This is a genomic window from Paenibacillus sp. sgz302164, from assembly GCF_056120505.1.
This window is the reverse complement of record NZ_JBVYOL010000026.1, coordinates 1-95,830: the sequence shown is the minus strand read 5'-3', so window position 1 is coordinate 95,830 and position 95,830 is coordinate 1. Positions and strand designations below refer to the sequence as shown.

Sequence of the window (95,830 nt, the reverse complement as noted above, 5' to 3'; positions counted from 1 at the left end):
GGAAGCGAATACAACCGTTACATCCCCTTGACCGCCGGTATATAAATGCATATTTTTCCCATTCACTTTGTACAGCTTGCCGCTAGGGGTATAAGTTTTCAAATCATTCCGGACGCTCACCTGTTCATATATCGCGCCTGATCCCAGAAAAACAAGAATAGCCACGAACCCGATAACAACCGTCTTCCATAATCTTTTACGCCATTTTTTCATCTCTCACACTCTCCTGGATGTCAATATGTTAAGTTAATTGGTTATGGGAACCTAAAAGTGACTAAGGAAACTTATGATTTATTTTCAGTGAACGATAAAGTTATTGTTGATCTTGAGGATAATTAAATGATCAGACATTTAATTAAAAATATATCTTTAATTACGAATTATAGCAAGAGTGAATTCATCTTACTCATGAGTAGGATGAAACTTAGCAAATAAAAACAAGCCGGACGCTGACCAACATGCGCTCCGGCTTGTTTATTTCATGTTACTTTGGATACACTACTGGAAACTGGTTTTTGATCCAAGGAACGATTCGAGCAAGCTTCACTAATACCCAGCACCAGATTGGACTGCCGTGGAACCGAGTGTTCATTCTACGGTTTGAGCACGAAAAGCCTGGCAGTATCGCTGTTTACCGTTTTGAGCCACTATTTATTTCGTTTGAACCAGTTTTTTGGGTTAAACAAGCTTCTGTATTTTTTCATAACTTCTCTACCTAAAATCAAACCGCCGCTCCAGAATGTTATTTCCCCGATTACAACCAAAAAGGTAGTGATTATGGTCTTTGTTTTAAGACTAACAGATAATAATGGGATCAATAGAATGAGTCCATAAAATACAAAAGTAAGCACAAATAGAAGTTTTCCTATTTTTTTAAGCAATTTCGTCACACCCTTCATCTTATGCAAACAATACATAAGTTCCCTTTAATGCAAGACAGTGATTTGTTATTGAGAATATTTATTATTACTCTGAACAAGCCCGGCGTCCCCTCTTGTTTTAGACAAGCAAGCGATTTCACCTGAATATCAGCAAGTGGCTTAAGGACAGCGGCGTAGAATATCAGTGGGAGAAGCTGAACGTATTTCTGCAGGACGGACGGCTGGAAATCGATAACAACCGTAGCGAACGCTCGATTAAACCCGTGGTTATCGATCTAAAAAATTTCCTGTTCAGCAATACGCCGCGCGGAGCCAAGGCCAGCGCGATCATTTACAGCATCGTGGAGACGGCTAAAGCTAACGGTCTCAAGCCACATCTGTACTTGCAGCATCTGTTTGAGCGGCTGTCACAGCTTCCCAATCAGCAGATCCTGAAGCACTGAGCAAGCTTGCTCCCTGGTCAGCTTCATTGCTGCTTGTATGCCGCCTCTATTCCAAATAAGCATCGTTCAGCCCTGTTCCATCCAAGACGGGGTTATTCGGTGTTCCTTCAGTGCTCGTGTTTCTTGATAATAAAGTCGTTTAAATGGAACTCTTTTGGGGGATTGCCCTCACGGACATTAAACTATCGTCAGCAATAGGTAAGCGTTTGATGTGATCTCCGGCTTTTCCCCTGCTCCACACGGAGCGTGCCAGTTTCCCAGCACTCCGCGTTCCATCTACCTGAAATTACTTGATCATAAGTTCCATGTTACTCAACAATTTGGGATTGTCAGATCGGTTCAATATCGCATTGCTTGCGGTACTTATTGATCTTGTTGACCATCGTCTCGGTGATACCGAGTTTGACCATGAGTACGCCAATCGTCTCTTTGCGTGTGCAATGGATTAACTTATGCACATCTTTGTGGAGGATACGAAGATTGCTGAATTTATCGTCTCCACCAAGATGCTGCGGGATGTAGTGGTGACAGTGGACATCGGCTGCGAACAGAGGCATGTCTGTAATTTCGCATTTTCCCATCATCATGCTGTAGCGACTCATCCGGTTATCCAAATACTCCACACTTCGGTGCGGGATGCCCGATTTCATCAGCAAAGTGATTTCCTGCTGAATATCCGGGCGAAGCTTTTTATGTATAATTTCTCTTCCTTCAGCCGTGTAGGGGCTCAAATTCTGACTGAAGCCCATTGTGTTCTTTGTTTTCACATCGGCAAGTGGAAATAGATACACGTTCGCCACTTTGAACGTCTTGAAACCCAGGCTGTAAAACTTCTTGTAAGTTGGCGGAGGGTTGGAAGGATGTTCATATTTCCCGACCGGTTTAAGACGATTATACATGAAGGCACGTAGATCGTAGGCAAGACGGGAGAACTCCATATTGACATGCGTTGCCCATTTAAAATAGTTGTGGATACCCAAAACGAAACTGTTGAAGAGTATAGCATTTTGAGCAGTTGGCGAAGCTCTTAATTTTCGAATGCGTTCCTTCGCTTCGGCCTTGATTTTCCGCTTTTTACTGTCTTTAATGCCTGTATGCGCTACTCTATTATTACGCTTCCTGTTCGCGCGGATTGTGAATCCCAGAAACTCAGACTCCCGTTTTCGCAAGTTTACGATCTGCGATTTCTCCGGCGAAATTTCCAGTTTCAGACGGTTCTTGAGGTACGAAGTTACGGCATGATACCACTTTTGAGCGCTCTTCCAATCCCGACAAAGAATTTTGAAGTCATCTGCGTATCGCACCATGTATCCTTCTTTTAGATTCGTGCGATTCTTGGCCAGCCGTTCACCGGATCTTGTCTTAAAGGGCTTATTCAGAGGGAAGAATTCCCATTGTCCGGCTACCCATTGGTCTAAATCGTTAAGGACGACATTGGATAGTAACGGCGACAACAGGCCACCCTGGGGTACGCCCCTAGAAGGAATACCTTTTCCGTCGATTTCAGCCTTGAGCATTTTGGAAATACACGCTAAGACTTTTCTGTCCCGAATCCCCATGTTCCATAATTGTTTCACCAGCGTAGAATGGTTCACGTTGTCGAAAAATCCTTTGATGTCGATATCGACAACATAGTGCAGCTGCGAATGATTAACAAGGAACTGCACCCTCGCCATTGCATGATGCGTGGAACGGAGCGGTCTAAAGCCGTAGCTATGCTTGTAGAACTGGGCTTCTGCAATAGGTTCAAGTACTTGCTTGAAGCATTGTTGGATGACTCGATCCAGGATACAGGGGATTCCAAGCGGTCTTAATTTGCCGTTTTCTTTCTCAATCAATTTTCGTCTTACTTTCTTGGGGCGGTAATTCTTCAGTTTGGTTTGGATATCTTTCACCAATTCATCTTCGGACAAGCTTTTCATGTCGGCGATGGTTTGCCCATCAGTTCCCGGCGTCTTTGACCCTTTATTAGACTTCATCGTTCGATAGGCAAGCAAGATGTTTTCTCTGGATGTGATCACGTCATAAAGACGCGAAAAGGGTTCCCGATTCTTGGCTCTATCGTATAAATCCGTGAATGTGTCCGTCATGCCGTAGTAATCCCAATGTCGTAGAGCTTGCACTGTGGCATCCCTCCTTCACGAAGCGATGTTCCCACATTCTTACCCGACCGGTGCAATTCACGTTTGGAAAATGATCGTTCTTTTCAGCTAGACTTGGGGCTGTTCCTCCACTCCCATTACAGGAGATTCATCAGTCATGCCCCTGCCCTCACAAGGATAAATGCATTTCGGCCGAAAGCCTTATAGCAACCGTTTCAGGTGACAGCCCTCGTTGCAACGTCCCTTGTTTTCCAAGTCCCTTACAACCTAGCTTTCCATTCTGAACTTAGGTGCTCCCTGTAAGCCTGTGAGCGGGATGCCGCCATAGTCCGGCATAGCGTATTTCAACGGAAACATGTTTACTTACGCCACTCACACCATCGTTTGATGGCCCATATGTTTCCATATGTTCTAACTTTAGACCCGTACGTTCGGTTGTTCGTCAGTTCCTTCGCTGGAACGATTCTCACCCTATTCAGTTTTTCAGCCGCGCGGCATATCCGTCGGCATACCCTTTCCGATGGAATGGCTTCAGCCTTCGTTCTGCCGACTCCACCTGATCTTCAGACCCCATGGTCTGTCAACCATGACGCATGCAGGAGTATTGGCGGGATGGTTTCAGGAAACATGGTTCCATCGTTCCCATCCTCGGTTGTAAAGTTGAGATTCTTGCCTTGTTATCTCCTGCTTTTCACGCTGTAAGACGCTTATAGCAGAACTTGTCGAGCGGTCTCCGTTAGTGCAACAACCCTTGCCCCCGAATCATAATGTAACTTGCTTGTTCAAGCATACATCAAGAATCCATGGCCATGGACCGTAGCCCGCCTCTACGTTGATGTGTCCCATTTTAGGCATCATAACGCAAGGAACCCCTAAATCCAAATACTGTGAAGCATCTTCCACTGAGCAATAAGGATCTGTTGAGGATAAAACAAACAACGTTTTTTCCGCAGCATTCGCGATCTCATCTATGTTTTCTAGTACAGGAAAAAACGTCATCACCGGCTCATATTTCAAAAATGGCGAGGGTGGAGCTACAAGAATGGCTCTCTGAATTTTTCGTTTCGGAGTTGAAGCTGCATAGTGAAACCACATGATGCACGCTAAACTATGGGCCACAACGATGACTTCTTCATCGTTTGGAATTTCTTCAAAAACACTAGATAAATGGTCGAGCCAAACATTCTTGTCAGGTTGATCTTTGTCTGGAAAGTCGGGAAATCGGACTGTTTCACCTTGTTTTACCAGTTCTTGATGCAACCAAGTTTGCCAATGATCGGGGCTACTGCCACCGACTCCATACAATACAAGAAAACTTCTGCTCATGTTGAGGACACCTCCACAATGGTCGTTGTAATTGCATGGCGCTCACGATTCCTATCACTTTATTCTTCTTGTTTAAAGAGTAAATGTCATTATACAATTAAGCAAATTCATTCTATTCATATTTAAAATGAGGATAAGCTCATGACATTTACACAACTCCAAGTTTTCTCGAAAGTAATTGAAACCGGCAGTTTTACAAAAGCTGAAGAGATGCGTTGCATGTCTCAATCCGCTGTCAGCCATGATGAATTTTTTTATTAATTAAATGATTCATCATTTAATTAATAATATATCTTTAATTACGAATTATAACAAGAGTGAATTCATCTTACTCATGAGTAGTATGAAACTTAGCAAATAAAAACATGCCGGACGTTGACCAACATGCGCTCCGGCTTGTTTATTTCAGGTTACTTTGGATGAGTAGACGTTCCGATTTCTTTAAGTAAGTATTTCAGCGGATTGTCAAAGGCATAAAGGTACATAGTGGGCCACCGACCTTGCCTCGATATGAACTTCGTCTGTACTCATCACCAAATTCTGCCGATAAGCGCGGATGGAATTCATATAGCGGTATTACCCGTAGCATTAGAGCTATGCTGGCAGATCGAATAATCTGTCGGTAGGCAGATCTGTTTTCTTAGCAGCATGCCGCATCATCCAGCTGACCAAGCGTGAGATACGTCCAGACGTTGCGGTAACGACAACAACACTTCCGATCTCGGCCCCGATGCCGATTGATGCCGCCGCGCGCGCTCCATCGCCTAACCGCTAGTCTCCGCCTCCTCGGCGCGTTGCACCGTGCGCCTTTCCTTGAATCGGATATAAGAATGGAATCCGCCAATCATCAACAGCTATCAGCAGACTTATTGTACTCTGCCCAGGAGAAGGCATCGAATCGGGCATCTAAAAAACTCTCTCATGCAGGCCTACAGCGACGTTCATACCCAAAGCGAATAAATTCGGGTCGTTGGCAAATGATATTATTGTGTTTCATTGGAAATATGGAGTGGACTTGGGGGCGTTTCATTGTGGTGCAGCAACAGCGGAACAAGGAGGATGTTCTCCACAAATCGATATCTACAAATGTATTCGAAAACACGGAGTATATGAAATCCATTCTTGGAGACAGTCCGGATTTTGTAAATCAGACTTTCGTCCATTTGCCCGTGCCCTTTTCCATTTCATACATAGAAGGGTTTATCGATCCTTTCTTTTTGAGCCAATCCTTCCTCACTCCACTACTGGATCTGCAAATAAAAAAAAATCCGGACACCACGATAACGCCGGAAATACTCGCAAGTTGTGTGAAATCATGCCAAATGAAGCGTGTGAGCCGGATGAGTTCGGTAATAGAAGGATTATTAGACGGACATCTTATTCTTTTTATAGAACATGCAAATGAAGCCTACATTGCTTCGGCGCCTGGAGGAGAAGGCAGGAATGTGGAGGAGCCCAAAAATCAAACGCTGGTTAAGGGTCCCCGTGATGGGTTTGTGGAAAATTACACCGTCAATATTTCTTTGATTAGGAAAAAAATTAAAAACCATCATTTACGCATAAAAAATTATGTGATCGGAAAAACGACACATACTACTGTTGCCATTGCGTTTCTTGAAGATACGGTCGATAAAGAAGCTTTGCAAAACATTGAAGATAAAATTGGCAGCCTGCAAACGAAACAAATCTTTGATAGCGGTATGCTCGAAGAGCTGATTCAAGATCAGTACAGCCCCTTTCCAACATTACTTTCTACCGAGAGACCGGACAGCGCTGCAGCAGCCATCTCGGAAGGAAAAATTGCGATCATCGTTGACGGAACCCCATTCGTGCTTATTGCCCCAGCCTCATTTGTTTCATTTTTTCACGCTTCCGAAGATTACTATCAGACGTTTGACATCGCTGTTCTTTTACGGCTTATCCGACTCGCCGCGTATGTCGTTTCACTAAGCTTGCCGGCGTTCTATATTGCGATCACAACGTTTCATCAAGAATTGCTTCAAACCGATCTGCTGATAAGTTTGGTACAGCAAAGAGAAGGGATTCCTTTCCCTACCTTTGTGGAAGCGCTCTTGATGGAGTTTATTTTCGAAATATTGCGCGAAGCCGGCGTTCGCATGCCAAGAGCTGTAGGTCCCACCGTTTCCATCGTGGGTGCGATCGTTATCGGAGAATCGGCGGTCCGGGCAGGCCTGGTATCACCTGCAGTAGTTATCGTTGTATCCTTGACTGCCATTTCCAGCTTTACTTCGCCAACTTACAATTTCGCAACAACATCCCGATTATTACGATTTGTGGTTATGGTATTGGCTTCTACCTTGGGGTTAGTCGGGATCGTGGTGTTTGCCACTGCCGTTCTAATCCATCTTTGCTCCTTGAAATCGGCCGGAAAGCCTTATTTCACTACACTTACTCTAATTCAAACGGAAAGAAACAAAGACGGATTATTTCGACTTCCGTTGCGGTGGAGTCATATCGAAAAATTCGTTAATTGGAAGGGAAAAGATGATAAATAAAACATCAATTGCCTTAGGGTTGATTCCTCTCATATTTATGATGGTTTGTTTGTCAGGCTGCAACTTGCGAAGAGAATTAAATGAGCTGGCCATTGCAACTAGCATGGGCATCGATGAAAGCAACGAAGGAATGGAAATCACGTTTCAGATCATAAGTCCGGGCGGGAAAACCGCAAAATCGGACGACCAAGAAGCTGGGAAATCCCCGGTATATCCGTTTTCCGTGAAAGGAAAATCGATCGTTGACATCTTGCAGCGAAGCAAAAACCTGCTCCATCGAGAACTATTTTTTTCGGACCTCACTTTTATCGCCATCGGTGAAAAATTTGCCCAAACGCAAGGGCTCCGACCTGTAACTGATTTTGTTGAACGCCAACATGAATTAAGGAAAACTGTCCAATTTTTCGTGGCAAAACATGCTTCAGCTAAAGAAGTTCTTATGATCAAAAGTCCGCTTGAGCAAAATACGGGAACGGAAATGTTAAAAAAAGCGGATATTTCTTCCGGGTTCATGGGGATGAAACGTGGCATCGAAATAGACGATATTACTCGTTGGCATTATGGGGGAAAGGGCGATTTTGTCGGTATGGGAGTTGCCATGGTACAAACCGACGGTAAAAAGGATCACGTTTTAACGGGGTTCCCCCTTTTCAAAGAAAATAAACTTGCAGGCTGGTTTACTTCGGAACAAACACGCGGTTGGGTGTTTATCCGGCATTTCTTTGCAAAATCGATGTTAATGCAAACGGCTTGCCAAGAAAAAAATGGATTTATCGGAGCTACGTTGAGCCAGATTAGTTCCCGCGTCACTCCAGTCATAATCGGCAATCAAATCAAGTTCAATATTTATGTTAAAGCAAACGGAATGCTAGAAGAAGTAACTTGTCCGATCAAGGTGGAAGATCCGAACGTGAACAAACAGATGGAACATGAGTTGGAATACGAAATAAAAAATGAAATAGCGAGCGCCATAAAGAAAGCTCAGAACATGAAAGCGGATGTTTTCGGATTTGGCGATATTTTAAATCAGCATTACCCGAAAGAATGGCTGAAAAGAAAAACGGACTGGGAAACCATAATCCCGGAATTGTCCGCCCAAATCAATGTTGATATTCGGTTAATCACCAGCGGAAAGGTGTCCAAAAGCATACATGAAAAATAATGCAGGGAAAAGCGGAACCATCGTACCCGTCTGCGTATGGATATGTTCAGTGATTTATACGCTCGGCTTCTTGGCCGGATATGATCTATTTCCAGCAACGACTTGGTTTAAAACCTTATATCTCCCTATTTACAATATCTTGTTCGGAGGAAAAATAGATGGAGCACACACTTAGTTCCCGGCAATTGCTTTACTTGTCCGTAACCTTCTTGGTCGGCAGCGCCATGCTGCTCGTTCCAGTTATTACGACTGTTTTTGCAAAGCAAGATGCCTGGATTTCCATGCTTTTGGCCATGCTCCTTGGCATCGGCTTGAATGCAGGATGGCTCTTCTTCATAAAGTCCTATCAGTATGAATCCATTTATGTCATTATGGAGCGCATACTTGGAAAATGGCTCGGTAAGTTCGTCAATATTCAAATTATTTTTCTATACCTTTATTTAAACTCGCTTATTGTGAGGAATCTCAGTAATTTTTCGATCACGCATCTTCTGCCGCATACCCATCCATGGATTTATCAAATCCTGGTTCTGCTCCTCGTCATGTATTCATCGTCTAAGGGAATGAGCAATATAGGCAGAGTCAATGAAGTCATTCTTCCGGTCATGATCATTTCCTATTTGCTGATACTGTCGCTCGTGCTTGGCCGCTTTACGTTTGATAACATTCGTCCGATTCTCGCCAACGGCTGGTTTCCCGTCATTCAAGGAGTTTACCCCGTGATAAGTTTTCCGTTCATGGAGCTGTTTTGTTTCAGCGCATTCCTTACATACGTACCCGTCAAGAAAAAAATCGTACGGGGAATGATCTCTATGATCATCCTATCGGGAATCTTACTTACGTTAGGAATATTGATTACGATTGGCGTGCAAAGCGCCCCTGTGTCGGCGAATCAATTGTATCCAACCTTTTCCATAGCGAAATTGATTGTAATCGGTCAATTTTTTCAACGATTCGAAGCCGTAATCGGCATAATTTGGTTCTTGGGGGTATTTTTAAAAATTACGCTTTGTTTTTTGATGATCATGTTCGGTTTAGCCCAAATTAGTGGACGGCAACATCATTACACGCCATTCATCCTTCCAACCGCTCTCCTGTTATGGGCGATGAGCAATCAAGTCGTTCCGGATTTTCAATATTACAATGACTTCGTTAGCAAGGTTTGGACGATCATCGTAACCGTCCCGTATATAACGGTGTTTACCGCCTTCGTCTATGGAGCCGCAACCGGAAAACACAAGAAGGCAGCCTTTTAACAATGATTTTTCTCTTGGATTCAGCGATTGTGGTTTCGTATGCCGCAATGACCATCTCGGCCTCTTTCGGGTGCAGCTTACTTACACAATTGCGACGAGAACGATTGTGAGCTAGAATGTTCCTTAGTAAAAGGACGGTGATTTTAAATGATTGAAATAGATAAGAACATTGAAATTACCAATTATATTTCGCTCGAAGACATGTGGTTTAAGCTTCGGGAGATCAGACATATCAAGAACAATCCAAACGAATGGGTGGTACGGCTTCAATTCAGCGAGTCGCACATGCTTTTTGTCGCAGCAAGCGGACAAGGTTGGCTGACCGTTGATGGGCAATTCATCGAGATGCGAGAAGGCAGCGTTTATATTTGTACTCCTGGTCAACTTATCGAAGCCGCAGCGCATTCCTTTGATGAACGTGGTTTTTTTCATTTACGATTCGATGTAATTGGGGATGTCGGATCGTCAGACAATCCTATACAGATTATCAAACGAGACAGTCGGTTCCCGGTAAAAGGAGAAGTTATCGTTTCTTCTCCGGTTTCCGTTAACGCTTTGTGCAAAACCATTTGTGACTACTTGCAGGGCGAGGACCGATTGAAACGATTTCGCAGTCAAATTCTCTTTCAAGAAGTTCTCTATACCATCTTGCAAGATGCTCTTCTTGTAAAAGGAAATGATTTGGAAGCGGTACTTGAATGTGTGAAAGCCTATATAGAGCAGCATTATCAACAAGAACTGACGATAGAACATTTGGCCAAGGTAGCAGGAATCAGTTCCCGTCATTTTATGCGATTATTTAAGAAAAGGTATGGCTGCAGCGCGATTGACTATTTGACTGTCTTCCGGATCAAGCAGGCGCAGCAGCTCATGAAGACGGGAGGAGAATATCGTCTCAAGGATATCGCCCGGCATGTAGGTTACCAGGATGATATTTATTTTCGACGCAAATTTAAACAGATATCAGGTATACCTCCAGCGGCATTTATGAGAAACAACAGGCAAAAAATCGTCGCTTACCATATGTTTAACATCGGACAACTGATTCCGCTTCAAATCACTCCTTGTGCCGCACCTGCCGACCATCCATGGACCGATTATTACAAGAGAAAGTATCAAACGGATTCGGTACTGTCGTTAAGTTCAAATGATTTGATAAAGAGGAAAGAACTAAGGCTTGCTGATCCTGATTTTATTATCGGAATCGACATCTTTGTGAATGCTGAGGAACAGGCAAGGATCAAGAAAATCGCGCCCGCATTTTTTGTTCCTTGGATGGAGAATGATTGGCGTATGCATTTACGCTTAATTGCAAAGTTTCTGGACAAAACAACAATAGCAGAAACATGGCTTGAAAATTATGAGCGAAAGGCCCGTTTTGTAAGTGAACAGGTGAAACACACTGTCAAGGATGACAGTCTCCTCATCCTGAGAATCACAGGAGATCGGTACAAAGTATTGGGTTATAAAAGCTTAGACACGGTGTTTTATGACGATCTGCACATTATGCCCGCGCGTGGTGTCGATCGCATGAATCCGGATCAGCAATTGATACCTGAACAACTGGCGGATTTCGATGCGGATCGGTTATTGCTCATCTTGGACGAAGATGCCCTGTCAAATGCCAGTTGGCAAACGCTCGTGCGCTCTGAGTCATGGTGCGGTCTGAAAGCAGTCAGAAACGGCCGGGTTGACTTGCTTCCTTCATATCCTTGGGTAGAATATACGGCATTTACGCATGAGCTGATGCTCGATGAAGCGCTGAAGCTTTGGCGGAATCGTGCATAGAAATTTGTCTGTATCGCCAATGTTCCGAAATCGCAAAATCATTTATACTCCTTCTATATAATAATGATAATCAATCTTACTGAAAGATTATCACTTTGCAAACTAAAAATTCAAGAGGGGTATCGGTGAATGAAGCAAAACGGACGTTCGATTGTGGGAATAGTTATCGTATTGTTATTAATGTTGAGTACTGCCTGTGCAGACAAGAACACTGAGCCGAACAAGACTGACACGGCAGCTGGAGATTCGGTCAAATCCAAATCAAGTCTACCCGATAAGCAACGAGTAGTAAAAAGTCCAAAAGGAGACATCAGCATTCCATCTGAACCTAAAAGGGTCATTGGACTTTCAGTGGTTTATCCGGAGTTTTTGTATGCACTTGGTGTGACGCCGGTTGTGATACAAAACTATCATCAGGAACTCCCTTCCTATTTAAAAGAAGCGTTTAAAAATACGGTGAAGACGGGAATTGCCCAAACACCTAATTTTGAAGCGATTTTAGCCGCTGAGCCGGATCTCATTATTGCGCCCATTTGGTGGTCCGATAAGGATTATGATCAGCTTTCCAAAATCGCACCAACCGTGCTTTTGCCACAGCGGGAAAATTGGCGTGATGAGTTGCGTGATATTGGTGAGGTTTTCAACAAGAAGGATCAGGCTGAAAAGGTCATTCAAGAATTGCAAAATAAAAAAGCTAATGCCAAGGAAAAGCTCCATACCCTTGTTGGAGACGAAACGGTTATGTATATGATGGTTATGGCAAAGGGACTAGTTATTTACGGAGAAAATATCGATCGGGGCAGCTTCATCCATAAGGAATTAGGCTTGAAACCAGTTAAAAACTATCCGCAAAATGAATTGAGCGTCTCGATTTCTTTAGAGAAAATTCCCGAATATAATCCTGATCATATCATTTTACAGCTCGATGATGAGTCCAGTGAAGAGGTTCAAAAGAGATATAAAGAACTGATAGATAGTTCATTGTGGATGAATATGACTGCAGTAAAGAAAAACCAAGTTTACATCATGGGAGGCAAAGAATGGTTTAGTTTGGGCATGTCTCCTTTGGCAGACAGCAATGCCATTGATGAAGTACTTCTTGCATTTGAAAAGATAAAAAAACAATGAGGTGACAAGCGATGGACACGGTGGACTTCAAACAATTGGAAGAGAAGTTTTTCCTGACTTTGTATGAGCCATACAATACCGTGCTTACCATGCCTGCATTCGATCTAATTCAATTAGAAAATATGATGTGCTTAATCGACACGTACGGCCCTCTCATCAAAGCAGGTGAACGATCTGCAGCAGCAGCCTTTTTCTGTAGCTGGTTTGCGGGAGTGTGCGGGGCGATGCAGAACATGTTGTTTCGCAGTGATGGGGTAATTTTGGATTTATCATTAAGGAATTTATCCGTACAACTATATGCCGGTGCTCAGTACCCCTCGTTTTCATTTAAAATCAGCGAAGTGCGGTATATCCAAATTCCGAATATGGACCGTGATGCTTGGTGTAGGAAAGTACTCTATTCATTTTACAGGGAGCACGTAAGACCTTTAATAGAAATTTTGTCCCAACTGGCCCAAATAAATGTCATTCCATTATGGGGTCAAATAATCAATACGATATATGCTCAAATGGAAGAAGAACTGACCGAAGCTTCGGACGAGGAAAGCAAGAAGAGTATCCTTTACCATTATAAAATCCTTACTCATGGTGTCGATGCAAGTGCGTTCGGACTCCGCAAAAATCCGTTTGATATTAAGCTTAAATTCATTGAAAACCCGAATAACCCTGAACAAAAGATGTTAGTAAAAACAGCCTGCTGTCTTGCTTATCGCTTGGATACTGAATTCGGCTACTGTTATTCTTGCCCACGATTGAAAGAAAAGGATCGAGCATCAATGAGAGCGAATTGTAACTGCTGAGTAGACGTAAAATCATTTGTATGAATCATGTGTAGTATGATCCTCGCCATTCATTTCGTTTCTTATAAAATGCAAGGGGCAATTTATGCCCCCGCTAACATCGGATTTGGATTGTCACCTAAAACGGGACAAAAATTTACAAGGGTACTTTTCTAGCTTGTACAGGCGCGATGCCCTTCACACTCTAGCTGCTCTCTTGGATCCAAAAATCATAAAACTGATCGCGGCCAAAATCCACACGCCAATGCCACCATAGAGCATCACCAAGCCAAATCCGTGCACAAGAGCCGCGTGGACCACGGCTCCGGACGCATCCAGAGAGGACAGTTCCGGTAAACCCTGCTTGAGAGATGTAGTGTTTCCAGCGGCTATTTTCTCGGCCAAAGTCCGCAATTGCGTTATATCGAGAGTCCCAGGAAGGACCTGCTTCAAATAAGACAGGATGCCTTCCTGCAAAATGAATCCCATCACGGCGATGTTGATGGCTAGACTGATCAATCTGGCACTCGTGTCTATGCCGGAAGCCATGCCTGCACGGGTACTCGGAACCGAGCCGGTGGTCGTGTTGGTCACAGGCGTGTTGGTTAAGCCAAGCCCAATACCAGCCAACAGGGAACCGGGGAGCATGGTCAACCAGTTGGCGTGATCGCCGCCGCTGCCAAATTTCATCAAAATGAAGCCTATGCCGATGATGAACAGACCCGATGGGATGACTATGCGCGGCTGATAGCGGAGCGAAAGGCGCTCTGCCAGAGGCGGAATCACCAGGGTGGGCAGCGTATAAGCCAAGAGAGACAGCCCAGCTGCCACGGTGCCGTAACCAAGACCGCTCTGGAAATAGATCGGCAGATAGATCATGAACGGCCAGAAACTGAAATTCATGCCGACGGAGCCAAAGAGCGCGCCGGAAAAATTACGTATCCTGAATACGGAAAAGTCGAACATCGGATGGGTGCTGAGCTTTTCCGCAAACAGAAAAATAATGAAACATGCTGCCGTTGCAACAAGGGTGCTGATGGCGGCTATGCTGGTAAAGCCGAGTTCCGGCCCTTGCGTGATAAAGTATGCCAGCCCAAAAACCGTCAACGAAAGCATGACGATGCCGATAATGTCCAACTTTTTCGCCTGCGGATCGCTGGACTCCTCTACGCTGCCTAAAACAAAGATCAAAGTGAGGATGGTCAGCGGGACGTGGACCAGGAAAACCCAATGCCAGTTCGAAATAGCCACAATCATGCCGCCGATGATGGGTCCAAAACCGAGGCCGATACCGAACACGATCCCCCATGCGCTAAAGGCTTTACTGCGTTCTTTTCCTTCCTGAAACTGATGCGAAAGAATTGCTATCTGGCAAATCAGCATCGCGCCAGCACCCACGCCTTGAAGAAACCGGCTGACGATCAGAACTGACGTGCTTTGTGCCAAGCCACAAATCAAGGATGTAATGCCGAACAAGACGAGGCTGATAATAAAAATACGCCTCCTTCCAAACCGGTCAGCCAGCGTTCCAACAGCCATTAGAACTGTCGTACTAGCAATGGTGTAGGCGTTCATAATCCATTGCATATCCTTGAGATTGCCATGCAATACCTTTTCCAAGGTTGGAAGTATCACTGGCACACTGGAAATTTCGAGGCCGAACATTAGCGCGGACAAACATATCGCGGCCAATGCGATTATATTTTTGCTGGAATGGGAGAGAGTCATCGAGAGAACCCTCCAAACTTAGATTGGGTAACAGCACCAGCCAGCTTTTTTTCGTCAATTGTACAATCAACGACCTCATCAATACGTGCCTGTAAATCTTCTGTACCTGCCTTATTTAAATCGTATTTGCTCATTACTTGCCCTTCCTCTCTGACTTCTTATGTGTGAATCGCCCTTATTCATGTGAGTCTTGTCATATTATATAATTAAAATCTTTCATTTTACATAACACATCAAATCAAATATGATGATTATACAAAGAAATAAAAGTTATTTATTTAAAATACCTTTAATTTAAAGGAGGACACTCAAAGTGGATCATGTAGACAAACAAATCCTCTTCTATCTTCAAAACCAGGCAAGGATTTCAATGACTGAGCTGGGTAAAAGCGTGGGATTGTCCCAACCTGCTGTAACGGAACGAGTTAAGAGAATGGAAGAAAAGGGAATAATCGAAGAGTATCGTACCGTCATTTCTCCTGAAAAAATTGGGAAGCATGCGGCAGCCTATATGTTGTTTCAGACTAGAGACTGCTTGGCGTTTCTTGATTTTGTCCATGCATCTCCCCATGTTGCCGAGTGCCACCGCATAAGCGGAGAACACAGTTATTTATTAAAAGTAGTGACGGAATCCACACGCACGCTCGAAGAGTTTGGCAATCAATGCGATAAATATGGAACCTATACAATCCTGATTGTCATGTCTTCACCGATCGATCATAATCTTCTAATTCATTCTCCCAAAGAAGCAAATGGAGTTGACTAATGCTCAAAAGCATAAGGAGAAACGACTAGAAGTGTTAGATAGCCTGCTGCCATGTCGTCGTCGCTACCACTGACTTGTCGCGCGTTTAAGGCTGACTAAAAACATAAATAGCCCTCATCTTGATTACAAGGTGTGGGCTATTTGACGCTTACCTAATTCACTGACGCCTTTCTCGATCTCATCTGTACGCGCGCGAGAAACATTTTTGTTCATGTTGTATTGATTTGCAAGAACACGAATGGAAGGAAGTTTATCTCCTTCTTTGTAAGTATGGTTAGAGATTAATTGTTCCAAATCTCTTAATACTAGCAAAAATTTATGCATCAAAATAAGCCCCGAGATGTATCTGTACCGATACAGATGTATTTTTCTTATATTGTAGTACATAATACATATGTTTAAAATGAGTGGCGAGGGGCATTTTTCAATGATTACGGCCAGAATCATGTTCGGCTGGGTTCACATAAGGTTTACACTGCGCGATATATGGAGAGTGGTTCCCCTGGGTCTATTTTCTCCGGTATTGTTCTTCGCCTTTCAGACTTACGGACTGATAAACACTTCTTCATCGGAAGCAGGCTTTATCCAGGCGACGATATCGGCGCGGGAGCGACGGATGCCATCGTGGCCGCCAACAAGACCGGTAGTATCATCATCGCATCTTCAATTTGAGCCCGGTAAATTCCAGATTTCAAAAAGGAGGCTTTATTTAAAAATGAAAAAAACGATTGTTTTGCCTGGTTATGTTGACGATATGCCATTTTCGTTAGGTTATGAAGTGAAGCACGGAACAACAACAACCTTATACCTCTCGGGTGCTACGGCCTATCCTCTGTATTACGGTCATCCCTCTTTTGGTTGGGTTCCAAAGTCCGAGAAAAGCGATACGGGTATGTCTCTGCCGAGCTCGATTAAAGAACAGACGCAAATTGTTCTTGAAAATCTCAAAATTGTCGTGGAAGCCGCCGGAGGTACGATCAACGATATTGTTAAGACAACCATCTTTAATAAGCGTATGGATCTGCAAAATGAAGTAAACGAAGTCTATAACGCCTTTTTCAATGGACATAGACCGGCTCGTTCTCACATCGGAGTGTCTGAACTTGTCAGTCCTGATCTTTTAATCGAGATCGAAGCGATCGCCATCTTGGAAAAATAAGGCAAGCGGTTCGAGCCGTAAAAGGCAGCTTTATGAAGTCATAAAAAAGAAGTATCTCCTTGTTCGGGAGATACTTCTTTTGATTTAAACAAAAAAAGCTATGCCTATCACTACAGCCCCCAAAGCCGGCACACTTTCGACGAAATTGTTCCGCAGGGTCTCATTCTCGATCATTTTGCTCCAATGTTTCCCCGCGAAGGTTTTCAGTCCATATCGTGAGCAACCCTTAAGTTCCTTTTTCTGAATAGACTTAATCTGCGAATCGGAAAGCAGCTTGCTCTCATACAATTTTCGTTCGAGATCCCCGATTTCAGCATCCGAGAGTGAAAACAGGTTGATGGACTCCTCAAGAAGGAATAATTGTTCTTTGAAAATAAAACCAACAGCAAATTAAACAAATGCATTTGACAAATCTTCACTCACGTAATAAAATATTTTTACGTAACATATATTTTGTAATGGAGGCATTTCTCCATGATGAACGACATTCAAGAAAGCTATTACATCGAGCTTCCCGAACAGGCGATGGTTCTGCTGAACCCGCTTCGCGGCCAAATCCTCGCGCAGCTGATGGAGCCTGCATCCGCCGCTGAAGTAGCACGACAGTTGGGCGAAACGGCCCAGCGCATCAACTATCACCTGAAAGCTCTGGAAAAGGCGGGCCTGGTACGCAAAACAGGCACCCGTCAGGTGCGCAATCTTGTCGAGGTGCTGTATCGGGCTGTTGCCAAAACTTTTGTGCTTGCCGAATCGTTAAGCATGAAACCGGAGAGCATGCAGAAAATGAAGGATCAAAGCTCACTGGCCCATCTCATCACGGCTTCCGAGCGGATGAAAAAAGATGCGCTCCTGCTGATGGAACAGTCCGATGCCGATGAAATCGTGCCCAGCGCCGCCATGCAGCTGCAGGTGAATTTGACGGATGAGCGGCAGCGGTCCGCTTTTGTCGAGGAATACGCCGCCCTGGTTCAGCAGCTTGTCGAAAGATACGGCTGCAGCCCCGAAGGAAACAGCTTGTATCACGTAATGCTCGCCGTGTATCCGAAGCCGCAAGAAGGATAAGGAGGGAAAAATCTGTGAAGAAGCACGAACAAGAACCAAGTACGCCGCAGCGCGTCGCCGCTCCTGTTATCGTATGGGAGCAAACTTCCGCAGATGTTAAAAACTCGGAGAACAACGTCGTCCCGATCGAAAGCTTCCGCAATCCGGCCGCCGCTAACGCAGATTCCGAGGCTACCGTTATAAGCAGAAGCATCTCTTCGGCCGGACCGAATCAGCCTATCCGGCTTCTCATTGTATCCTCGGGATTCGGCCAAAAACCGTATGCCGGCAGCAGCACCGTACAAGGCAAGGCAGCATAAATACGAAAGGATGATTACCATGAATTATATTCCTATGGTCGTTGAACAATCCGGTCGCGGCGAGCGCTCCTACGACATATACTCCCGGCTGCTGAAGGATCGGATCGTCTTCGTCGGCACCGCCATTGACGATCAGGTAGCGAACGCCGTCATTGCCCAACTCCTGTTCCTCTCCGCCGAAGACCCGGAAAAGGACATCTCCCTGTACATCAATTCGCCGGGCGGCTCCACCTCTGCGGGACTCGCCATCTACGATACGATGCACTTCATTAAGCCCGATGTCTCTACGATTTGCGTAGGCATGGCCGCTTCCATGGGCGCAATCCTCCTGACGGCCGGAGCCCCGGGCAAAAGATTGGCTCTGCCTAATGCCGAGATCATGATTCACCAGCCATGGGGAGGCGCACAGGGGCAAGCCAGCGACATCAAGATTCGCGCCGATCACATTCTCAAGACAAGGCAAATCTTGAACCGCATTTTGTCCGAAACGAGCAAACAGCCTATCGAAAAAATATACCAGGATTCCGACCGAGACTTCTACATGTCGGCAGCCGAGGCCCAGGCATACGGTTTGATAGATAAAGTTGTTGAAAAAATCTAAACTTAATGGTACAACTGTCCTTGAAACAATCATGTTTCTTGGGCAGTTTTTCTTTACCATAAAATTACAATCACGTCAAGTTATTTTTAAATTTTAAATACCTGCATACAGCCGCTACGGCGCTATGGTATGATTTGAACACAGGAAAAGATACCATATTCATCCAAATCAGCACGCAGTTGGCGAATTGCAAAGTACGAAACCAATTATGAAATGACACAGAATAATGGATCGAGGAGCACGCCATGGAAGTAAATAACAATTTAAGAAAAGCCGATACCGCATTTGAGGAATGCTTGGAGCTCGCTATTTTGATAGGTTATAACCGGACTCCCGTTCCCGCAGTCGAACAAATTCAGGCCTCTTGGAAAGAGATGGATTTGCTGCTGCAAAGACAAAAAGAGACTCGCGCCCAATGACGTCAGTCTCTTTTTTTGTTTTCATTTAAATATTGAATGATCTTTTTCTGATGTCTCTCCGAAACTGGAGCAAAGGTTCCATCGCTAAAAAAAACGGATTGCCTTTCGGCATGATACCCCTGAACCTTGTCCAGATTCACAATGTAAGACCTATCCACCCGATCAAAATTTAATTCCGCATATGCCTGCTGCAATTGCTCGAAGTTCGTTGGAAGGATATACTCCGCATGAGCCGTGTGAACCGATATTTCACTTTTGTGAATAGAAAAATATAAAATTTCCGATTCCTTCAGTTCATGAACCGTTCCGTCTCTAGCTAGTACCCGCATGAATTCCTTCCAACTCCAACTAAAAAAATGTGTTACTTGCGAAGTTCGCTTGGCGCTTTGGGACTGGACATCACAGCTTTATTCGTTTTGACAAACACTTTGGCCGAAGCGGAAAGCACCCTGGAAGCAAGAAGCGCTGCTGTTTTTTTCATACTCTTGTCCTCCTTTCCCACCATGGTATTATGGTAACGGATTGCGCCAATAGACACAAGCCGATATACCCCGACTGAAAGAATAAGTTAGAGACGACGATGCAGAGTGAAACGGCTTTCAATAACGGATAGTAGCGAGCGTCGATATCGGTTTCGCTATCTATGTTTGGAGCGAACATAGCCACGATCGATAAGCTGGCGATAGTCTCCAGCAGCACCCACTTCGTATCTTCAACAGCCAGGTGGGGAATTGACGCCAATACCAAAGTCGACAAAAGATTGCATGCCACCGTAGAGCTTGCGTGCTTGCCTCCGCTAAAAAAACGCAATACCGTGAAGACCAAGAAGCAAAGCAGCGTCTCCGGCAGCTTGTTCGTCAGCCAGCCGATGAGCAGGCACTGAATGAAAATAAGGCTTGTATTGATATAAATAATGAGCGCATATTGAAGCACTTCAACGGAAGCCGTCTGCTCGCTGTTCGCTCTTTTCACCGCAACGGCAATGCGACCTGCGAGCTTGTCAATCATAGCTTTGTTCCTTCTTGTACGCCCAGTATAAAAGCGCCCACAAAATCAAGCATGAAGCGATCGGTATCACAAAAAACCATTTGTTGGATTCGCTCAAGGCAAAAATCACGCTAAGCAAGAGCGGGACCAGCGTAGCCGTGCAATATAAAAGGAGCATCCATGCATTTTTGCTTTGTTCTTTAAGCACGTTTTTTTGCGGGCTATGAGGCACAAAGTTAAAACCCTTCTTGCTTTTGTGTACAAACCAGCCTGCGCCAAACGTAAAACAAGCCGAGACAGTCTGCAAAATATACGCAATCGGCGATGTAGGGTTAAGTACATCCGGTACCAGCTTGAACCAATTGGCAAGCAAAAACAGTGTCGTTTGCAAAGCGACAAAGGCGATATAACCGATACTGACCATGATCACGGAGTAAAAAAGTTGAATTCTGAATAGCTGCCAGCAAAATGCAACCATAAGCAGCATCTGGATAATAATATCCGAGCTGGTCAAATGATAAACCTCGCGCAGGGTGTAGGAAATAAAGTTGCTTAATACACTCGCGAAAACGATCGAGAACACATATAAATCGATCTTGAACAATCTGAAAATCAAAAAGTATATGGCAGACAATTCAAGAACCCCGAAAATCATGAACCCTAAAAAGTCCATACGCTAAGCGCATCTCCTATTTCCATTATATGTATTAACTATACTCCACTTTTCGCATCGGAGACAGACATTTTATGGGAAATCACGAGGTTATATGGAGATTACCCCCACTTTTGAAAGCGTTAACTTTTCGAATCCCGTTTCCGTGATCAGATACGTTTCTTCAATACCGACAACGCCCCGGCCGGGAAATGTAAATTTCGGCTCGATGGCGATGACCATACCCGGGGCAAGCGGGTATTTGAAGCCTTTGGCGAGAACGGGCAGCTCGTCGATCTCGAGCCCGATGCCGTGACCAAGGAATTTCACTTGGTCATCGCCGTACCCCATGAAGTGGGCGCCGAGGCCCGCTTCATGCACTTGATCGAGCGCGAGCAGATACAGATGCTCGCTGATCGTGCCGGGCTGCAGCCTGGCTTCCGTGGCGCGGAGCACCTGCTCCGCCGTCTCGTAAGCGCGCTGCAGCTCGGGGTCCAAACCGCCGATCACGAGCGTGCGCGTCTGATCGATCAAATAGCCGTCGATGCAGCAGCCGAGATCGACGAGAATCGGTTCGCCGCGGCGGATCGCCGCGCGGCCCGAGCTTTGCGGGCTGGACGGGTGAAGCCCCGTGCCCCCGGCCGGCCCGTCAAAATAAGTGGGCACCGCCGCCGATGCGCCTGCCGCCACCATTCCGGTGATCAACTCGGAATTGTAGGCGCGCATGCGCATAAGCCCCTGGTGCCCGCGCAGGCGGAGCTGATGCTCGATGAGCGCCATCAGCTCGAACTCCGCCATCCCCTCGCGAATGCCGGGGATGACGGCCGTAAGCGCCGCGTCGACGACGCGCGCAGCCTGGCGGATCGCCACGACCTCGTCCGGCGATTTGATCATGCGCTGCTCGCGGACNATGCCGGGGATGACGGCCGTAAGCGCCGCGTCGACGACGCGCGCAGCCTGGCGGATCGCCACGACCTCGTCCGGCGATTTGATCATGCGCTGCTCGCGGACGAGCAGCGAGCCGTCTTCCCAGGCCGCGCCCGGGAACGCGGCCTGCAGCCGCTGGAACTGCTGGACGGGGAGCACGTCCAGCTCGGTGGCGAGCCGCACCGGCGCGGCTCCGTCCAGCAGCCCCGGGTACCGGGCTGCAAGCCGGTCGCGCAGCGTCTTCAGCGAGCCCAGCGGCTCGACCGCTGCGGCCGCCTCTTCCTGCGCGCGGACTACGCTGCGCCGGACCAAATATAACGGTTCCCCTTCGGCGGGAACGAATAAGTATCCGGTTTGCATCGAACCGGAGTAATAGTAAATATCCACGTTTTGCGTGACCAGAAAACCCGCCCAACCGCGCTTCCGGAGCTCTTCCTGCAACCGGTTCTGTCTTTGTTCAAAGCAATTCATACACGCTTCTTCCCTTCCTGAAAAACTGTTCTCCTTTCACAATATAATTTACCTCGGCAAAATGCAAAGGCATTTCCGATCGCTATGCTTTTCTGACGAGCAGGTATAAGAAATAAGGAGCTCCGATAATAGCCGTAATAATTCCGGCAGGCAGCTCGGCGGGCGGGATGACGATCCGTCCGGCCATGTCGGCGATTACGACAAGCAGCGCGCCGGACAAAGCGGCAAGCGGCGTGGAAAGCTTGAAATCGGGGCCGATGAGGAACTTGATGAAATGAGGGACAATCAGTCCGACGAAGCTGATCGTTCCGCCGATGGCCACCGCGCTGGCCGCCAGAGCGACGACCAGAATAAGCAGCAGCAGCCTCATTCTGTTAGCCGGGATGCCCAGACCGGCGATAACCGCTTCGTCGAGCTGCAGAAGCGTCAGTTGGCGCGAAACGAAGTAAGCCAGCGGTATGCCAAGCAGCGTCCAGGGCGCGAGCAGCGCTACGCGTTCCCAAGACAGCGCGTAGAAGCTGCCTTTGAGAAACACGAGTGCCTGTGCGGCATTCGGCGCATATTGCACCAAAACGAGAGTAATCAGCGCATGAAGACCGCTGCCTACCGCCAGTCCGCTCAGCACAAGGCGGGACGTCGTCATCGTTTTTCGCCGGTTGGCAAGCAAATACACGAGCCCTCCGGCCCCCGCCGCTCCCGCAAAGGCCGCAACGGGAAGCAGCAGCGGAGAAAAATCCGGAACCGCCAAAACAAGCAGCACGATGACGAGGCCTGCACCTGCATTAATGCCGACAAGATCCGGCGCGGCCATCGGATTGCGCGTAATGCTTTGCATCATCGAACCGGCTACCGCCAGGTTCATTCCTACCATAATGGCCGCAAACAGCCTGGGCAAACGGTATTGAAAAACGACCCCTTCGCCTGTCAGTCCCTGCCATACTTCGCTCCAAGGCGTCTGAACCGCTCCAAGCCTCAAGCTGAGTACGGCAAAGAGAAGGAGAAGAAGCAGACCCGCCACCAGGCTCAGCATAAACCGCCGGCTCATTACCTGTTGACGTGTCCTCATAATATCTCTCCTCTTTTCCTCTGCATCAGGTATATAAAAAATGGAACGCCCAACAGTGCCGTCACAATGCCTACGGGGGTTTCAACCGGATAAAAAAGAACTTGCCCGGCCAAATCGGAGGCAAGCAGCAAATTTGCCCCAAGCAGGGCAGCAAGCGGAATCATCGCACGGAAATCATGCCCCCACAGCATGCGTCCCATATGAGGCACCATGAGTCCGATGAACCCGATCGGTCCGGCAGCGGCAACCGCGCCGCCAACCAGGACGGCTATGATGAGCAGCGCCAACCGGCGGGTCGCATTCACATTTTGCCCGAGACCTCCGGCTACTTCATCGTCCAGCAGCAGCACATTCAGCCTGGGACTCAGCAGCCATCCGAGCGCAATAACCGGAACGGTAATGAAAGCGGACAATCGGACCTTGGTCCAGTCCGCGCCCGATAATTTGCCCGCCATCCAATAAATCAGATTGGACAATGTCGTTTCGTTCATCAGCAACAGACCTGTAGAAACCGAACTAAAAAAAAGTGAAACGGCAATCCCGGCTAGCACCAAACGGCTCGGCGTAAACCGGCTTTGCAAAGAAAGAACGTATACAATACTTCCTCCCGCCAATGCTCCCAGAAAAGCGCAAACGAGAATGAGCGCAGAAACGTCTTTGGTGCCGAGCAGCAGCAAGCCCGACACCACGAATAAAGTTGCGCCTTGATTAATTCCGATGACTTCAGGGTCTGCCAGCGGATTGCGGGTAATGCCTTGCAGCAGACATCCGGCCACGGATAAAGCGGCGCCCAGGAGGATCGCCAGAAGAACTCTTGGAAAGCGTATATGCCATACGGTATACACCATCAGGCTATCATCGGCTTTCCCCCGAAATAGCTCGGCCGCAGTGTCCAGAGACAATCCCTTGACATGCCAGCCAAGCGCGATGCAGGCGAGCACGCCCAGCAGGGTGGACAGCCCGAAGAACAGAGCTATTTTCCTTCGCATAGATTTATTTTTTCGCCCCGCCGCTCACGAAATTGACGGCCTGATCGATCATTAACCCCGCGGCAATCGGGCCTCTGGCGCGCGCCCACAGATCCTGCTCCACCGTAAGCACAAGGTTGTTTTTGGCCGCTTTCATATTTTTGTAAAGAGGGTTCGCCTGCAGCTTGTCGATGCTGTCGCCGTACAGGAACAATACGTCGGGATCCAGTTGGGCCATTTTCTCGATCGTCATCGTCGCGATATCGGCCGTCCCTTCGGATTTCTCTTTATCGCCGGCAAAAGCATAATTGAAGCCGATATCGTTCAAAAGACTTGAAGGGAACGATTGCTTGGCCCAAACGCTCATCTCGTCGTCAAAAACGCCTACAACCAGAACGGAAGGCTGGTTCTTCACATTTCCTTTGGCGTCGCTGATTTTCTTCTCCAAATCCGCTCGGACCTTTTTCGCCTGGTCCTGTTTATTGAAAATGCCTCCGAGGAGATCGACATCGTCCAGGATCGCCTTATACGTCTTATCGCTCAGGGCCACGGAAGGCGCGATCTTCTCAAGATCCGCTTTAATCGTTTTGGCACGCTCAGGGTTCGCGATAATCAGGTCAGGCTTAAGGGAACTGATCACTTCAAGGTTAGGAGCTTTGCGCTCGCCGATATCCGTGAAATTTCCCACTTTGTCCTTGATGTACGCGGGAACCCGCGTACTGCCCGTTCCCGCAATGCCAACCGGATTAACGCCTAACGAGGCAAGAATATCGACGATAAAAAAATCAAGCGCAATCGGCTTGGTGGGTGTGCCCTGGATGGCGGATTCTCCCCAGACGTGCTTTACCGTTTTGCTTCCCGCAGCCGGAGACGCGGATGCCGATCCAGCCGCAGAAGTCGCTGCAGCAGTTGAAGCCCCGGGCCCAGTCGATGCCGCCGTAGTTGCCTTGTTTGCGGCGCCGCAGCCTGACAACAGAACGGCCCCCATCATGCTAACCGAAAGAACGACGGATATTTTTTTTGATGAAAACATAGAAAACCTGCCCCCCAAAAATATGTATATTTAAAAAATGCTATAACCGATAACAATAATCATTATCAATTAAATCCAAGATGTCAATCATTATTTTTTACAGCAGCAAGGATGTTCGGAACTTCCGAATAGGTATAGCTCGTTATTTTCCCAAGCAGCCTCATCGTAGTCATCGCTTTCAGTTCGACACGATCGGCGAACAAAGCAATTTCGTCCTGTTCGGCCTGCTCTCTGATCGTATCATCGTGCTTGAGTGTCCGGTATGCTTCCCTGCAAGTTTCCGCCACCGGAATCCATAACCGCTCTTCGGCCATGTTCAGCGCACGCGCGATGCATGCCAGAAGCTCGCCAAAGTGGTTCTGAATTACAGGATAGATCAATTTATTGCGGACATCGCGCTCATTATCCGTCAAAGTGATCGAATCGGGATGAAATTCCCGCAGCATTCCCTGCCGCTCAAGGCGCGGCTTCAGCATGCGAACACCGCCGAAATCGCGCATGTACATGCGGTCGATCAGGCCATTTTTGAACACCGGCATACAGTTTTGCAAATGCCCCTCCAAGCTGATGCCATAACGGCTGAACATCGTCAGACAGGCTGGCAGCGCCACCTTTGCGTATTCGCGAACAAAGGCGACAGCGGCCTCGGCTCTGCACGCATATTCCCCCTTGCGCAGAACCTGATCCAGCAGTTCTTCAACGACTGTCAGCCCGCTGTATGGAGAGAACGCGAGCAGCGCTGAGGCTGGCATAACGATTTCGTCATCCGCCACAAAGGATTCCACATTTTCGCGAAAAATCGTGATCAGATTTTTATTCAACTCGGCTCTTTGAAAAGCGGAAAGCGACCGGTCCGACGGATCATAATAGACGCCCAAACGCTCCGGTACGATAAAAAAAGTTCCGCCGAAATGGTTCTCCTTGCTCAAAATATCTTCGAGCAGCCCGGATACGATTGGCCCATTGTTCCCGGAGGCAGCCGAAATTGTCCGCATCGTGCCTGTAGTTTGTATGGCTAACGCCGTTTTGATATGATGGCGTCCTTCCCCCGCTTTTTGCAGCGGAGCCAGTGTCCGGAGGGATAGCAGCGCCGTCGTCTCAATGCCGGCGTCGGGAATGAGGACGATCGTGCCGTCCTGAATCGCGCTTTTATGCATACGCCGGATAACATGCTCATACTGCCAGGGATGGACGGGAATGAGCCGATAATTTTTCATATCCAGACCTTGCTCCGCCAGCCATCGCTGCGCATGCGCATTAATACCCGGGTAATCTTTCTCAAGCAGCTCGTTGGAGGTGCTTTCGTCGAGCGAGCTTTCCTGCGATTCGGTTTTGGCAACTGCAAGCAGCACAGGTTTGACAGATGCGCCGAATTCACTGCAATAGCGGATAACATCTTCAGCATCCATGCCCATTCGCAGCTTGGCGCCAGGATGAATGGGATGGCCTTCAATCACCCACTGCTCGAAATAAGCAAGCGTGCTGAAGCGCTCATCCGCTTGCCTCAACGTGCGCAGCCAATCCTCCAAGCCAAGCGCACCCTCCTGCGTTTGCGGCCGAAGCAGTCCCCGCTTCCGCAACTCCGCTTCCGCATAGGCAAGCGCCAGGTTTGCTGCGCTGTTGCTCAGCTCCCGCCTGAATCGTTCCCATCTTTGCTGCCGTTCGTCCCCTTCATTTTCCTCCTCCCCATATTGTTCCAACCATGTCAAAACCTCTGCCGGATGGCAGATCACCTCTCTCTTATCTTTATTCACAATTTCAACGTCTCCCGCAATATCAAACCGGCCAAATGAAAATGACCGCCCCAGAGGTATTAGAAGCCTAACATCCTGGGCAATAGAAATGACGAGCCTCCCGCCCTGCGCTTCGATAAACGATCGCTCCGCCAGTCCTGCAATATTTTCACGAACAATAGATTGAATCAAACGGTGCAGCACACCTTGGCGTCCGCGTGGCAGAAATGTGAGAAACAGTTCTGCCAGCGCTGGAATATGGTTTTGCAAATAATGATGAATTCCCTCTTCTTCGGTATCCAGACTGTGAAGGAGAAAAGCGGCATGCAGCATGAATGGCAGCTTCCTTTCGTAATATGTTCATTAACTTTAGTGATAATAATTATCATTATCACAAAAATACTAATTTCAATTTTATCGATTGTCAATAGTTTCCTTTGAATTTTTGGATATTATTGACAAGGGAATTTATGGGGTGCTATTATAATCAAGTTCGATAATGAGAATCATTTTCATAAAACAGACAAGGCTGGTGGATTTATGTTTCATTTCATGAACCGCTCGACCCGTTATACAGTCGAAGAGCAGCTCATATTCGAATATATCGAAAACCATCTTCCCCTTCTGCTCGGCCACTACAGGGATGCGCTGCCGGCCGCCCGTGAAAAAATATCCGAAAGGCTGCTGAACGCTCTGATCCGGGAATGGGAGGATGACCGCACCTGCGTCGAGCTGGCCGCCGGCCGGGAATCTGACCGGCAGTTAGCCTGCTTTTTAGAAAAAAGCCAGCAGCATATTTCCTTTACAGTTACACGCCAAATGTCGTTTTCACGCTTCAAGTTGAAGAACCCGCATCTCATGTCCAACCGGCAATCCGCTCAAAACCCGCTGTCTCCTTTGGAAATCGCCAGGTATATCGCTGATGAAGGCGATTTCCCCGTTAAACAGAAGGAGACTTTTTTGCATGAGGTAGCCGACAGCACGGCCAATCTGGCCTTTGCCCTGGCCTGGCAAAGCCACATTCTCGAATCGAACGGACGGGCTTCTTTCGGACCGACCTATTCGTATGAACAATTCGCTTTCAACGGGCATTCCATTCACCCCGGAGCCAAGGCAAAAATCGGGATGACGGCTGACGAAGTTTTTCGGTACTCTCCCGAATTCGGGCAACGTATTCGGCTTCATTTTGCCGCTGTGAAGCAAGAGTTTGTCCAATCCTCATTTACCCATTTGACGCTCGCTGAAGTAAATGCTTTGTTTTTCGGCATAGCCGAAGGACTTGAAACCGAATTCTCCCATCGATTCGGGACCCATGAAGCTGGCGAATGGCTCATCGTTCCCGTCCATCCTTGGCAGTGGGAGCATACGCTCTTCGATCTGTTCGGCCGAGACATCGAGCACGGCCATATTCGTTTGCTTGACACAACCCTCCCTGCCTGGCCCACTTTGTCCATTCGCACCGTTATTCCTGATACGGCCTGCGAAGGAGGCGGGGCGGCTCCGCACATCAAGCTGCCGATGAATGTGCAAACGACGAGCGCCGTCCGCGCGCTTTCGATCGAGGCCGTTCAGAACGGTCCGCTGCTCACGAAAACGCTGCGCCAAATCATGGAGCAGGAACCGGACTGCCGCTCCGCCATTCGGATTCTGGGTGAAATAGGCGGAGTGAACTATATGTCGCCGCTCTCGGAAGACAACCAACCGTCAGCCAAGCATCTGGCTTTCCTGCTCCGGGAAAATCCCGACTCGTTTCTGGCCGATGGAGAAATCGTTGTCGTTGGCGCAGCACTGTTGGAAACGGCCGCACCCGACGGGCGGCTCTTGATCGAACAGTTTATTCGGGCAAGCTGCCCGGACGACGAAGTCGAAGAAGTCGCAAATGCGCTGTCATTTTTCTCGGCCTATTGCGATATCGCCTTAATTCCATTAAAGCTGCTAAGCAAATATGGCATTGGCTTGGAAACTCACCTGCAGAACAGCTTGACCGTGTTCAGGGACGGCCTTCCTGTGCGCATGATGATCCGGGATTTGGGCGGAGCGCGCATCGACCTCACCCGCTTGCACAAGCAGGGATTCGATTTGCCCTGCCGGGAAGGCGCCTCTATCATCGCTTCGATTCACGATGCCAGAACCAAGCTGATTCACGCTCTTATGCAAAATCATTTGGGCGAACTTATCAACGTTCTAAGCTGTTGTTACGGTTTACAGGAATCCTCGTTCTGGTCTATCGTCAGCGGCAAATGCAGAAAGCTCTACGCCCAATGGAAGCAGGATGCGGCTTTTGCCGAAGAGGCGGCCGCCGATGAAGAAGCGCTGTTCGCGCCTAATGTGCAAATCAAGGCTTTAACGAAAATGCGGCTGGTCGGCAACGTCAAAAATTACGTTTATGCGAACGCCGCCAACCCGCTTTTTGAAAAGGGACAGGAGAAGCGATGAAGCCGGTATCCGCATGGAATTCTCCCGTTTACAGACGTTTTTTTACAGGGAGCCTGCTCGCATCCATCGGTGATTATGTCGGTGTTACCGCACTTAACTGGTATGTACTTACGTCGACTTCCTCCCCCTTTTATTTGGGGGTTATCAATTTTTGCCGACTGCTGCCGGCTTTGTTCATCGGACTGCTGGGAGGGTTACTTGCCGACCGCTTTCCGCAGCGTACGCTTCTGATCTGGTTGTATATTCCCATATTAAGTCTCGGCCTCATTCTCGCCTTGTACGTTTCATCCGGACAAAAAAACATCTGGATCCTCTCTGCGCTGATTCTTCTGAGAGGCATCTTCGATGAAATGGAACCTCCTGTTCGCAATGCGCTGTTGCCGGATATCGTGCCCCAGGGGGGAATCGCAAGCGGCGTTGCGCTGTATACAACGATGCTGAATGTGGCGCGCATGATCGGGCCTGCTATTGCCGGCGTAATGATGGCCCGCGTCGGTGTTGCTCCGCTGTTCTTTGTTCATGTGCTGGCTCAAATTACCGTGTTCGCCACATTGTTTGCAATTCCGAAGAACACAAACCGTCCCGAGCCCGGGGCAGCTTCGAACGACCGGGGCGGGTTCCGGCCGATTGCCGCTTTTTTGCGTTCGCAGCCCAAGCTTCTGCTTTTGCTGCTGCTCAGCGTCTGCTTGATGTTTTTCGGTTTTTCCTATTCCTCTTTGGTACCCATTTACGTAACGGACGTACTTCATCAAGGCTCCGAATCTTTCGGCTACTTGCTCACGGCTACCGCTGCCGGGGCGGTAATAGGAGCATACGCGCTCGCGCGGCTGGATTCCGTGCGCTTAATAACTTACATCCCTTGGTTCGCCTTTGGCTTCGTCGGCGCCATGTTCTTCTTCTCGCTAAGCGCTAATTATTGGCTCGCTGCCGGAGCTTTGCTGCTCATGGGATTGTTTTCGCAAGCCTTTCGCACGGCGAGCCGCATCCTCTTCCAAATGCATGCTCCCGAACGGATGCGCGGACGGTTAATGAGCGTCATCATGGCAGACCGGGGCTTTATTCCGCTTGGCGTATTTCTCGCAAGTGCGGCCGCAGGCTCGATCAGCATCGCTTACGTGCTCGTTGTTATGAGCGTTTGCTGCCTGTTGTGCCTGTTTATTTACTTATTTTTGTTATCTAAGATTTCTGGCGGGGTGAACAACCATGCAACTCACGAATATTCATAACAGGCTCATTATGGAAAAAGCTTTAACGATGGGCATTAGCTGCCGGCCGCTCATTCCCGGTCTTGAAGATATTCTTGTTTTGGACAATGGAATCAAACGAATATTTATCAACAAAACAAGGTCCCACAAACTGCCCTTTATCGCAGGCTTCCTATCTACGAATAAGGTAGCGACCAATATGCTTCTTCAAGAACGCAAACTCCCCGTTCCCGAGTACCGCCTCATCCAGGCGTTCAGCAAAGAAGCGGCGGATTTTTTGGCCTCACAGGCTCCGATCGTCGTAAAGCCGTTCAATACGAACCGCGGTGTAGGCATTGTTATGAATGTAACTTCCGAACCGCAGCTTGAAGAGGCTATTACGCACGCGCTGGCTTACAGTCCTCATGTCATCCTGCAGCAGCAGGCGGCGGGTCGGGATTATCGGGTGCTGGTTATCGACAAAGCAGTCGTCGGCGTTCTGGAGACCCGCCCTCCGTCCGTTATCGGAGACGGATTTTCCACCATTGAAGAACTGATCCGCAAGGCAAATGAAGATCCGAGACGCGGCACAAAGGACGAGAACAAGCCGTTGATGCTTATTCCCATCGATCCGCCGCTGCTTTTCCATCTTCAATCTATGAAACTCAGTCTGGACAGCATCGTGCCTGCTGGCAGAAAGGTGACATTGAGGCTGAACAGCAATGATTTTACCGGCGGAGAAAACATCGACAGAACCGATGAGATCTGCAGCGAAAATGCAAGCATTGCGATTGCCGCAGCGGCTGCGCTCGATATAGATGTCGCAGGCATTGATATTCGTTGCCCCGACATCGGCAGCCCGATTTCTCAAACAGGAGGAGGCATCATAGAGGTTAACGTGCTGCCCGGCATGGATAGCCACATGCTGCCCTCCGAAGGAAAAGCCCGCGATGTGATCGGCGCATACATCCGCTATTTGTTTAAATAAGAGCAAAAAGGGACGGTTCCATAGCTGTGCAAACAGCCGGTGAAGCGTCTCTTTTTTCAATACACCATCTCCGCCGCAGCTTTGACGGTCCAGGCAATCGGCTGCAGCACGGCATACGTACGCGGGTATTCAAGGCGGATAAACATAATAACCCCCGGCCTGTTCAAAGTGACCGAGTAGCTATACCCCGGATGTGTAAAAGTATAAGGAAACGTCTCCCGGTCATTAACCACCTTAAACAAAACCACTTGCACCGGTGACCGCAAAAACGTATCCGGCAGCGGGTCATTGAGCTCGTCCAGGCGAAGGTTGGCCTGTAAATACCGGAGGGCCGTTTGCTGTGCCGCCGCTTCATCGATAGAGCGGATTCCCTCCGCGAGTTTGACCGGATCGGTTTGCTGCGCAGCCGCATGTGCCGCAGCGTTCAAAGCATGCTTGCCCTGAAACAGCGTATGCATCGCCAATTCCTCGTCGGCCTGCAGCGTGTACATCGTCATATAGACGACGCTCATCAATATAAACAGCAGCAGCTTATACATCGCATCTCTCCAGCCTTAAGGCACATATTCGCTCATTTTCATTCCCGCCGCTCCCATTCGCTCGCCTGCGGAAGGAACCGCGATTCCGATAAGACCGTCAATGACGAACAAGCGGTGATACGGATACGTAATCGTCAAATGGAGCCCCGCTCCCCGCAGCAGCGGCTGACTCGCGCTCGTTCCGCCGGATCCTGAGGTCGAGGTCACGTTATAGGTCAAATCCGCCGGAACGAATCCCCTCTCTTCCATACGCCCTCTGGAGGCTTGGATCATGGCTGCGTCAATATAGCCGTATTTGCCGCTGGCGCCGACCTCAAGCATATAATCGACTTCCTTTTGCAAAAGCGCCTGCCGCAAAATGATAACATGCTTGTAAACCGGAGAAAACATGAACCAGCAGAGCATCGCCGCAAAAAGAATAAATACGAGAATCTGTTTCATGGATCGATCCGCTCAATAACCGTATTGATTCGTCCGCCGCTGTCTTTCACTTGCTGGCGCATACCGGCATTTCCCCCTACCGCGCCGTTATAGATCACAATAATAACCAGCACCAACATAACCGTAATCAACATGGACCTCACGGCGTCAATGACGAAATGCTCGTATTAGCCGCATTGCCGTGCGTTTGAATATTTTGTTTCATTCCTGTCGTTCCGTTGTTAATGATATTCGTAAACAGCAGCGCCACAACGATCAGCATCATGACTGTAATCAAAATATTTCGCACACACAATCAACCTTCCCTTATTTAGTTAATAGAATTAAATAAACGCTGGCCTTCTACGATCCACGGATACATAAACACCCGAAACGTGTTGAGAATCGGCAGCCCGGCAAGCACGAAAAGCATGTAGGATACCGTTTCCTTCCTGCTTTCCCGGACAAGCTCCATCTTCTCCTTGTAATCCTGTATCCGCTGCCTTAGCAGCCCGTAATAATCCTCATGCTCGTTAAGTCTCAGCGCGTTCAACGTTTCCCCAAAGCTGTATGCCTCGTCCGTACCCAACCTTTGCTTGAATCGGCGGATAGCCGATTCGGCATCCTGGTACCACTCATTTATGAGCAGTTGAAATGCCCCGCGAACGGTCCGCGTCCGGGACACGCATTGCGACAGCTTGGCATGCAGGTTCAACCTCGATTCGCTGTAATACAGCAGATGATGGCTGACGACATAAATCTCTTTGACGATGCGGTGGGCTCTCTGCTCCTTCATATAAGCCAGTACTTTTTTATCCAAAAGCACGAAAATAAGCAAACATGACGCTGCAGCCAGCACATAGACCGGATTCACAAAAAAAGTAAACATCTGGTACCGGAACGCCAAACAGCTGCCGATGGACACAAGCATCAATACAATGGCCGCCAGGCGGCGGCCCCCCTCGAACAATGCCGCATCAACCTGAATACCGCAGCCGTGCAGAAGCTGCCTCTTCTCCTCGATTTTTTTGCCGCCGATCCTTAAAACTTTGAGCAGCCAGCCGGGCGGCCGTTTTTCCCGGACTATTTCGGCGATCCCGAGCGCCCGCCATCTTCTCGTTCTCACCGGCATTTGAGCCAGCACATGATAGAGAGCCGCAGCGATGACGATAAAAAGAAGCCCGTTCGACAAAACTTGAAGCCAATAAAGCTGCGCGCTCGCTATAACCATTGACATCCCCCTCACATTCTTCGCAAAGATAAATAAATGCCCATCAGAAACGACGCAAAAATAAGCAGCAAGGCATCCAGCAGCATGTTCCGCCCTCCCGGATCCAGGACATAGTACTGATAGGCGCTTTCCGGATTAATTTTAAAATTGATGAAGAGAAATAAGGCAAGAAACAAAATCGGAGTAAAATTGGCGATGCGTATTTCAAGCAGTTTGTTCCGCTCCGCCTGATCGGATATTTGCGCTTTGCGCATATCGGTAATTAATACCTTTAAGCTTTCTCCGACATAGCTCCCTTCGGTTAGCGCAACCCTCACAATTCCGACAAAATAGTCGGCCCAAACGTGGCCCAGCGTAAGCGAAAAAATTCGCAAACTTTCCTCCGTATCCCTTTGCGTCATCAAATTGCGGTAGAGCTGCTCGAAAACCGGTTTAATCGGATACAAAATCCGCTCTTCTTCCAGACATGCTTGCAAAGCTGTCCGCAAATTTTTGTGCGGAGCAATCATATAATACTGGTAAAACACTTCCACCGCGGGCAAAAAATCCAGTCTGGTGTGCATGCGCAGGCTAACCAGCTTCATCCGCAGCGCCATAAAAGGCAGCGAAACGCAGATCAGCGCGACAACGGCAACTCCCTTGAAGCTTTGAAAAAACAGCGCCCCCGTCATAGCTCCTCCCAAAAACAGCAGGACGCTAATCATCAATAAATTTGCAACGGTTAAAGAAGATTCGACGGATTCCAGCATCTCGCTCAAATACGAATAAAGCCGATATCTTTGGGCCAAATATTCGCTTAATCTGCTGCCGATTCGGGCATGTCGGACATAGTGAAGCCTGTACCTCGCTTTACGCTGTCGGATGAGCGCATGGAGCAATACTCTTACGGATAAGTAACACAGGGCGAAAAGCATCATGAGAAAGCTGTATTTGGCGAAAAGCATCATCCGCTCATTCGCCCTCTTTCCCGATCCATCCGAACCGTGTCAGCAGCGCATAACCGATTCGGTCCTTTTTGTAGATTTTTTGCGATGCGCTATCCGACAATTTCCCGGGAAATTTCCATCGATTTTCGGAATCGTCATAAACTGCGAGATCGCTTACATGGACCTCCCCGTTTTTGTAACTGTACTCGCCGATTCTCACCATTTTTCGTTTTCCGTTGACGACAGCCATCTCCATTCCGATATGTGTCACATATTCCGTGATCCGTTTGGCCAGACGGGCGGAATCCATGCCCCTGCCGTCCAGCATGCACATATCGGCGATCGCATCCGGCACATCCTCCAATTCGCTGACATGGACGGATGTTATGCTCCCTTCATGCCCACGCGTGCAGGCCCGAACATATAAGTTCGCGTCGTTATCGCGTATTTCGGCATGGCAGATGCGTTTGGGGGATTGGCGCAGCGCCAGCTTAAAAGCCTGTAAACCCGAATGCCGGGGATCTTCTTCGTCGATCTCGTACTCAACGATGTTTTTATGCGGAAAATCCCGCCGCAAATTCAGCTCGAATCTCGACTCGATCGTAATGATGCGCTCATTATCGTCCATTTCCGCAATAATCGCTTTGATCAGATTCGTTTTGCCGGAATTCGTCGGTCCGATCACGACCATGTTGAAACAGGAACGTATGAAACATAAAATCAAATCTCTCATTTTGTCATCGATGGTCGCTAATTCCGGCGAAGCGAGAGCAGCAAGATCGAATCGCTGTACCGTATAAAAACGTATCGTTAAAGTCGGCTCTGCAGTGAACCCGAAGCCAGTCATCGTAACACGCGAACCGTCCCGAAGCACAACCTCGGCCCATCGTTTGCGCGGATTTAACGTATCCTGATTAAAAAGCACCAAATTTTGCTGAATCCGTTCCAAATCGCGCACCGAAGGCAGCGTGTGAACGGACGGGACGGGCGTTCCGTTCCTTACTTCAAAAATCTGCCTCCCCACGACTTGGATCTCTTCCAGACCTTCCCGGTTTTTGAGCACAAGCTCCAGCACGTTAAGGCCGATAATCTCGGCAAATATCGCTTCCGGCAAAGTAGCGAAGCTGCTGACGCCGGGAGGAAGCTCGGATAGCCTGCGCTTGGCGGCCAAATCGTGAATCATCGCGAGCAGCTTGCCGCGGTCTTCCTCATAGCCGAGAATGGCGCGGTTCAGCGTCTCGTTGTACTGCTGTTTTTCCTCGTCGTTTCGCCCTTTCGCCATCGCCAACTCGCCGCGGATGTCCTGCACCCACTGCTGAAACACACTATCCGCCTGAGCGCGCTCATCAAACCGGTTTGAGCGCTCAAACCGTTCAGACAGGCCCCTCCCCGTGATCGCCTCCTTGTCGCTGCGCGCGTGCATGTACGTAATGACGGAAAATTTCTCCTCGCTCACTTCTCTCACCCGCTTTCCCGCAAAATGTCGTCAAGTCGCCGCGCGCCTTGTTAAAATCCGTCTGATCCAGGTCGCTTTGCGCGAGACCGATCTTCGGGGCAGCTGATAATATTCGCTCAGCTTGCGCGCAATAGCGGCCGTTTCTTCTCTCATCGGATGGCCCGGCTTGTATAGCTCCAGCAGCTTTCCCTGATTGCAAAATGAAAGGGCGTCGGCATGTCTGGAAATTTCCCCGATCAGATGCAGTTGGGTTTCTTTCCGAATGTCTTTGCTGTTGAAAGCCTCCCTTTGCGGACTTGTATCCGTCTGTACGGCGATCAAGTCGAAGGTGTCCGGCTGCAGTCCGAAAACAGAGCCAACCTGCCTGATCCATTTGGAGAAGTCCTCCTGGAACTGGGCCAGATCCGGGGTCGTCACGACGATCCTCGTATCGGCTTCCAACAGGCCGCAGACCGTCGCCGCATTATCCCAGTAGGCGTTTACCTCGACTACGCACACATCGAAAGCGGCGCGGGCGACGCGCAGCAGATGCACGACCTCCATCGGCGTAAAAAACTCCGCCTGCTCTCTGAGCATGTTGCCAAAGAGCACATGCAGCCCCGGTGCCTCGCGCAGCTTGTCGCATACTTGCCGCAGCCTGTGGGGCGTCAAGCTTTGCGCCTTAAGCTCGGCCCGCAATCCGTCGAGCGTGAACGCCTTGTCGTCCCGTCCCAAATAACGGTGAAGCTTGGAGCTTTTCAAATTCAGGCACATATACCCTACACTTGCGGAAGATTCCGCCGCCAAAGCGTATGCCGTACCGAACGAAGCAAGCGTAGTGCCGATATTCGGCGTAGAACCGACAAAAGCAATCAGCTTCCCCTGCCCTTGGGAAGTGGATGGATCGGTTTCCGGTTGATCGACCCAGGCTCTGATCAAATCCGCAATAATCGCCGTCCCCCGGCCCGGCTGGACGTAATCAAGCTTTTTCAGCTTGCACATCTTGACATATTTCACGTTGACGGACGTATCATGGTAATTGGATATAAGCACCATAATTTTCATCTCCGGCCATTGCTTCCGGTAACGCTCGAGCGTTTCTTCCAAAACTCCGAAATCCATATGGCGGTCCGACACAATCAGGCGGGAGTGGGGCTGCTTAAGCAATTCCCGCTCCATCTCCTCTGCAGATGCGCATACCGTCCAGTCCAAATGCTCTTGAAACACCACATTTGTCAGTTCATCGATAAGCCTTTCGTCCGTCGAATGCAATAGAGTTCGCATCATAATCCCCCCTTTATTCTACCGACAGAATCGAGGAGGAGCTGAACGCGATGACGAGCTTTGCTTTTTTGGTGCTGCAGAGCCGGTCCACTTCCAGCCACTCTTCCTCCGTCAAATTCAAATTAATTTGATCGATCGCCCCGTTGGCCTCAAGCCGGGACACGTACATTTTTTCCGCATCTCCCTCCGCTTTCGACAATAGATTGGAATTTTTGGGATTGTCGATTTCGACGTTAGCCGACGATTTCACGGAAGCGACAACGATTTCCTGATCAAAAAGCTTCCGCGGACTCCCGTCGGCAGACGACACAAAGAGGCGGACCAGATCCCCGGCCCGGATACCGTTGGAAACCGACAGCAAATATTCCTTCGGTATTTGAAAAGTCGCCTGACGCCGGGACGGCAGCAAATGATACCGGTTTACTTTCCATTTCAAAATCGGCTCGTGCGTACCTAGCGGGAGCAGCGATTCCTGACCGATCACCTCCTCCAAATCCGTAATCATATCGCTTGTAACACTTCCTTTCTGAACAGCTTTAAGCCCCACCATGTCACGGCTTATCAAAGTGCCTGTCCGGATAAAATCTTGAGGCACGACGACCTGAACAGTTTGCTGCAGCTCCACTTGATTCATTTGCAGCACATACACGGCATAGACAAGACAACCGGCGACAATCGCCGCCGTGAAACTGATGAACAGGCTTCTCCTGCGATTCAATGCCGCTCCCCCTCTCCCTCTCATGCAGTTAAAAAGCAAAAAAGAACGCAAACCCCGGACTCATGTCCGAAATCTGCGTTCTTCGCAAATCTAGCGATGTTTGTTGTGTTCATTCCAAATATTACACTAAATACACATATATGTAAATACCTTTTTTCTTTGCGAATGACAAACCGCCTGTCCATCCGTTTGAGAGACGAATGAAACAGGCGGTTCTTCCGCACCATGCTCAAGTAATTCTAAAGTACCATACTCTTTTAAAAGTTTCAACATATTCTTACAAATCCTTTATAAAAACTTTATAACAAGTTAACTCTATTAAAATGTGCATCCGTTATACTGATATGAAACAGAATTGAGAGGAGAATTTCTACGATGAAAAAGTTGAAATTATGCGGCGCCGTTATTTCGGGGGTTTTAATTTCGGCGCTAACCGCAGGCTCCGTTTTTGCTGCGCCGGTCAAACCGGTCTCTCACGTAGAGTGGATGCAAAAGAAATCATGGGTAGAAGGAGATCTCGGCGGAAACCTGGCGCTGGATCGCCCGGTCACGCTGGCCGAAGTTGTTACCGTACTGGAAAGAGTACAGGGCTTGACCGGCATTACGACAGACAGCGCCGCTAAGCGTCATTGGGCAGGGGGTCAGCTTTCTTTGGCTCAGTCCAAAGGTCTGATTACCGCCGACGAAGCAGCGTCTCCCGACCAACAGCTCACAGCTGCGCAAATCAAACAAATCGCGGCCAAATTAAACTACGACCTGACGCTTCCCGAGGAATCCACGGTGACACGCGGAAGCTTTCTGAACGCTCTTGGAGATGCGGTTACGCTCCACATCACAATCGGACATACGAACGACGTGCACGGGCACATCGAAGAAAACAAAAGCAACAAAGAATTCGGTTATGCGAAAATAGCGACGCTGATCAAACAGTGGCGCGGTGAGAATCCGAATTTCCTGCTGATGGACGCCGGCGATACGTTTCAAGGCACCGTTTTTGTCAATCAATTCAAAGGAGAATCCATCCTACCTATCCTGAACGGGCTGAAATACAACGCGATGGCCGCAGGAAACCACGAGTTCGACTTCGGCTACAAGCAGCTGCTCAACCTTCGCGATCAGTTGAAATATCCGATTATTAACGCCAACGTCTTTACAAGCGACGGCAACAACCTGCTGGAACCGGTGTACTATGCGGAAATCGGCGGCAAAAAGTTTGCCTTCCTCGGCTTCGTAACGGAAGAAACGCCGATACTGACCCACCCGGACAACGTGCAGGGACTGACTTTCAAAAGTCCTGTCGAAATCGCCAAAAAAGTAGTGCCCGAATTGAAAAAGAAAGTGGACCGGGTCGTCGTCGTCTCCCACGTAGGCATCGAAACGGACCGGGAAATCGCCAAGCAAGTGCCCGGAATCGACCTGATTATCGGAGGCCACTCCCACACCCCGCTCCGCGATCCGGAAGTCGTTAACGGAACTTACATCGTGCAGGATTGGGAATACGGCAAATCGCTCGGACGCGCTGACTTATACTATTATAAAAACGAGCTGGTCAACTTTACCGGCGGCCTGCTGGAATATGACGAGAACGTCCAGCCCGATCCGGACGTCGCCAAACAAGTGGAAACGATTGTGAAACAAATCGATACCGCGTTAAACGTAGTCATCGCCAAAACCGATGTCGATCTGGACGGCGACCGCAACTTCGTCCGCAAACGCGAAACGAATCTGGGCGACTTCATCACAGACGTGATGGTGGAGCGCACCCAATCCATTCAAGGAAACAATGCCGATGTGGCGCTGACTAACGGCGGAGGCATCCGGACGCAGGTAAAAGCGGGCGACATCACGAAAAAAGCGCTCTACGACGTGCTGCCGTTCCCGAACACCGTCGTCATTCTCGATGCCAAAGGCAGCGAGCTGAAAGCAGCCCTTGAAAACGGCGTCAGTCAGGTGGAAAACGGCGCAGGCCGGTTCCCGCAAATCAGCGGCATGTCCTTCACCTACAATCCGGCCAAACCTGCCGGCCAGCGCGTCCTCGAAGTCAAAGTAGGCGGCCAGCCGCTTGACCCGGACAAAACATACAAGCTGGCAACCAACGATTTTATCGCAGCCGGCGGCGACGGGTACGAAATGTTCAAAGGCAAAAAGGCGCTGAACACCGGCATTACCCTCTATGAACTGGTAGAGGAAGCGCTCGGCAAACGCAAATCGATCAGCCCCAAAACAGACGGCCGCATCACGGAAGTGAAAGAATAACCGCTTGTATCGCTAAAATACAAAGGGGCTGTACGAAAAGAGGACCTCAATTCCACTCAGTAGTGGAATTTGAGGTCCTTTTGCCTGATTTTCGGGCTGTCCCGTACATTGCGAACGGGACAGCATCTTTGCGCGCCGCGGCTACGCCTGCACCTCGGCGAGCGTCGGCAGCGCCGGGATCGCGCCCCGGCGTGTCGTCGTGATCGCGCCCACGCGGTTCGCGAACGCGAATACCCGCTCCGCGGCTCCGGCTTCGCCGAGCGCGTCCGCGATCCCAGCCGGCGAAGCGCCGAGCGCCGCCAGCTGCAGCAGCATGGCGCCGACGAAGCTGTCGCCTGCGCCGGTCGTATCCACGGCCGCCGCAGGCTGGCCGGGGAAGGTCACATCCTGCCGTGCGGTCACGACACGGCAGCCCTGGGCGCCCAAAGTGATGACGATCACTTTGGGGCCTTGCGCCAGCAGCTGCTGCGCCCCTGTTGTCGCGTCGGTGCCGAGGAGGAATTCGATTTCCTCCTCGCTCACCTTGACCACATCGGCCAGCGGCAGCTGCGCGAGTATTTCCCGCCGAGCGGCGTCGGCGCTCGGCCACAGCGCGAGGCGCACATTGGGGTCGTACGACACCAATGCGCCAAGCTCGCGCGCGCGGCGCGCCGCATCGAGCGTCGCGGTGCGGCAGGGCTCGGCGATCAGCGACACCGAGCCGAAGTGATACACGGCCGCGTCCGCCAGCCACTGCGCCTCGACTTCGTCGGCGCGCAGCAGCATGTCCGCCGCCGGGTCGCGGAAAAACAAAAAGTCGCGCTCGCCGTCCGCCCGCAGCGACACAAAAGCCAGACCGGTCTTCGCCTCGTCGGTCTGGATTACAGCCGCCTGCACGCCGACTTCCTCAAGCGTGCGCTTCAAATAATCGCCGAACGGGTCGCGGCCGATTTTGCCGATAAACCGCGCCTCGCCGCCCAGTTTGGCGACGGCTGCCGCCACATTGGCCGGCGCTCCGCCTGCCGCCCGCTGGAAGGCGGCCACATCCGCCAGTGCCTGCCCGTTCACGTCCGGCACAAAATCGATCAACAGCTCGCCCAAACAAACAATGGTTTTATTTTCCTTTATTAACATTATCAAACATCTCCTTAGTAACCTAAACCATTCATCATGTAGCACTTAGCTTGACCAAAGCATCGGAATGCCAATACTATTTCGGTCCGAAAAGGCAAAATTCCTTTCAAATCCTTGCATAATTTTATGGCAGTGACCCGCTAATAAACGGTTTTCCTGGACATCCATCGACCGCTACAGCTTCGGAAAACCTGCGAAAGTGCAGGCTTTTTTTGCGAATATGACTCATTTTGGGAAAAGCCTGCGATTGTGCAGGAATTTCGGGTAAAAATGGGTCAGATCCCCTGTACCCACTGAAAAAGCTGCACTTTTGCAGGAATTTCCCGCACCAGGCTTCTCAACAGGCAAAAAGCTGCACTTTTGCAGGTTTTCTCCGCGTTGTCAAACAGATGTGCCGCCGGCTCTAGCGAGCGGCCACGCTTTTCGCAGCGCTTGCGCCCCTGCCGCTAACGAAATCAAAAAGCATCCGAGAACAACAAACGGAAGCGTCGACCATTCAAAAACGGAGCGGCCCAGATACGTTTGCCAGCCGAGCGCCAATAAGCCGAGCACGTAGGCGGTGCCTGCGGTATGAAGCAAACTGCTGCGGGCCTTGGCCGTCAGCGGGGTTCGTTTGGTCAGCCAGGCGACAATCGGCATGGCTTGCAGAGCGTGAAAGCCGAGACCGTGCAGCCAAATTATATTGCCATGAAGGCCAACGGTTCGGCCCATATTGAGAGAAATCCAGATACCGGCCGCAAACGAAAGCATGATTGCGACCATCGCATAGCGGATGCCCAGCACCAGCTCCGGTTGGAGCGCGATTGCTTTTCGGCGGAAATATTGAACTGCCAGGAATAGATAACTCAGAATCAACAGCAAAGCGACAAAAGCAAAAATAGAACCGACCATTGCATCAAAATGTGTGCCGCCCTTTACAAATCTCGGGTTGACCCCGCGGAAATTTTGAACGGTTTCAGCAAAGTAAGAATAAAGCGCCAGAATAATATAAAACCATCGAAAGAAAGCTCTGCCTCTGGTACCTAACTCGGAAAAAGGAGCGATTGCCGCCGTCGAAATCAAAAACATACCCAACGCAGCATTGAAGGAGAACGCATTTAGAACGTTGCCTTTAGGGGAAACGGGCCCTCCGTACAACAACACCCATACTGCACATATCCCTGCAAGCAGAAAGCCAAGCATTCCTGTAAGAACCAACCACTTTTCCCCTTGGAAAATTTTGCGATTTAAATTCGTTGTTTCAACCGAACTCCTCATTTTTGTATTACCCATCATATTCACTCCCCATCACCATCATCTTTGACTTTTCCATTATATGGTTCGGAGAATTTTTCAAAAACTTGCTCAAGTCCAGTCTTTTTCCCGGCCCCCAGACGGATACTTCCTCCGACTTAAGAAGTGAGATAAACCTCTATCGATGTCTTTCGAAGATGAGCGACCGCGTTTAGAGGCAGGTTTATTCGCTGGTAAAAAACCACTGACCCGCACGGTCAGTGGTTTTCATGTTATTTCACCTGTATTTGCATTTCTGCGCTTTCATCCCGGTCGTTTTCGACACCTTCGCCCTTCAAAAAGCTTGCGTACACTTTAATTGTATAAGTTCCGGGCGGCAAATACGCCGGGTTGGAGTCCGGATTTTCCAGGAACTTTTGGTAATCCGGCTTGCCGCTTTTCCGGAAATTAAATTCCAATATCGTGCTTAGGGGAAAGTTATGAGCGATCTCATTTCCCGGGTTCAACTCCACTTTGATTCCGGATGCTGCAACATAACCGCCCTCTCTAATCCCGTCTTGATCTGTAATAGAGAAGGTGAGCGACGGCAGTCCGTGTATAAAATCTGTTTTCTCAGCGCCCTGATAAGACAGCGTGGACCATACGTTTATTACTTCGTCCCGGGCGTAGACGCTTTTGCCTGAATGAAGCGCCAGTGTAAAGTCATCGAATTTTTTTATCGAGCTAACCGATGCGTATTTTTCGGAATTTTGGGGCTGATTGATTTCAATAGCTGCAGATTTTTGATCGTAATAGACGGCTCCGCCCAATTGATCCGCCACATACCTGAGGGGCACGTAAGTGCGGCCGTTAATGTTATAAATCTGAAGTTCCCCGGGTAGATCTTTCTTAACGCCATTGACCTTTAGCGCTGCGGATGATTTGGTTATTTGCTCCGGGTTATCCGCATTTGTCGTTGAAATCATGGCAACGAACAAACCGCTTGCGATAAGTAAAATTTTACTGATCCTTGACTTCTGCACGCTTGCTCCTCCTTCAATTACAGCTAAGGCTTGACACGTCCCGAAAATTCCAATCAAATCATAAGACTGATGATATTTTCCATATTTTATTAATACACGCTGCATAACCAAACGTCAAGAAGAGGCCTTGCAAGGGCCGCACGCAAGCGCCCCCACTGGCCTCTTCTCTATTCAATCAACGAGCTTAAATGTTAACCCCGATAATTGCGCCTCCTCTTCCATCCCTTCGATCAAAAGAGCCACCCGATTCCCGCTTTCTTTGAACCAAGGCTTCGGAAGATAGAACAAGTTTTGGGCTCCGCCGGTCATATGAGGTCGCAAGCCGTCCCCCTAAACGGGGATCGGCAATTGAAAGACGCTCCGCCGGGCTCAGGGGCGAACACAAGCGTTCCGACGAGCCGACCGAGCAGCTTATTTGCGCCTTCGCTCCGCGGGGCACCAAAGGTCGGCGCAGCCATTTGTGAAGCAGCCGGCCGGGCGGCAAAACTGCAACTGCGAGGCCGCTCGCTTACCCCGCGCAGCTCCCAGCGCGCGGGGTTGCGCTGCATGACGGCGGGCGGGTAGCCGCACCCGCTGGCAACGCGGAAAAGCCTGCAAAAGTGCAGGCTTTTTTCGCAAAAATGGTTCATTTTGGCGAAAAGCCTGCGATTGTGCAGGCTTTTTCAAGGAAAATGAACCAGAGCCCCTGTTCGCGGCAAAAAGCCTGCACAATTGCAGGAATTTGTCGTGGCCAGCGCATCCATCGGGCAAAAACTGTACTTTTGCAGGCTTTTTCCGCCCGCATTGCCGAGCAATTGCTGCCTCCTATCGCGCGAATTCCTGACTTTTGCAGGCTTTCTCCGCGCAAACAGGCAGATTGTGCGACCGGCTCTGGCGGGCGGGTTTCTGGGACCTGATTATTTTCATTCTGTAGGGTCACGTTTTGTCCACGGCGCCATGAGAGTTTTTGCAGGTTTTCCGGCCTGCCAAGCCGCTGCTTCATGAACAGTTGCGCAAGTTGCGGCGATAAAGCGAAAAGGGTCTGCCCTCCGGCAGCCAATGCTGCGTTTGGGTCAGACCCTTTCCATTCAGCTTGCAAATATGACTAGCATTTATGATGATGGAAAAAACCGCGGGTAATAATGATTAGCAGGATGAAGAGAACAAGAATGCTTCCGACGTTGTTGTAAGGAGCGACTGCTACCGGCTTCACATGATGCACGGGTTTCGGATACACTACAGCAGTTTGCTGGATCGCGTGCAAATGAATGTTATGATGAATCGGTTTAGGCGCGACAGGCGGCGCGTAGGCGGCCGGCATCACGTTCGGCATTGCATTCGGCATGGTGTAGGCCGGCATTACGTTTGGCATCATGTTTGGTCCCGTATGAATCGGCATCGTATAAGTCGGGAATACGGGAGCTGCGTTATTTGGTCTTAGATATCCCATGGAAAAGCACCTCCTTTATTTCGTTAGCTGAAGTTGGTGACGTGGTTGTTTAGGTGGTTAACTTACAACATCAGTCTATGGGAGCGCACCTATTCAGAACACGGTAAATACCCAGAAGAAATAAAATTGGTTTCCTGTCATGGATGACGAGCCGTCGCAAACGAAAAGACTGTCCGCTAATCGGACAGTCTCTCTCGGTTACACATATGGATTATTGTCGCGTTCGAAACCGATCGTCGTTTTTGCGCCGTGTCCGGGGTACACGACGACATCGTCTTCCAGGGTGAACAGCTTGTCCTGAATCGAGTCCAGCAGCGTGTTCGTGTCCCCGCCCGGAAGGTCGGTACGGCCTACCGAAAGCTTAAACAGCACGTCGCCGCCGAACAGGTGCTTGTCGTAGAGAAAGCTCACGCTTCCCGGCGAATGGCCCGGCGTGTGGAAAACTTTCAGCCGGATGCCGAGAAACTCCAGCACCTGGCCTTCGTCCAGCGCGTATTCCGCCGGATCGGTCACAATCTCCGCGCCCAGCTCCGGCCAGCGCGCAGAGCCGTTCTTCTTCGGATTGGTCAGCCAATCCGCTTCCAGGTCGTGTATGTATACCGGACAGCCTTTGAGCTTGCGGATCGCGTCCACGCCGCCGATATGGTCAAAATGCGCATGCGTCAGCAAAATCGCCTCGATGTCCAGATCGCCGATTTTGTTGATCAGCGGCTGCGGGTTCATGCCGGGATCGATAATGATCCCTTTTTTCGTATCCGGGTCGGACAGCAAGTATGCGTTGGTGCTGAGCGGACCCAGAGGGAACGTATCTATTTTGATCATCTTTATTCGCTCTCAATCTTTTAGAGATGCTTGCCCTTAAAACGTAGAAATCAAATCGCGAAGCTCTTTGACGATCACGGCGTGATAACCGTTGCCTTCGCCGTATTGACGGCCCATTTCCGCCCGGGCAACTTGAATTTTCTCGTTGTAATCCGCAGCCTCGCGGTCGGGGTTTTCCTGCTTGAATTTCGCCATTACCGCCTGTACATTTTGCGGACGAGGTCCCCATTGGCCTAATACGAAACCGCCTGTATCCGTGAAAATAACGATCGGAATCGCGCGGCCGCCCATCGTCAGGAATTGGTCCATCACGTCCATATTTTGCTCCTGGATCAGCACTTCCACAGGAATGCCGCTGTTTTCCAGCGCTTTAAACACGACCGGAACGTTGCGCACAACGTCTCCGCACCAGTCCGCGCACAGAATGAGGCAGCGCAGGTCGTCGCGGTTGTTCAAGGATTCGAAATACTCCTTGTCCTCGGCGTCAGCCCATTCGAAGCTTTCGTAGTAGGCGAGGAACTGCTCTTTATTTTTCTCCATACCGTCGATAAATTGCTGGGGCTTAATGCCTGTCCGCAGCTTGCTTGCGAGATTGATGCTCATCAATGCTCAGCCTCCTGTTACATATTTTTTATAAATGCGAGTAATGTTTCAGCTCTGCCTATATTGTAGCAAATGCTTGCGAAAGCTCCAACAGAATTGACTTCCAAGATTCAAGCGATTATTTGGCGCTTTTGTTTTTTCTTTTGATATAAAATTGATAGCCGACATACAGCACGGTCAGCACTACGGCTGCAATTATGAGAGGCTTAATATACGGGCCGGCAACCTGATCGATCGTTTCCCAGTTGTCTTTAAGCGCCATGCCGAGATACACGTACAGGAACGAATACGGTATTAACGCCAGACCGGTGTACAGGGTGAATTTGCCCAGAGGCATTTTCGCCATTCCGCCGGGAAGAGAAATCGCGTGACGGACAATCGGAATAAAACGGGCCGTGAAAATCATCCCGGTGCCGTACCGGTTGAACCAGGACTCGGCAACGTCGATGTGATGCTTGCTGATCAGCAAATATTTGCCGTATTTCTCCAAAAAGGGTCTTCCGCCGTAACGGCCGATCCAATACAGCACGATTTGGGCCAACGTCCCTCCGATGACTGCACATATGATCGCCCCGATAAAGCTGATTTCTCCTTTGGAAACAAGGTAGCCCGCGTAGGCCAAAAGCAATTCGTTAGGAATTACTTCCAGCATAAGGCCGAGGAATATGCCCCAGTAACCCAGTCCTTCCAAATACAGCAAAACATTGTGAATGAACTCACCCATTTCATAGACCTCTCTCCGCAAATAGTAGCCGGACCGCTTCTTTGTCTTGCTATTTTCGGCTCGATCCTAACCTCTCCCTATTCTACCATAGACGTGCATATGTCACCAATTTCGGTTACGGCGGCAGCATTCCGCATACATGCACAGACAAGCTCCTGCATAGGATGTACAAAAACGAATGTACAGGAGGCGGACTTTTGATGTCGAAAGTATGGATCATTCAGCGCAAACACCTAATCCTTGCAGCAGCGGCGCTCCTGATCATTGCAGCCGGATTGTTATACGCGAACCGGGAGCGGATCGTCCCCGCCATGGCGGAGCCTGCTGCCGAGCGGACCATTCATATGGTGACCGGGGAATTCAAAGCCAATACAGAGGATGGATCGACAATCGAGGCTTACCGCTGGGACCCCGGAACCGTTGTCGTACGCAAAGGCGAAAAAATAAAGCTCAACATCTTGGGCGTCAACGGCGCCAGCCACCCTTTTCTGATCGAAGGACTGAACATTAAAGGGGAAGTCAAAAAAGGCAAGGAAACCGTCGTTTCATTCACGCCGGAGCAAGCGGGCACTTACAGGTTGATCTGCATGACGCATGCCGATAAAAACCATAACGGCCCCATGATCGGCTACATCGTCGTCACGGAGTAAGCCTCCCTGGAGTCTGTCCGATGAACCACGTAGAAGGTATATGTATGCACAATGACGGTATTCATGCAGCGTGAGCGGCATATATACAGTCATTATTCAGTGGGTAAGCACAAACGCAACTCCGTCGGACAGACTCCCAAGAGCCCGGCAGGCGAAATCCGCAGAAGGCGCCGCCGCCCGCCGGACGACTCCCAACTTGGGCTTCGGGCTGCCGCCGCGCCAGTAGCTATCCGTCCTCGCTGCGCATACACATAGCAGAGAGAGGAGTGTTGAGGCGGCAATGAAAAATAACACCAATGAAAAGCACAAACAGCAGCTCCCGACTGCGCGCGGAATAAGACGGGCTTGCGGCAAGGAGCTGTACCGGACGGCCAAACGGCTGAAAACGTGGATTTCTCCGGAGCAAATGCGGCAGGCCGAGGAGCTTTACGTCAAAAAAGTAATGCTGAACCTGCCGTTCATCGTTGAGCACGGCAGCAATCGCAAACTGCTTGCCGACTGGTTCGGCGAACACGTAGGCCCGGAAATCGCTCCGCTCTGGAACGTGGAGCTTGCCGCTTTGAATCACGCATTCCGCGAAGCGTTCGGCGGATGACCGGGCCGGCCGCCGGCGGCTAGCGCCGGGTCTCGCAACGGCGCGCCGGGGGCTGCGCGCAGGGCGGCGCTTGCATGATGGCGGCCGGTCGACAGCATGCACGGCCGCGGAAAAGCCCGCCCGCCGGCGCCTCACCGGCACGGCCGCCGTGCGACGCCGCGACGCGCGCCGGGAACCGCGCGCGCGGGGTAAGCAAAACACCTGCTGCGAAAGCTCGACTGCAGCAGTTCTGCCCTCCGTGCTGCCGCTACATTGGCAGCACGCTCAGAGAACCTGCAAAAGCCCCCCATGCCGTCGACGGCATACGGCCAAACAAACTGTAACCGATCAATCGGATCGTTCTAGTAGTAATCTTATTGCACCCAAGCGTGCTTGTTTCGAAATATTTCTGCAAATCTCAGGCTGCTGAGAAAACGTACATTGGTGAGGCGTAGCTCTAACTCTATAAACGCACAGAAAACCTACGAAAATTAGATTGCCGATAAACCAACCCGTGCCTCCCCTGTACGAGTTGCGGTGCTGAAGTGGGGGGACAAAGCGGCTTGGCAGGAGAAAACGGTAAGGGAAAGCCTGCGAAAGTGCAGTTTTTTTTTATAAAAGTGGTTCATTTTGGCGAAAAGCCTGCAATTGTGCAGGAATTTTCGTTGAAAATGAATCTGAGCCCATGTTCACGTCGAAAAGCCTGCACTTTTGCAGGAATATGTCGTGGTCAGCACATCCATCGAGTAAAAACTGTACTTTTGCAGGCTTTCTTCGCATTGCCGAACAGTTGCCGCCTCTAGCGTGCGTGCTCCTGACTTTTGCAGGCTTTCTTCGTATTGCCGAGCAGTTGCCGCTTCTAGCGTGCGAGCTCCTGACTTTTGCAGGCTTTCTTCGTATTGCCGAGCAGTTACCGCCTCTAGCGTGCGTGCTCCTGACTTTTGCAGGCTTTCTTCGCATTGCCGAACAGTTACCGCCTCTAGCGTGCGAGCTCACGCAACCAGGCGGATTGTGCGACCGCCTTCTGGCGTGCGGGTTTCTGGGCAGCCTGAAATCTGCAGGTTTTTCGGCTAAAATGCGAGCTCAGCCCCATCGCGAACGGAAATGCCTGCACTTTCGCAGACCTTGGGGCGCCAAGCTGCCCAGCAAGCTAGCTGCACCCAGCCGCCCTCTGGCAGGGAGCCCGCAAAAAAAGCCGAAGGGAACGCATTCCCCTCGGCTTTCTCGTTTCCGGCTTACTTGTACTCGGGCAGCCAGCTCCCGTGCGCTTCGATCAAATCGTCGCACATCGCGATGATATCGTCCATCGACAGCTCGGCCGATGTGTGCGGATCCAGCATCGCGGCGTGATAAATGTGCTCGCGCTTGCGCGTAATCGCCGCCTCGATCGTCAGCAGTTGGGTGTTGATATTGGTGCGGTTAAGCGCCGCGCACTGCGGAGGCAGGTCGCCTACATAAGTCGGCGTAACGCCGTTCCGGTCAACCAGGCAAGGCACTTCCACGCAAGCCTCGCGCGGCAAATTCGTAATAAGGCCAGTGTTCATCACGTTGCCGCCGATTTTGAACGGCACATTCGTCTCCATCGCTTCGAAAATATAAGAAGCATACTCGTGGGAGCGCTCGTGCGTCAGATTCGCGTTGTTCACGATATCTTCGCGCATCTTTTTCCAGTTCGAGATCTGCCCGATGCAGCGGCGCGGATACTCGTCCAGCGGAATGTTGAAGCGGTCGATCAGCTCCGGGTAATTGCGTTTGATGAAATAAGGGTGATATTCCGCGTTATGCTCGGAGGACTCCGTAATGTAATAGCCGAATTTCAGCATCATTTCGTAGCGAACCATGTCCCCGTGCTTTTCCAGCTGCTTTTCGGCTGCGCGCCGCTTGATTTCCGGGTACAGGTCGACGCCGTCCTTGCTCACTTCCAGCAGCCAGGCCATATGATTGATTCCGGCGATTTTCGCCTGAACCCCGTCCTGCTCCATGCCCAGATGTTCGAACAGATGAGGGACGCACACTTGAACGCTGTGGCACAAGCCTACCGTGCGCACTCCGCCGTACGTGTTCATCACATTGGTAAGCACCGCCATCGGATTCGTGTAGTTCAGGAACCACGCGTCCGGGCAAACTTCGCGGATATCCGCAGCAAAATCCAGCATAACGGGAATCGTGCGCAGATTGCGGAAAATGCCCCCGATGCCGACCGTATCGGCGATCGTCTGGCGCAGGCCGTATTTTTTCGGTATTTCAAAATCGGTGATCGTGCACGGATCGTAGCCGCCGACCTGAATCGCGTTGACGACGTATTTGGCGCCGCGCAAAGCTTCCTTCCGGTCCGAATACGCTTTCACTTCGCAGGCGCTGCCGCTTGTTTTTTTCAAATTGTTCAGCATGTTCTCCGAGTCCAGCAGCCGCTCGCGGTCAATGTCGAAGAGCGCCAGCTCGAAGCCTTGAAGCGCGGGCGTCAGCATGCAATCACCCAGTACATTTTTAGCAAAAACGGTACTTCCCGCACCTAAAAAAGTAATTTTTGACATGTTCGTTTCGCCTCCAAATCGTTGTTCCCTGCTTTCTTTTACTATAAGCGACGGCGATTCGGTTGAGTATGGAACGAACGAACAGGAATATGGACATTTGTAGTTTCTTCCGCTACTCTTATGATAAAAACACAAAAAGGTGCCCCTATGAATCCGGACCACTCCTACTTCTATGTCACTATTAATCCGTTCACCGGCAGCGGCGAATTGCCTGTGCTTTTCAGCGGCGAAGGCAAGCCGAATCCCCGGCACAAAATGGGGCCGGCCGTGCACGATTATTATTTGATCCATACGGTACTGTCCGGCGAAGGGGTTTTTGAAATCCATGGCCGGACTTACCGCTGCGGGGCGGGCGACAGCTTCGTCATTTTCCCGGGCGAGCTGTTCAGCTACGTAGCGGACGCGCATCGGCCGTGGCATTATGTCTGGGTCGCTTTTGCCGGCCGTGCGGCGGGTACCGTGCTGTCCTCGATGGGAATCGCCCCGGACAATCCGGTGATCCCGAACAGCGGCACGAAAAAAGTCCGCCATCTGTACCGGCGGCTGCGCGCTTGCTTCGCCCAGAACGCTATCCCCGCCCTGGAGGATACGGAGTCAGGAGGCTGGCTGCGGCTTCTGCTCAGCGAGCTCGGCCTCGCCAACCGCCGCCGCTGGCCGGCAAAGCCGGCCGCCGAATCGGACGCGCACCGTCAGGTCGGACAGGCGATCCGCTATTTGGAGCTGCAATATACGCAGCCCGTATCTATTGAGCAGTTGGCCCGCATGATCGGGTACCACCGGACTCATTTGTGCAAAATGTTCAAACAAATAACTGGACTTTCCCCCATGCAGTATTTATTGAAAATACGCATGGAACGCGCCGAGCAGCTGCTCGAAACGCCGATGACGATCGACCAGGTCGCTTCGTCGGTCGGTTTTAATGACGCGCTTTATTTTTCCAAGCAATTCCGCAAATGGAGCGGCTGCGCGCCTACGTCTTACCGCAAAACGCTGCGGCATCTTTAAAGCAGCGGGACCGCGCAAGGCGTACGAAGTACGAGGCTAGCCTAAACAGTCACGCCGTCCGCCGCCGGAATGCCGAAGTTCGGCGTGCCGTCGCTGTTCCAGCCCAACCTCTGCGCGCGGGCATGGCGGTTCGGATCGTACAGCGGATCGCCGTTGATTTCTTTATAATTGCGGGCGTGATAGACGAGTATATCCTCCGATCCGTCGGCGGAAACGGTGAAGCAATTGTGACCGGGGCCGTATTGTCCCGTCGCTTCGCTCGTGGCGAACACCGGAACAGGACTTTTGCTCCATGAGGCCGGGTCCAGCAGATCGCTGTCTTCCGATGCCGTCAGAAGCCCCATGCAATAGTTATAATCGGTAGCGCTGGCCGAATAGCTGATGAAAATTTTGCCGTTCTTGCGGATCACGGCCGGCCCTTCATTCACATGGAATCCGATAATTTCCCAATCGTATTCGGGCTTCGTAATCATCACCTGGCGGCCTCGAATCGTCCAGGGATTTTCCAGCGGGGCGATGTACAGGTTGGAATTCCCGGCAATCGCCGGGTCCCGCTGTGCCCATACGAGGTACCGGACTCCACGGTGATCGAACGTAGTCGCATCCAGCGAGAACGATTCCCAGTTCGCCTTCAGCTGGCCTTTTTCCACCCATTCGCCCTCCAGCGGATTGGCGGACTCGTTCTCCAGCACGAACATGCGGTGATCGAACAAGCCGTTATCCGTCTCCGCCGTTCTCGCCGCAGCGAAGTAAATGTACCATTTTCCGCTAATAAAATGGATTTCCGGCGCCCAAATGTTGGCGCTCATCGGACCGCTTTCGTACTTTCTCCATGCGACGACGGGCTCGGCCTGCGCCAGCGCCTGAATCGTCTTCGCTCTTCTAACCTCGATCCGGTCGTACTCCGGCACGGACGCCGTAAAATAATAATACCCGTCCGTATGGTTGAACACCCAGGGATCGGCCCGCTGCTCGATCATCGGATTTATGAATTGCTCTTTTTGTGCGCTTTTGTATTGTTCAGTCATGGTGGGTCCCTCTCTCCTCTTTGCTTATATGCTTCATTGTGCAGCGCTATCCCTTGACCCCGCCGATCGTCAGGCCGGATACGAAATAACGTTGGAAGAACACGAACAAAATTAAAATCGGCAGTATAGCCAGCACAGATCCCGCGATTAGGACATCATAGTTGTTGCCGTACGGCGTCAGCAGCGTGGAAAGGCCGATCGGCAGCGTAAACTTGTCGTTCGTGCGCAGGACGATCAAAGGCCACAGGAAATTGTTCCAACTGCCCATCGCCTGCAAAATCGTCATGGCGCCGAAAGCCGGGGCCATAAGCGGCACCATGATGCGGAAGAAAATGCCGTATTCCGAGCAGCCGTCCATGCGTCCCGCATCGAGAAAATCTTTGGGCAAGTCGGCCGCATACTGGCGGAAGAAAAAAATCGGCAGCGGAGCGACCGCAAAAGGCAAAATAACGCCGGCGACCGTGTTGATCAACCCGAGGCTGATCGTTAATTTGTACAGCGGAAGCATAATGATTTCGACCGGAATCATCATCACCAGCAAAACCATCGTGAATACCAAATTTTTGCCTTTAAAATTGTACTTGGCCAGCCCGTACCCGACCATCGAAGAAAAAAGCAGGCTCGCTGCGGTAAAAATGACCGTAATCAGCAGGCTGTTTTTGTACCAGTTAAAGTAGTTTTTGGCCGAGCCGGACAAAATGAACGAATAATTGCTGAGCCCCATGACGTCCCACTGCAGCTTAATGTTCAGCCCGTACCTGAGCAGCTCCTTGGAAGGCTTGAGCGACGCCAGCAAAAGCGCGTACAGCGGAAACAGCGAGGCAATGGCCAGAACGATAAAAAGAAGGAGCATCAGCACGGACGGAAGCGACCAGGAACTGCGTTCTTTCATACGTTTACTCCTCCTTTTTGAACAATCCGAAAGATTTGAGCTGCACCAGATTCACCAGCAAAGTGATGACGAGCAGCGTCAGGCCGATCGCCGAACCGAATCCGAGATTGTTGGACTCCAGCCCTTGCTTGTAAATGTAACCGATCATCGTCAGACCGATCTGATTGGGTGAATTGTTGCCGCCGAACATTGTGTAGCTCTCCACAAACATCGCATATCCGCCGTAAATGCTGATCGTGAGCACATAAATCGTGACCGGCTTCAGCAAAGGCAGCGTAATATTGCGGAACTTGTCCCAAACGCCCGCTCCGTCGATTTCGGCGGATTCGTACAGCTCCCCGGGAATGCTCTGCAGAGCGGACAAGAAGTACAAAATATTAATGCCGGTCCAGCGCCAAGCCGCCAGAACGATGAGCGCGAACATCGCCGTCCCCGAGCTTCTCAACCATTTTTCGCTTTCTAGCCCGATCAGATGCATGAAGGAGTTGAGCAGCGAACCGTCCAGTTCGCCAAAAATAAGCCGGAAAATCGTGCCCGCGACGACTACCGAAGTGAGCGCAGGAACAAACAGCGAGGCCCGGAAAAAATTGCGCGCCTTCATCATTTTCGAGTTCAAAAATACGGCGAGCACCAGCGGTCCCGGGATCAAAACGACCAGCGTCCAGAACGTATACTTCGTATTATTGAGCAGCGCTTTGAAAAAATCGGGATTCAGCAGCTTTTTGTAGTTTTCAAATCCGATGAACCGGGTGCTGCCCGGAAGCACCTCTTGAAAGCTCATCGTAATTGTAGATATGACAGGATAAGCGAAAAATATAATAAAAGACAGAACGAACGGCAGCACGAACACGTAAGGCGCCACTTTTTGCGAGTACAGCAGCTTGCTTCCGGCAGTGCGCCCGCGCTCGGCCGTCACGGTCATTTGACTGGTTTCCACAGCGGCCCACCTCCCTAACCAAGGATAATCACCGGCTTTGCCGGAGCAAGCAGGAGCCTGCGCGCGCAAAGCCAGTGATCTTGAACATTCGTAAAGCCAGGAAGCGTTACTTGCGCAGCTCGCCGGCTACATCTTTCAAAGTTTGGGCGGCATCTTTGCCGTCCTGCAGCACGCTCGGCATGATTTTCGTCTTCACCGCGTCGGATGCGGCCGGAATTTTTTCGCCGACATGGACCGGATAGATTTCGTCTTTTACCGATTCAAGCACTTTGAAAATGTCTTTGCCGAAAAACTGGGTGAATTTGTTGTCCTCTTTCAGCTCCGGCATGCTCCATACTTCTATGCGGATCGGGTCAAAGCCAAGCTGCTTCCAAATTTGGATGTTGCCTTCCTTGGACAGCTTCGCGTAGGACAGGAACTGCATCGCCAGCTGCTGGTTTTTCGACTGCTTGGTGACCGCCGTACCCGTACCGCCCATGCCTGCGGAGCGGAATTGGCCTTTTTCCCATACAGGCATCGGCTTGATGATGATTTTGCCTTTCAAATCCGGCATATAGTCGGTGAACCGTCCCATGTACCACATCGGCATCCAGACCGAAGCCGCCCCGCCTTTGTTCATGAAGCCGTAGTATTCTTCGGCATGATGGCCGCCGCCCGGCGCGGGAACCGCGATTTTGTCTTTCACCAGCTGCTGCAAGTACTGCAGCGTTTTTGTGTTCACTTCGTTGTCGAGAGTGACTTTGCCGTCTTTATCGAGGTAGTCGGACTTTTGCTGGGAAATCAGCGGCCAGAACGACCACTGGTCGGCCGTTTCGACCGTCGTCATCGGCTTGCCGGTGGCGGCCAGCACTTTTTTGCCCGCTTCCGCGTAGTCGGCCCAGGTGACGATCGAATCCGGGTTGACGCCGGCTTTATCGAGAATTTCTTTATTGTAATAAATAACGGCTGCGCCTACGTGGAAGTCGATGCCGTAATATTTGCCGTCTTTGGCGTAAATTTCGACCCTGGATTTCACGATGTTTTTCAGCTCGGGTTCCACGATTTCGTTGAGCTCTGCAAGTTGCGGAGTTCCTTTCAGGTAGTTGGGAAATTTGCTGATCTCAATGTCGGCCAAGTCCGGTGCTCCCGTGCCCGATTGCAGGGCGACCAGCAGCTTGTTGTGCATATCGTCGTACGGCAGCGTATCCGCCTGCAATTCGATCTGCTTGTCAGGATTCGCCTTGTTCCACGTCTCCGCCATACTTTGATAAAACTTGGCATGCAGCTCGTTAAACGTCCAAAGCACCAATTTCGTTGATCCGCCCGGTTTGGAGCCCCCGGATTCGCCGGTGCCCGCACTGCTACTGCTACTGCTACTGCTGCTGCACCCCGATAAAACTGTGACCATACAGAGAACCAACAATGCCGCAATCATAAACGCCTTCCTCATTCGATCCTTCCCCCTTTTCATGGATAAAAACGAAAGCTGCATGGTGTGTGCTCATGATGTTTTAATTTAGTCAAACTTAAATCATTTCAAATTTATATTATTTTTACTTTATATTTTTGTCAAGAAAAATTTGAATACGCTTTCTTTCTCGCTTTATATGACATCAACTATTCGAATAGCGCATGTTTAACGACATGAAATCGCTTATATGATTATCCGCGTAAAATATTTAACGGATAGCTTTCTTTATTTTCGGCCATCAATTATAATAAATCTAAAATAAAAAAGGGGATTATTGGATGATATATATAAAAGAATTGCGATCTGGTTTAAATATATTTAAAGCATTAAGCTCTGAAATCCGGATCGAGATTCTGGAACTGCTGGCGAAAAATCAGAGTTTGAACCTAAACGACCTGGCCGGCAAGCTTAAATTGACGAACGGCGCGATCACGATGCATATCAAAAAGCTGGAAGAAAGCGGATTGATCGAAATCAACACCGCGGTCGGCAAGCACGGCATTCAGAAAATCTGCTATCTGAACGAAGAAAAGCTGATGGTCGACCTGCGCAGCAAAGAAATCGACAACCTGTACGAAGTGAACATCAAGGTCGGCCACTACAGCAACTATCAGGTGCTCCCGACCTGCGGTCTGGCGACCAAGGACAGCATCATCGGCGATTTCGACGACCCACGGTATTTTGCCGATCCGCAGCGGATCGACTCCCAGATCATTTGGCTCTCGGAAGGGTTTCTGGAGTACCGGATACCGAACTATTTGAAACCGAATCAAAGCTTCAAAGAGATTCAGTTTTCCATGGAATTAGGCTCGGAAGCGCCGGGCTACTGCAACAACTATCCGTCCGACATTTATTTTTACGTCAACGGCCGCGAGATCGGCTTCTGGACCAGTCCCGGCGACTTCGGAGACACCCGCGGAACGTTCAACCCGGACTGGTGGCCGCCGCACCTGAACCAATACGGCATGCTCAAGCTGATCCGCATCAACGAGGAAGGAAGCTTTATCGACGGCTGCCGCATTTCCGACGTCACGCTGGCGGACATTCAACTCGATTACAAAAGCGAGCTCAACTTCAAAATGGCAGTCGACGAGAAGTCCAAAAACAAGCGCGGCCTCACCATTTTCGGGCAAAACTTCGGCAACTATAACCAGGATCTGCTCGCGCGGGTGCTTTACACGAACCACGAAGAGTAAGGCTTTCCGCAAACGCAGCAGGCGCCCCGTACGGCTCGCACAGGGCCGGCGGGTACAGCTTGCCAGGCCGCAAAACCTGTGAAAGTCCCCCATGCCGCTGGGCGGTACTTCTCCTTCACGGGTTGCTGAAGTGGGGGGCTCTACTCTTCTGCCACGGGTTGCGGTGCTGAAGTGGGGGGCTCTACTCTTCTGCTCGGGTTGCGGAGCTGAAGTGGGGAGGCTCTACTCTTCTGCCTCCGGTTGCGGAGCTGAAGTGGGAGCACTACTCTACTACTCGGGTTGCGGAGTTGAAGTGGGGGGCTCTACTCTTCTGCCACGCGGGTTGCGGAGCTGAAGTGGGGGGCTCTACTCTTCTGCCTCCGGTTGCGGAGCTGAAGTGGGGGGGCACAAGGCGGCTTGGCAGGGAAAAACCTGCGAAAGTGCAGTTTTTTTCCGTAAAAGTGGTTCATTTTGGCGAAAAGCCTGCAATTGTGCAGGAATTTTCGCTGAAAATGAATCTGAGCCCACAATAACGGCGAAAAACCTGCACAATTGCAGGAATTTTTCGTACCCAGCGTTTCAACCGAGCAAAAACTGTACTTTTGCTGGTTTTTTTTCGCGCAAACAGGCAGATTGGCTACCAGCACTGGCACGTGGGGTTCTAGGCAGCCTGCAATTGTGCAGGAATTCCCGTTCACGATGGGGCTTGGCTTGCATTTTAGCGGAAAAGACTGCACTGCAGATTTGCAGGAACCATTCGGGGCAAGCGCATCTAAGAGTAGAAAGATGCACTTCTGCAGACTTTCTGCAGCTTTCCGCTCGTATGGCAGAGCCTCGCAAATAAAAATAGGACGAAGCAGCCCTCTTTGCTTCGTCCTATTTTTAACTCAGCTCCTTACGGATTGGCGGCATGAAAGCTCGCGATTTCGTCGGAGCTGTACACGATGTGACTCCGGCTTTGGCGGAGAGCCGACTTCATCATCGCGCCGGCGATAGAAGCCGCCGGGATCGGTCTGTACGGCCGCAGCGCGCCGACCATAAGCGGGGTCAGCAGCTTCGATGCAGCCGCTGCGAACTTCTCGCCCGGACGGCGCTCCGCGCGCTCCCCGAGAATTAAAGAAGGCCGCAAAATGTGGAGCGCCTTCAAGCCAAGCTGCCGCAGCCCCTCTTCCACCTCGCCCTTGACCCGGTTGTAAAAAAAGGCGGAGCCGCGGTCGGCCCCCATCGCGGTCACGATGACGAAAACCGCAGCTCCGTACTTCTGCGCCAGCTCTCCCAGCCTCATGGGATAGTCCTGGTCAACTTTGCGGAACTGCTCCTGGCTCCCCGCAACTTTGATCGTGGTCCCGAGCGCGCAAAAAATATGCGCTCCCTGCACCTCGTCCTCGGCGAGCGCGCTGTCCAAACGATCATAATCGACAATCCGCTGGATCAGTTTGTCATGCTGCAGCTCAATGCGCCTTCTCACAAGCGCAATGACCTTGTCATACGCTTCGCTCGCGAGCAGCAGCCGGACAAGCTCCCGTCCGACAAGTCCCGTTGCTCCGGCGACGACAGCCGTATATCCCATACCAAAGCCCCCTTTTACACTTCCCAATCGTCACGAAGCAGTTCGTACAAAGCGATCAAATACGCGGACAGATCAAAATAAAGCAGAAGATCATGCTCCAATTTGGCGGCAAAATGCCGGGCTATCGGCTCACTGAGCTCCCGGAGCCTCGTTTCGTGCATAGTGGGCAAGCTTTCGATCCAACTGTTTAGCAGCCTCCAATCATCGACCGTGATCGTCCGCTTCAAGGATTCGTCCAATACAAGATGGGGGATGGCGCTTCTCCTTTTGGCAATTTCCTTATCGATGACGGATCTGCGTTTGGACCGTTCTTTCCCGGCTTCAACCACGACGATCGTGCCTGCGACCATATCCCCGATCCGCTTGTCGCGGGAACTGAAGAGCATCGCTACGCCCCCCAGGAAATAGCCGCTTGGCAGCATGTCAAGAAGCCGGAACAAGTTGCGTATAAGAATGGACAGGAAAGTCGGGGATTGCCCGTTATTTTGCAGGACGCGCAGTCCGCATATCCGTTTTCCCGGGGTCTGGCCGCCCATGAAAGCTTCCGTGCAAACTACATATCCCAAGTTGATGACGACAAAAAATATGATGCAAAAAGCCAGCACATAATCGCTCAGCTCCGGGAACCATTCCCCTGTATACATCCGGCTCCCGCCGATCACAAACAAGACAAGAAGCGTATTGACCGCGCCAAGTATAAGGCTGTCGAGCAAGTGCGCCAGCGCTCTGCTGCCCAACCCGGCGGTTTGAAATTGCAGCTGCACCTGTTCGGGAGTCGTAATCGTCAGTTTTTTATCCGTGGCCTCGTTCATAGCATCTCCTCGCGGTTCCAAAATTATGGTAAAATAAAGTACAAATCAAGGGGGTACTCATGGAACTTTCACGTTTTATAAAAGAAAACAAGTCGCTGTGGACAGAGCTTGAAGAGCTGCTGGACCAGCTCGGAAAACGCAAAAAGTCGCTTCAGGCGAGCCAGTTGGACCGTTTTGCCGAATTGTACAAAGCAGTTTCGTCCCATTTGGCGACGATGCAGACTTATCGGCCGGACGGTGAAACGGCGGTATATTTGAACCACCTCGTCTCCCGGGCCCACAACGCCATGTATAAGGAAAACAACAAAAGCAGCACACAGTTGAAAGAGTTTTTCCTGCATTACTTTCCTTCGCTCATTCAAGCCAGGAGCTGGTTTGTCGCCGCAGCGCTGCTGCTGTTCGTGATTGGGGGTCTGCTCGGTTTTTTGTCGGTCCGCAGCGATCCGCTGAATTTGTATCTGATCATGCCCGGACAGATGGCCGACAGCATCGATCCTTCCAAAACGGCCGATCCGCGCGGCGATCTGCACAGCCCGCTCGTTTCGACGACCATTATGACCAACAACATCCGCGTCGCCGTTCTTGCCTTCATCAGCGGCGTTACGCTTGGCATCGGAACCGTCTATCTGATGATCAGTAACGGGCTGCTCGTCGGCGCGCTGGCCGCCGTATTCATGCAATCCGGCAAAAGCTACGTGTTTTGGGCGTATATTTTGCCCCATGGCATCATCGAGCTTACGGCTATCTTTATCGCAGGCGGAGCAGGCCTGTATATGGGCTACCGCTTCTTCGTCCCGGGCCCGTTTCCGCGCAAGCACCGGTTCCTCGAATCGGCCAAGGAATCGGCGCAGCTGCTGATCGGAACGATTCCGCTATTCGTCATCGCCGGCATCATCGAAGGCTATATCACGCCGTCCACGCTTTCTCTGGAGGTCAAGTACATCATAGCCGGCGGAACTTTGCTGATCCTCGCGCTCTATTACGTGTACGGCATTGGCAAACGGAACGCTTCGAAGCACGCAGAAGTGCAAATTTAAAGAGCGTCCGAGGACTTCAGATCCAGATACGCATTTACCGCGCCAAGCGTCAATTGGTCGGCCGGGACATCCATCACGGGGATGCCCCGGGCGGCCATTTTCGTTGCATACTCCTGCCGGTCCGACGTAAATTTGTGGGCGATGCTCTGAATGTAAGCCTGCCGGCTGCTTTCCGCCCGGATGCGGGCCCAATCATGCAGCAGCGGATCGCTGAGCGACAGCAGCAGCACATGATGCACTCTGCGAAGCCGAAGCGCGTAAGGCATCAGCTCCCTGTCGTACAAATAGCTCTCCATATCGGAAAATAGCACGACCAGCGAGCGTTTTTTCAAATACCGCAGCAAATAAGCCATCGCCGTCTGATAAGACGACTCGACAAAATCGGTCCGCAGGTCGTACACCGCGCGCGTCAGCTCCTGCAAATGAGGCAATCCTTTGCCCGGCGGAACGTACACCTTGACACGGCTTGAAAAAGCGAGCAGCGATACTTGATCCCCCTGCTTGAGAGCTACCGCCGCAAGGGTCAAAGCGGCCTCCAGCGTGCGGTCCAGCTTTACCTGGCCGTCCAGCTCGATGCCCATCTGCCTGCCGCAATCGAGCACGAGCGTGACGATCTTCCCTCTTTCCGGCTGGTACAGGTTCGTCATCAGCTTCGCTGCGCGGGCGGACGCCTTCCAGTTCATATGCCGCACATCGTCTCCCTGCACGTAATCGCGGATATAGTGAAACTCCGAGCCGCTTCGCTGTCTTTTATAAATCCGCTGCCCTTCCAAAATGAGCGTATCCTGCGCTGCGCCCAATACGCCTCTGACCCCTGACAGATCGGGATAAATCTCGATCGTATCCGGGCATTCCAACCGAACTTGCTTTTTCCAAAGACCAAGACCGCCCCAATAGCGGAGATAGACGTGTTCCAGCGTATATTTACCGCGTTCGAGCGCCATGGCCGTATACAAAAACGAAGCTTCCGCTCCGTCCATCCGGCCGCTCAAACAATTGCGCACTGCGCTAAACACAGCGGGCAAATCGTCGTTCAGTTCGATATGTACCGATTGCGGCTGCGCAGCGCGCAGCTCCAGCCCCACTTCAAAACCCTGTCTGACATCCATCCGTTCCGGCAGCCGCCTGTTCACGTTCCAGACGCTTCGTCCGGGCAGCAGCAGCAAATCCACGGCGCTCAGGACGATCAACAGCGCATTGAAGCTCAAAAATACAGGCATTCCCTGGCCGAATATGTACCCCGCTATCGTCACCGCCGCTCCGGCCGATGCGAAAGCGATCATCCGCCCGGTCGGGAGGATGAAGTCCTTAAGCAGAAATTTATCGAGGAACCGGAATAGAGCCGAGCGTTTCTTGGATAATCTGGTCACTGCTGCCGCCCTCCAATTCCGCCTGCGGCGTCAGGAGCAGCCTGTGCCTCAGCGCCGGCCGCGCCACAAGCTTGATGTCATCGGGCGTTACATAGGTTCTGCCGTCCAGCAGCGCCCATGCTTTGCTCGCCATCAGCACCGCGATGCCCGCCCGCGGACTTGCGCCCAGTTGAACCCGTTGGGATTCGCGCGTTTTGCGGATCAGCGTCGATATGTACGCATACAAAGAATCCTCTACGACAACGTCGGCAAGCTGCCTTTGCAAAGCCTGAATCCGCTCCGGCGTGAAAACCGGCTGCAGCGTCTGCTCTGTCTCCACGCGGAAAGGCACGTGGCTGCGCAAAATGTCCACTTCCGCTTCTTCGCCGGGATAGTCCAGCACGAGCTTGAACAGAAAGCGGTCCAGCTGCGCTTCCGGCAAAGGATACGTTCCCTCGTACTCGACCGGATTTTGAGTCGCGATGACGAAGAACGGGTCAGGCAGCTTGTAGGTAGTCCCTTGGATCGTCACCTGCCGCTCCTCCATCGCTTCCAGCAGCGCGGCCTGCGTCTTCGGCCCCGAACGGTTGATCTCGTCGGCAAGCAGCACATTCGTGAAGACAGGCCCCTGGATCGTCGAAAACGTATTGTCCTGCATATGATAAATGACGCTTCCGGTAATATCCCCGGGCATCAAATCCGGCGTAAATTGTATGCGGCGGTAGTCGGCTCCCGACAATTGCGCCAAAGTCCGGGCCATCTTCGTTTTGCCGAGTCCCGGCACACCTTCCAGCAGCACATGTCCGCCGGCCACCAGCGCCGTCACCAGCAGCCGGATATTGAGCTTTTGTCCGTACAGCCGCTGCTCCATCGCTTCCACTAATTGTTTCATCTCGCTCACTCCTTCTCCAGGCAGGCGATCATTTCGCCCATCTCACGCGTTCGCTCTACGAACGCTTTTGCGTTCCGGCCCGGGCTTTGATTCGCCCGGGACTCATCCTCCAGCAGGCGGACAAGCCGCGCCGCCTGCGCTTCAGGCAGGCGGGCGCGCGCAGCGGCTTCCGCCTGCCGGGTGTCGGCGCCGGGGCTCAGCCCCCAGCGCCGGGCCAGCAGCAGCCGCAGGAAGCGCTGCTGGTGGCGCAGCGCCTCGTCGCGGTAGCCGAGGCGCTCATACCAGGCGGCGACGGCTTGCAAGCCCTCGTCGCCGCGCCGTACCGTCCACGCCCGCGGCGTGTGGACGGGGCCGAAGCGCTTGCCGCGCAGCCAGAGCCACAGCAGCAGCGCGAGGCCGAGCTGCGCGCTGGCGAGCACGAGCCACGCGGGGTAGACGGCCAGCAGCCCGGGCTTCGTCCCGTAGCCGTGGTGGGTCTCGTCGACCCACACGGCGTTCCACGACTTCCCGAACAGCGGCCACATCAACTCAAAATGGGAATGTTCCAAAATCTTCCCATTGAACAACCACTCCGGCGTCAGCACGACGGTCATGCTGCCGGCTCCCACCTGCATGCGGCCCGCCAGCGCGCCGGCGTCGTCGGAGAACAGCGCCGTCATGCCGCCGCCCGGCTTGATCCGGTACGGCGTACTCACCTCGCCGGACAAGCCGCCGCCTTGCGCATATTCCGGCGCCGCGGTCAAAGCGCGCACCGCTGCAGCGCCGCTGTCCGAGCCGCCGGATTTCGCAGCGGCCGTGTCCGCTTTCCCGTCGATCCGCAGCGTCTCAACGTCTTGCCAGCCTTGCGGCTGCCGGTCCACCAGCACGAAATCGTTCCCTTGCTCGACCCATTCCAGCACTTTTTCGCGATCCGCCTTCGTGACGGCTTCGGGTCCGATGGCGACGAGCAGCATCCCGCTCCCGGCGGGCAAATAGTTCCATCCGAGCCGCCATTCCTTGACGGCCGGCTGCTTTTGCTCCAACAGCTCCCGCCATGCTTTCGTGCCGTCGCGGTCTGCCGAGAACGACAAATACGGCGGCTGATTGGGCGCTTGCGGCTTCACGATCCAGTATCCGAGCACGAAGAAGAGAAGAACGCTGACGGCGAACCCCGCATACAGCTTATTCAGCCCTTTCATGCGAGCCCCCCTCTCTGTCCATCACTTGTGTGACCCGATCGTAGATGAAAGCGAACTGTTCCTCCGTCACATCCGCCTTGCCGTACCAGATCCGTTCGAAAACCAGGGAACTGTCCTGAAACAAAGGGACGAGCGCAGGCTCCGTACCCGCAAGCTCGTCGGCGTACTCCCAGTTCGTCTTCCATTTTTCCACGCGGATGCTGCGGCTCGCTTCCAAATAAAACAGCAGGGAAAGGAACGCCGCGCGCACGCCTTCCCGCCAATTCCCCGCAGCTCTGAACTCCGCAGCCTGCCGCCAATAATCCCGGTAGGAACGGTTCATTTCGCCTTCCGGCAAATAGGCCGCGGAACGGATGCGCTTTTGCCTGATAATCTGCCTGGAGAACCAGTAGATGGCGTAAGCGGCCACACCGAGCAAAATGAGCAGGAAACCGATCGTCAAGACATCCCCTGTGCCTTGCGAGAGATGGAACTCCGGAAAATAGCTCATCAGCTTGCGCAGCAGCGATTTCACCCAATCCCAGAACGAGCTGCTCTCCGGCCGGTTATAGACGGTGTATTCGTGTTTTTCCAATATTTCCCTTAAACGCTCTTTATCTTCGGAGACTTGAACGGCGCTATTCATGCTTTTTATCCGTATCCTCCGGCTGTCCGTCCTCGCCTTGCTCCGGTTCCTCGTTCCGCTTTTTGTCAAGCACGATCGGCGCAAGCGTAGCGGATGAATCCGACCAAGGGTCAGGCGGATGGATGACGCTCTCCATCATCGTTTCAACCCCTAAACCTTCGTTGCGGACTTTCAGGTCAAAAAAACTGACGGCATAAGGAAGCAGCCAAAGCGGCGAGACGAGCAGACTGAACAAGCTGGTCACCAGTTGTGCGGTCAGTCCGACCCCGAGCAGGACAGTGATCAGCGCTTGAACGACGCCCACGAACAAGTACAAAATGAGAGAAAGCACGAAAAACATCCCGAACAGCCGCCAGAAGTTTTTGCGGGTAAGTCTCCAGCTTGCCTTCAAACCGAGTTCATCGTCGCCGCTTGCCACTACAGGCAAATAATAGATCCAACGGGTGAGGAAATAAATCAGCGTGAAAAAAAATCCGAGGAACACCACAACGAAAAAAACGATCAGCCAGACGGTCATACCGGCTCCCGAACCGCCAATAGCCCCGGAGACGCCTGCTCCTAACGTAAAGATAAGGACGAGAATAAGAAGAACAATAGCACAGCCGAAATATATGCCGAAAATGATCAGTCCGTAGAGAAATGTGCTTCCGACCATCGGCCAAAATCTGCGGAAAGCCTTCTTCAGAAGCGCTGTGGGTCCAGGCACTTCTTCCCCGAACAGCTCCGCCTTCACAAGATGAACGACAGATGCCACGGATGCCGGCATAAGCCCCAGCAAGAACAGCGGCAGCAGCAGCATGAGAAGCGACAACTTTTTCAACATTTCCGCAGGCGGCTCATTTTGCTGCATCGCAGCTGTGGACTGCAGGATGTCCTCCCAGGAAGCTCCGTCCATAAGCTGTTGGAACATGGAATTGGATACCGACGACTCCTGAGAAAGCAATAAACTTTGCAGCAAATAAATCGGCCCGTATAAAATCAACATAATCAATGTCAACTTCACAAAATGCTTGCGGTACAATTGGAAGCTGCGATCCAATATTCTTCCGATACCGATTGGCCTCAGCGGCGTGCTTAACATGGAAATCCCCCTAAAAATGGTAATTGTGACGACTCTCTGCCTATTATACACGAAACTTCCGATATTCCGACCAACAAATTTACAGCGCCAGCTCCACCCGGTTGCGGCCGCCCGCTTTCGCCCTGTACAGCGCATGATCCGCGCGGGCCACCATATCCTCCAGCGCCGCCAAGGCGGTTTCCGGCTGCGCGGCATATCCGGCAATGCCCATGCTGGCCGTGATCGGAACAGCCAATCGGTCTTCCTCGAACGGCTCGTTCATGATGCGCATTCTCAAGCTTTCAGCCAGCTTTCGGCTGTCTTCCGTATTTCGATTCAGCGCCAGCACGATAAACTCCTCGCCGCCGTAGCGGGCGACAATCGTATCGTCGCCGGCGTACCGGCTGAGCAGCAGCGCTACATGGCGCAGCACGCGGTCTCCGACCGGATGTCCGTACGTGTCGTTTATTTTTTTGAAATGATCGATGTCGACCATAATGGCCGAGCAGTTTTGCCCCGACGCGATGCATGCGCTCAGCCGGTTGCCGCCCTCCAGCATCATATAGCGGCGATTGAAAATTTCCGTCAGCTGATCGACAAGCGCGGAATGCTCCAAAAGCGTGATATTGGCTTTGAGCTTGCTGGCCATCAAATTGTACGTATTGCAAAGCTGCCGGAGTTCGATCGGCGCCTCTTTGATATTGTCGGGATTGATGTAGTAATCGTAATTCCCGTTTTGTATGATTTTCGTGCCCTTCAGCAAGTAGCCGATCGGCCTCTCCAATCGGGATACGACGTTAACGGTTGCCGCGAAGCTGAGAACGAGAGCGATCAAGGTGATGCAGATGACGGTGATCAGGAGCTGGTCCAGCTTTTCAAACACTTCGTTTTCGGTAATTTCACTGACGACGATCCAGTTTTTGCCTGGCGTCCATTGATATTGGCCGTACACTTTTTGCCCGTGAAAGCCTGTATACGCCTCGGTCACTTGCCCGTTATTTTGAGCCTGGCGCAAAAGTTCCGTATCCATCAGCAGACTTGTTTCGGCTTTGTCCGTTTCTGAAGTCGTGACGATTCTGCTGCGCTTGTCCAAAATATAAACTTCCCCCGTCTGGCCGAAGCTTAGCTGCTTCATCAATGTGTCCAACAGTTCGATCGTCACGGTTCCGATGATGGCCCCGGCAAATTTCCCGTTCGCGTCAAGCACCGGCGATGAAAAAGTGATGATATCTTTTCCGTCCGCTTTCGACCTCAACACGCCGGTGATGAAATCTTTGTTCTCCAGCGCCGCCGCAAAATATTCCCGGTCCCCCAAATAGATCGATTGGCCCGGATTCGCCACCGACCTGAAGAAGCCGTCCTTGTCCACGTAAGCGATGTTTTCAAAATCGGTATGAACGCGTGCGTAAGCTAAAATCTCATTATTCAGTTGGGCAATTCGGTTATTTCTGGCGTTATCGGAAAGAGCGAACCTTTTGATCGTATCCATCCGCTCCTGGCTCCACTGTTCTATGTACAAACTTTGAAAAGCTACGATTTGCTTCAACTGGCTTCTGGTCTCGGACAGCCGGTCCTTTTTTTCGGTAAAATAAAAAGATAGAATGATAGCGAAGCCTAAAGCAACAATAACGGTTCCTATCCACAGCTGAAACCTTTGCTTAATGGTTTTATTTACAAAAAACGAATTCATTCGTCGGATCAAAGCGCTGTCCCTCTCTTTTGTCTTAATCCTTTCATTATAGCTCATTTCTTGGTGAAAAAAGGATACGTGTCTCCTAAATTCCGACAATTTACGCAAAAAAAATACCCCGCCAGAGAGAAGCGCTTCTGCTTCTTTCGGTATGGGGTTTGTTTTTCTTCGTTTTTCCCGGCTATTCGCCGCGGCACCATCCGATGCAGGCAGCCAGCAGCCGCAGCGCGGCAGGGTCGTTCAAGCCGGCTTCCGTATGGGCGGGAGTCAGGCAGCATACCCGGCCGCGGCCCGATTCGTGCTTCCAGCCGGCAACCGACGCGCCGTCCTTCGAGGCGGACAGCAAAAACACTTCGGTGCGCTCCCGGTCGCAGTGAACGAAATAATGCTCGTCGGCGAACGTAAAGGACGAATCCCGCTCGTCCCCGCCGCCTGTCCGGGTATATGTAACGGCGCTGTGCCGCTCCGGATGGTATTCGAAATAGCCGCGAAGCATGCGGACATAAGCGCCTTCGACCGGGTAGGAGGCCAGTCCGGAATGCCAGGCCAGCCAGCCTCCTCCCGCTTCCACGTAGCGAACGACGGCAGCGGCCGTCTCTTCCGTCATCCAGTTGTTCACCTCGTCGTCCTGCGGGTTCAGCCTGTCCTCTTTGAAAAGAACGACCGCATCCGGGTTATCCCGCAGGGCGCCGGCCAGCTCATCCTCGCCGCAAAAATCGATCTGCAGGGAACCGTCTTGCAGCTGCGGCTGCAAAGCGGACAGAAGTGCGCGCCTGATCGGCTCTTGCGGGTGATAGTAATCTCCTACGACGGCAACAATCCGACTCATATAGTCCTCCTCGTATGCGTATCCGTATTCGTTAGAGCGGCATGGGCCGTCCGGCATGATCGACGAACACGGCATCGTGCGCGACCGCTGTCGTGCCGTCCAGCAGGCCGAGAATGCCTGCGGCCGCGGCGGCCGGATCGCCCGGAGCGGACTCGCCGCCCATATCCGTCCGAATCCATCCCGGATGGACCGCGAATACCCGCACCCCATCCTCCTGCAAATAGCGTCTCAACTGCAGCGAAAAATAATTGAGCGCGGCTTTCGACAGCGCATACGGGTAGTCGCCCCCGTAAGCTCCGGCCATGCTGCCCGCTTCGGAGCTGATGTTGACGACCCTCGCCTGCGCGCCTTTGGCGACAAGCGGCAAAAAGTGCTTGGCCACAAGCAGCGGGCCGAACAAGTTAACGGCAAACGAGTCGGCAACGTCGGACATCTCCAGCTCTTCGATCGCGGCGGAACGGCCCAGCAAAATCGCCGCGTTGTTGACAATCGCGTCGAGCGCCGCTCCGCTTTCGCGCAAAGCTTGCGCGGCGGCGGCCACGGACGCTTCCTCGGTGACATGAAGCGCGACCGGTATGACCCGTTCCGGGCATCGTCCATGAAGCGCTTTCAAATCAGCGGCCGATTCCAGATCGCGGACGCCCGCATACACCGTGTGCCCCCGCTCCGCACAAAGCTCCGCCAACGCGAAGCCCAGGCCGCGATTCGCGCCTGTAATGAAAATATTCAAAGGAATCCCCCCGCTTTATCAGCCTGCTTTCTTCTCTTAATGATACTTCCAGGTTCGGCGGTTTGACTATTATTTTTTATCGTTCTCCAGCAATTCGATCATCAGCTTCAGCTGCGGCACGCTGTCCAGGTAGGCATAGCGCCCGCCGGTGTACTCGCCTTTTTGCAGCAGCGGCATCCCGCTCCGCTCCATGAGCGCGATTTTCTCTTTCATGCCGTCGATAATAAAAGCGATGTGATGGAAGCCTTCGCCGTCTCTGTCGAGCCAGTCGCGCCATACGCTCGGCTTTTCATCCGGTTCGATCAGCTCAAGCTGCAGCGAGCCCATGTCGAAAAAAGCCAGCTTGCATCTTGCTTCCATCCGTTCTCCCCGATATTCGGCTTGCGTAACGTCAACCGTATCCGTCCAAAACCACTTCGGCTTCTCCACGCCGAAAAAATCCGCATACGTCTGGCTCGTCTTGTCAATGTCGTGAACCAGCAGCCCGATTTGCGCGATAACTTTCGTTCCCAAAATGTTATTGTCCATGTCCGATCTCCCTTTGCGCGTTTTTTTGTAAACACGTATGTCAGAGCGGCTTGCACGAGTCCCTGACAACTAATTTGGATTGAATCAGCACCTTGTTGAAATCTTTGGCTCCATGCTCGATATTTTCAATCAGCAGCTGCGTCAATTTGAGCATCATCGACTCAAAATCCATGCGGAACGTCGTCAGTCCCGGCTGAAAACGGGCGCTCAGCGCATGGTCGTCAAAACCGATTACCGAGATATCCCCCGGCACGTTGATCCCGGCTTGCTGCAGGGCGCGTACGGCCCCGAACGCGACGCTGTCATTAGCGGCAACAAGCGCCGTAGGCAGCTCCGGCGTTTGCGCCAGCAGCTGCTGAACGGCCTGAAATCCGCTCGTTTCATTAAAATCGCCGGGCAGCACCCACCCGGCTTCAACGGTCAAACGGTGCCGGCTCATGGCGTTCAGAAAAGCCTGATATTTGGACGGGCCCGCATAGCGCCTCATATCTCCGTTGATAATGCCGATTTTCGTATGATTCAAACCGACCAGATAATCGACCGCGGCATTGACGCTTTCATCGTAATCGAAGTTGACGACAACGCGGTTCGGTTCATTGCGTCCCGGCAGGTTTTGGTCGAAGATCGCTACCATGAATCCTTCCGCTATGAGCTCTTCGATAACCGGCTCATCATTGGCCGCGCCTATGAATATGCCGCCGTCGATGCGCCTCTGAAAGAACGTCTCTTTAATGCGCGACGCCTGCTTCGGGTCCTTCGGATTGCGGATAATATTCGTCAAAACGTAATAGTCGAACGACGAGGCGTATTCGATAATGCTCGCAATCATTAAATTGCTGAGCATGTCTCCCGCCACATGGCCGGAATCGATGAAAAACAAGCCGATCGTTCTCGTCTTCTTCCCGGCCAGCACCCGGGCCGACAAATTCGGGAAATAATTATGCTGCTCGATAATCTTCATGACTTTGGCGCGCGTCTTCTCGGGCACGTTGGAATAGTTATTAATGACTCTGCTGACTGTGCTCCGGGAAACGCCGGCCAGCTTCGCGATTTCTTCGCTATTGGTTTCCGTCTTTTTCAATGACTATTGCCTCGCTTTCGTGAACGCGCGTTTATAGCCCCATTGTACTTCCGCCCCCTCCCACTGTCAACGATACTCCATTGAAAATGGCCCCATTTTGGCTTATGCTAACTTGTATCGCACACTAAGGAGCCTGAATACTTATGATGGATTTTCCAACTTTGCACATGCTCTTGTTTCTTATTGTCGTCGGCTTTCTCGCCGCTTTCATCGATTCCGTCGTCGGCGGCGGCGGATTGATCTCCCTGCCTGCCCTGCTCTTCGCCGGGCTTCCGCCCGTTTTCGGCCTCGGAACCAATAAATTGGGCGGCACGATGTCCTCCCTGGCGAGCACAGGCTCTTTTTTAATGTCCAAAAAGATTCATATGCGGCTGACGCTGGCGCTATTCCCGCTATCTTTTGCCGGCGCCATATTAGGCAGCTACACCGTCAAGCAAATTCCGTCCGACTTTTTAAAACCGCTTGTCGTCGGCATGCTCATTGCCGTTACGCTGTATACGCTCTTCAAAAAAAATTGGGGCGCCGCCTCGACATTCGCCGGGCTGACGCCGAAAACAACGCTGCTGCTCACTGCCGGGGCTTTCGTCATCGGCTTTTACGACGGCTTTTTCGGTCCGGGCACGGGTTCGTTCCTGATCTTCCTGTTCCTGATGGTCGGCTTTGATTTCGTCGGCGCGTCCGCGAACGCCAAGATGCTGAACCTGGCCAGCAATATCGCGAGCCTGGGCACCTTTTTCCTGATGAAATCCGTCAATATTTATTACGGTCTGCCGATGGGCATCGCCATGATCGCAGGAGCGCTCGTCGGCTCCCAGGTGGCCATTCGCAAGGGCAGCACCTTCGTCAAGCCGCTGTTCGTGCTGGTTACGGTACTGCTGATCGGCAAGCAGGTCTGGTCGCTCGTATTTCATGTCTAGTTTTGCCAGAATAAAAGTGAGATGAGGTCGCCTATTTATATGAAAATATTAGTATTGGCCGAAAAGCCCAGCGTAGCGAAGGAAATCGCCCGCGTGCTCGGCTGCAATCAAAAGCACAAACACCACCATGAAGGTCCCAAATACGTCGTAACGTGGGCGCTCGGGCATTTGGTCACGCTCGCAGAGCCTGACGACTACGATCCGCGCTATAAAACGTGGAACCTGGAAGATCTGCCCATTATACCCGAGCGCATGAAGCTCAAGGTCATCAAGGAAACGTCGCACCAATACCGTGCGATCGAGCAGCTCAGCAAACGGCCGGACCTCGCGGAGCTGGTCATCGCCACCGACGCGGGGCGCGAAGGCGAGCTCGTCGCCCGCTGGATTATGGAGCTGATCCGTTGGAAAAAGCCGTTCAAGCGGCTTTGGATTTCGTCGCAGACGGATCAGGCGATCCGCGAGGGCTTCGCCCGGCTGAAGCCCGGCACCGACTACAACCGGCTGTATCAATCAGCCGTGTGCCGTTCGGAGGCCGATTGGCTGATCGGCCTCAATGTGACCCGGGCGTTGACGAGCAAGTTCAACGCCTCTTTGTCGGCCGGCCGCGTGCAGACGCCGACGCTCGCGACGCTGATGCGCCGCGAAACGGAGATTCGCGAGTTCCGCTCCGTCGATTACTGGCTGATCGAGGCCGATTTCGGCTCTTTCCGCGCGCTGTGGAGGGATCCGAAGACCGGCGATACGCGCATTTTTGACCGCGAGCGGGCGGACGCGCTGAAAGCGAAGCTGCAAGGCCAGAAGGCGACGATCGCCGCTGTCCAGCAGACCGAGAAGCAGATTCCGCATCCGCTCGCGTACGATTTGACGGAATTGCAGCGCGACGCCAACCGCAAATTCGGCTTTTCCGCCAAGCAGACTTCGAATGTGCTGCAAAGGCTGTACGAGCAGTACAAAATCGTCACTTATCCGCGGACGGACTCGCGTTACTTGACTTCCGACATGGCCGCGACGCTGCCGGGAAGGCTTAAGGGAACCGCCATCGGCCCGTATGCCGCTCTGGCCGCCCCGTTTATCCGGAAGCCGCTGAAAATAACGAAACGGATCGTCGACGACAGCAAGGTCAGCGACCATCACGCGATCATTCCTACCGGAGAAACGGTCTCGCTGGCGGCGCTGAGCGCGGACGAAAGGCGTCTCTACGACCTGATCGTGCGAAGATTTCTGGCGCTGTTCCACGAGCCGTGCAAATATGACGAAACCCGGCTGACTCTGGAAATCGCCGGCGAGAAGCTGTATGCTTCGGGCAAAGTCATCAAGCAGGCGGGCTGGAAAGAAGTGTACGGCGCAGCGGACTTCTCCGACCCGGACCGCGATGACGCCGAGGCCGAGGAGGAGACGGCCCAACTGCTGCCGCAGGTCAAATCCGGCGACGTGCTGGACGTCAGGAGCAGCCGCCAGCTCGCCAGGCAGACGAAGCCGCCCGGCCGCTACACGGAAGCTGCGCTGCTGTCGCAGATGGAAAAGCACAATCTCGGAACGCCCGCTACGCGGGCCGATATTATCGAAAAGCTGGTGTCCTCGGACACCATCGAACGCCAAGGCTCGCTCCTGCTGCCGACGGGCAAAGGAGTCCAATTGATCGAGCTCGCCTCCGAAGAGCTGCGCTCCCCCGAGCTGACCGCCGGGTGGGAGCTGGAGCTGGAGCGGATCGCCAAAGGCCAGGGCAGCATGGACCAGTTCCTGAGCGGTATTCGCGCCAAAGCTGCCGAACTGGTCGGCGAAATCAAGCGGAGCTCCGCGGCTTACAAGCCGCACAATCTTACGCACAGCAAATGTCCCGATTGCGGCGAGCTGCTGCAGGAAATCAAGGGCAAACGCGGGCGCTATCTCGCCTGCTCCAGCCGGGAATGCTCCTACAGGCGCGAGGCTGACGGGCAGTTGTCCAACCGGCGCTGCCCGCAGTGCCACAAAAAGATGGAAATTCATACGGGCAAGGCCGGAAAATATTTTCAATGCCGCCCCTGCAACGTGGTCGAGAAGCTGGAGAACGAAAACGGCGGCGGTGGCGGCGGCCGGCGGGCAGCGGCCAAGGCGAACCGCCAGCTGATCGAGCAGTACTCCGACAATTCGGGCGTAGGCAACAGCCTCGCCGATAAACTCCGGGCCGCCCTGCAGCAGCAAAACGGGGATTAAGGCAAAATAAAAAACCTCCAAACTCCACTCGCTTCAGTGGTTTTGGAGGTTTTTCATTGGATGACGGTTAAACGGCTCTACACGATTTCACCGACTTGGCGGACTTGCCCGAGCCCCTGACAGCCGTCTCGAGTTCTTCCACGGTGGTAATCCCCAAGCTGATCAGTGCTGCCCCGGCTTCCATGTGGAGACCGGCCAGAATATGCATACTGGAGTTCGGCACCAGCGAAGTTTTAAATTCATGGAACAAAACGGCATTGTAATTTTTCAAAACCGTCATAAACTCAACGGTCGGAGGTACGAAGGAACGAAGCCCCGAAACTTTCCAGAAAAAGTCTCTGACATGATGAATATCTGTTCCCGTACGATTCAATTTGCGAATCATTTGGAAAAATTCATCAATTAACTCCTGTCTTGCGGCTGACATGAAATCCTCTCCCATTTCGGTCGTTCTTTCGACAAATATCTAGTTCTATATAATCATAGCATATGTAGTTCGAAAGTTCTATTCAGTTTCGATATAAATCCGCTCTTATTTTATCTCATATTTTTTACTATAATTAGCTAGACATATATTTGATTATGGAGGCCATAGCGCATGACTTCACTTCCACTTTCGCAAATCAATTTCAGAGATCCTTTTATTTTGCCCGTTCCGCAGGAAGGCGTTTATTACTTGTACGGAACCGCCGGCCTTACCGCCTGGTCGGTAAAGCCGCACGGCTTCGATGTTTACACCAGCACCGACCTTGTTCATTGGGACGGGCCGAAGGCCGTTTTCCGCCCGGACGAAAGCTTCTGGTCCGATCATCATTACTGGGCCCCTGAAGTTCATATTTACGAGGGGCGCTTTTATATGTTCGCCTCGTTCAAAGCCGAAGGCCGGTGCCGCGCTACGCAAATTCTCGTATCGGACAGCCCGGAGGGGCCTTTTGTCCCACATGGGACAGATCCGGTGACGCCGGAGGACTGGGAATGTTTGGACGGGACTTTATTCCTGGATGAGCAGCGCGCGCCTTGGATGATTTTTTGCAGGGAATGGCTGCAGGTTACGGACGGAGAAATGTATGCCATAAGGCTGAAAGGGGATTTGACGGGAACTGTAGGCGAGCCTGTGCTGCTGTTCCGCGCCTCGGAGGCGCCATGGTCGGTCGGCGGCAAGGAGGGGCAATACGTGACGGACGGCCCTTTCCTCTACCGGATGAAAGACGGAGAGCTTGTCATGCTCTGGTCGAGCGGAGGCCGCCAAGGCTACGCGATGGGTCTCGCCCGGTCGCAGCCCGGGCTCGTTACGGGCCCATGGGTGCACGACGCAGCGCCCGTATTCGGCGAGGATGGCGGCCACGGCATGCTGTTCCGCGATTTTGCGGGCAGGCTGCTGCTCACCATCCACGCCCCGAACGTGAACCCCGAGGAGCGCCCGATCATCCTCGAGCTGGAAGAGCACGACGGCACCTTGGCGCCGCTGCGACGGGTGTAAAGTCAGGCGGAGCGATCGCCAAAGCGCCTGCCCGCGCAAGCTGAAGCAAAAGACCCCCCATTTCCACTCGCAACGTGGAGAAGGGGGGCTTTTATTGGTTGAAATCACTCTTGTAATTTCTCTTAGGCCTTACTCTCTAAAGTATGACTCTAATTATTTTGAGTCAAATAGTTATGTCTACTTAATAGCAACTCATAAAAATAATCAAACGCTTCATTTTCATTATCTATTTCCTTGATGATATAATGACCTCCACGTTCCCTTGTCTCATAAATTTTCCACATACCTTTATCAAAGACACAGCCCATTACAAGCGGTTCATCTGTTATGCTATCAAGTACCATGATATACTCACCAATATTGATTTTTTCAGACTCCAGTTTCATTAGAAGCTCTTCCTTAGTCATTACAAACACCCCTAATATTTTGGTATAATCCCCATTCTCTCCAGTATTTCTCCATTCAACGGTGTTACAATTTGCTCTGCCCCACCATTCATTAATACCTCACCTGTAGAGCTACTAGTCCATGGTGCAGCAGTGCCTTTCAATCCATAAGTTGCATCCACATTTCCAACGGCTTGTTTTACATTTTCCTGGAAACTTGTGTATTGTGCCTTAAATCTGTCAAACTCAATATTAGAAACAGGCTTCTTTTCATTTGCACTTACAATTCGATTCAACTCTTCAAGATTTCCACTCTTGATAGCATCAATGGCATCAAAATACGAATCCTTTAAGAAAGTTCCTTCATGCCTTGCTGTTAAATTTTCCACATAAGGAATTGCACGTTGATCATAAGTGAATGGTACACCGTTATTAGGTAAAGTAGTGAAATTCTCCCCAGCCTTCCCCCCAACTCTATCCCATTGTTCTGGCAAAGGATTTTTTCTGTTGATAGATTGGATTGAATCTTCTACAAATCCCAGATTATCTGGCCAATCTACAATCATTCTGCCGTTTGGTCCAAATCCTTCAGGCTTCAGGAATTTCATGTCAGAGACAACTGTAACATCACCTTTAACTTCTAACGCAGCATACGCTTCATGAATCTTTTCAAACTTCTGTTCAGCAGTTAAATCCGTTCGTTTTCCTATTTCACTGATATATTCAAAGTATTCCCCTACATTTTTAAATTTAAGATTTCCTCGTCCCTCACCCTCTGGCAGCTTCTCATTTGGTCTCTCATGTGGCTTCTCAGGCGGTTTGATCGTTTGCGGAGGAGTTCCCTGGTCTGCTTCGCCGATTCCTCTGGCCGTATTCCCTAAAGCAGGCTTCCCCTTCGAAATAAGCGCCGATGTCCCTCCCGTGATCATGGAAGCCAGCCCAAAGCTCGCCATCCAATGCTCCTTGGAGAGCGCTTCTTTCGGATCCAATGCCTCCTTGACCGTTTCGACGGCCCCCATGCTCAGCCAATTGGCAAAATCGTAGGGAGAATCCATCATTTTGTTTGCCCTATTTTGTAGACCGTCGTTGATGCCTTTTGGAATACCCATGGTTACATAATTCAAAAAATCAGCAGGGGAGTCCAGGGAGTGGGCGGCGCGTTCTTCGAATCCTTTTATCATGTCCTTCCCGATTTCCTGGAAGCTATCCAGCGATTTCGTGACAAAAGTGCTCGGGACCTCCAAATAATCCATCAGCTTGGCGTTCTTATTCACCATTGTCGCGTAGGCTTCTAAGGCTGTCAATCCCAGTTCCTTGAAGTTGGATTGCTTCCCGGCGGCTTGGCCGCTGCCAAATAACGCCGACATCAACCTTGCGGTGTTGCTAATCGGAGAAAGAAAACTAAACCCTTTGTTGACGGCATTCTTCACAAAAGAAAGAGCGCCGCTCATGCTGAACCCCTTGCTCTTCCCGTCCGCCTCATCGAATTGATTCGCTTTTTTCGTGGTGAAGTCCTGGATTTGCTGCAGTTCGTAGCGCAGTTCTTGCAGCATCCGGTCAATCGATTGGTAGCCGCTATCCACATCGGACCGATGCCGGCTGGACATCGCAAGCCCGTTCATTGCGCTGCGGAGCTGGCTTTGGATGCGCTCCAGCGTCCCGATGGTCGTGCGAAGCTCGCTGGCCGTCGCTCGCAGCGTCGACGTTTCAACACGTATTTGCACCTAGCTTCCTCCTCGCATTACACTACTTGCCGCAATACAAAAAACCAACTGCTGTTGGCGGCCCGGCTGCCGTTTCCTGAGGATGTCTGACGACTTGCACCCCATAGAAGTAGACCCGTGGCTTTGCGTCCCTGTCTTTCGAACAGGTTTGCCTTTTCAATTTCACTTGGTTATTAGGTATTTAAAACTATGAAAATAGTACATTAGTTTCAATACAAGTTCCATATTAACCCATAATCTAACATATTTCCACAAAATAGTTTTTACGCGGGTGATCCATGGGTTATACGTATTATGGCACTTCATTCTCTACCTCGGAATATCCATTTGCGCATCATATCGTAATGAATCCGTATCGACGACATGGACGGCGCATAATCAGACGGAGCATGCCTATAAGGCATGCTCCGTCTGGCTGCCCGAGAAAGTGACAGCGCTATGTTAGGCTTAGAGGAACTGAAGAAGCGCCAATGTTCGGCACAGCCGTGCTCTCCATCTCGCGCCTGTCCTGGTGCTGGTGCCGCTGCATGGCGGGGGGGCATGAGGCGGTTTGACAAACCGGGACAGGAAAAAACCTGCGAAAGTGCAGGTTTTCCCTCCGAAATTGGCTTATTTTGGCGAAAATCCTGCAAAAGTGCAGGAATTTTCGCTGAAAGCGGACCTGAGCCCATGTCCCCGCTGAAAAGCCTGTACAATTGCAGGAATTGTTCGTGTCCAGCGGATTAAGGGCGCAAATTCATGTATTTTTGCAGGTTTTCTTCGCACTGCACTGCACCACACCACACCGCACCGGCAGTACCACCATCGCCAGGAAGATTGTGGCTATCGGCTCTGGGCACGCCCTTAAGGCATGCTCCGTCGCTCCCTCCTCTATGTTCCAACCGCCGGGGCAGCACCCTGCTCCTTCGGCTGGGTTATGCCGCGTTTCCAACGGCGCCAAGCCAATACGGCCCGGAACGTTTCGTCGATCATATAGGCGGCAAATATGCCGTAGATCCCCCAGCCAGCCGTAATCCCGAACAAATATGCGCCTCCGGTTGTCGTCAACCACATGCCCAGCACGCTGATGACAGCCACAAACCTGGCATGGCCGACGGCATTCAAAGCGTTGGTCAGACAGAAGGTCCAGATGCGCAGCGGCTGCCACACAAGGCAAAATGTGAAAACAGGCAGCGCAGCCGCAATCACCTCTTCATCCCGGGTGAACCACCCCAAAGCTGTGCGCGCGAAGTGCCAGGCGAGCAGAGCGGCGCAGAGCGTTGCGGCCATACCGGCTCTGGCGCCCAGGTAAGGGCTGCGTCTCACAAGGTCATGCCGCCCGGCTCCGAACAATTGTCCCACTTGAATGGACACGGCAGCGCCGACCGCGGAACCGATAACCCACGGAAACTGCTGAATCACGTTCAAATACGTGAAGGAGGCAAGCTGCGTCTCACCAAGCGAGGACACAATGGAAAGCACAACAACCTGCGACAATCCCCAGGATACCGATGTAAAAATCGAAGGCACGCCAATCGACAGCATTTCCCTCATTAACGGTCTGTCATAGCCTTTCCAGTCCAGCCGGCGCATGCCGTGCCTGAACGCCTGATACAGCAGCCACATGCAGCATAGTAATGCAGCGGAACGGCTTGCCAGAGTCGAGATCGACACGCCCAGAATGCCGAGCGTCGGAAAGCCGAGCAAACCGAATATCAATACGGAATTCGACGCCGCATGGATCAGATTCATACCGATGGAAACGACCATCGGCCCCCGCGTGTTCCCCGTGCTGCGGATGAAAGACGAGATGCTGAGATGGAGAACCGTCACGAACATCCCGGCGCCGACGATTCTTAGGTACGTAACGGCGTAATCGTGCACTTCGCCGGGGGCGTTCATCAGCCGAACGATAGGTTCCGCCAACATGCAGAGGAGCATGCTGAGCGCCAGACCGCCGGTGAGGTTTATTTTGATCGCCATAAATGCCGTCCTGCGCGCCTCAGCGGTCTTTCCCGCTCCCCATTTCCGGGCGACTACGACACCCGCTCCTGAATTGATAAGAAAAAATACCGTCATTATGGATTGAATAACTTGATTGGAAAGCCCAACCGCCGAAACCGCGTTATCCCCGATACTGCTGACCATCAGCGAATCGACGGTTCCCATCAAAAACTGAAGAAGCATTTCGACCGCGATCGGCCAGGATAAGCTCCACAGCGAAATTCGTTTGAGATCTAGTTGCGATTGCTCCATAGCTGAAAATAGCCCTCCGTCTACCCCTTGGCAACCGTTAGGCAAACCTCCGGGATGAGGCGAACGGAGCGGATTTGGGCTACTTCCTGGCCGACGAACGTCTGCTGGATGGCCATGGCCGAATCGCTGGTTACGATTGTCCCCCGGCGGGCCGGAACGACGACTACGTCAAGCGGCTGAGCATGCAGCTGCGCTTCCAGGCGGGTCAATCCAAGCTCCCATGCATCGCCGTTCCAGAAATGGTCGCCGACAAGCTTGCCGCCTATAAAAGCGCTGCCGATGTCGCCTTCGTATTCGACGGACAGGAACCATTCATGCAGGTTAGGCAGACTCCATGCAGATTCGGGAATTCGCACCACCGCTTTGCGGCCGCCGATCAACTGCACCTCCGCTTCCAGCCGATTCGGCGGAAGCTCCAGGCGGTAGCGTGCGAATCCCGCTTCCGCCTCCCCTGTCGGCGTCAGCGTTCCCGCGCCGGCAGAGCAGGAAAGTGTCAGCCGTTCCGCTGCAAACACGCCGAATTCAACAGTTCCCCCGTCACGGTGAAACAGTCGAAGCTGATCGTCAAGCACGGCGACCGGGCTTTCCGACAAAATCAATCTGTGCTCGCCCCAGACGCTCACGTCATACAACCGCAGCGACTGCTCATGGGTGAGCAGCCTGATCTGCACGGCGGTTCCGTCCGTTTTTTTCAAACGGATCACGCCCTGGCCGTCCGGACCAAACCGAACTAACGTCCGCGCCCCCGCACGCTGCACCGAGCCGCCATCGGCTTCCACGCCCGCCAAATCCGGACCGGCGAAAGCAAACTCCGCCTCCATGCCTTCAGGCGTGAAGAAGAAATAAACGGTCTCTTCTCCCGACCCGATTTTCGTAAGCGGCTGAGCGGTCGCATATTTCAAAAGAATGCCGTCCAGGTCCATATGAAAAGGAAGCATAGCCGAAACATTCCGCCGCAGCGTGAATCCGCCCGATTCGGGTACCCGCAGCGTCTCGCGGTCCAGCTCCAGCGCAATCGACACGTCGTGATGATCTTTCATCTCCACATGATCCTGAAAGTTGTTCAGGAACAAATACCCCGCTCCGTCGCGCGCACGGGCCGCATAACGCACATGCTCCGTATCGGCCGGGGTCAGCTGCGCGGCATTGTCCGGCAGCACTGTGGCCGTATCGCAGAGCGTTTCGCCGAAGCTGCGCAGGAAGGTGAACAGCCCCTTCAGCCTGCGGTACGACTCGCGGACTTGACCGAATTCGCCGATCGGCGCCTGATAGTCATAGGAAATTTTCGGACACGTTTTCTCGTTCATGTAAGCATGCTTGCCTACGGGCTGTGTACCGCCATGGAAGACGTAGTAGCCGATAAAATTGCAGCCTCCGGCGATTTTTTGCAGCGTCATCGCCTGTACGCTTTCCGGTTCCACCTGAAACCGCGCCAAATACCAGGCCTGCATCCCTCCGCCCATCTCGCAGCAGGCATAGGGATAGTTTTCCGGCTCGTAAGGCGGCTCGAACCCGTGAGCCTGGCGCGCATTGTTATGATAGTCCGCAAACAAAAACTCGGTCGTCGGCGGCTGCTCGGGCTGATTTTCGTTGACGTTCCAGGGCGTGTACGCATAACCTCCATAGAGTGGCAGCACTTCGTCCTCCAGCACAGGCGCCCCGCCCCAACCGGTAGACGTATAAATCGGCGCAACCAATCCAGCTTCCAAAGCGAGCCGCTTCAGTTCTTTCATATGCGCAGCCCCGTCTCCGCCGGCCGGTACGAATTCGTTGCTCTGTCCGTTCGTATGCTCCCAAGGCGCGCCTGCATGCATATATTCATTTTCCAGCTGGATGCCGATAACCGGACCGCCGTCCTTGAACATCAGGCCTTCGGCTTGCTTGCCGATTTCTTTGTAGAGCCGGGTCACATAAGCCAGATAAGCCTCATCGTTGGAACGGACCTCGAACGGTCTGCCGTACAGCCAATCGGGAATCCCTCCATTGCGGCACTCCCCATGGCAAAATGGCCCGACCCGCAAAATCAGATGCAGCCCGTGCTTGCCGCACAATTCAATAAATTTGCGCAGCTGCAAATTGCCGTCCCAGCAAAACCGCCCTTCCTCTTCTTCGTGATGAATCCAAAAAATGTAGGTAGCGACGATATTCACGCCCGCCGCCTTCATTTTTAACAGAGCTTCCTCCCATCCCTCATAGGGATAACGGGAGTAATGAAACTCGCCCGCAATGCCGAAAAACGGCCTGCCGTTCCATTCCATGTAATAATTGGTAAAAGAAATCCGATCCCCTTGCGGGTTTTGACCGCCTAACCGCAGCGTGCCCGGCCGCACTCGCTTCGTTATCCCTTGCAAATTCAAGGCAAGACGCTTGCCGCCTGCTGTGTCCATTCCATCATTCCCTTTCGGTTCCCATGGACGCGTTGCCCGTCCAAATCCGGTTTTCTTCTACTGTATCAGCAATCTCCTGAAATACATACAAGACAAAGTTACGCTTTTCAGGAAAATCCTCAACAGTTTCGTTATTCCGGCTTGCGGGCGATCACAATCGTTGCGGCATGGCAGTGCGGGACCCCGGAGGAATTGCAGTCAAATATGTACTCTTCGACGTACGGCTGCTCCCAATCCGCGTAATGATCCTGCAGTTCGCCGGGTTTGTACAAATATTCGTTCACTCCCCAGTCCGGCGCTATCTCCACATCCGGGTGCTCGTTAAAAGCAAACAAGACGTGCAGCCCGCCCGCTCGGGTATTGGATTTCCACTGGGCAAACTGCTTCAGCCGCCTTTCGGGGCGGATATATTGGAGCGCTCCTATCGAATAAAGAAGATCGACCGGCTGTTCAAGCTGAAAGGTATTGATATCCCCTTCAAGCGTATCCACATGCACCCCCGCTTCCCCGGCAAGCCGGACCGCTTTGGCCAGCCCAGCCGGGGAGGTATCGACGGCCAGCACCCTGTAACCGTGCTGCGCCAAAAATACGCTGTCGCGCCCTTCGCCCGCCCCCAAATCTACGGCATAGCCGCCATGACCGTAGCGCGGTACCATCAGCGCCATCCGGTTGGGCTCTTTTCCCCAATAATACGATTCTTGCGTGTAAAGCTCCTGAAGCTGTTCTTTGTCCATAAAGCATCCTCTCTTTCGAAAACATTTTGAGGAGTCTGGCGGGCTGAGTTCACTCTCCAGACTCCGAGCTTGCGCGCGCTGCTCTTATATGCAAAATAGACCTTAACGTTACGTCAAGGTCAAGAGAATTTTCAAAAGCTCGGACGGTTCGCCGACCACATAGTCGGGTCTTCCGCGGCGAAGCAGCACAGGAGCGTCGTAACCCCACGTCACGGCGATTATGGGCACGCCCAGCTTCCTGCAAGCTTCAATATCCCGCAGCTCGTCGCCCACATACGCGATTTGCGAAGGCGAAACCCCCCACCGCTTCAAAATTTTTCGAATCGATTGATGCTTCCCGTCCAAATGCTTCGCCGATACGATCTCGTAGAACGCATGTTCCAGCTTGTTGTTCCGCAAAATCTGGCGGATATTGCTCGTCGAATTGGAAGACAGGATGGAAAGCTTGTGGCCTTCGGCGATAAGTCTGCCGATTACTTCTTTCATACCGGGAACGATATGCAAAAAGCGGATGTTTTCCTGGTAGCGCTGCCTGGCCGTCAAAATAAGCTTCGGAATTTGCAGCACAGGCACCCCCAGCCACTCCACACGTTCGGAAATGGATAGGGAGCGCAGCAGCATTAGATCCAGATTGCGGATTTTACGAAACCGGTGTTCGGCAGCCAGTTCATTATAAAGCTTCACAAGCAAAGCCCTGGAATCGACCAACGTCCCGTCAAAATCAAACAAGATGTGTTTCTTCATCAGCTATAAAATAATAATGGGGCCGGACCTTCCGGCGGCACTTGTCGAACTTGGTTGCTGGCAAATTCTTTGTTCGGGTCCAGCGCATAATGAGGATTGCTGATATCCCGAAGATCTTCCCAGTTGCAGGCGACACCGCCGCCATCGGCATCGCCGGCATGCATTTTGCAGCTGCTGCAAAAATGTTGATGCTGAGCGGCGTCCAGCTTTACAACCTTGTTACGCAGACAGCAATATATTTCGTTGTCGGCATTGCAAATATTGACATGAGTAATTAGAGCCATTGTTCAGCCAACTCCTTGCGGTACAATATGTGTGTAATAGTAAGTGTATCGACATACTATTAAGTGTATGACGGATTTTTGTAAACGGAATAATATTTTTAATGACAGACCGTCTAATTTTGCTACAATGGAATCACCTGATCATATAGTCTGGAGGAAAAACCGTGCAAACCTGGTCGCACTACGCAATTCCGATCCTTGTCGCGGGTTTGATCATTTACCGCCGCACCAAACGAACCATCGGATTTCAAAAATTATCGCGCGGCAGACTCAAGTTCCGGATCGTCATGTTCGGCATTATCGGACTTTTAATTCTATCGCTTGGCTTCGTCCATCCGGTTTATTTCATAGGCGATGCCGTCGGTGTGGCCGCCGGAGCCGCTCTGGGGCTTGCCGCGATCCGCCATACCCGCTTCGAGCACCGCGCCGACGGCTGGTATTACCGGACTCATATATGGATTGAGATCACGGTTTTAGTGCTGTTTTTAGGCCGTATCGCTTACCGGATCGTCGTTATGGCGACAATGCCCAATCCCGGCGCCGCGAACCCCGCCGATCCTTCCCAATTCGCCAAAGATCCGACGACGGCCGGCATTTTCTTTGTCATCGTAACGTATTACATCCTCTTTTTCGGCTATTTGCTTCGTGAGGAAGTAAAACTCGAAAAAGGCCCGCAGCCGAACGGCGAGGATTCCTATATCGAAAACAAATGAGCCTGATTCAACGAAACCGGCCCGCAAGTAAACCAAAAAACGCCTCCAATACCACTATACAAGTGGTGCGAGGCGTTTTTTTTGCGAGAGCGCACCGTTGCGGGGTGCTTGATGATCCGGGGCGCAGGCTGTCGTACGCAAGAGCCAGCGGCAATTCTGCCTGGCTACGCGAAGCCAGCGGGCACTTTCGCCTGGCTATGCAGAGCCAGCGGGCACTTTCGCCTGGCTATGCAGAGCCAGCGGCAATTCTGCCTGGCTACGCGAAGCCAGCGGGCACTTTCGCCTGGCTATGCAGAGCCGGCGGCAATTTATGCTCGGCTACGCGGAGCCAGCGGGCACTTTCGCCTGGCTATGCAGAGCCGGCGACAATTCTGCTCGGCTACGCGAAGCCAGCGGGCACTTCTGCACGACCACGCGAAGAAAACCTGCAATAGTGCAGGTTTTTGCGCATAGATACGCTGGCTACGAAAAATTCCTGCAAATGTGCAGGCTTTTCGCCGCGAATATGGGCTCAGACTCATATTCATCGAAAATTCCTGTACAATCGCAGGCTTTTTGCTAAAACGAGTCACTTTCCCGGAAAAAGCCTGCACTTTTGCAGTTTTTCGGGCTGACTAGCCGCTTCACAAATAGCCGCACCCCAATTTTTGCACCCCTTCCGGCTACCCCAACAAAGTATCGCAACTTATCCCACAGTCTGAGCATTGATAGTTTTTCGGGCTGACTAGCCGCTTCACAAATGGCCGCGACTCCAATTTGCACCCCTTCCAGCTGCCCTAACAAAAGTCTCGCGACTCTCCTAACAGTCTGAACATTTCAGTTTTTCGGACTGACTAACGACCATTGCAATTTTTCGAACTGACTAGCTACTTCCCAACCACCTACGCCAAGCCTTTGAGCAGCAAAAGTGCAGCGTCACCTAACTATTCCACAAGGAACTATGCATTCTCATCGTTGCGAGCTGGCGTGCGGGCTTTGGAGGCCCACCTTTGCTACGCAGGATTTCCGCTGCGTTGAACGCAGACCGGTCGGCTTCACCAACGCCGCATTATCGCAGACGTTCGGCTTCTCCTGGCGCTATTTGCCCCACCCTACGCGGGATGCCGCATGCCTAAACAGCAATGCCCGGAAATTCCCCATGTCAGGTTTTCTGCAAGAAATCACCGCTTTTACACAGGGGGATTTCCCTTCTCCGTTTCAATTTGTAAAAAAATTAACGCATCTTTTACACAATGTGTCTAATGTTTTAGGGTCTCGCAGTTTTTATACTAAATAAGAGAATGATACTGGCAAAAGGGAGATTTTCGATGACTACAGCGAGTGAAGCGGTAAAAATAAAAAATTTTATAGGCGGACGATGGGTAGAGGCGTCTGGCGGGCGTTACGAGGGTGTGCCGAATCCGGCGACAGGCGAAATCATTGCGCGCGTGCCCATCTCGACGGAGGAAGATGTGGATTTGGCGGCTCAGGCGGCAAGCAAAGCTTTTGAGTCATGGAAAAAAATAGCCGTACCGCGCCGCGCGAGAATATTGTTCAGCTATCAGCAGCTGCTGGTCCGGCATTGGGAGGAGCTTGCCCGGATTGTGACGATGGAGAACGGCAAAAGCTATGGCGAAGCTTACGGTGAAGTGCAGCGCGGCATCGAATGCGTCGAATTTGCCGCAGGCATCCCGACACTGATGATGGGCAGCCAGCTCCCGGACATCGCCACCGGCGTTGAATCCGGCATGTACCGCTATCCGCTTGGCGTCGTCGGCGGCATTTCCCCTTTCAACTTTCCGATGATGGTGCCTTGCTGGATGTTCCCGCTGGCGATCGCTTGCGGAAATGCTTTCGTGCTCAAGCCGTCCGAACGGACGCCGCTGCTGGCGAACCGCCTGGCCGAGCTGTTTCGAGAAGCGGGGCTGCCCGACGGCGTGCTCAACATTGTGCATGGCGCCCGCGAGGTCGTGAACGGCATGCTCGAACATCCCGACATCAAGGCCATCTCTTTTGTCGGGTCCCAGCCTGTCGCCGAGTTTGTATATCAAACAGGAACCGCTCACGGCAAAAGAGTGCAAGCGCTGGCAGGCGCCAAAAACCACTCAATCGTTATGCCAGACGCCGATTTGGACAACGCCGTGACCAACATTGTCAACGCCGCATTCGGCTCCGCCGGCGAACGCTGCATGGCTTGTGCCGTCGTCGTCGCAGTTGGCGATATCGCCGATGAGCTGGCGGAACGACTGCTGCAGGCGGCAAACGCGATTACGATCGGCAGCGGACTTGAAGAGGGCGTGTTCCTCGGCCCCGTCATTCGCGAAGAAAACAAGCAAAGAACGCTTCGTTACATCGAAATCGGCGAACAGGAAGGCGCCGCGCTGACGAGGGACGGCAGGCAGGATAGCGCTGCCCGGGGTCGGGGATTTTTCGTCGGCCCGACGATTTTCGATCACGTGCGGCCTGACATGACGATTTGGAAGGATGAAATCTTCGCTCCGGTGCTATCTATCGTCCGGGCCAAAGATTTGACCGAAGCGATCGAAATCAGCAACCGCTCGGAATTCGCCAATGGCGCCTGCCTCTACACGGACAGCGCCAAAGCTGTGCGCCAGTTCCGGGAAGATATCGACGCAGGGATGCTCGGCATCAATCTGGGAGTACCTGCGCCGATGGCTTTCTTCCCCTTCTCCGGCTACAAAAAGTCGTTCTACGGCGATCTGCACGCAAACGGCCGTGACGGCGTCGAATTTTACACCCGCAAAAAAATGGTGACCGCCCGATACTAAAAAACGGAAATCGGCACTCCCCTCATTCACGCTTCGGCCTCCTCAGCCGCTTCCGCCTTGGCGAACTGCGTGCGGTACAGGCGCGCATACAGCCCCTCCAGCGCCAGCAGCTCGCTGTGCGTGCCCCGCTCCACGACGCTGCCCGCCTCGATCACCAGAATGTGATCGGCGGCCAGCACCGTGGAGAGGCGGTGCGCGATCACGAGCGTCGTGCGCCCCTGCATCAGCTCCTCGAGCGCGGCCTGCACATAGGACTCGGACTCCGAGTCCAGGTGCGAGGTCGCTTCATCGAGGATCAGGATGCGCGGGCGCTTCAAAATCGCGCGGGCGATGGCGATCCGCTGCCGTTCGCCGCCGGAGAGCCTGTGGCCGCGCTCGCCCACCCTCGTGTCGTACCCTTGGGGCAGCGACACGATGAAGTCGTGAATGTAGGCCTGGCGGCACGCGGCCTCCATTTCCTCTTGCGTTGCGTCCGCCTTCGCAAACAGCAGGTTCTCGCGAATCGTCGCGTGAAACAGGAATGATTCCTGCGTCACGTACGCGATGCCGCTGCGCAGCGAAGCAAGCTGAACGCCGCGTACGTTCACGCCGTCAACCTCGACGGAGCCCTCCGTCGGGTCGTACAGCCGCGCGATCATGCCGATCAGCGTCGATTTGCCCGCGCCGCTCGGCCCGACGAGCGCGATCATCTCCCCTGGCTGCGCCTCGAACGAGACGCCGCGCAGCGCGTACTGCCCAGGCTTATAAGCAAAAGACACCTGCTTATAAGCCACATGCCCGCGGATCGGCGGCAGCGGCCGCGCATCCGGGCTTTCGAGGACATCGGGCTCCATGTCCTCGTATTCAAAAATGCGCTGGAACACGCCCAACGCGGTCGCGACCTCCACCTGCAGGTTCAGCAGCGTGCCCACGGGCATGTACAGGCGGCCCAAATACGCCGCGAAAGCGACGATGCCGCCGAGCGTCATGCTTCCGGTAATGACCGAATAGCCGCCGTATAAATAAATGATCGCCGTGCCCAGCGGCCCCAGCGTGCCCGTCGCCATGTTGAACCAGCGGCCGACGAGGTTCAGCCGCAGCTCCAGGTCCATGACCTTCTGGTTCATGGACCGGTACTCCGCTTCCTGCTCCCGCTCCCTGCCGAAAATGCGCGTCAGCAGCGCCCCGGAGATGCCGAAGCTTTCGCTCAACTGCGAGGCGATGTCCCCTCGCACCTTTTGCGTCTCCAAGCGGAGCTGCTTGCGCATTTTGGACACTTTTCGCACCGGCAGCACGAACAGCGGTAAAATAAGCAGCGACACGATCGCCAGCTTCCAATCCAGGGCGAACAAAATGACGACCGTCGTCCCGACGATAACGATTTGCGTAATGGAAGATACGACCAGGGAAGTGACGACGTTTTGAATCGCCTGGACGTCGCCTGTCAGCCGCTGTACGATTTCGCCGGACTTGGCGTCCGTGAAGAAGGACATCGATTGCCGCTGCAAATTGCGATAGAGCGACTGCCCCAGGTCCCGCATCACCCCTTGGGTCACTTTCGTATTCAAATGATTTTGCCATACCCCCAGCACGCCGCTCCCGACCGGGAGCGCAATCATCAGCAGCGCCATTTCCGCGAGCAGCCGCAAACTGCCCTGCGGAATCGCTTTGTCGATAATTTCCCGCATGACGAGCGGAGGGATCAGCCCGATGACGGCGGACAGCAGCGCCAGCAGCAAAATGACGGCCAACTGCCCCCCATATCCGCGAAAAAGCCGCAAAATGCGGCGCAGCGACACATCTTTCAAACTGGCTTTGTCCGCTCTCCCCTTTTTCTCCAAATGATGGCTTACGCCTTCGCCGTACCCATTCCTCACCTGTCCTCACTCCGATCCGGTTTCAAACATTGTTATGATTCGCGCGGCGGCGGAACCGCCCGCAATATCGCGTCCGCCACTTCCTCCGCCATTCGGAGCACGCTGTACAGCGAGGTCGTCTGGAGGATCGCATACTGCTTCGGCCCCTCCGCGTTGACAATCGCCGCTATCGTGAAATCCCCTACCTGCGGAAGCGCCTTGCCCACCGATTTGCCGGGAACGATCGGCTGATTCGATACTTGATACAAGCCCACGGACTCCCTCCGGCCCAGGCATGCATCGATCGCAATGACGCCGCAGCCTTGCGGTATTTCCCGCAGCCGCTCAACCAGATTGCTTGCGTCGCATGGCGCCGCCAGCGTGCCGATCACATGCGGATAGCCCGCCTGCTCCAGTCGGGAGCCGACCAGCGGCCCCAGCGCATCTCCCGTCGAACGATCGGTTCCGATACATACAAAAGCGAGAGTCTGCGGCTCCAGCCCGCACTCCCCGGCGATTTTTTGCAGGAAGGGGGCGAGTTCTTCTCCCTTTATTTTTTTCCAATAACGGTCCTCACGCACGACCGGCTCCTGTTTCATGGTCTCATTGCCCCCCGCTCTTTCCGAATGGTATAATGCAGTCAATTTCTATTCTTCCACATGGAGGTACACCATGTCCATACTTGGGTTTGCCGCTTCCCTGACCGTTCTGTACTGGCTGGCGATGAGCGCGGTCGTGCTCAGAGGCCTGAAACTGCTGCATACGCTTCCCCGTGGCGCCGCTCTTCCGGACAAGCCCCCGCTAGTATCGGTCATCATCGCGGCCAAAGAAGAAGAAGGCACCATCATGGAGACGGTCAGGCATCTGCTGTCGCAAAATTACCCGCGGCTTGAAATCATCGCCGTCAACGACCGCTCCAAAGACGCCACCGGCGTCCGGCTCGAAGAGCTGCGCGCATGGTCGGAGCGGAAAAGCGGCATTTCCGTCCCGCTGCGCATCATTCACATCACACAGCTGCCCGAAGGCTGGCTGGGCAAAAATCACGCCCTCTATCAAGGCTATTTGCAAGCGAGAGGGCAATATTTGCTGTTTACCGATGCCGACATTCTTTTTTCGCCAACCGCCGTCTCCGACGCTGTCGCTTATATGAAGCGGCACGGCGTCGAGCATCTGACCCTTGCCCCGAACATGATCGCGCGTCATACTCTGCTGCGGGGATTCGTTCATTTCTTTTTCTTTTCGTTCTCGCTGTTCGTCCGCCCCTGGAATGCGAACCGGGACGATACGAGACGCCATGGCATGGGAATCGGCGCCTTTAATATGGTGAGCCGTCAGGCGTACGAGGCCGTCGGCACCCATAAAGCGATTGCGCTCAGACCCGACGACGATCTTCAGTTAGGCGTTCAGCTGAAAGGAGCCGGATTCAAGCAGCGCGTTTTGTCGGCCAGGCATACGCTTCAGGTAGAGTGGTACCCGACGCTGCGCGATGCGGTGAAAGGGCTTGAGAAAAATCTTTTTTCCGGCTTCGGCTACAACTTGTCGTTCGCGCTGCTGGCCTGCATCGGGCAGCTGCTGTTTTTTATTTTCCCATGGATCGGCATGCTCCTCGCCGGAATCTGGCCCGCCGCCGCATATGCCCTGTGCGTAATCCTGCAAATCGTGCTGTACCGGAAGCTGATGTTCGGCTTGATGGGTGAGCGCGGCAAAGAAGCTTACCTGCTCCCCGTCAGCGCTGCGCTGCTGCTGTATACGATCATCCGGTCGGTCGGGCTGACGTTCAAGCAGGGCGGCATCTACTGGAGAGGAACATTTTACCCGCTCAGCGAACTTAAAAAGAAAAGAAGCTCAGGGCAGAATTGACTTCCTTGACGATTTGCTTCTTCTCCACCGGATGAACGGCTAACGTTCTGCCATTGCCGCCCGTATCTTCTAATCCATACACAGGGGTCAAGCCTTTTGCTGTTTACTTCTTGACGAACTTCATCAGGTCATCGAAGCTGCTTAGTTTGTTTTCGATTTGACTTTCATCCAGTTTCGTATTCCAACATGACGGGATATCGAATAGGGGCAACCTCAGTTCGAGCGTTAATCTTTCGGTTCGCAATAGGACGCAAGCCTCTCTATTTTATTCCTGTCATGTTGTCCATTTTTTAATAGTGCTGCTGTAAAATCACGTTCGTTCGTTATTAGTTTGACTCCATCCTGTCATGGCTAATTGAAGATGAAGCAGATTTTCCCGTTGTTCCATTTCCAGTTTAAAAATGCTCATAAGCAGGTCTTCTATAACAATGCCTTTTATACTTCCTTTTTGTTCCCTTACAAACTCAAAGACTAATTTCTTGCAAGATTCACACACTTCTATCATTCCGAGCAAGCTTTTTTCTTCTTGTTCATAGGCGGCATATTGATTTCTCATATCGCCCACCGCTTAAATAATGGCTTGGTGCTCGCCAATAGATTCAACTTGAAGCTGATACGCCAATTCGGATAATGACCATGTAGGAAATAGCTCCTTCAATTCGGATACTCGTTGAACGTCAAATGCTTGCTTCTCTACTTTTGCGCCGCTGATACCTTCATCACTGAATACATGCAGCAGGCTCCAGCCTTGCTGCTGGCAATAGGATTCAATTTCTTGCTGATTAGATAAATTGTAACCATCCTTGGCTTGTCCTGCTGTGGACACTCGAATATAGCCGATTACGTTCATTGAAATTGCCCTCCGTTATAGGAAATTGAGATTCATGTTACGCTTAAAACTACCATATACTAAATTATAGTACTTTTAAGACTACCACGCAATGAATTTCTTTGCGTAAAGTGGTATATTTATCGTAATAATTCAAATCTCTGTAATGAGAGGAATCACCCATGAAAATAAAAATTCGGCTCAGAGAAATTTTAGAAGAACGAAATATTTCCCAAAGAGAATTAGCACGAATGATGGGCATTCGTCATCCAACAATAAATCATTTATGTTCGGAGAATGTCGATAGAGTTTACATTAGAACCTTAGAACATATATGTGAGGTTCTTGATATTGATATCAGCGAGTTAGTTGTTTCTGAAAAAGAATAATTCAATCGCTTCAACTTCTAACCATGATGCATGTAAGCATCAGATACGCAGTATACAGCCATTTTCAAGTCTTCAATCAATGCAAACTCCAATGTAGGGTCTAATCCAAAAGCAAATTCACTTTCCGATTCAATCATTTATTTTTCTCCTGATTTTGGGCATGCAAAAAAGGCTCATTCCTCCTTATCGTTCAAGTTAGAACAAGCCTTGAAAGTTTAACAAATGTTTGTTGTTGTTTAATGTTTGGTTTGTTGGTTGTATTGTACGATCTTGTTGTTGGGACTGTATACGGGTTTACACAAAATTTTTGACAGGGCCCAAATTGCTAATCCTTTTTGAAAATAGCTCCCATCTGTTCTAGACTTATATTTTCAGGCCAAATAGTCTTATGATTGTAAAAAGCCCCATTAAAAATAACATTGTTTATCTTTACGTTCGAAAAGTCTACTTCAGATAAATCAGCACTAGTAAAATCTACATCTTGAAGGATGGAATTCTTAAAAGATGCCCTTGATAAATCACAATTAATAAATTTTACATTTTTAAGGTTAGAGTACATAAATCCCACTTTCATCATGCTAGAATTGGAAAAATTCACTTCCTCTACTACTGATTCATAAAACGTAGATTTTATAACCTTAGAGTTAGATGCGTCACATTTTTTTAATAATGAGTAATCCAGATTTGACCTTGTTAAAATTACCCCATTCATACTGACCTCTATAAAATTTATTGATGCCAGATTCGAATAATAAAAATCAGTATTGGTTAATAAACATTTCTGCAATGTTGACCCTACCAATACCACATCTGTTAAGCTCCTACCAACTAAATCCAATTCTAATAAAGTAGCATCCTCTAAATACAATTGTGTGCCTTTAGATTTTGATTCAGTGATCCATAATTGGTGATCCTCAATCATTTTATTTAGTTCTTGTTGAGTTAACATCCACTATCCCCCCTCTTTCCATTTATGGCCACCAAAGGATTCTTTCCTTCCATTCCATAGTACTAATAGCATTTTTTAATTGCTCAATGTGATCTTGGGACAATTTGGTGGTGTCAAGAATAACATTTTCTCCCTTACGCAATTCATCTTCAATATCTGCCATTGACCTATCTAATCTAAACCCACCTTTCTTAGGTGGATATTTTGAATTAAATCCTTTTACATCCCACACTTGTCCATTTCTATCGATAAATTCACCTCGACCCGTAACTGGATCACGTACAATTGGCCCTGTGAGTTCTCCTCTAACCTCTAATTCAAGCCCAGCCTGTCGTTCTATTTTAGTTTTGTCATCAATGTCAAAATTATGGTCTGGGTCTTTTGCCAAATTTTCATACTCATCTGGTGTTCTAGCATGATAGGTTCCCTTGTCACCATACTTATCCATTAACTCCTGATAGTAATCTGGTGCATCCTTTCTGATTATATCTAAATCACTTTTACCCGTCCCCTTAGAGCCTGAACCACCTCCACCCTTTCCACGGCCGACTGAATCTCCCTCGCTCTTCATATAATTCGATATTTTCCCCGTTGCTTCCTGGAAGAGTTCCCTTAACGTTGTTGTTTCAGGTATACCTCCAAGCACTCCTGCCTTCTGCGGAGCAAACGGGTTAATAAATTCTGCATCCAAAATCTTTTTCATATCCTGAGTAAGCTTCGCGTAACTTTTACCCAGGGTGGTGCCCTTTTTACTCAGCAATTGTGCAAACTGATCGGATTTTGCGCTTATACTTGCAACCTCTGTCACCTGCACCGACTTCGTGCCACTCAGCACCAACTTTTCAGCTTGCATCGCCCTGGATGCTGCTCCTGCCTCGCCACCGACGAAAAAGGAGGCTATGGTAAGTACCAATTCCGTTCCATATTTGCTTCGACTATAGGTATCTCCATTGATGACGTCATCCTTGAAATCCCGCTTTACGCCTTCCCAGACTCCCGCCAGTGTTCTCAGCAGCTCATCTCGATGCTCCTTGTTGGAGTAGTATTTGCCTACATAAACAATTGGGTTCGAAACAAACTCCAAGGCCTCCAGAGGATTCTTTACGGCAAAATCCAATTCCTTATATAACAAGTCTGCCAACCCCAGAACGGTTTCCTCTACAACCGTGCCGATTCCTGCCAGGATGCCAGCGCTCATCGGATCAAATTCTTTGTACGCTTCCCATGCTTTCTTGATAGGTCCGAAAAGCGCACCGGATGTCGCGCCGCTCATCAACTCCCGGAACGCATCGGCGGGGGAGTAATCGCTGAAGTCGCTCACTTCCCCTCGCTGAACATCCGAGGCGGCTTTCGCTCCTACTGCGACGGCTCCCGCTGCCATCACGCCGGCTGCCACGACCCCGATTACCACCGCTCCGGCTCCTAACGTCGCTACGGTGACTGCCGCAACTACCGCTACCACGGCCACAACCGCCAGTGCGCCCAGCACGTTGCCCGCCAGCTTCCCCCAGCTAAACTTCTTTTTCTCCGGCGGCGGGGGCGGTGGAGGCGGCGTCCCTTGCTTCGGCTCGTCGGCAAATGGCGCATACGAGGTGCGGTCTCTTCCTTCCGCCCTTACGTTCGCTCCGAGAAAGTGGTACTCGCTCTCGATCGAGAAGCCGCTTTGCGCGCTCAGCTTCTTCGCCATGAGCTGACTCTGCGCGTAGATGACCACACGCTTGGGCGTGTAGAGCGAGATGTCCGCCTTCGCGTTCAGCGTCAGCTTCTTGTGGCTCGTCATCGTCACGCCCACCGCATCGTCGAAGCTCAGCTTCAGCGGCTCCTTGCTCCCGCCCGTCAGGTTGATCGCCGTCGGCGTCAGCTCCAGCTCGCTCCCGTGCTCCGTCCCGAAGTAGCGTTTGCTCGGGTCGCCTGTTTTGGCGCAGCTGCCGCCATTGGTGCGCACCGCCCCTACGACGATCGCCTGCCGTCCCTCGGCATCGGGAATGTACAGGCTGGCGCGAGTCCCCTCCTTCGGCATGCTGTACATGGCGCTGCCGGTCGCCGGTGCGAACGGGAACCAATGCGCCTTGTCCTTCGGCTGCTCGCGGTCCACGCTCAGATGCAGCTTCACCTGCTCGCCCTTGACCTCCAGCACTTCCCCTTCCAGCGAGATGCCCGTC

The 95,830-nt window shown here is 51.6% G+C and carries 93 protein-coding genes, 3 pseudogenes and 1 riboswitch; of the genes and pseudogenes, 32 read left to right on the top strand and 64 right to left on the bottom strand.

Annotation, left to right across the window (positions count from 1 at the left end; translation table 11 throughout):
- Positions 1-213 (bottom strand): annotated as a pseudogene (locus AC0LWT_RS31640) (alpha/beta hydrolase); the annotation flags it as partial.
- Positions 214-647: 434 nt separating this feature from the next.
- The gene (locus AC0LWT_RS31635) at positions 648-899 is read right to left on the bottom strand and encodes a transporter suffix domain-containing protein (protein ID WP_474685277.1); all 252 of its coding nucleotides are present in this window, start codon (positions 897-899) and stop codon (positions 648-650) included.
- A gap of 164 nt (positions 900-1,063) precedes the next feature.
- Here AC0LWT_RS31635 and AC0LWT_RS31630 point away from each other — a divergent pair.
- A pseudogene (locus AC0LWT_RS31630) lies at positions 1,064-1,383 on the top strand (IS66 family transposase); the annotation flags it as partial.
- A gap of 270 nt (positions 1,384-1,653) precedes the next feature.
- Here the strand turns inward: AC0LWT_RS31630 and ltrA are convergent.
- On the bottom strand, positions 1,654-3,447 hold the full coding sequence (gene ltrA, locus AC0LWT_RS31625) for a group II intron reverse transcriptase/maturase (protein WP_474685274.1): 1,794 nt from the start codon (positions 3,445-3,447) through the stop codon (positions 1,654-1,656).
- A 741-nt stretch (positions 3,448-4,188) separates the two neighbouring features.
- A complete protein-coding gene (locus tag AC0LWT_RS31620) occupies positions 4,189-4,752 on the bottom strand; it encodes an RBBP9/YdeN family alpha/beta hydrolase (RefSeq protein ID WP_474685273.1) in 564 nt (187 codons plus the stop codon).
- 141 nt (positions 4,753-4,893) lie between these two features.
- Here AC0LWT_RS31620 and AC0LWT_RS31615 point away from each other — a divergent pair, with 141 nt between their 5' ends.
- The 7 genes from AC0LWT_RS31615 (at position 4,894) to AC0LWT_RS31585 (ending at position 13,402) form a co-directional block, all read left to right on the top strand.
- Positions 4,894-5,013, top strand: coding sequence for a LysR family transcriptional regulator (locus tag AC0LWT_RS31615; protein ID WP_474685272.1), 120 nt, complete (start codon positions 4,894-4,896; stop codon positions 5,011-5,013).
- A 770-nt stretch (positions 5,014-5,783) separates the two neighbouring features.
- Complete coding sequence (locus AC0LWT_RS31610) at positions 5,784-7,268, top strand: spore germination protein (protein ID WP_474685271.1); 1,485 nt, start codon at positions 5,784-5,786, stop codon at positions 7,266-7,268.
- Positions 7,258-8,430, top strand: coding sequence for a Ger(x)C family spore germination protein (locus tag AC0LWT_RS31605; protein ID WP_474685270.1), 1,173 nt, complete (start codon positions 7,258-7,260; stop codon positions 8,428-8,430). The genes AC0LWT_RS31610 and AC0LWT_RS31605 overlap by 11 nt, the downstream gene beginning before the upstream one ends.
- Before the next feature lie 158 nt (positions 8,431-8,588).
- On the top strand, positions 8,589-9,686 hold the full coding sequence (locus tag AC0LWT_RS31600; RefSeq protein WP_474685269.1) for a GerAB/ArcD/ProY family transporter: 1,098 nt from the start codon (positions 8,589-8,591) through the stop codon (positions 9,684-9,686).
- A 147-nt stretch (positions 9,687-9,833) separates the two neighbouring features.
- The gene (locus AC0LWT_RS31595; RefSeq protein ID WP_474685268.1) at positions 9,834-11,474 is read left to right on the top strand and encodes an AraC family transcriptional regulator; all 1,641 of its coding nucleotides are present in this window, start codon (positions 9,834-9,836) and stop codon (positions 11,472-11,474) included.
- 129 nt (positions 11,475-11,603) lie between these two features.
- Complete coding sequence (locus AC0LWT_RS31590) at positions 11,604-12,602, top strand: ABC transporter substrate-binding protein (protein ID WP_474685267.1); 999 nt, start codon at positions 11,604-11,606, stop codon at positions 12,600-12,602.
- 11 nt (positions 12,603-12,613) lie between these two features.
- Positions 12,614-13,402: a hypothetical protein gene (locus AC0LWT_RS31585; protein WP_474685266.1), complete on the top strand. Its 789-nt coding sequence runs from the start codon at positions 12,614-12,616 to the stop codon at positions 13,400-13,402.
- A gap of 177 nt (positions 13,403-13,579) precedes the next feature.
- Here AC0LWT_RS31585 and AC0LWT_RS31580 read toward each other — a convergent pair whose 3' ends face one another.
- Complete coding sequence (locus tag AC0LWT_RS31580; RefSeq protein WP_474685265.1) at positions 13,580-15,109, bottom strand: MFS transporter; 1,530 nt, start codon at positions 15,107-15,109, stop codon at positions 13,580-13,582.
- Positions 15,106-15,243: a hypothetical protein gene (locus tag AC0LWT_RS31575; protein WP_474685264.1), complete on the bottom strand. Its 138-nt coding sequence runs from the start codon at positions 15,241-15,243 to the stop codon at positions 15,106-15,108. Before AC0LWT_RS31575 ends, AC0LWT_RS31580 begins: the two co-directional genes overlap by 4 nt.
- 179 nt (positions 15,244-15,422) lie before the next feature.
- On the opposite strand from AC0LWT_RS31575, the gene AC0LWT_RS31570 reads away from it, so the two are divergent.
- Entirely contained in the window at positions 15,423-15,875 is a 453-nt protein-coding gene (locus AC0LWT_RS31570; protein WP_474685263.1) for an Lrp/AsnC family transcriptional regulator, read from the top strand.
- 123 nt (positions 15,876-15,998) lie between these two features.
- On the opposite strand, the gene AC0LWT_RS31565 is transcribed toward AC0LWT_RS31570, so the two are convergent.
- Positions 15,999-16,199 carry a GntR family transcriptional regulator gene (locus tag AC0LWT_RS31565; RefSeq protein WP_474685262.1) on the bottom strand — a complete coding sequence of 67 codons (201 nt, stop codon included), beginning with the start codon at positions 16,197-16,199 and terminating at the stop codon, positions 15,999-16,001.
- Positions 16,200-16,302: 103 nt separating this feature from the next.
- Between AC0LWT_RS31565 and AC0LWT_RS31560 the strand changes: the two genes are divergently transcribed.
- The 5 genes from AC0LWT_RS31560 to AC0LWT_RS31540 all read left to right on the top strand — a co-directional run bounded on the left by AC0LWT_RS31560 (position 16,303) and on the right by AC0LWT_RS31540 (position 19,415).
- Positions 16,303-17,034 (top strand): Rid family hydrolase, encoded by a 732-nt coding sequence (locus AC0LWT_RS31560; RefSeq protein WP_474685261.1) that lies wholly within the window; start codon positions 16,303-16,305, stop codon positions 17,032-17,034.
- 474 nt (positions 17,035-17,508) lie between these two features.
- On the top strand, positions 17,509-18,096 hold the full coding sequence (locus AC0LWT_RS31555) for an ArsR/SmtB family transcription factor (RefSeq protein WP_474685260.1): 588 nt from the start codon (positions 17,509-17,511) through the stop codon (positions 18,094-18,096).
- Between the two features lie 14 nt (positions 18,097-18,110).
- Complete coding sequence (locus tag AC0LWT_RS31550; protein ID WP_474685259.1) at positions 18,111-18,395, top strand: hypothetical protein; 285 nt, start codon at positions 18,111-18,113, stop codon at positions 18,393-18,395.
- A 19-nt stretch (positions 18,396-18,414) separates the two neighbouring features.
- Positions 18,415-18,996, top strand: coding sequence for an ATP-dependent Clp endopeptidase proteolytic subunit ClpP (clpP, locus tag AC0LWT_RS31545; RefSeq protein WP_474685258.1), 582 nt, complete (start codon positions 18,415-18,417; stop codon positions 18,994-18,996).
- Between the two features lie 245 nt (positions 18,997-19,241).
- Positions 19,242-19,415, top strand: coding sequence for a hypothetical protein (locus AC0LWT_RS31540; RefSeq protein ID WP_474685257.1), 174 nt, complete (start codon positions 19,242-19,244; stop codon positions 19,413-19,415).
- 2 nt (positions 19,416-19,417) lie between these two features.
- Here AC0LWT_RS31540 and AC0LWT_RS31535 read toward each other — a convergent pair whose 3' ends face one another.
- The 8 genes from AC0LWT_RS31535 to AC0LWT_RS31500 form a co-directional block, all read right to left on the bottom strand.
- Complete coding sequence (locus AC0LWT_RS31535) at positions 19,418-19,744, bottom strand: LytTR family DNA-binding domain-containing protein (protein WP_474685256.1); 327 nt, start codon at positions 19,742-19,744, stop codon at positions 19,418-19,420.
- A 148-nt stretch (positions 19,745-19,892) separates the two neighbouring features.
- Positions 19,893-20,423: an accessory gene regulator ArgB-like protein gene (locus AC0LWT_RS31530; RefSeq protein WP_474685255.1), complete on the bottom strand. Its 531-nt coding sequence runs from the start codon at positions 20,421-20,423 to the stop codon at positions 19,893-19,895.
- Positions 20,416-21,075 (bottom strand): hypothetical protein, encoded by a 660-nt coding sequence (locus tag AC0LWT_RS31525; protein ID WP_474685254.1) that lies wholly within the window; start codon positions 21,073-21,075, stop codon positions 20,416-20,418. Before AC0LWT_RS31525 ends, AC0LWT_RS31530 begins: the two co-directional genes overlap by 8 nt.
- Positions 21,076-21,165: 90 nt before the next feature.
- Entirely contained in the window at positions 21,166-22,452 is a 1,287-nt protein-coding gene (locus tag AC0LWT_RS31520) for a M24 family metallopeptidase (protein ID WP_474685253.1), read from the bottom strand.
- Positions 22,453-22,534: 82 nt separating this feature from the next.
- Positions 22,535-23,518, bottom strand: coding sequence for a FecCD family ABC transporter permease (locus AC0LWT_RS31515; protein WP_474685252.1), 984 nt, complete (start codon positions 23,516-23,518; stop codon positions 22,535-22,537).
- Entirely contained in the window at positions 23,515-24,507 is a 993-nt protein-coding gene (locus tag AC0LWT_RS31510; RefSeq protein ID WP_474685251.1) for a FecCD family ABC transporter permease, read from the bottom strand. The genes AC0LWT_RS31515 and AC0LWT_RS31510 overlap by 4 nt, the downstream gene beginning before the upstream one ends.
- Before the next feature lie 4 nt (positions 24,508-24,511).
- Positions 24,512-25,519 (bottom strand): ABC transporter substrate-binding protein, encoded by a 1,008-nt coding sequence (locus tag AC0LWT_RS31505; RefSeq protein ID WP_474685250.1) that lies wholly within the window; start codon positions 25,517-25,519, stop codon positions 24,512-24,514.
- 83 nt (positions 25,520-25,602) lie between these two features.
- A complete protein-coding gene (locus AC0LWT_RS31500) occupies positions 25,603-27,585 on the bottom strand; it encodes an IucA/IucC family protein (protein WP_474685249.1) in 1,983 nt (660 codons plus the stop codon).
- A gap of 207 nt (positions 27,586-27,792) precedes the next feature.
- Between AC0LWT_RS31500 and AC0LWT_RS31495 the strand changes: the two genes are divergently transcribed.
- Genes AC0LWT_RS31495 through AC0LWT_RS31485 form a run of 3 tightly spaced genes read left to right on the top strand, consistent with a single transcriptional unit; the run spans position 27,793 to position 31,860 of the window.
- Positions 27,793-29,688 (top strand): IucA/IucC family protein, encoded by a 1,896-nt coding sequence (locus tag AC0LWT_RS31495; RefSeq protein WP_474685248.1) that lies wholly within the window; start codon positions 27,793-27,795, stop codon positions 29,686-29,688.
- Positions 29,685-30,914, top strand: a complete 1,230-nt coding sequence (locus tag AC0LWT_RS31490; RefSeq protein ID WP_474685247.1) for an MFS transporter — start codon at positions 29,685-29,687, stop codon at positions 30,912-30,914. The genes AC0LWT_RS31495 and AC0LWT_RS31490 overlap by 4 nt, the downstream gene beginning before the upstream one ends.
- A complete protein-coding gene (locus AC0LWT_RS31485) occupies positions 30,892-31,860 on the top strand; it encodes a hypothetical protein (protein ID WP_474685246.1) in 969 nt (322 codons plus the stop codon). The genes AC0LWT_RS31490 and AC0LWT_RS31485 overlap by 23 nt, the downstream gene beginning before the upstream one ends.
- Positions 31,861-31,916: 56 nt before the next feature.
- On the opposite strand, the gene AC0LWT_RS31480 is transcribed toward AC0LWT_RS31485, so the two are convergent.
- The 10 genes from AC0LWT_RS31480 to AC0LWT_RS31435 form a co-directional block, all read right to left on the bottom strand.
- Positions 31,917-32,399 carry a hypothetical protein gene (locus tag AC0LWT_RS31480; RefSeq protein ID WP_474685245.1) on the bottom strand — a complete coding sequence of 161 codons (483 nt, stop codon included), beginning with the start codon at positions 32,397-32,399 and terminating at the stop codon, positions 31,917-31,919.
- 15 nt (positions 32,400-32,414) lie between these two features.
- On the bottom strand, positions 32,415-32,840 hold the full coding sequence (locus AC0LWT_RS31475; RefSeq protein WP_474685244.1) for a hypothetical protein: 426 nt from the start codon (positions 32,838-32,840) through the stop codon (positions 32,415-32,417).
- Positions 32,837-32,974 carry a hypothetical protein gene (locus AC0LWT_RS31470; RefSeq protein WP_474685243.1) on the bottom strand — a complete coding sequence of 46 codons (138 nt, stop codon included), beginning with the start codon at positions 32,972-32,974 and terminating at the stop codon, positions 32,837-32,839. The genes AC0LWT_RS31475 and AC0LWT_RS31470 overlap by 4 nt, the downstream gene beginning before the upstream one ends.
- A 5-nt stretch (positions 32,975-32,979) precedes the next feature.
- The gene (locus AC0LWT_RS31465) at positions 32,980-33,129 is read right to left on the bottom strand and encodes a hypothetical protein (protein ID WP_474685242.1); all 150 of its coding nucleotides are present in this window, start codon (positions 33,127-33,129) and stop codon (positions 32,980-32,982) included.
- A 21-nt stretch (positions 33,130-33,150) separates the two neighbouring features.
- Entirely contained in the window at positions 33,151-34,050 is a 900-nt protein-coding gene (locus tag AC0LWT_RS31460) for a hypothetical protein (protein WP_474685241.1), read from the bottom strand.
- Between the two features lie 11 nt (positions 34,051-34,061).
- Positions 34,062-34,997, bottom strand: coding sequence for a hypothetical protein (locus tag AC0LWT_RS31455; RefSeq protein WP_474685240.1), 936 nt, complete (start codon positions 34,995-34,997; stop codon positions 34,062-34,064).
- Positions 34,998-35,001: 4 nt separating this feature from the next.
- The gene (locus AC0LWT_RS31450) at positions 35,002-36,432 is read right to left on the bottom strand and encodes an ATPase, T2SS/T4P/T4SS family (RefSeq protein ID WP_474685239.1); all 1,431 of its coding nucleotides are present in this window, start codon (positions 36,430-36,432) and stop codon (positions 35,002-35,004) included.
- Positions 36,433-36,462: 30 nt separating this feature from the next.
- Positions 36,463-37,698 carry a CpaE/TadZ family protein gene (locus tag AC0LWT_RS31445; protein WP_474685238.1) on the bottom strand — a complete coding sequence of 412 codons (1,236 nt, stop codon included), beginning with the start codon at positions 37,696-37,698 and terminating at the stop codon, positions 36,463-36,465.
- A gap of 10 nt (positions 37,699-37,708) precedes the next feature.
- Positions 37,709-38,413, bottom strand: coding sequence for a CpaB family protein (locus AC0LWT_RS31440; RefSeq protein ID WP_474685237.1), 705 nt, complete (start codon positions 38,411-38,413; stop codon positions 37,709-37,711).
- A 126-nt stretch (positions 38,414-38,539) separates the two neighbouring features.
- Positions 38,540-38,686: a hypothetical protein gene (locus tag AC0LWT_RS31435; protein ID WP_474685236.1), complete on the bottom strand. Its 147-nt coding sequence runs from the start codon at positions 38,684-38,686 to the stop codon at positions 38,540-38,542.
- 102 nt (positions 38,687-38,788) lie between these two features.
- Here AC0LWT_RS31435 and AC0LWT_RS31430 point away from each other — a divergent pair, with 102 nt between their 5' ends.
- Positions 38,789-40,669 carry a bifunctional metallophosphatase/5'-nucleotidase gene (locus AC0LWT_RS31430; protein ID WP_474685235.1) on the top strand — a complete coding sequence of 627 codons (1,881 nt, stop codon included), beginning with the start codon at positions 38,789-38,791 and terminating at the stop codon, positions 40,667-40,669.
- A 141-nt stretch (positions 40,670-40,810) separates the two neighbouring features.
- Here the strand turns inward: AC0LWT_RS31430 and AC0LWT_RS31425 are convergent, their stop codons facing one another.
- From AC0LWT_RS31425 to uptA, 9 genes are all read right to left on the bottom strand, one after another.
- Positions 40,811-41,782 carry a PfkB family carbohydrate kinase gene (locus AC0LWT_RS31425; RefSeq protein WP_474685234.1) on the bottom strand — a complete coding sequence of 324 codons (972 nt, stop codon included), beginning with the start codon at positions 41,780-41,782 and terminating at the stop codon, positions 40,811-40,813.
- Between the two features lie 381 nt (positions 41,783-42,163).
- Positions 42,164-42,979, bottom strand: a complete 816-nt coding sequence (locus AC0LWT_RS31420) for a hypothetical protein (protein WP_474685233.1) — start codon at positions 42,977-42,979, stop codon at positions 42,164-42,166.
- 308 nt (positions 42,980-43,287) lie between these two features.
- Positions 43,288-44,037 carry a stalk domain-containing protein gene (locus AC0LWT_RS31415; protein ID WP_474685232.1) on the bottom strand — a complete coding sequence of 250 codons (750 nt, stop codon included), beginning with the start codon at positions 44,035-44,037 and terminating at the stop codon, positions 43,288-43,290.
- Positions 44,038-44,208: 171 nt separating this feature from the next.
- Positions 44,209-44,358, bottom strand: a complete 150-nt coding sequence (locus AC0LWT_RS31410; RefSeq protein ID WP_474685231.1) for a hypothetical protein — start codon at positions 44,356-44,358, stop codon at positions 44,209-44,211.
- A gap of 304 nt (positions 44,359-44,662) precedes the next feature.
- Positions 44,663-45,115 (bottom strand): hypothetical protein, encoded by a 453-nt coding sequence (locus AC0LWT_RS31405; RefSeq protein ID WP_474685230.1) that lies wholly within the window; start codon positions 45,113-45,115, stop codon positions 44,663-44,665.
- Positions 45,116-45,121: 6 nt separating this feature from the next.
- A complete protein-coding gene (locus AC0LWT_RS31400) occupies positions 45,122-45,466 on the bottom strand; it encodes a hypothetical protein (protein WP_474685229.1) in 345 nt (114 codons plus the stop codon).
- A 198-nt stretch (positions 45,467-45,664) separates the two neighbouring features.
- On the bottom strand, positions 45,665-46,288 hold the full coding sequence (locus AC0LWT_RS31395) for an MBL fold metallo-hydrolase (protein WP_474685228.1): 624 nt from the start codon (positions 46,286-46,288) through the stop codon (positions 45,665-45,667).
- A 36-nt stretch (positions 46,289-46,324) separates the two neighbouring features.
- Entirely contained in the window at positions 46,325-46,891 is a 567-nt protein-coding gene (locus AC0LWT_RS31390; protein WP_474685227.1) for a thioredoxin family protein, read from the bottom strand.
- A 118-nt stretch (positions 46,892-47,009) separates the two neighbouring features.
- Entirely contained in the window at positions 47,010-47,615 is a 606-nt protein-coding gene (uptA, locus tag AC0LWT_RS31385) for an undecaprenyl phosphate transporter UptA (protein WP_474685226.1), read from the bottom strand.
- A 200-nt stretch (positions 47,616-47,815) separates the two neighbouring features.
- On the opposite strand from uptA, the gene AC0LWT_RS31380 reads away from it, so the two are divergent.
- The 3 genes from AC0LWT_RS31380 to AC0LWT_RS31370 all read left to right on the top strand — a co-directional run bounded on the left by AC0LWT_RS31380 (position 47,816) and on the right by AC0LWT_RS31370 (position 49,642).
- The gene (locus tag AC0LWT_RS31380; protein WP_474685225.1) at positions 47,816-48,265 is read left to right on the top strand and encodes a cupredoxin domain-containing protein; all 450 of its coding nucleotides are present in this window, start codon (positions 47,816-47,818) and stop codon (positions 48,263-48,265) included.
- Positions 48,266-48,545: 280 nt separating this feature from the next.
- Positions 48,546-48,860, top strand: a complete 315-nt coding sequence (locus AC0LWT_RS31375; protein ID WP_474685224.1) for a dehydrogenase — start codon at positions 48,546-48,548, stop codon at positions 48,858-48,860.
- A 542-nt stretch (positions 48,861-49,402) separates the two neighbouring features.
- Positions 49,403-49,642, top strand: coding sequence for a hypothetical protein (locus tag AC0LWT_RS31370; protein WP_474685223.1), 240 nt, complete (start codon positions 49,403-49,405; stop codon positions 49,640-49,642).
- Positions 49,643-50,074: 432 nt separating this feature from the next.
- Here the strand turns inward: AC0LWT_RS31370 and melA are convergent, their stop codons facing one another.
- A complete protein-coding gene (gene melA / locus AC0LWT_RS31365; protein WP_474685222.1) occupies positions 50,075-51,373 on the bottom strand; it encodes an alpha-glucosidase/alpha-galactosidase in 1,299 nt (432 codons plus the stop codon).
- 147 nt (positions 51,374-51,520) lie between these two features.
- Here melA and AC0LWT_RS31360 point away from each other — a divergent pair, with 147 nt between their 5' ends.
- A complete protein-coding gene (locus AC0LWT_RS31360) occupies positions 51,521-52,378 on the top strand; it encodes a helix-turn-helix transcriptional regulator (RefSeq protein ID WP_474685221.1) in 858 nt (285 codons plus the stop codon).
- Positions 52,379-52,419: 41 nt separating this feature from the next.
- Here AC0LWT_RS31360 and AC0LWT_RS31355 read toward each other — a convergent pair whose 3' ends face one another.
- From AC0LWT_RS31355 to AC0LWT_RS31340, 4 genes are all read right to left on the bottom strand, one after another.
- Positions 52,420-53,406, bottom strand: coding sequence for a glycoside hydrolase family 43 protein (locus AC0LWT_RS31355; RefSeq protein WP_474685220.1), 987 nt, complete (start codon positions 53,404-53,406; stop codon positions 52,420-52,422).
- Positions 53,407-53,452: 46 nt separating this feature from the next.
- The gene (locus tag AC0LWT_RS31350; protein ID WP_474685219.1) at positions 53,453-54,298 is read right to left on the bottom strand and encodes a carbohydrate ABC transporter permease; all 846 of its coding nucleotides are present in this window, start codon (positions 54,296-54,298) and stop codon (positions 53,453-53,455) included.
- A gap of 4 nt (positions 54,299-54,302) precedes the next feature.
- Positions 54,303-55,220, bottom strand: a complete 918-nt coding sequence (locus AC0LWT_RS31345) for a carbohydrate ABC transporter permease (protein WP_474685276.1) — start codon at positions 55,218-55,220, stop codon at positions 54,303-54,305.
- 121 nt (positions 55,221-55,341) lie between these two features.
- Complete coding sequence (locus AC0LWT_RS31340) at positions 55,342-56,664, bottom strand: ABC transporter substrate-binding protein (RefSeq protein ID WP_474685218.1); 1,323 nt, start codon at positions 56,662-56,664, stop codon at positions 55,342-55,344.
- Between the two features lie 299 nt (positions 56,665-56,963).
- Between AC0LWT_RS31340 and AC0LWT_RS31335 the strand changes: the two genes are divergently transcribed.
- Positions 56,964-57,881, top strand: a complete 918-nt coding sequence (locus AC0LWT_RS31335) for an ArsR/SmtB family transcription factor (RefSeq protein WP_474685217.1) — start codon at positions 56,964-56,966, stop codon at positions 57,879-57,881.
- Between the two features lie 874 nt (positions 57,882-58,755).
- Here the strand turns inward: AC0LWT_RS31335 and AC0LWT_RS31330 are convergent.
- Both AC0LWT_RS31330 and AC0LWT_RS31325 read right to left on the bottom strand, forming a co-directional pair.
- Positions 58,756-59,430 carry an oxidoreductase gene (locus AC0LWT_RS31330; protein ID WP_474685216.1) on the bottom strand — a complete coding sequence of 225 codons (675 nt, stop codon included), beginning with the start codon at positions 59,428-59,430 and terminating at the stop codon, positions 58,756-58,758.
- A 14-nt stretch (positions 59,431-59,444) separates the two neighbouring features.
- Positions 59,445-60,242: an RDD family protein gene (locus AC0LWT_RS31325; protein ID WP_474685215.1), complete on the bottom strand. Its 798-nt coding sequence runs from the start codon at positions 60,240-60,242 to the stop codon at positions 59,445-59,447.
- A 59-nt stretch (positions 60,243-60,301) separates the two neighbouring features.
- On the opposite strand from AC0LWT_RS31325, the gene AC0LWT_RS31320 reads away from it, so the two are divergent.
- Positions 60,302-61,279: a stage II sporulation protein M gene (locus AC0LWT_RS31320; RefSeq protein ID WP_474685214.1), complete on the top strand. Its 978-nt coding sequence runs from the start codon at positions 60,302-60,304 to the stop codon at positions 61,277-61,279.
- On the opposite strand, the gene AC0LWT_RS31315 is transcribed toward AC0LWT_RS31320, so the two are convergent.
- The 10 genes from AC0LWT_RS31315 to AC0LWT_RS31270 all read right to left on the bottom strand — a co-directional run bounded on the left by AC0LWT_RS31315 (position 61,276) and on the right by AC0LWT_RS31270 (position 71,241).
- A complete protein-coding gene (locus AC0LWT_RS31315) occupies positions 61,276-62,649 on the bottom strand; it encodes a DUF58 domain-containing protein (protein ID WP_474685213.1) in 1,374 nt (457 codons plus the stop codon). The genes AC0LWT_RS31320 and AC0LWT_RS31315 overlap by 4 nt on opposite strands.
- A complete protein-coding gene (locus tag AC0LWT_RS31310; RefSeq protein WP_474685212.1) occupies positions 62,600-63,520 on the bottom strand; it encodes an AAA family ATPase in 921 nt (306 codons plus the stop codon). The genes AC0LWT_RS31315 and AC0LWT_RS31310 overlap by 50 nt, the downstream gene beginning before the upstream one ends.
- A gap of 5 nt (positions 63,521-63,525) precedes the next feature.
- Entirely contained in the window at positions 63,526-64,698 is a 1,173-nt protein-coding gene (locus AC0LWT_RS31305) for a DUF4350 domain-containing protein (protein WP_474685211.1), read from the bottom strand.
- Entirely contained in the window at positions 64,682-65,323 is a 642-nt protein-coding gene (locus AC0LWT_RS31300; RefSeq protein ID WP_474685210.1) for a DUF4129 domain-containing protein, read from the bottom strand. The genes AC0LWT_RS31305 and AC0LWT_RS31300 overlap by 17 nt, the downstream gene beginning before the upstream one ends.
- Positions 65,316-66,404 carry a glycerophosphoryl diester phosphodiesterase membrane domain-containing protein gene (locus AC0LWT_RS31295; protein WP_474685209.1) on the bottom strand — a complete coding sequence of 363 codons (1,089 nt, stop codon included), beginning with the start codon at positions 66,402-66,404 and terminating at the stop codon, positions 65,316-65,318. The genes AC0LWT_RS31300 and AC0LWT_RS31295 overlap by 8 nt, the downstream gene beginning before the upstream one ends.
- Positions 66,405-66,483: 79 nt before the next feature.
- A complete protein-coding gene (locus AC0LWT_RS31290) occupies positions 66,484-68,085 on the bottom strand; it encodes a diguanylate cyclase (RefSeq protein WP_474685208.1) in 1,602 nt (533 codons plus the stop codon).
- 169 nt (positions 68,086-68,254) lie between these two features.
- Complete coding sequence (locus AC0LWT_RS31285; protein WP_474685207.1) at positions 68,255-68,902, bottom strand: ThuA domain-containing protein; 648 nt, start codon at positions 68,900-68,902, stop codon at positions 68,255-68,257.
- Between the two features lie 31 nt (positions 68,903-68,933).
- Positions 68,934-69,632 (bottom strand): SDR family NAD(P)-dependent oxidoreductase, encoded by a 699-nt coding sequence (locus tag AC0LWT_RS31280; protein ID WP_474685206.1) that lies wholly within the window; start codon positions 69,630-69,632, stop codon positions 68,934-68,936.
- Between the two features lie 69 nt (positions 69,633-69,701).
- Complete coding sequence (locus AC0LWT_RS31275; RefSeq protein ID WP_474685205.1) at positions 69,702-70,160, bottom strand: VOC family protein; 459 nt, start codon at positions 70,158-70,160, stop codon at positions 69,702-69,704.
- Between the two features lie 40 nt (positions 70,161-70,200).
- Positions 70,201-71,241, bottom strand: coding sequence for a LacI family DNA-binding transcriptional regulator (locus tag AC0LWT_RS31270; RefSeq protein WP_474685204.1), 1,041 nt, complete (start codon positions 71,239-71,241; stop codon positions 70,201-70,203).
- A 146-nt stretch (positions 71,242-71,387) separates the two neighbouring features.
- Here AC0LWT_RS31270 and AC0LWT_RS31265 point away from each other — a divergent pair, with 146 nt between their 5' ends.
- The gene (locus AC0LWT_RS31265; protein ID WP_474685275.1) at positions 71,388-72,158 is read left to right on the top strand and encodes a TSUP family transporter; all 771 of its coding nucleotides are present in this window, start codon (positions 71,388-71,390) and stop codon (positions 72,156-72,158) included.
- Between the two features lie 39 nt (positions 72,159-72,197).
- Entirely contained in the window at positions 72,198-74,351 is a 2,154-nt protein-coding gene (locus AC0LWT_RS31260) for a DNA topoisomerase III (protein ID WP_474685203.1), read from the top strand.
- 67 nt (positions 74,352-74,418) lie between these two features.
- Here the strand turns inward: AC0LWT_RS31260 and AC0LWT_RS31255 are convergent, their stop codons facing one another.
- Positions 74,419-74,778: a hypothetical protein gene (locus tag AC0LWT_RS31255; protein WP_474685202.1), complete on the bottom strand. Its 360-nt coding sequence runs from the start codon at positions 74,776-74,778 to the stop codon at positions 74,419-74,421.
- A gap of 171 nt (positions 74,779-74,949) precedes the next feature.
- Here AC0LWT_RS31255 and AC0LWT_RS31250 point away from each other — a divergent pair, with 171 nt between their 5' ends.
- The gene (locus AC0LWT_RS31250) at positions 74,950-75,831 is read left to right on the top strand and encodes a glycoside hydrolase family 43 protein (RefSeq protein WP_474685201.1); all 882 of its coding nucleotides are present in this window, start codon (positions 74,950-74,952) and stop codon (positions 75,829-75,831) included.
- 149 nt (positions 75,832-75,980) lie between these two features.
- Here the strand turns inward: AC0LWT_RS31250 and AC0LWT_RS31245 are convergent, their stop codons facing one another.
- The 6 genes from AC0LWT_RS31245 to AC0LWT_RS31220 all read right to left on the bottom strand — a co-directional run bounded on the left by AC0LWT_RS31245 (position 75,981) and on the right by AC0LWT_RS31220 (position 84,026).
- Positions 75,981-76,238, bottom strand: coding sequence for a hypothetical protein (locus AC0LWT_RS31245; protein ID WP_474685200.1), 258 nt, complete (start codon positions 76,236-76,238; stop codon positions 75,981-75,983).
- An 11-nt stretch (positions 76,239-76,249) separates the two neighbouring features.
- Positions 76,250-77,941: a WXG100 family type VII secretion target gene (locus AC0LWT_RS31240; RefSeq protein ID WP_474685199.1), complete on the bottom strand. Its 1,692-nt coding sequence runs from the start codon at positions 77,939-77,941 to the stop codon at positions 76,250-76,252.
- 53 nt (positions 77,942-77,994) lie between these two features.
- Positions 77,995-78,104, bottom strand: a riboswitch (cyclic di-GMP riboswitch).
- Positions 78,105-78,811: 707 nt separating this feature from the next.
- A complete protein-coding gene (locus tag AC0LWT_RS31235) occupies positions 78,812-80,176 on the bottom strand; it encodes an MATE family efflux transporter (protein ID WP_474685198.1) in 1,365 nt (454 codons plus the stop codon).
- A 20-nt stretch (positions 80,177-80,196) separates the two neighbouring features.
- Positions 80,197-82,563 carry a beta-galactosidase gene (locus AC0LWT_RS31230; protein WP_474685197.1) on the bottom strand — a complete coding sequence of 789 codons (2,367 nt, stop codon included), beginning with the start codon at positions 82,561-82,563 and terminating at the stop codon, positions 80,197-80,199.
- A 131-nt stretch (positions 82,564-82,694) separates the two neighbouring features.
- Complete coding sequence (locus AC0LWT_RS31225) at positions 82,695-83,297, bottom strand: methyltransferase domain-containing protein (protein WP_474685196.1); 603 nt, start codon at positions 83,295-83,297, stop codon at positions 82,695-82,697.
- Between the two features lie 108 nt (positions 83,298-83,405).
- Complete coding sequence (locus AC0LWT_RS31220) at positions 83,406-84,026, bottom strand: HAD-IA family hydrolase (protein WP_474685195.1); 621 nt, start codon at positions 84,024-84,026, stop codon at positions 83,406-83,408.
- A gap of 65 nt (positions 84,027-84,091) precedes the next feature.
- Between AC0LWT_RS31220 and AC0LWT_RS31215 the strand changes: the two genes are divergently transcribed.
- The 3 genes from AC0LWT_RS31215 (at position 84,092) to AC0LWT_RS31205 (ending at position 87,806) form a co-directional block, all read left to right on the top strand.
- Positions 84,092-84,319 (top strand): hypothetical protein, encoded by a 228-nt coding sequence (locus AC0LWT_RS31215; RefSeq protein ID WP_474685194.1) that lies wholly within the window; start codon positions 84,092-84,094, stop codon positions 84,317-84,319.
- A gap of 170 nt (positions 84,320-84,489) precedes the next feature.
- The gene (locus AC0LWT_RS31210) at positions 84,490-85,038 is read left to right on the top strand and encodes a CcdC protein domain-containing protein (protein WP_474685193.1); all 549 of its coding nucleotides are present in this window, start codon (positions 84,490-84,492) and stop codon (positions 85,036-85,038) included.
- 1,307 nt (positions 85,039-86,345) lie between these two features.
- Positions 86,346-87,806: a CoA-acylating methylmalonate-semialdehyde dehydrogenase gene (locus AC0LWT_RS31205; protein WP_474685192.1), complete on the top strand. Its 1,461-nt coding sequence runs from the start codon at positions 86,346-86,348 to the stop codon at positions 87,804-87,806.
- A gap of 26 nt (positions 87,807-87,832) precedes the next feature.
- On the opposite strand, the gene AC0LWT_RS31200 is transcribed toward AC0LWT_RS31205, so the two are convergent.
- Both AC0LWT_RS31200 and yyaC read right to left on the bottom strand, forming a co-directional pair.
- Positions 87,833-89,662, bottom strand: a complete 1,830-nt coding sequence (locus AC0LWT_RS31200; RefSeq protein ID WP_474685191.1) for an ABC transporter ATP-binding protein — start codon at positions 89,660-89,662, stop codon at positions 87,833-87,835.
- A 32-nt stretch (positions 89,663-89,694) separates the two neighbouring features.
- Complete coding sequence (yyaC, locus tag AC0LWT_RS31195) at positions 89,695-90,240, bottom strand: spore protease YyaC (RefSeq protein WP_474685190.1); 546 nt, start codon at positions 90,238-90,240, stop codon at positions 89,695-89,697.
- Between the two features lie 73 nt (positions 90,241-90,313).
- Here yyaC and AC0LWT_RS31190 point away from each other — a divergent pair, with 73 nt between their 5' ends.
- Positions 90,314-91,501 carry a glycosyltransferase family 2 protein gene (locus AC0LWT_RS31190; RefSeq protein WP_474685189.1) on the top strand — a complete coding sequence of 396 codons (1,188 nt, stop codon included), beginning with the start codon at positions 90,314-90,316 and terminating at the stop codon, positions 91,499-91,501.
- A 310-nt stretch (positions 91,502-91,811) separates the two neighbouring features.
- Here the strand turns inward: AC0LWT_RS31190 and AC0LWT_RS31185 are convergent, their stop codons facing one another.
- Positions 91,812-92,057: a hypothetical protein gene (locus tag AC0LWT_RS31185; RefSeq protein ID WP_474685188.1), complete on the bottom strand. Its 246-nt coding sequence runs from the start codon at positions 92,055-92,057 to the stop codon at positions 91,812-91,814.
- A 12-nt stretch (positions 92,058-92,069) separates the two neighbouring features.
- On the bottom strand, positions 92,070-92,351 hold the full coding sequence (locus tag AC0LWT_RS31180) for a recombinase family protein (RefSeq protein ID WP_474685187.1): 282 nt from the start codon (positions 92,349-92,351) through the stop codon (positions 92,070-92,072).
- A 161-nt stretch (positions 92,352-92,512) separates the two neighbouring features.
- Here AC0LWT_RS31180 and AC0LWT_RS31175 point away from each other — a divergent pair, with 161 nt between their 5' ends.
- The gene (locus AC0LWT_RS31175; RefSeq protein WP_474685186.1) at positions 92,513-92,719 is read left to right on the top strand and encodes a helix-turn-helix domain-containing protein; all 207 of its coding nucleotides are present in this window, start codon (positions 92,513-92,515) and stop codon (positions 92,717-92,719) included.
- Between the two features lie 325 nt (positions 92,720-93,044).
- On the opposite strand, the gene AC0LWT_RS31170 is transcribed toward AC0LWT_RS31175, so the two are convergent.
- Together AC0LWT_RS31170 and AC0LWT_RS31165 are read right to left on the bottom strand one after the other, a co-directional pair.
- Entirely contained in the window at positions 93,045-93,668 is a 624-nt protein-coding gene (locus AC0LWT_RS31170; protein ID WP_474685185.1) for a pentapeptide repeat-containing protein, read from the bottom strand.
- Positions 93,669-93,690: 22 nt separating this feature from the next.
- Positions 93,691-95,830: pseudogene (locus tag AC0LWT_RS31165) on the bottom strand (hypothetical protein); the annotation flags it as partial.

What these genes read in the sequence shown, in the direction of transcription:
- AC0LWT_RS31635 (WP_474685277.1), bottom strand. Translation starts at nt 899, where the DNA reads ATGAAGGGTGTGACGAAATTGCTTAAAAAAATAGGAAAACTTCTATTT.
- AC0LWT_RS31620 (WP_474685273.1), bottom strand. Translation starts at nt 4,752, where the DNA reads ATGAGCAGAAGTTTTCTTGTATTGTATGGAGTCGGTGGCAGTAGCCCC.
- AC0LWT_RS31615 (WP_474685272.1), top strand. Translation starts at nt 4,894, where the DNA reads ATGACATTTACACAACTCCAAGTTTTCTCGAAAGTAATTGAAACCGGC.
- AC0LWT_RS31605 (WP_474685270.1), top strand. Translation starts at nt 7,258, where the DNA reads ATGATAAATAAAACATCAATTGCCTTAGGGTTGATTCCTCTCATATTT.
- AC0LWT_RS31600 (WP_474685269.1), top strand. Translation starts at nt 8,589, where the DNA reads ATGGAGCACACACTTAGTTCCCGGCAATTGCTTTACTTGTCCGTAACC.
- AC0LWT_RS31595 (WP_474685268.1), top strand. Translation starts at nt 9,834, where the DNA reads ATGATTGAAATAGATAAGAACATTGAAATTACCAATTATATTTCGCTC.
- AC0LWT_RS31590 (WP_474685267.1), top strand. Translation starts at nt 11,604, where the DNA reads ATGAAGCAAAACGGACGTTCGATTGTGGGAATAGTTATCGTATTGTTA.
- AC0LWT_RS31585 (WP_474685266.1), top strand. Translation starts at nt 12,614, where the DNA reads ATGGACACGGTGGACTTCAAACAATTGGAAGAGAAGTTTTTCCTGACT.
- AC0LWT_RS31580 (WP_474685265.1), bottom strand. Translation starts at nt 15,109, where the DNA reads ATGACTCTCTCCCATTCCAGCAAAAATATAATCGCATTGGCCGCGATA.
- AC0LWT_RS31575 (WP_474685264.1), bottom strand. Translation starts at nt 15,243, where the DNA reads ATGAGCAAATACGATTTAAATAAGGCAGGTACAGAAGATTTACAGGCA.
- AC0LWT_RS31565 (WP_474685262.1), bottom strand. Translation starts at nt 16,199, where the DNA reads ATGCATAAATTTTTGCTAGTATTAAGAGATTTGGAACAATTAATCTCT.
- AC0LWT_RS31560 (WP_474685261.1), top strand. Translation starts at nt 16,303, where the DNA reads ATGATTACGGCCAGAATCATGTTCGGCTGGGTTCACATAAGGTTTACA.
- AC0LWT_RS31555 (WP_474685260.1), top strand. Translation starts at nt 17,509, where the DNA reads ATGATGAACGACATTCAAGAAAGCTATTACATCGAGCTTCCCGAACAG.
- clpP (WP_474685258.1), top strand. Translation starts at nt 18,415, where the DNA reads ATGAATTATATTCCTATGGTCGTTGAACAATCCGGTCGCGGCGAGCGC.
- AC0LWT_RS31540 (WP_474685257.1), top strand. Translation starts at nt 19,242, where the DNA reads ATGGAAGTAAATAACAATTTAAGAAAAGCCGATACCGCATTTGAGGAA.
- AC0LWT_RS31535 (WP_474685256.1), bottom strand. Translation starts at nt 19,744, where the DNA reads ATGCGGGTACTAGCTAGAGACGGAACGGTTCATGAACTGAAGGAATCG.
- AC0LWT_RS31530 (WP_474685255.1), bottom strand. Translation starts at nt 20,423, where the DNA reads ATGATTGACAAGCTCGCAGGTCGCATTGCCGTTGCGGTGAAAAGAGCG.
- AC0LWT_RS31525 (WP_474685254.1), bottom strand. Translation starts at nt 21,075, where the DNA reads ATGGACTTTTTAGGGTTCATGATTTTCGGGGTTCTTGAATTGTCTGCC.
- AC0LWT_RS31515 (WP_474685252.1), bottom strand. Translation starts at nt 23,518, where the DNA reads ATGAGGACACGTCAACAGGTAATGAGCCGGCGGTTTATGCTGAGCCTG.
- AC0LWT_RS31510 (WP_474685251.1), bottom strand. Translation starts at nt 24,507, where the DNA reads ATGCGAAGGAAAATAGCTCTGTTCTTCGGGCTGTCCACCCTGCTGGGC.
- AC0LWT_RS31505 (WP_474685250.1), bottom strand. Translation starts at nt 25,519, where the DNA reads ATGTTTTCATCAAAAAAAATATCCGTCGTTCTTTCGGTTAGCATGATG.
- AC0LWT_RS31500 (WP_474685249.1), bottom strand. Translation starts at nt 27,585, where the DNA reads ATGCTGCATGCCGCTTTTCTCCTTCACAGTCTGGATACCGAAGAAGAG.
- AC0LWT_RS31495 (WP_474685248.1), top strand. Translation starts at nt 27,793, where the DNA reads ATGTTTCATTTCATGAACCGCTCGACCCGTTATACAGTCGAAGAGCAG.
- AC0LWT_RS31490 (WP_474685247.1), top strand. Translation starts at nt 29,685, where the DNA reads ATGAAGCCGGTATCCGCATGGAATTCTCCCGTTTACAGACGTTTTTTT.
- AC0LWT_RS31485 (WP_474685246.1), top strand. Translation starts at nt 30,892, where the DNA reads ATGCAACTCACGAATATTCATAACAGGCTCATTATGGAAAAAGCTTTA.
- AC0LWT_RS31480 (WP_474685245.1), bottom strand. Translation starts at nt 32,399, where the DNA reads ATGTATAAGCTGCTGCTGTTTATATTGATGAGCGTCGTCTATATGACG.
- AC0LWT_RS31475 (WP_474685244.1), bottom strand. Translation starts at nt 32,840, where the DNA reads ATGAAACAGATTCTCGTATTTATTCTTTTTGCGGCGATGCTCTGCTGG.
- AC0LWT_RS31470 (WP_474685243.1), bottom strand. Translation starts at nt 32,974, where the DNA reads ATGTTGATTACGGTTATGTTGGTGCTGGTTATTATTGTGATCTATAAC.
- AC0LWT_RS31460 (WP_474685241.1), bottom strand. Translation starts at nt 34,050, where the DNA reads ATGGTTATAGCGAGCGCGCAGCTTTATTGGCTTCAAGTTTTGTCGAAC.
- AC0LWT_RS31455 (WP_474685240.1), bottom strand. Translation starts at nt 34,997, where the DNA reads ATGATGCTTTTCGCCAAATACAGCTTTCTCATGATGCTTTTCGCCCTG.
- AC0LWT_RS31445 (WP_474685238.1), bottom strand. Translation starts at nt 37,698, where the DNA reads ATGATGCGAACTCTATTGCATTCGACGGACGAAAGGCTTATCGATGAA.
- AC0LWT_RS31435 (WP_474685236.1), bottom strand. Translation starts at nt 38,686, where the DNA reads ATGTTGAAACTTTTAAAAGAGTATGGTACTTTAGAATTACTTGAGCAT.
- AC0LWT_RS31430 (WP_474685235.1), top strand. Translation starts at nt 38,789, where the DNA reads ATGAAAAAGTTGAAATTATGCGGCGCCGTTATTTCGGGGGTTTTAATT.
- AC0LWT_RS31425 (WP_474685234.1), bottom strand. Translation starts at nt 41,782, where the DNA reads ATGTTAATAAAGGAAAATAAAACCATTGTTTGTTTGGGCGAGCTGTTG.
- AC0LWT_RS31400 (WP_474685229.1), bottom strand. Translation starts at nt 45,466, where the DNA reads ATGGGATATCTAAGACCAAATAACGCAGCTCCCGTATTCCCGACTTAT.
- AC0LWT_RS31395 (WP_474685228.1), bottom strand. Translation starts at nt 46,288, where the DNA reads ATGATCAAAATAGATACGTTCCCTCTGGGTCCGCTCAGCACCAACGCA.
- AC0LWT_RS31390 (WP_474685227.1), bottom strand. Translation starts at nt 46,891, where the DNA reads ATGAGCATCAATCTCGCAAGCAAGCTGCGGACAGGCATTAAGCCCCAG.
- uptA (WP_474685226.1), bottom strand. Translation starts at nt 47,615, where the DNA reads ATGGGTGAGTTCATTCACAATGTTTTGCTGTATTTGGAAGGACTGGGT.
- AC0LWT_RS31380 (WP_474685225.1), top strand. Translation starts at nt 47,816, where the DNA reads ATGTCGAAAGTATGGATCATTCAGCGCAAACACCTAATCCTTGCAGCA.
- AC0LWT_RS31375 (WP_474685224.1), top strand. Translation starts at nt 48,546, where the DNA reads ATGAAAAATAACACCAATGAAAAGCACAAACAGCAGCTCCCGACTGCG.
- melA (WP_474685222.1), bottom strand. Translation starts at nt 51,373, where the DNA reads ATGTCAAAAATTACTTTTTTAGGTGCGGGAAGTACCGTTTTTGCTAAA.
- AC0LWT_RS31360 (WP_474685221.1), top strand. Translation starts at nt 51,521, where the DNA reads ATGAATCCGGACCACTCCTACTTCTATGTCACTATTAATCCGTTCACC.
- AC0LWT_RS31355 (WP_474685220.1), bottom strand. Translation starts at nt 53,406, where the DNA reads ATGACTGAACAATACAAAAGCGCACAAAAAGAGCAATTCATAAATCCG.
- AC0LWT_RS31350 (WP_474685219.1), bottom strand. Translation starts at nt 54,298, where the DNA reads ATGAAAGAACGCAGTTCCTGGTCGCTTCCGTCCGTGCTGATGCTCCTT.
- AC0LWT_RS31345 (WP_474685276.1), bottom strand. Translation starts at nt 55,220, where the DNA reads ATGACCGTGACGGCCGAGCGCGGGCGCACTGCCGGAAGCAAGCTGCTG.
- AC0LWT_RS31340 (WP_474685218.1), bottom strand. Translation starts at nt 56,664, where the DNA reads ATGAGGAAGGCGTTTATGATTGCGGCATTGTTGGTTCTCTGTATGGTC.
- AC0LWT_RS31335 (WP_474685217.1), top strand. Translation starts at nt 56,964, where the DNA reads ATGATATATATAAAAGAATTGCGATCTGGTTTAAATATATTTAAAGCA.
- AC0LWT_RS31330 (WP_474685216.1), bottom strand. Translation starts at nt 59,430, where the DNA reads ATGGGATATACGGCTGTCGTCGCCGGAGCAACGGGACTTGTCGGACGG.
- AC0LWT_RS31325 (WP_474685215.1), bottom strand. Translation starts at nt 60,242, where the DNA reads ATGAACGAGGCCACGGATAAAAAACTGACGATTACGACTCCCGAACAG.
- AC0LWT_RS31320 (WP_474685214.1), top strand. Translation starts at nt 60,302, where the DNA reads ATGGAACTTTCACGTTTTATAAAAGAAAACAAGTCGCTGTGGACAGAG.
- AC0LWT_RS31310 (WP_474685212.1), bottom strand. Translation starts at nt 63,520, where the DNA reads ATGAAACAATTAGTGGAAGCGATGGAGCAGCGGCTGTACGGACAAAAG.
- AC0LWT_RS31305 (WP_474685211.1), bottom strand. Translation starts at nt 64,698, where the DNA reads ATGAAAGGGCTGAATAAGCTGTATGCGGGGTTCGCCGTCAGCGTTCTT.
- AC0LWT_RS31300 (WP_474685210.1), bottom strand. Translation starts at nt 65,323, where the DNA reads ATGAATAGCGCCGTTCAAGTCTCCGAAGATAAAGAGCGTTTAAGGGAA.
- AC0LWT_RS31295 (WP_474685209.1), bottom strand. Translation starts at nt 66,404, where the DNA reads ATGTTAAGCACGCCGCTGAGGCCAATCGGTATCGGAAGAATATTGGAT.
- AC0LWT_RS31285 (WP_474685207.1), bottom strand. Translation starts at nt 68,902, where the DNA reads ATGAGTCGGATTGTTGCCGTCGTAGGAGATTACTATCACCCGCAAGAG.
- AC0LWT_RS31275 (WP_474685205.1), bottom strand. Translation starts at nt 70,160, where the DNA reads ATGGACAATAACATTTTGGGAACGAAAGTTATCGCGCAAATCGGGCTG.
- AC0LWT_RS31265 (WP_474685275.1), top strand. Translation starts at nt 71,388, where the DNA reads ATGGATTTTCCAACTTTGCACATGCTCTTGTTTCTTATTGTCGTCGGC.
- AC0LWT_RS31260 (WP_474685203.1), top strand. Translation starts at nt 72,198, where the DNA reads ATGAAAATATTAGTATTGGCCGAAAAGCCCAGCGTAGCGAAGGAAATC.
- AC0LWT_RS31255 (WP_474685202.1), bottom strand. Translation starts at nt 74,778, where the DNA reads ATGTCAGCCGCAAGACAGGAGTTAATTGATGAATTTTTCCAAATGATT.
- AC0LWT_RS31250 (WP_474685201.1), top strand. Translation starts at nt 74,950, where the DNA reads ATGACTTCACTTCCACTTTCGCAAATCAATTTCAGAGATCCTTTTATT.
- AC0LWT_RS31245 (WP_474685200.1), bottom strand. Translation starts at nt 76,238, where the DNA reads ATGACTAAGGAAGAGCTTCTAATGAAACTGGAGTCTGAAAAAATCAAT.
- AC0LWT_RS31235 (WP_474685198.1), bottom strand. Translation starts at nt 80,176, where the DNA reads ATGGAGCAATCGCAACTAGATCTCAAACGAATTTCGCTGTGGAGCTTA.
- AC0LWT_RS31230 (WP_474685197.1), bottom strand. Translation starts at nt 82,563, where the DNA reads ATGGACACAGCAGGCGGCAAGCGTCTTGCCTTGAATTTGCAAGGGATA.
- AC0LWT_RS31225 (WP_474685196.1), bottom strand. Translation starts at nt 83,297, where the DNA reads ATGGACAAAGAACAGCTTCAGGAGCTTTACACGCAAGAATCGTATTAT.
- AC0LWT_RS31205 (WP_474685192.1), top strand. Translation starts at nt 86,346, where the DNA reads ATGACTACAGCGAGTGAAGCGGTAAAAATAAAAAATTTTATAGGCGGA.
- yyaC (WP_474685190.1), bottom strand. Translation starts at nt 90,240, where the DNA reads ATGAAACAGGAGCCGGTCGTGCGTGAGGACCGTTATTGGAAAAAAATA.
- AC0LWT_RS31190 (WP_474685189.1), top strand. Translation starts at nt 90,314, where the DNA reads ATGTCCATACTTGGGTTTGCCGCTTCCCTGACCGTTCTGTACTGGCTG.
- AC0LWT_RS31185 (WP_474685188.1), bottom strand. Translation starts at nt 92,057, where the DNA reads ATGAGAAATCAATATGCCGCCTATGAACAAGAAGAAAAAAGCTTGCTC.
- AC0LWT_RS31180 (WP_474685187.1), bottom strand. Translation starts at nt 92,351, where the DNA reads ATGAACGTAATCGGCTATATTCGAGTGTCCACAGCAGGACAAGCCAAG.
- AC0LWT_RS31175 (WP_474685186.1), top strand. Translation starts at nt 92,513, where the DNA reads ATGAAAATAAAAATTCGGCTCAGAGAAATTTTAGAAGAACGAAATATT.
- AC0LWT_RS31170 (WP_474685185.1), bottom strand. Translation starts at nt 93,668, where the DNA reads ATGTTAACTCAACAAGAACTAAATAAAATGATTGAGGATCACCAATTA.